Annotated in this window: 69 protein-coding genes, 1 pseudogene and 1 riboswitch (1 of these 71 cut by a window edge); of the genes and pseudogenes, 18 read left to right on the top strand and 52 right to left on the bottom strand. The window is 72.6% G+C overall.

Annotated elements, in window-relative coordinates; translation table 11 throughout:
- Together ACZ6WH_RS36200 and hutH are read right to left on the bottom strand one after the other, a co-directional pair.
- A partial coding sequence (locus ACZ6WH_RS36200; RefSeq protein ID WP_469734034.1) for a hypothetical protein occupies positions 1 to 149 on the bottom strand: 149 nt, incomplete at its 3' end.
- A gap of 45 nt (positions 150 to 194) precedes the next feature.
- On the bottom strand, positions 195 to 1736 hold the full coding sequence (gene hutH, locus ACZ6WH_RS36195) for a histidine ammonia-lyase (protein WP_469734016.1): 1542 nt from the start codon (positions 1734 to 1736) through the stop codon (positions 195 to 197).
- A gap of 209 nt (positions 1737 to 1945) precedes the next feature.
- Between hutH and ACZ6WH_RS36190 the strand changes: the two genes are divergently transcribed.
- Positions 1946 to 2716 carry an IclR family transcriptional regulator gene (locus ACZ6WH_RS36190; RefSeq protein WP_469734014.1) on the top strand — a complete coding sequence of 257 codons (771 nt, stop codon included), beginning with the start codon at positions 1946 to 1948 and terminating at the stop codon, positions 2714 to 2716.
- 34 nt (positions 2717 to 2750) lie between these two features.
- Here ACZ6WH_RS36190 and ACZ6WH_RS36185 read toward each other — a convergent pair whose 3' ends face one another.
- Entirely contained in the window at positions 2751 to 3221 is a 471-nt protein-coding gene (locus tag ACZ6WH_RS36185) for a DUF2000 family protein (protein ID WP_469734012.1), read from the bottom strand.
- 50 nt (positions 3222 to 3271) lie between these two features.
- Between ACZ6WH_RS36185 and ACZ6WH_RS36180 the strand changes: the two genes are divergently transcribed.
- Positions 3272 to 4126, top strand: coding sequence for an AraC family transcriptional regulator (locus ACZ6WH_RS36180; protein WP_432859516.1), 855 nt, complete (start codon positions 3272 to 3274; stop codon positions 4124 to 4126).
- On the opposite strand, the gene ACZ6WH_RS36175 is transcribed toward ACZ6WH_RS36180, so the two are convergent.
- The 12 genes and pseudogenes from ACZ6WH_RS36175 to ACZ6WH_RS36120 form a co-directional block, all read right to left on the bottom strand.
- Complete coding sequence (locus ACZ6WH_RS36175) at positions 4089 to 4838, bottom strand: DUF4232 domain-containing protein (protein ID WP_469734008.1); 750 nt, start codon at positions 4836 to 4838, stop codon at positions 4089 to 4091. The two genes, ACZ6WH_RS36180 and ACZ6WH_RS36175, sit on opposite strands and share 38 nt — an antisense overlap.
- Before the next feature lie 91 nt (positions 4839 to 4929).
- Entirely contained in the window at positions 4930 to 5112 is a 183-nt protein-coding gene (locus tag ACZ6WH_RS36170) for a DUF397 domain-containing protein (RefSeq protein ID WP_469734005.1), read from the bottom strand.
- Positions 5109 to 5971, bottom strand: a pseudogene (locus tag ACZ6WH_RS36165) (helix-turn-helix domain-containing protein). The gene ACZ6WH_RS36170 and the pseudogene ACZ6WH_RS36165 overlap by 4 nt, the downstream one beginning before the upstream one ends.
- A 115-nt stretch (positions 5972 to 6086) precedes the next feature.
- Positions 6087 to 6230 (bottom strand): hypothetical protein, encoded by a 144-nt coding sequence (locus ACZ6WH_RS36160; RefSeq protein ID WP_469734002.1) that lies wholly within the window; start codon positions 6228 to 6230, stop codon positions 6087 to 6089.
- Positions 6230 to 6619 (bottom strand): NAD(P)H-dependent oxidoreductase, encoded by a 390-nt coding sequence (locus ACZ6WH_RS36155; RefSeq protein ID WP_469733999.1) that lies wholly within the window; start codon positions 6617 to 6619, stop codon positions 6230 to 6232. The genes ACZ6WH_RS36160 and ACZ6WH_RS36155 overlap by 1 nt, the downstream gene beginning before the upstream one ends.
- A 108-nt stretch (positions 6620 to 6727) precedes the next feature.
- Positions 6728 to 8053: an amino acid permease gene (locus tag ACZ6WH_RS36150; protein WP_469734032.1), complete on the bottom strand. Its 1326-nt coding sequence runs from the start codon at positions 8051 to 8053 to the stop codon at positions 6728 to 6730.
- 363 nt (positions 8054 to 8416) lie between these two features.
- Complete coding sequence (locus ACZ6WH_RS36145; RefSeq protein WP_469733997.1) at positions 8417 to 9769, bottom strand: type III PLP-dependent enzyme domain-containing protein; 1353 nt, start codon at positions 9767 to 9769, stop codon at positions 8417 to 8419.
- A gap of 350 nt (positions 9770 to 10119) precedes the next feature.
- A complete protein-coding gene (locus ACZ6WH_RS36140) occupies positions 10120 to 11718 on the bottom strand; it encodes a helix-turn-helix domain-containing protein (RefSeq protein WP_469733995.1) in 1599 nt (532 codons plus the stop codon).
- Between the two features lie 118 nt (positions 11719 to 11836).
- A complete protein-coding gene (locus ACZ6WH_RS36135; RefSeq protein ID WP_469733993.1) occupies positions 11837 to 13165 on the bottom strand; it encodes a class I SAM-dependent RNA methyltransferase in 1329 nt (442 codons plus the stop codon).
- A gap of 100 nt (positions 13166 to 13265) precedes the next feature.
- The gene (locus tag ACZ6WH_RS36130; protein ID WP_469733991.1) at positions 13266 to 15317 is read right to left on the bottom strand and encodes an APC family permease; all 2052 of its coding nucleotides are present in this window, start codon (positions 15315 to 15317) and stop codon (positions 13266 to 13268) included.
- 461 nt (positions 15318 to 15778) lie between these two features.
- Entirely contained in the window at positions 15779 to 16885 is a 1107-nt protein-coding gene (locus ACZ6WH_RS36125) for a PucR family transcriptional regulator (protein ID WP_469733989.1), read from the bottom strand.
- 87 nt (positions 16886 to 16972) lie between these two features.
- A complete protein-coding gene (locus tag ACZ6WH_RS36120; protein WP_469734030.1) occupies positions 16973 to 19000 on the bottom strand; it encodes an NAD-binding protein in 2028 nt (675 codons plus the stop codon).
- A 178-nt stretch (positions 19001 to 19178) separates the two neighbouring features.
- On the opposite strand from ACZ6WH_RS36120, the gene ACZ6WH_RS36115 reads away from it, so the two are divergent.
- The 3 genes from ACZ6WH_RS36115 to ACZ6WH_RS36105 all read left to right on the top strand — a co-directional run bounded on the left by ACZ6WH_RS36115 (position 19179) and on the right by ACZ6WH_RS36105 (position 21442).
- The gene (locus tag ACZ6WH_RS36115; RefSeq protein ID WP_469733987.1) at positions 19179 to 19832 is read left to right on the top strand and encodes an acetoacetate decarboxylase family protein; all 654 of its coding nucleotides are present in this window, start codon (positions 19179 to 19181) and stop codon (positions 19830 to 19832) included.
- A 273-nt stretch (positions 19833 to 20105) separates the two neighbouring features.
- Entirely contained in the window at positions 20106 to 20774 is a 669-nt protein-coding gene (locus ACZ6WH_RS36110) for a potassium channel family protein (RefSeq protein WP_432859498.1), read from the top strand.
- The gene (locus ACZ6WH_RS36105) at positions 20771 to 21442 is read left to right on the top strand and encodes a potassium channel family protein (RefSeq protein ID WP_361562922.1); all 672 of its coding nucleotides are present in this window, start codon (positions 20771 to 20773) and stop codon (positions 21440 to 21442) included. The genes ACZ6WH_RS36110 and ACZ6WH_RS36105 overlap by 4 nt, the downstream gene beginning before the upstream one ends.
- A gap of 70 nt (positions 21443 to 21512) precedes the next feature.
- Here the strand turns inward: ACZ6WH_RS36105 and ACZ6WH_RS36100 are convergent, their stop codons facing one another.
- From ACZ6WH_RS36100 to ACZ6WH_RS36070, 7 genes are all read right to left on the bottom strand, one after another.
- A complete protein-coding gene (locus ACZ6WH_RS36100; RefSeq protein WP_469733983.1) occupies positions 21513 to 22280 on the bottom strand; it encodes a DUF3159 domain-containing protein in 768 nt (255 codons plus the stop codon).
- Between the two features lie 3 nt (positions 22281 to 22283).
- A complete protein-coding gene (locus ACZ6WH_RS36095; protein WP_110944724.1) occupies positions 22284 to 22682 on the bottom strand; it encodes an OB-fold nucleic acid binding domain-containing protein in 399 nt (132 codons plus the stop codon).
- Between the two features lie 79 nt (positions 22683 to 22761).
- Complete coding sequence (locus ACZ6WH_RS36090; RefSeq protein WP_361562925.1) at positions 22762 to 23445, bottom strand: response regulator; 684 nt, start codon at positions 23443 to 23445, stop codon at positions 22762 to 22764.
- Between the two features lie 65 nt (positions 23446 to 23510).
- Positions 23511 to 26057, bottom strand: coding sequence for an ATP-binding protein (locus ACZ6WH_RS36085; protein ID WP_469733979.1), 2547 nt, complete (start codon positions 26055 to 26057; stop codon positions 23511 to 23513).
- 489 nt (positions 26058 to 26546) lie between these two features.
- Complete coding sequence (locus ACZ6WH_RS36080; RefSeq protein WP_399715433.1) at positions 26547 to 27311, bottom strand: DUF3710 domain-containing protein; 765 nt, start codon at positions 27309 to 27311, stop codon at positions 26547 to 26549.
- Position 27312: 1 nt separating this feature from the next.
- Complete coding sequence (gene dut, locus ACZ6WH_RS36075; RefSeq protein ID WP_469733976.1) at positions 27313 to 27852, bottom strand: dUTP diphosphatase; 540 nt, start codon at positions 27850 to 27852, stop codon at positions 27313 to 27315.
- Positions 27849 to 28433 carry a PaaI family thioesterase gene (locus ACZ6WH_RS36070; RefSeq protein ID WP_469733973.1) on the bottom strand — a complete coding sequence of 195 codons (585 nt, stop codon included), beginning with the start codon at positions 28431 to 28433 and terminating at the stop codon, positions 27849 to 27851. Before ACZ6WH_RS36070 ends, dut begins: the two co-directional genes overlap by 4 nt.
- Before the next feature lie 58 nt (positions 28434 to 28491).
- Between ACZ6WH_RS36070 and ACZ6WH_RS36065 the strand changes: the two genes are divergently transcribed.
- On the top strand, positions 28492 to 28935 hold the full coding sequence (locus ACZ6WH_RS36065) for a DUF3093 domain-containing protein (protein ID WP_432859490.1): 444 nt from the start codon (positions 28492 to 28494) through the stop codon (positions 28933 to 28935).
- Positions 28936 to 29004: 69 nt separating this feature from the next.
- Here ACZ6WH_RS36065 and ACZ6WH_RS36060 read toward each other — a convergent pair whose 3' ends face one another.
- From ACZ6WH_RS36060 to ACZ6WH_RS36045, 4 genes are all read right to left on the bottom strand, one after another.
- On the bottom strand, positions 29005 to 29802 hold the full coding sequence (locus tag ACZ6WH_RS36060) for a hypothetical protein (protein WP_469733969.1): 798 nt from the start codon (positions 29800 to 29802) through the stop codon (positions 29005 to 29007).
- Positions 29803 to 29991: 189 nt separating this feature from the next.
- Positions 29992 to 30294 carry a DUF4193 domain-containing protein gene (locus ACZ6WH_RS36055; RefSeq protein ID WP_003982531.1) on the bottom strand — a complete coding sequence of 101 codons (303 nt, stop codon included), beginning with the start codon at positions 30292 to 30294 and terminating at the stop codon, positions 29992 to 29994.
- A 439-nt stretch (positions 30295 to 30733) separates the two neighbouring features.
- Entirely contained in the window at positions 30734 to 31978 is a 1245-nt protein-coding gene (locus tag ACZ6WH_RS36050) for a sensor histidine kinase (protein ID WP_432859486.1), read from the bottom strand.
- 5 nt (positions 31979 to 31983) lie between these two features.
- Positions 31984 to 32637 (bottom strand): response regulator transcription factor, encoded by a 654-nt coding sequence (locus tag ACZ6WH_RS36045; protein ID WP_030062975.1) that lies wholly within the window; start codon positions 32635 to 32637, stop codon positions 31984 to 31986.
- A 352-nt stretch (positions 32638 to 32989) separates the two neighbouring features.
- On the opposite strand from ACZ6WH_RS36045, the gene ACZ6WH_RS36040 reads away from it, so the two are divergent.
- Entirely contained in the window at positions 32990 to 33163 is a 174-nt protein-coding gene (locus tag ACZ6WH_RS36040) for a hypothetical protein (RefSeq protein WP_361562937.1), read from the top strand.
- 214 nt (positions 33164 to 33377) lie between these two features.
- Here the strand turns inward: ACZ6WH_RS36040 and ACZ6WH_RS36035 are convergent, their stop codons facing one another.
- The gene (locus tag ACZ6WH_RS36035) at positions 33378 to 34208 is read right to left on the bottom strand and encodes an inositol monophosphatase family protein (RefSeq protein ID WP_432859484.1); all 831 of its coding nucleotides are present in this window, start codon (positions 34206 to 34208) and stop codon (positions 33378 to 33380) included.
- A gap of 129 nt (positions 34209 to 34337) precedes the next feature.
- Entirely contained in the window at positions 34338 to 35486 is a 1149-nt protein-coding gene (locus ACZ6WH_RS36030) for a ferrochelatase (protein WP_469733963.1), read from the bottom strand.
- 153 nt (positions 35487 to 35639) lie between these two features.
- Between ACZ6WH_RS36030 and ACZ6WH_RS36025 the strand changes: the two genes are divergently transcribed.
- Together ACZ6WH_RS36025 and ACZ6WH_RS36020 are read left to right on the top strand one after the other, a co-directional pair.
- On the top strand, positions 35640 to 36911 hold the full coding sequence (locus ACZ6WH_RS36025; protein WP_469733961.1) for an MFS transporter: 1272 nt from the start codon (positions 35640 to 35642) through the stop codon (positions 36909 to 36911).
- Positions 36871 to 38190, top strand: coding sequence for a D-arabinono-1,4-lactone oxidase (locus tag ACZ6WH_RS36020; protein WP_469733959.1), 1320 nt, complete (start codon positions 36871 to 36873; stop codon positions 38188 to 38190). The genes ACZ6WH_RS36025 and ACZ6WH_RS36020 overlap by 41 nt, the downstream gene beginning before the upstream one ends.
- Positions 38191 to 38237: 47 nt before the next feature.
- Here the strand turns inward: ACZ6WH_RS36020 and ACZ6WH_RS36015 are convergent, their stop codons facing one another.
- Entirely contained in the window at positions 38238 to 39479 is a 1242-nt protein-coding gene (locus ACZ6WH_RS36015; RefSeq protein WP_469733955.1) for a hypothetical protein, read from the bottom strand.
- Positions 39480 to 39964: 485 nt separating this feature from the next.
- Between ACZ6WH_RS36015 and sepH the strand changes: the two genes are divergently transcribed.
- Positions 39965 to 41071, top strand: a complete 1107-nt coding sequence (gene sepH, locus ACZ6WH_RS36010) for a septation protein SepH (protein WP_469733953.1) — start codon at positions 39965 to 39967, stop codon at positions 41069 to 41071.
- A gap of 315 nt (positions 41072 to 41386) precedes the next feature.
- Here sepH and ACZ6WH_RS36005 read toward each other — a convergent pair whose 3' ends face one another.
- Positions 41387 to 42223, bottom strand: a complete 837-nt coding sequence (locus tag ACZ6WH_RS36005) for a sulfurtransferase (protein WP_469733951.1) — start codon at positions 42221 to 42223, stop codon at positions 41387 to 41389.
- A gap of 428 nt (positions 42224 to 42651) precedes the next feature.
- On the opposite strand from ACZ6WH_RS36005, the gene ACZ6WH_RS36000 reads away from it, so the two are divergent.
- The gene (locus ACZ6WH_RS36000; RefSeq protein ID WP_469733948.1) at positions 42652 to 43416 is read left to right on the top strand and encodes a VOC family protein; all 765 of its coding nucleotides are present in this window, start codon (positions 42652 to 42654) and stop codon (positions 43414 to 43416) included.
- A gap of 101 nt (positions 43417 to 43517) precedes the next feature.
- Here the strand turns inward: ACZ6WH_RS36000 and ACZ6WH_RS35995 are convergent, their stop codons facing one another.
- From ACZ6WH_RS35995 to ACZ6WH_RS35980, 4 genes are all read right to left on the bottom strand, one after another.
- Complete coding sequence (locus tag ACZ6WH_RS35995; RefSeq protein WP_469733945.1) at positions 43518 to 44183, bottom strand: thymidine kinase; 666 nt, start codon at positions 44181 to 44183, stop codon at positions 43518 to 43520.
- Between the two features lie 245 nt (positions 44184 to 44428).
- Positions 44429 to 45628 (bottom strand): alkaline phosphatase family protein, encoded by a 1200-nt coding sequence (locus ACZ6WH_RS35990; protein WP_469733942.1) that lies wholly within the window; start codon positions 45626 to 45628, stop codon positions 44429 to 44431.
- Positions 45628 to 46218 carry a DUF5998 family protein gene (locus ACZ6WH_RS35985; protein WP_361562956.1) on the bottom strand — a complete coding sequence of 197 codons (591 nt, stop codon included), beginning with the start codon at positions 46216 to 46218 and terminating at the stop codon, positions 45628 to 45630. The genes ACZ6WH_RS35990 and ACZ6WH_RS35985 overlap by 1 nt, the downstream gene beginning before the upstream one ends.
- 59 nt (positions 46219 to 46277) lie before the next feature.
- Positions 46278 to 49295, bottom strand: coding sequence for a bifunctional acetate--CoA ligase family protein/GNAT family N-acetyltransferase (locus ACZ6WH_RS35980; protein ID WP_469733940.1), 3018 nt, complete (start codon positions 49293 to 49295; stop codon positions 46278 to 46280).
- 248 nt (positions 49296 to 49543) lie between these two features.
- Between ACZ6WH_RS35980 and ACZ6WH_RS35975 the strand changes: the two genes are divergently transcribed.
- The gene (locus ACZ6WH_RS35975) at positions 49544 to 49825 is read left to right on the top strand and encodes an HPr family phosphocarrier protein (protein ID WP_030260828.1); all 282 of its coding nucleotides are present in this window, start codon (positions 49544 to 49546) and stop codon (positions 49823 to 49825) included.
- Positions 49826 to 50234: 409 nt separating this feature from the next.
- On the opposite strand, the gene ACZ6WH_RS35970 is transcribed toward ACZ6WH_RS35975, so the two are convergent.
- The 4 genes from ACZ6WH_RS35970 to ACZ6WH_RS35955 all read right to left on the bottom strand — a co-directional run bounded on the left by ACZ6WH_RS35970 (position 50235) and on the right by ACZ6WH_RS35955 (position 55286).
- Positions 50235 to 50933 carry a GntR family transcriptional regulator gene (locus tag ACZ6WH_RS35970; RefSeq protein WP_469733937.1) on the bottom strand — a complete coding sequence of 233 codons (699 nt, stop codon included), beginning with the start codon at positions 50931 to 50933 and terminating at the stop codon, positions 50235 to 50237.
- A 235-nt stretch (positions 50934 to 51168) separates the two neighbouring features.
- A complete protein-coding gene (locus tag ACZ6WH_RS35965) occupies positions 51169 to 52002 on the bottom strand; it encodes a M23 family metallopeptidase (RefSeq protein ID WP_432859463.1) in 834 nt (277 codons plus the stop codon).
- A gap of 13 nt (positions 52003 to 52015) precedes the next feature.
- A riboswitch (cyclic di-AMP (ydaO/yuaA leader) is annotated at positions 52016 to 52173 on the bottom strand.
- Between the two features lie 342 nt (positions 52174 to 52515).
- Positions 52516 to 53883 carry a M16 family metallopeptidase gene (locus ACZ6WH_RS35960; RefSeq protein ID WP_469734027.1) on the bottom strand — a complete coding sequence of 456 codons (1368 nt, stop codon included), beginning with the start codon at positions 53881 to 53883 and terminating at the stop codon, positions 52516 to 52518.
- 20 nt (positions 53884 to 53903) lie between these two features.
- The gene (locus ACZ6WH_RS35955) at positions 53904 to 55286 is read right to left on the bottom strand and encodes a M16 family metallopeptidase (RefSeq protein WP_469734025.1); all 1383 of its coding nucleotides are present in this window, start codon (positions 55284 to 55286) and stop codon (positions 53904 to 53906) included.
- Between the two features lie 341 nt (positions 55287 to 55627).
- Between ACZ6WH_RS35955 and ACZ6WH_RS35950 the strand changes: the two genes are divergently transcribed.
- Positions 55628 to 58093, top strand: coding sequence for a DNA gyrase/topoisomerase IV subunit A (locus ACZ6WH_RS35950; RefSeq protein WP_469733934.1), 2466 nt, complete (start codon positions 55628 to 55630; stop codon positions 58091 to 58093).
- 205 nt (positions 58094 to 58298) lie between these two features.
- Here the strand turns inward: ACZ6WH_RS35950 and ACZ6WH_RS35945 are convergent, their stop codons facing one another.
- Positions 58299 to 59417 (bottom strand): CobW family GTP-binding protein, encoded by a 1119-nt coding sequence (locus ACZ6WH_RS35945; RefSeq protein ID WP_469733932.1) that lies wholly within the window; start codon positions 59415 to 59417, stop codon positions 58299 to 58301.
- Between the two features lie 1023 nt (positions 59418 to 60440).
- On the opposite strand from ACZ6WH_RS35945, the gene ACZ6WH_RS35940 reads away from it, so the two are divergent.
- From ACZ6WH_RS35940 to ACZ6WH_RS35930, 3 genes are all read left to right on the top strand, one after another.
- Complete coding sequence (locus ACZ6WH_RS35940; protein WP_469733930.1) at positions 60441 to 61544, top strand: sucrase ferredoxin; 1104 nt, start codon at positions 60441 to 60443, stop codon at positions 61542 to 61544.
- Positions 61545 to 61850: 306 nt separating this feature from the next.
- Positions 61851 to 63578: an ATP-binding protein gene (locus tag ACZ6WH_RS35935; RefSeq protein WP_469733928.1), complete on the top strand. Its 1728-nt coding sequence runs from the start codon at positions 61851 to 61853 to the stop codon at positions 63576 to 63578.
- Positions 63575 to 64249, top strand: a complete 675-nt coding sequence (locus ACZ6WH_RS35930; protein ID WP_432859455.1) for a DUF7342 family protein — start codon at positions 63575 to 63577, stop codon at positions 64247 to 64249. Before ACZ6WH_RS35935 ends, ACZ6WH_RS35930 begins: the two co-directional genes overlap by 4 nt.
- A 68-nt stretch (positions 64250 to 64317) precedes the next feature.
- On the opposite strand, the gene ACZ6WH_RS35925 is transcribed toward ACZ6WH_RS35930, so the two are convergent.
- From ACZ6WH_RS35925 to ACZ6WH_RS35900, 6 genes are all read right to left on the bottom strand, one after another.
- Complete coding sequence (locus ACZ6WH_RS35925; RefSeq protein WP_469733926.1) at positions 64318 to 66003, bottom strand: solute symporter family protein; 1686 nt, start codon at positions 66001 to 66003, stop codon at positions 64318 to 64320.
- Positions 66000 to 66506, bottom strand: coding sequence for a DUF485 domain-containing protein (locus ACZ6WH_RS35920; protein ID WP_469734023.1), 507 nt, complete (start codon positions 66504 to 66506; stop codon positions 66000 to 66002). Before ACZ6WH_RS35920 ends, ACZ6WH_RS35925 begins: the two co-directional genes overlap by 4 nt.
- A 329-nt stretch (positions 66507 to 66835) precedes the next feature.
- Positions 66836 to 67528 (bottom strand): response regulator transcription factor, encoded by a 693-nt coding sequence (locus ACZ6WH_RS35915; protein ID WP_469733924.1) that lies wholly within the window; start codon positions 67526 to 67528, stop codon positions 66836 to 66838.
- Positions 67507 to 68694: a sensor histidine kinase gene (locus ACZ6WH_RS35910; protein ID WP_469734022.1), complete on the bottom strand. Its 1188-nt coding sequence runs from the start codon at positions 68692 to 68694 to the stop codon at positions 67507 to 67509. Before ACZ6WH_RS35910 ends, ACZ6WH_RS35915 begins: the two co-directional genes overlap by 22 nt.
- A 38-nt stretch (positions 68695 to 68732) precedes the next feature.
- Positions 68733 to 69227: a DUF1453 domain-containing protein gene (locus ACZ6WH_RS35905; RefSeq protein WP_469733922.1), complete on the bottom strand. Its 495-nt coding sequence runs from the start codon at positions 69225 to 69227 to the stop codon at positions 68733 to 68735.
- A 150-nt stretch (positions 69228 to 69377) separates the two neighbouring features.
- Positions 69378 to 71498: a DNA gyrase/topoisomerase IV subunit B gene (locus tag ACZ6WH_RS35900; protein ID WP_432859447.1), complete on the bottom strand. Its 2121-nt coding sequence runs from the start codon at positions 71496 to 71498 to the stop codon at positions 69378 to 69380.
- Between the two features lie 435 nt (positions 71499 to 71933).
- On the opposite strand from ACZ6WH_RS35900, the gene ACZ6WH_RS35895 reads away from it, so the two are divergent.
- Positions 71934 to 72164, top strand: a complete 231-nt coding sequence (locus tag ACZ6WH_RS35895; protein WP_361562978.1) for a DUF7455 domain-containing protein — start codon at positions 71934 to 71936, stop codon at positions 72162 to 72164.
- 259 nt (positions 72165 to 72423) lie between these two features.
- On the opposite strand, the gene ACZ6WH_RS35890 is transcribed toward ACZ6WH_RS35895, so the two are convergent.
- The 7 genes from ACZ6WH_RS35890 to ACZ6WH_RS35860 all read right to left on the bottom strand — a co-directional run bounded on the left by ACZ6WH_RS35890 (position 72424) and on the right by ACZ6WH_RS35860 (position 84844).
- A complete protein-coding gene (locus tag ACZ6WH_RS35890; protein WP_432859445.1) occupies positions 72424 to 73248 on the bottom strand; it encodes a S1 family peptidase in 825 nt (274 codons plus the stop codon).
- Between the two features lie 137 nt (positions 73249 to 73385).
- Positions 73386 to 74957, bottom strand: a complete 1572-nt coding sequence (locus ACZ6WH_RS35885) for an RNA polymerase sigma factor (RefSeq protein WP_469733919.1) — start codon at positions 74955 to 74957, stop codon at positions 73386 to 73388.
- A gap of 930 nt (positions 74958 to 75887) precedes the next feature.
- Positions 75888 to 76859: a FadR/GntR family transcriptional regulator gene (locus ACZ6WH_RS35880; RefSeq protein ID WP_432859441.1), complete on the bottom strand. Its 972-nt coding sequence runs from the start codon at positions 76857 to 76859 to the stop codon at positions 75888 to 75890.
- A gap of 293 nt (positions 76860 to 77152) precedes the next feature.
- Positions 77153 to 79624 carry an ATP-binding cassette domain-containing protein gene (locus tag ACZ6WH_RS35875; protein ID WP_469733917.1) on the bottom strand — a complete coding sequence of 824 codons (2472 nt, stop codon included), beginning with the start codon at positions 79622 to 79624 and terminating at the stop codon, positions 77153 to 77155.
- 460 nt (positions 79625 to 80084) lie between these two features.
- Complete coding sequence (locus ACZ6WH_RS35870; protein ID WP_361562986.1) at positions 80085 to 80849, bottom strand: NUDIX hydrolase; 765 nt, start codon at positions 80847 to 80849, stop codon at positions 80085 to 80087.
- 48 nt (positions 80850 to 80897) lie between these two features.
- Positions 80898 to 82985: a glycogen debranching N-terminal domain-containing protein gene (locus ACZ6WH_RS35865; RefSeq protein WP_469733916.1), complete on the bottom strand. Its 2088-nt coding sequence runs from the start codon at positions 82983 to 82985 to the stop codon at positions 80898 to 80900.
- Between the two features lie 104 nt (positions 82986 to 83089).
- Complete coding sequence (locus ACZ6WH_RS35860; protein ID WP_469733914.1) at positions 83090 to 84844, bottom strand: DUF4192 domain-containing protein; 1755 nt, start codon at positions 84842 to 84844, stop codon at positions 83090 to 83092.
- Positions 84845 to 85147: 303 nt separating this feature from the next.
- Here ACZ6WH_RS35860 and ACZ6WH_RS35855 point away from each other — a divergent pair, with 303 nt between their 5' ends.
- Positions 85148 to 85599: the 5' end (the start) of a DMT family transporter gene (locus ACZ6WH_RS35855; protein WP_432859429.1), read on the top strand. The gene runs 511 nt beyond the window's last position; the window shows 452 of its 963 coding nt (coding positions 1–452); its start codon is at positions 85148 to 85150; the stop codon falls past the right edge of the window.

The raw sequence follows: 85599 nt of genomic DNA, 5'->3' as shown, positions 1-85599 counted from the left end.
GTCCCCCCGTAGACGACGAGCTTGTCCGGATGCTCGGCCACCTCCGGATCCAGGTTGTTCTGCAGCATCCGCAGGGCGGCCTCCTGCTGCCACCCGAGAGCCGAGAGGTCGGTGCCGCGGGCCGCGCGGACGGGGCGTGCGCCTGTCATGTGAGTGCCTTTCATCGAATTCTCGAAATCGTCGTGAGGGGGCGGTCAGCGGAGCGGACCGGTGACGGACTCCGCGGCGCCGAGCGCCCGGCCGGAGGCCACGTACTGGACGGCCGCCTCGATCTCGGGGGCGAGGTAGCGGTCGGTGCCCGGACCCGGTACCTCGGTACGCAGTTCGGCGACGACCGCGGCGGAGGCCGGGGCCGGCGTCAGCGGCGCGCGCAGGTCGAGGGCGCGGGCCGCGGTGAGCAGTTCGATCGCGAGCACGCGGGTGAGGCCGTCGACCGCCTTGCGCAGCTTGCGGGCCGCGGCCCAGCCCATGGAGACATGGTCCTCCTGCATGGCGCTGGAGGGAATGGAGTCCACCGACGCGGGCGCGGCGAGCCGCTTGAGCTCGGACACGATCGCGGCCTGGGTGTACTGCGCGATCATGTGGCCGGAGTCGACGCCGGGGTCGTCGGCGAGGAACGCGTTGAGGCCGTGGTTGCGCGCCACGTCCAGGAAGCGGTCGGTACGGCGCTCGGCGATCGAGGCGACGTCGGCGACGGAGATCGCGAGGAAGTCCAGCACGGCGGCGACGGGGGCGCCGTGGAAGTTGCCGTTGGACTCCACCCGGCCGTCGAGGGTGACGACGGGGTTGTCGACCGCGGCCGCCAGTTCGCGGGAGGCCACCAGCTCGGCGTGGCCGAGGGTGTCCCGCGCGGTGCCGTGCACCTGGGGCGAGCAGCGCAGCGAGTACGCGTCCTGGACGCGGGTGCACTCCGGGCCGCGGTGGCTGGCGACGATCGCCGAGTCGGCGAGCACGGCGCGCAGGTTCGCGGCGCTGTCGGCCTGGCCGGGGTGCGGGCGCAGGGCCTGGAGGTCGGCGGCGAAGACGGCGTCCGTGCCGAGCTGGCCCTCGACGCTCATGGCGGCGCTGATGTCCGCGGTGGCGAGCAGCCGGCGCAGGTCGTGGGCGGCGAGGACGAGGGTGCCGAGCATGCCGTCCGTGCCGTTGATGAGGGCCAGGCCCTCCTTCTCGTGCAGCGTGACCGGCTCGATGCCGGCGGCGGCGAGCGCCTCGGCGGCCGGGCGCAGCTCGCCGTCGGCGTCGCGGACCTCTCCCTCGCCCATGACGGCGAGCGCGCAGTGGGCCAGCGGCGCGAGGTCGCCGGAGCAGCCGAGGGAGCCGTACTCGCGGACGACCGGGGTGATGCCCGCGTTGAGCAGCGCGGCGTACGCCTCGGCGGTCTCCAGGCGGACGCCGGTACGGCCGGTGGCGAGGGTGGAGAGGCGCAGCAGCATGAGCGCGCGGATCACCTCGCGCTCGACCTCGGGGCCGGAGCCCGCGGCGTGCGAGCGGACCAGGCTGCGCTGGAGCTGAGCGCGGAGCTCGGTGGGGATGTGCCGGGTGGCGAGGGCACCGAAGCCGGTGGAAACGCCGTAGTGCGGGGTGACGTCGTCGGCCAGGGCCTCGATGACCTTGCGGCTGCGAGTGACCTCCTCGCGGGCGGCGAGGGAGAGCTCGACGGGAGCGCCGTGGCGGGCGACGGCCACGACATCGTCGGCGGAAAGCGCGCCGACATCGATAACAACAACAGGTGACATGCCTCAATGAAGCACCAGGTCAGGCCGTCTGTTCCATAAGCCGCAGGGGCTTTCTGTCTGGTATCCCAGACACCACGAAGCGGAAGCGCCGCCGGAGAGATGGTCCGCAACAGGCGCCCCGCCAGGGGCGCGGGGAACTGCGCGGGCAGCCACAACGGCGCGGCACCGGGCCGCCGGGCCGCACTCCGAAGGCGGTTAATCTCAGCCGCATGGCAATCGTCCCCGCAGCCGCCCAGGTCCTGGCGATCCTCCGGTACCTCGCCGGCCAGCTCGGCCCCGCTTCCGCGGCCGCGATCAGCCGGGACGTGGGACTGCCCCGCTCGACGACCTACCACCTGCTCGACACGCTCGCGCGGGACGGTTTCGTGGTGCACCTGGCGGACGAACGGCGGTACGGCCTCGGCGTCAGCGCCTTCGAGCTGGCTTCCGGGTACAGCCGGCAGGCCCCCTTCCAACGGCTGGCCCGCGCCCCGCTCACCGCCCTGGTCGACCGCACGGGCCACAGCGCGCACCTCGCGGTGCTGCACGGGCGCGAGGTCATCTACGTCATCGAGGAGCGGGCGCCGGGCCGGGCGCCGCTGGTCACCGAGGTCGGCGTACGGCTGCCCGCGCACCTGACGGCCAGCGGCCGGGCCATGCTCGCGCGGCTGCCGCACGCCCAGGTGCGCGCGCTCTTCCCCGACGCGTCCGCCTTCGTCGTCCGCCACGGGCACGGGCCCGGCTCCCTCTCGGCCCTGCGCCATCTGCTGGTGGAGGTGCGGCGGCGCGGCTTCGCCACGGAGGAGGGCGAGGTCACGCCGGGGTTCTCCTCGGTCGCCGCGCCGGTGCTCGATCACAGCGCCCACCCGGTCGCGGGGGTCGCCGTGACCTACCCGGCCGTGGAGGTCACGGCGGAACAGCAGACGGCCATCGCCGAGCAGGTCCTCCGTACCGCCCGCGAGCTGACCCTGCGCATCGGCGGCACGCTGCCGGCGCCGTAGCGGCGGTGGGCCCGCTCGGGCCTGCGGGGCCTGCTCACGGGTGCATGCGCGCGCCCTTGACGATCTTGTCGACGGCGTTCTTCGGGCCGTACACGGCCAGCCCCACCAGATCCAGCTGGTCCCGGCCGACGGCCCGGACCGCGGCGCGGTTGGCCCCGTCGTGACCGGTCGCGAAGAGGTCGGAGGTGAAGACCGACAGGGCGACGCCCCGGCTGAGCGCGCGGCCGTGCGCGCTGGTCAGCGTTTCCTTGGTCCCCTCGAAGACCAGCACGGGCTGGCGGAACATCCGCAGGTAGTCGTTGCCGTCGGCGTCCGCGTACGGCTCGCCGATCACGTCGGGCACCTCGGTACCGATGCCGCTGACCAGGAAGGCGGTGACGTTCAGCCGCTGCCAGGTCTCCAGGTCCGCGCGGAGCAGGACGGCGATCTTGGTGTCGAAGCGGACGGGTGCGGACGCGGGCGCGTCCGGGACGGCGGGGTGTTCAGCGGTGTTCGGGGTTTCCATATCGTGGATTCTTCCGAGCCGCCCCCGGCCCCGTCTTGTACGTTTTTTGCATGGTCAGTCGTCCTCGCCCTCAGGTCAGGGCCTGGCGCCCGGCGGTGACCGGGATCGCCGAGGTCTACCACGCACACCTGACCGGCCATGCGTATCCGCTGCACACGCACGGCGCGTGGACGCTGCTCCTGGTGGACGACGGCATGGTCCGCTACGACCTGGACCGGCACGAGCACGGTGCCCTGCGGAGCGGGGTCACGCTGCTGCCCCCGCACGTGCCGCACAACGGCTCGCCCGCCACACCGGACGGCTTCCGGAAGCGGGTGCTCTACCTCGAACCGGAGGCGGCGGGCCTGGGCGAGGAATTCATCGGGCTCGCGGTCGACACGCCCGTGCTGGAGGACGGCGCGCTGCGCGACCGGATCCACCGGCTGCACGACAGCCTCGTCCTGCCCGGCGAGGAGCTGGAGGCGGAGAGCCGGCTCGCGTTCATCACCGAGCGGCTGCGGGGGCACCTGGAACGGCGCGCCGGACAGGCCGCCGCGCCGGCCGACGCGCCGGATCTCGCGCGGCAGCTGCGCGACCTGCTCGACGCGCGCACCGCTGAGGGGCTGACCCTCGACGAGGCGGCGGGTCTGCTGCACGCCCATCCGGCGCATCTCGTACGGGCGTTCAGCCGCGCGTTCGCGATCAGCCCGCACCGGTACCTCACCGCGCGCCGCGTCGACCTCGCCCGGCGGCTGCTGCTGGACGGGATGGCGCCGCGGGACGCCGCTGCCGCCGCCGGGTTCCACGACCAGCCGCATCTGACCCGGCACTTCACACGCATCCTCGGCGTTCCGCCGGGACGCTTCACGGGCCGCTGCGCGGCGCCCGTCACAGGCCGGTGCCCGGCTCCAGCGCCGTCACGGTGAACTCGCCGCCGCATACCCGCAGTTCGTCGGTGCGGAGGGTCATCGCCTCCTTGGAGCCGGGCGGGTAGGTCTGGAGGAGGTACGGGCTCTTCCAGCACGGCTCGTCCTTCAGCCCGTCCTGGATGGTGTGCAGCACGGCGTACGCGCTGGCGCCCGGCTTCAGGGTGACGGCCTTGCCCTTGGCGCCCTCTCGGGTGGCGGGCTTGCCGATCATCTGCCCGTCACGCTGGATGAGCGAGACGCCGGGGAAGCCGTTGAGCGTGCAGGAGCTCTTGCCGTTGTTGGTGAACACCAGCGGGGTGTGGATGTTGCCCGCGCCCACGTCGGCGCGGCCCAGGCGCAGGCCCAGCTCGTCGGCGGTGCAGCGGTCGGAGGCGCTGTCGGCGGACGCGGACGCCGCGGTACGCGCGGAGGCGGTACGGGCGACGGTCGCGTGCGCGTTGCCGGACGGGGGCTGCGTGGCCTCCTGCGTACCGCCGCTCTGCTTGCCTCCGTCGCCGGTGTCGGCGCTGCTGCCGCTGTCCGCGCCGCTGCCGCCGCCCGTGGCGGGGGCCGAGGACGCCGGGGCCGCGTCGGACGACGACGCCCCGGCGGCACCGGAGTCGCCGGACCCGGCACCCTGACAGGCGGTGAGCGCGACGGCCGCGGCAGCGGCGATCAGCGTGGCGGTGGCGGCCTTGCGGCCACGGCGGAGAGCGGCGTGGTGCGACATGGGAATCCCCTCATCGAGTCGGCGCGCACGAGACTCTCGTCCCGCACCGTTTCACCATGCCGGGTCCCACTGTCGCACCACTAACAAGCCACTAACGCGCCACGAACCGCACGAACTCGGCCCAGCGGGCCGGCTCGACGGCGAGGCCGGGCCGGGCGGCTTCCTTGGAGTCGCGAACGTGGACGACCCCCGGGGCAAGGGCCACCTCGATGCAGTTGTCGCCCTGGGCGCTGCTGTGGCTGGACTTGAACCATGCGAGTTCGGTCGTACTCATAGCGCTCCTCGTATCCGCTCCAGCAGTCCCGCGGAGTCCTTCGGGGGCAGAGCCTGCGAGCGCAGTCCTGCATAGCGCATCTCGATCCGGCTGACCTCCTTCGAGACAGCGATCAAGCGACCGTTCTCCTGGCCCTCGGAGTACGCGCGCCAGCGTCCGTCCAATGTCTGCAGCAGGCATACCGGCCCGGCCAGGCAGGCGTGGTGCTCGCTGTCCGCAGGCATGACCTGCACCGTGACGTTCCGCAGCGCCCCCAGCTCAAGGATGCGGTCGAGCTGGTCGCGGGTGACCTCGACGCCGCCCAAGCGGCGCATCAGTACCGCCTCCTCGATGACGAAGTCGAACGTGGCATGGGGCCTCTCGACGAGGATCCGCTGCCGCTCCAACCGCGCGGCAACCGTCGCCTCCAGCTCAGTGTCGGCCAGAGGCGGCACGTCGTTGTCGCACAACGCCCGCACGTACCCCTCCGACTGCAACAGCCCCGGCACCAGCCGGCATTCGTACGTGCACAGGCTCACCGCCACGCGTTCCAGGCGGGCCCAGCGGCGGAACCAGGCCGCGAGGCCGGGCTCGCCGCGGGACAGGAAGCGGGCGGCCCGGCGCAGCGCGCCGTGTTGCCGAGTGCCTCCTCCGCCCGTTCGACGAACGACTCGTCCGGCATCCGGCGGCCGAGCTCCACCGACTCCACGGTGTGCCGGGAGAACCGGACGCGGACGCCGAACTCGGCCCGGGTCAGCCCTGCGTGCTCACGCAGGGCCTGGACGACGGCCCCGAAGGTCCGCAGGCTGTCCGACGAATCGGGTTCCCGCTCCTCCCGCTCCCCGTCGCACGTGGTCACGTCGACATCGCCGGTCGTCATGGACGACCACCTCCAGGTGCATGCGCGATCTCCCCGAGCTCAACTCACCCAGGGTGACGGAAGCGCTCACCCAGCGTCCACATCACGCCCCGTACGCGGACGGAGCGTACGGAGGTCACATCTTCTGCGCCGCGCCGAGCAGTTGCTCCACCAGTGCGTCCAGTTCCTTCACCGTCGGCCCGTCCACCAGCCGGCCGTCGGCGATCTTGGCGGTGGCCTGCGGGATCGGCAGGCCGTCGGGGAGGACGTCGGCACCCATCATCGTGAGGGTCTCGCGGAGCCAGGCCTGGGCGCGGTCGCCGCCGAGGGCGGAGGGGACGCGCTCACCAGCGCGACCGGCTTGGCGTACAGCTGACCGCCGCCGACCAGCCACTCCAGGGCGTTCTTGAGGACGCCGGAGGTGCCGCGCGCGTACTCCGGCGTCGCGATCAGCACACCGTGCGCGGCCCCGGCGCGCCCCCGCAGCGCCGCGACGGCCGGCGGCAGTACGCCCGTCTCCTCGACGTCCTGCTCGAAGAAGGGCAGCCGGCCGAGGCTCGGCGCGATCCGGATCTCGTGCGGCGGGGGACACAGCTCCGCCGCCGTCCGCAGCACCGCGGCGTTCAGCGACTGCTTCCGCAGACTGCCGCACAGGGCAAGGATGTTCATCGGGTCAAGTTATCCGACCGGCTGTCCGAGCGGGCCGGTCCGGCCCGGCGGGGCAGCGACGGCCCGCGCGGCGCACGACCGGTCACCGCACGCCGCACGGGCCCACCGTCAGCGCCCGCCGCTCGCGACCTTGCCGCGTACCAGGAACCAGCCGCCGACCAGGGCGGCGACGATGAGCGGCACGCAGGCCACCGACCACGCGGCGTCCCCGCCGTCCACGCACATCAGGACCACGACGCCGGCCAGGAAGGCGAGGGTGAGCCAGGAGGTGAAGGGGGCGCCGGGGAGCCGGAAGGCGGGGCGTTCGACCTCGCCGCGGGCGGACCGGCGGCGCAGCACCATCTGGCAGATCATGATCATCACCCAGGTGCCGATCATCGTGATCGCCGAGAAGTTCAGCACGATGGAGAACGCCCGCTCCGGCACGACGTAGTTGAGGACGATGCCGAGGATGTAGCAGGACGCGGTGAGCAGGATGCCGCCGTAGGGCACGCCGCGCTTGTTCATCAGCGTGGTGAACTTCGGCGCCGAACCGGCGAGCCCCATCGACCGCAGCACGCGGCCCGTCGAGTACAGCCCCGAATTGCAGCTGGAGAGGGCCGCCGTGAGGATCACGAAGTTCATCACCCCGCTGACGCCGGGCACCCCCAGCTTGCCGAGCAGCGTGACGAACGGCGACTCGCCCGCCTTGTACGCGCTCCAGGGCAGCAGCAGTACCAGGAGCAGCACGGTGCCGACGTAGAAGACGACGATGCGCCAGGAGACGGAGTTGATGGCGCGCGGGATGACCTTGCGGGGGTTCTCCGTCTCGCCGGCCGCGATGCCGACCATCTCGATCGCCGCGTACGCGAAGACCACGCCCTGGATGAGCACGACGGAGGCGAGCAGCCCGTTGGGCATCATGCCGCCGTGGTCGGCGATCAGCTGCGGCCCCGTGCTGTGGCCGTCCACGGGGTGCCGGCTGGCCAGCAGCCAGCAGCCGATGGCGAGGAACGCGATGATCGCGGCGACCTTGATGATCGCGAACCAGAACTCGAACTCGCCGAACCAGCGCACCGAGATGAGGTTGGCGGTGAGCACCACGAGCAGCGCGAAGAGCGCGAGCGTCCACTGCGGGATGTCGCGGAACGCCCCCCAGTAGTGCAGGTACATGGCGACCGCGGTGATCTCCGCGATGCCGCTGCACACCCAGTGCAGGAAGTAGACCCAGCCCGCGGTGTACGCCGCCTTCTCGCCGAGGAACTCCCGGGAGTACGAGACGAACGAGCCCGAGGTCGGGCGGTGCATGACCAGCTCGCCCATGGCGCGGGCGATGAAGAAGGCGAACAGGCCCGTGACGGCGAAGACCACGACCAGGATCGGGCCCGCCGCGTGCAGCCGCTCGCCGGCGCCGAGGAAGAGGCCGGTGCCGATGGCGCCGCCGACCGCGATCATCTGGACCTGGCGGTTGCGCAGGCCCGCGGCGTAACCGCCCTCGCGGACCGGGGCGGCGGAGGCCGCGGGGGCAGTGCCGGGGGCCGCGGGAGTACCGGGAGCCGCGGGGGCTCCGGTGGCCGGCGTGGGCGGTGCCGCCTGCTCGGCTTCTGCTGTGTGCTCCATGGTTCTCCGTGCATAGCGGTACGCCGCGCACCGCCCGTTTCCGGGCGTGCGCGGGTCGCGCGCATACAGCGCGGCGTACCTGTTGAAGTGGGCCGGCGCCGAGAGGCATGGCCGGTATGTCCATAGGGTGACCGGGCCACCCTAAACCGTTTGCTCAGGCAACTATGAACTGGTGGGTAGCCGAGCTGACGGCCATGGTCACGGCCGGGGTCCCGACCGCAGCCCGGTGAGCGCGGCCGCCTGCCCCGCGCCGCTCTCCGCCAGCACCTCCGCGACCGTCTGCGCCGCCCTGACCTGCGCGAACGTCACCGCGCCCGCGTCGTCGACCACATAGCCGACCACGGCAGGGCGCGGCAGGCTGTTGTAGTGGAAATGGGTCGAGAAGTAGTACGCGCCCGTGTCGTACAGCGCGACCAGGTCGCCCGGAGCCAGCTCGGGCAGCTCGCGCCCGCGGGCCACCAGGTCCCCGGCGAAGCAGCACGGCCCCGCCACGTCCTGCACCAGCCCGGGTGCCGTCTTGGCCCGGCCCCGCGCATCGAAGGCGCCGACCCGCAGCGGCCAGGAGTCGGGCACGAAGACGGTACGGGTCGCCACCTGCGCACCGGCGTGCGTGACGGCGATGCGCCGGCCGCCGGAGGTCTTGGTGTACTCCACGTGCGCGGCGATCAGCCCCTGCTTGGCCAGCAGCGAGCGGCCGAACTCCGTCACCAGCGCGTACCGCCCGTCGAACAGCCCCGGCACGGTGGCGCGCAGCAGCTCCGCGTACTCGGCGAAGGACGGCGTGACCTCCTCCGACGCGAAGTTCACCGGCAGGCCGCCGCCGATGTCGAGGGTGTCGATCTGCTGCCGCCCCGCCTGCGCGTTGATCTTCTCGGCCAGCTCGTACACGACCCGTACGCCCTCGGCCATCAGCTCCAGGGGGACGCCCTGCGAGCCGGTGTGGGTGTGCAGCCGGGTCAGCCAGGGACGGTCGCGGAAGGCGTCGAGGATCCACTGCTCGGCGCCCTCGTCCCGCAGCGCCACGCCGAACTTCGACGTGGCCGTCGCCGTGCTCATGGCCCCGATGGAACCGGTCCCGACCTGCGGGTTCACCCGTATCCCGACCGGCGAGACCACCGGCCCGGCCGCCTCCGCCACCAGCGCGTCGATACGGGCCAGCTCCTGCGCGTTGTCGGCGTTCACCGCGATGCCGTGCGCGAGGGCGTCACGCAGCTCGCCGACCGTCTTGGCCGGCGAGTCGAAGACGATGCGCCCGGCGGGCACGCCGGCGGCGCGCGCCAGCTCCAGCTCACCGGGGCTCGCCACCTCGGCGCCCACGCCCTCCTCGTTCAGCAGCGCGAGAACGGGCACGAGCGAGGCCGCCTTCACGGCGAAGGTGTGCAGCACTTCCCCACCGCCCTCGACGGCGAACGCCTCCCGCAGCTCCCGCACCGTGGCCCGGACACCGTCCACGTCGAGCAGCCCGAGCACGGGCGCTTCCGGGCCGACCAGCCCCTGCTCGACGGCGGCGCGCACGGCCGCTTCCCTGCGGGCGACGGAATCGAGAGCCATGGGGCATGACCTGCCTTCTGTACGGGGGCGGTGGGGTCCTGTACGGATGTCCCCTGCGAGCGGTCGGAAACCGACCCCCGTCACTGTGCGGGTCGGCGCGGGGCGGTGTCTGCGTGCCGGACGACGAAGTCCTGGCGTCGGCCACTGTCGACGTGCACAAACCCCGAGCCGCGGCCCCGCCGTCGTGGTGCGACAGCACAACCGACGGTCCGCGCACATGGTGGGCCCGCACCAACGCCCCGCGGCCGCCTCACTGCGCCGCCCGGCCTCACTGCGGCACCCCGCCGCGTTGCGGCTCCCGGCCTCGCTGCGGCTCCCCGCCTCACCCCGGCGGGATCAGGGCGGCGGGATCAGAGCGGCGGGATCAGCCCGGCCCGGCGCAGTCCCAGCTCGGTCAGCAGCCGTACGTCCGCGTCCTCCAGGTCCAGCCCGAACAGCTCCCGCACCCGCCGCAGCCGATAGCGCAGCGTATTGGGGTGGATCCCGAGCCGGCGCGCGGTCGCCGCGGCGTCCCCGAAGAAGGCCAGATGCACGGCGACGGTGCGCGGCAGATCCGTACCGTGCTCCGCCTCGTACGCGAGCAGCTCCCGTACCGCGTCCGTCGCCGACGGGCTCAGCTCCGACACCGCGTCCACCACCCGCATGGCGTCCAGCGCGTGCCGCACATCATCGGTCGAGGCGACCTCGGGCGTACCGCGCTCCCGCAGGACCCGAAGGACCAGCTCCGCCCCGGCCCGCGAGGCGGCGGCCTCGCCCAGCCCGGCCCCGACGGGCCCGATGGCGACCAGCGGCCGTACGCCGCTGCCGCGCAGCACCGTGGCCAGCTCGCCACCGAAACGGTGTGCCGCACCCGTTGCCGGGTCGGTGAGGAGTACGTCCAGCCGGTCACCGTCGCGGTACGCTAAGGCCGGGCTGTGGTGCGCTGCGGCACGCAGCGACGCGAGGTGCAGGGCACGGTCGAGCACGTCCGGCAGGGGCGCGGGCGGCGCCGCCGCGACGGTCAGTACCGCGCAGGGGACCTGCGGGTCGACCTCCAGGGCCGCGGCCGAGTCCGGCACGTCCGGCTGCCGCCCTTCGAGGAGGGCCCGCACCGCCTGCTTGCGGCGGGACGCCGCGGACCGGGACCGCAGGCGGTGGTGCAGCAGATGCGGCACGGCGGTCTCCGCCGCGGCACGCAGCGCGTCGCGTGCGCCGTCGGGCAGCGGCTCCCCATCGGCGGCGGCCCACAACGACCCCAAAATCTCGTCCCCGGCCCGCACGGCGATGGCGAGCCGCTCCGGGAACCGCCCGTCGGCGGGCCGGTGCACCGCATCCGGCGTCGCCCACAAGGTCTGCAAGAACCCGCTCTCGGCCAGCTCGGCCACCCGCCACTGCGGCACCCGCCGCCCCAGGATCGTCAGCCGCCGCAAGGGGTCCGCGGTGTCCGCGGTGGGCGAGTACGCCAGAACATTCGAGTCCGGGTCCTCGATCGTGATCGCGCCCCCGACCAGCGCCGCGAGCGCGACGGCGAGCCCCGGCAGATCCCCGAGCGCCACGTCGACAGCCGCCTCCTGCCGCGCCCCGCCCCGGCTGAGCGCCCCCCGCAGCAGCCCTATGAACTCCCCCCACTCGATCCACGACGCCCGCTCGAGCAACGCGGTCCCGCCCTCGTCGGCCTCCGCGACCAGCCGCTCCGACACGCCTTCCGCGCCCCGCCGCATCACCAGCGCGACAGCCCCCGCCCGCGCGGCGTCCCGCAACACCCGCGGAGCGTCCGCGGACGAGGTGTCCACCCCCACCGCGACAAGCACCTGCCCCGCGGCCTCCAAGGTCTCCCCCGCGTCGAACACCCCGACCCCGCGCACGGCCACATCCAGCCCCCGAGGCGCCCGCACGACCTCGACCAGCTCCATCCCCCCGGCTCGGAGCACCTCCCCGAGGGACGGCGCACCCCCACGCGAACCGGTCACGAACGGATCATCAACACTCGGCCGGGGTTCCATGGAGCCAGTGTCCCCGATACCGGGGACGAGGACCCTGCCGGTCACTCGGCGGACACGGGCCGCGTGACCGAAGGCGCCCGTGCCGTCAGCCCTGCTTCCCCTCCGGCACCAGAATCGCCACGCACTCCACGTGATGCGTCATCGGGAACAGGTCGAAGGCCTGGAGGCGCTTCGGGGCGTAGCCGGCCGCGGCGAAGTAGGAGAGGTCGCGGGCGAGGGCGGCCGGGTCGCAGGCCACGTAGGCGATGCGGCGGGGGGTGAGGGAGGCGAGGTGTTCGACGGTCTTCTTGCCGGCGCCGGCGCGGGGCGGGTCGAGGACGACGAGGTCGACGTCGTCGATGCCGGTGCGGGGGAGGATCTGGTCGACCTTGCCGTGTTCGATGCGGACGCGGTCGTCGTCGGCGAGGTTGTGGCGGGCGTCCTCCACCGCGCGCTTGCCCGACTCGATGCCGAGGACGGCGCCCTTGTCGCCGACGCGGTCGGCGAGGGCACCGGCGAAGAGGCCGACGCCGCAGTAGAGGTCCAGGGCCATGTCGCCCTTCTTGGGCATCAGGCCGCGCATGACCGCTTCGACGAGGAGGTCGGCGGCCTGCGGGTGGACCTGCCAGAAGCCGCCGTTGCCGACGCGCCAGGTGCGCTCGGCGGCGCGTTCGCGGACGAAGGGGCGGCCGTGGACGCGGTGGACGGCCTTGTCCTTCTCGCCGATGCGGAGGACGGAGACCGGCTTGTCCAGTTCGACGATGGGGAGGCGGCCACCGGGCTTCGGGGTGAGGATGACCTGGCGGTCGTGCGAGCCGGAGGCGGCGATGGCCTCGACGGTGGCGATCGCCGGCCAGTCACGCTTTTCGATGCCCAGCTCGGAGATGCCGGGGGCGGCGATCAGGCAGCGGTCGATCGGCTGGACGTCGTGCGAGCGGTGCTTGCGCAGGCCCGCGCGGCCGTCGGCGTCGATGGCGTACTGGACGCGGGTGCGCCAGGCGGGGACCTCGCCGGCGGGGAGCTTGTCGCCGGGGGCCGGTACAACCGTGCCGTCCCAGCCCGCGTCCTCGGGGGTCAGGCCCGCGAGACGCATCAGCTGCTCGGCGATGACCTCGCCCTTGAGGCGGCGCTGGGCGCCCGGCTTGGCGTGCTGCCAGTCGCAGCCGCCGCAGCGGCCGGGGCCGGAGAACGGGCAGGGGGCCTCGACCCGGTCCTTCGAGGGGGTGAGGACCTGCACCGCGTCGGCGCGGAGGAAGCGGGCGCCCTCCTCGCCGTCGGTGACCTTGGCGATCACGCGCTCGCCGGGCAGGGCGTGGCGTACGAAGAGGACCTGGCCCTCCTGCGTACGGGCGATGCAGTGGCCGCCGTGCGCGACGGGGCCGACCTCGACCTCATACTCCTCGCCGACCAGGGACTTCTTCGGTTCTTCCGGCATGGCGAGTGAGCTCCAAAAACGTGGGGTGGTACCGCGGGACAACAGCCTTCTAGTCTACGTCCCGCCGTACCACCCCCATGACCACCGGGGCGCGCGCTCCCTACTTCTTCGTGGCCGCCTTCTCCTTCTTCGGCTGGGTGACCGGGCCGCGGCGGACCGAGCCGGGCGCGTTCCACTCGGCGCGCTTGCGGGCGCGGACCTTGGCGGCCTCGGAGGAGTCCAGCTGCCAGGGGACGGAGGTGACCATCACGCCCGGGGTGAAGAGGAGCCGGCCCTTCAGGCGCAGCGCGGACTGGTTGTGCAGCAGGTGCTCGTACCAGTGGCCGACGACGTACTCCGGGATGAAGACGGAGACCGCGTCGCGCGGGCTCTCCTTGCGCAGCGACTTCACGTACTCGATGAAGGGCCGGGTGATCTCCCGGTACGGGGAGGCCAGGACCTTCAGCGGGACCTCGATGCCGCGGCGCTCCCACTCCTCGCGCAGCGCCTTGGTCTCGGCCTGGTCGACGTCCACGCTGACCGCTTCGAGGGAGTCGGAGCGCATCAGCTTGGCGTAGTTCAGGGCCCGCAGGGTCGGCTTGTGGACCTTGGAGACCAGGACGATGGAGTGCACCCGCGACGGGCGGGCGACCTCGTCGTCGGGCGAGTCCGCCGCGGCGATCTCCTCGGCGACCCGGTCGTAGTGCTTACGGATCGCGGTCATCGTGACGTAGAAGATGACCATGCCGAGCAGGGCGACCCAGGCGCCGTGGCTGAACTTCGTCACCAGCACGACGACCAGGACGAGGCCGGTGAGGGTGGCGCCGAAGGTGTTGATCGCCCGGGAGCGGTGCATCCGGCGCCGCTTGGCCTGGTCCTTCTCGGTGGCCAGGTGGCGGTTCCAGTGCCGGACCATGCCGATCTGGCTGAGCGTGAAGGAGACGAAGACGCCGACGATGTACAGCTGGATCAGCCGGGTGGAGTCGGCGCCGTAGATGTAGACGAGTATCACCGCGGCGCCGGCGAGCAGCACGATGCCGTTGGAGAACGCGAGCCGGTCGCCGCGGGTGTGCAGCTGGCGCGGCAGGTAGCGGTCCTGCGCGAGGATCGAGCCGAGCAGCGGGAAGCCGTTGTAGGCGGTGTTCGCGGCGAGGAAGAGGACCAGCGCGGTGGCGGCGGCCAGGATGATGAAGGGCAGCGTCCCGTCGCCGAAGACGGCGGCCGCTACCTGCGAGATCACCGGGTTCTGGGTGTAGCCGGAGCCGACCGGGGTGCCGTTGTGCAGCAGGTCGGTGGCGGGCTTCTCGGCCATCTTCACGCCGGTGACCATGGCCAGCACGATGATGCCGCAGAACATGGTGACGGCCAGGCCGCCCATCAGCGCCAGCGTCGTGGCGGCGTTCCGCGACTTCGGCTTGCGGAAGGCGGGTACGCCGTTGGAGATCGCCTCGACGCCGGTGAGCGCCGCACAGCCGGAGGAGAAGGCGCGCAGCAGGAGGAAGACCAGCGCGAAGCCCGCGAGGCCGCCCTGCTCCGCGTGGATGGTGTAGTCGGCGGTGGGTGCCTTCATGGAGTCGCCGAGGACCATGCCGCGGAAGGCGCCCCAGAGGATCATGACGAAGACGCCGGCGACGAAGATGTACGTCGGGATGGCGAAGAGCTTCCCGGACTCCTTCACGCCGCGCAGGTTCATCACGGTGAGCAGGAGGATCATCGCGATGGCGCAGAACGTCTTGTGCTCGACCACGAAGGGGATCGCCGAGCCCAGGTTCTCCACTCCGGAGGAGATGGAGACGGCGACGGTGAGGACGTAGTCGACCAACAGCGCACTGGCCACGGTGAGGCCCGCCTTGGGGCCGAGGTTGGTGTTGGCCACCTCGTAGTCGCCGCCGCCGCTCGGGTACGCGTGCACGTTCTGCCGGTACGACGCCACCACCGTGAACATCAGCACCACGACGGCGAGCGCGATCCACGGGCTGAAGTGGTACGCGGACACGCCGGCCACGGACAGGACGAGCAGCACCTCCCCCGGCGCGTACGCCACGGAGGAGAGCGGGTCGGAGGCGAAGACGGGGAGTGCGATGCGCTTGGGGAGAAGGGTCTCTCCCAGCTTGTCGCTGCGCAGTGCGCGCCCGATCAAGATGCGTTTGGGCACGTCGGTCAGTTTGGACACGCAGAGGATGCTAAGCCTTCGTCAAGGGCCCCGCCCACCCGCCACCCGAGGGGGCGCGGCGACTCTCGGAACACGCCGTCCGACTGGTCCGCGCCCCCCTCGGACGGGTCCGCCAGGGCTACGGAATCCGTTGCTCCGCTGATCCGTACGGGCCGCGTACGCCCCCCTTCCGGGTCCCCCGAAAGGCGGAACTGCCTGCCCCGGGCGGGGTGTCCACACCCTCACCCCCGTGGAGGGTGGAGACATCCGATCCGCTGCCGGCGGCCCGGCGGGCGCGCAGACCCCTGATGCTGCGCCGCCCGCCGTGCACCCGCCGGTGCGACCCGATGGTGGCATTCGCCACGGCCTCGGCACATTGCCGGTTCCCGGCAATCTTTACGCGATTTTGATGGCTCACCGACCCCCGCTTGCCCCACCGTCCGGCGCGTGCGGAGCCGGTGCGGAGCGGACGTCCGGAGGAGCTACAGCGGCCGGTCCGGCCAGCCCAGCACGCGCGCCCCCATCGCCGCCGTCTCCAGCGTGTAGCGCTGCAGCCCGTCGGCCGGGTCGTAGCCGGTCAGTTCCTTGATGCGGGCCAGCCGGTAGGAGAGGGTGCGCACGCTGACCTGGAGCCTGCGGGCCGCTTCGGCGTTGACGTACGCCGTCGCCGCGCAGGCCCAGATGGTCTCCAGCAGCGGCCGCGCGCCGCCGCGCCCCTCGGTCAGCGGCCCCAGCACGCTGCGCACGAGGTCGGCCATGGCGGCCCGGTCCCGCAGCAAAACGGGGAAGACCAGCAGGTCGGCCGCGTACAGCACCGGGTCGGCCAGCTCCAGCTGGGTCGCGAGCTCCAGCGCGCCGAGTGCTTCCTCGTACGAGGTGACCACGCCGCCGGCGCCGGAGTGCGGGCGGCCGACCGCGACCCGGTGCGCACCGCGTGCGCCGGGGGCGGCGGTACGCGCGTGCTGCGCGAAGAGGTCCAGGGCGCCGTCCCGGCCGCCCGGCGCCACACACACCAGCCGCCCGCCCTTGGTGGCGATCAGCACGTCCCGGTCGCCGAAGCGGGTCAGCAGCTCGCGCTCCACGCGCCGGGCCACCGGATGCAGGTCGTCGAAGCGCTCCGGGCCCTCCGCCACGGCCACCGCGTGCTCCCCGGCCAGCCGCAGTCCGAAACGCTCGGCCCGTTCGGCGAGCCGGCCCAGGTCGCTGCGCCCGTAGAGCAGGTCGTCGACGAATTCACGGCGGGCCGCCTCCTCCTGCCGGACCGCGAGCCGCTGCGCCCGCTCATGGCCCTCGCCGAGCGCCGACACGGCCGCCTCGACGGCCGCGAGCAGCGCGTCACCGGTACGGGCCCGCTCGCCGGCCCCCGCGGCCCGCGCCACCCCGGGCAGCGAGCCCCACAGCCGACGGGTCTCCCCCAGGTAGCGGCCGATCAGCTCGCGCAGGCCCTGGCCCTCCTCGGCGGCCCGTTCGCCCAGCTCGCGCAGGGCGTCCAGCTCGTCGCGGCGGGGCAGCCGCCCGGTCCGCGAGATCTCGCCGAGGAGGTCGGCGTATCCGCCGAGGTCCTGCGATTCCGCTGCGCCGCGCTCCACTCGTCGTGCTCCCTGCCACCGCTCCGCCCGGCTCCCGCGGGCCGGTTCCGGGGCCTTGATTGCCGACTCCCGGACATCGGGACGCTATCAATCCTGCCGGATCCCGGCAGGTCCGCTCCGGCGGGACCCGGCGGGGTGCGGCCGACGGCCCAGCAGCTCCCCCAGCCCCTCGCGGGTGGCGGCGATGACCACGCGGTCCTGGGGCCGCAGGACGTAGTCGGGCGGCAGGTCGCGGACCAGCCGGGCGGGCTCCCAGCCCTGCCCGTTCGCCGCCATGTTCTCGGGGTCCTCGGCCGGGTCGGCGGACGCGCCGATGTTCACGGCCACCACCCGCAGCCGCCCGGCCCGGAACACGTCCTCCGGCCTGCGCCCCACCAGTTCCGGCTGGCCGCGTACGTCCACATGGGCGACGAGCAGCAGCCGGCGCTCCACGGGGATGGCACCCAGGATCTGGCGGCCCATCATGGCGCCGGCGAAGGCGGGCGCCGCCAGGAAGGAGACGCTGCGGCTGCGGGTGACGGCGGTGGGATGGGCGGCGCGCAGGGTGCGGTAGACGGCGGTGGCGAACCGGTCGTCGAAGAGCCGCAGCGTCACACGGAGCTGCGGCTTGACCGACCTGGCGTACAGCGACGCCTCCAGGTTGGTGCTGTCCTCGCTGGTCAGGGCGAGGAGCGTACGGGCGCGGGCGACCCCGGCCGCCTCCAGCACGCCGTCCTCGGTGGCGTCGCCGAGCACGGTCGGCACCCGCAGCCGGCGGGCCAGCGGAATGCCGCGCGCTTCGGGGTCCTCCTCGACGCAGACCACCGGTACGCCCAGCTCGCGCAGCCGGGCCAGGACGCGGGTGCCGACCTTGCCGAGGCCGAGCAGGACGACGTGCCCGGAGAGGCCGCGCGGCGGGCGGCGCAGCTGGGCGGCGTTGCGGAAGGTGCCGAGCGCTTCGAGGGCCGCGGCCACCAGGACCGGCAGCAGGAGCAGGCCGGTGAGCCCGGACAGCAGTTGCAGCACTTTGCGGACCATGTCCTCCTCGACCGCCGGCTCGTTGATCGCGAGGAGGTCCAGCAGGGAGAGGTAGACCGCGTGCATCGGCCGCTCGCCGGTGAACAGGGTGGAGACGACGGCGAGTATCAGGACGGTGGCGACGACGCCCACGACGGCCCAGCGCAGCCGCCGGGAGAAGAGCGAGCCGAGGGGCGCGCCGCGGCCGGTGAGGCGGCGGGCCGGCGACCGGCCCCCGCGGTAGGCGACGGTCTCCAGCGCCACGGTGGCGCGGCCGGCCGCCGCCGCGGCCTCGGCGTCGTCGGGCAGCAGCGTCGGCCCGTCGTCGTCCGCCGCCGTGTGCCGGTGGCCGCCGCGGTGCCGGTGGCGGCCCGGCGGGGGCGGCTCCGGTGCCGGGTCGCCCTCGTGGGCGGTCTCGTCCGAGGCGGCGGGGGAGAGGAGGGCCAGGGTGGCCAGGCCGCGGTGGGCGCGCGGCGGGGCCGGCGCGCCCGGGGTGTGCTCCACGGCCCGCAGCAGCAGCCCGTCGACCTCGATGACCTTGCTGGTGCCGGCCACGGCGGTGGCGGTGAGCGCGGGCGCGACCGTGTCCGCGTCGGACAGGACGGTGGTGGAGGCGTCGATGTCGGAGGTGTCGGACCAGACCACGGCGGCCGCCTGGTCCAGCAGCTCCTCCAGGTGCTGTCCGAGGCGGCGGTTGTAGAGGCGGATGACCAGCCGGAGCCGGGGGTTCATACGGCGGGCGCGCAGCGCGGCGTGGATGTTGGTCTCGTCGTCGTCATAGACGAGGGCCAGCGCGCCGGCCTCCTCCACGCCCGCCTCGGTGAGCGTCTCGTCGTCGGGCTCCGGCGCCTGGAGGACGCGTACGTCGTCCTCCGCCGCTTCCGGCGGGCCCGCGCCGTCGGAGGCGCGCCCGCCGTCCGCGGTGGCCGTACGGCCGACCGCCGCGGTCACCCGCCCGAAGAGGGCGCTCGCCCGGCCGAGGCCGCGGGCGGGCTCGGGAACGCGGGGGCCGCGCGGATCGCGTACGGAGGGGACCACGAGGGTGACCCGCTCGCGGTAGACCTCGCGCAGCTCCACGGCGAGCCGATGGGCCAGTGAGTCGTCGCCGCACACCACCATGTGCGGGGTGGGCGGGGCCGGTGGGGACTGCTGTGGCACAGGAGACAGTGAGGACACGTCGCACAGCATGCCTGTTCGAAGATCACCGAGTCAGCCCGTTCCGGCCCTTAGGAGCGTTCGAGCCCCAGGAGCGTTCTAGCCCCGGGAGCCTTCGGGCCCTGACGAGAGGAGACCCTCAGTGACCGACCGGACCGGACCGTCGGCGGGCCCCGACTTCCCCGCCCCTCCCTGGCGGGCCCGCGGCACCCTGTGGCTGTCGCTCTTCGCCACCCGCGAGGCGCTGCCGCTCCCCGCCGACCTCAGGCCGCTCGGCGGCCCGCACGTACTCGCCGTCATGCTCGTGCGCTACGCGGAGGGGACCCTCCGGTACGACGAGTTCGCGGTTGCCTCCCCGGTCCGCCGCGGCCGCCGCGTGGGGCTGCACTGCCACGCCATCCGGGTGGACTCCGCGGCCTCGCTGCACGGCGGCCGCGGCCTGTGGGGCATCCCGAAGGAGATGGCCCGCTTCGCCTGGAGCGGCGACTCCGTACGCGTGTCCGACGACACCGGGACGCTCGCGGCCCTCCGCGTGGGACCGCACGGCAGGTGGCGCGTGCCCGTGCCGTACGCCCCCGGCCATGCCTTCGGGCAGATCGGCGCGGACCGGATCCACCTCGCCGGGCGGCTCTCCGGACGGCTCGGGACCGGCCCGCTCGGCGTCCTGGAGTGGAGCGGGCGACTGCCGGAGCTGCGGCGCGCGGACCCCCTGTGCGCGCTCGCCCTCTCCCCCGCGCGCTTCTTCTTCCCGGCGGGGACCCGCCAGGGCCCGGCCGGCCCCGCCCCGCGCCCCTGAACAGCGAGGGGAACGTCCGGTGAACCACGACCGGCACATCCGGTGAACGGGGGCCGGCACGTCCGGTGAAGGGCAGAAGTCCCGTCGTCCGGCCTGCCGGTTACGGTGGTGTCGCACATCAGCGGGGGCAACTCCCCCGTTGCCGCATAAGCTCGTGACCGGGCGTTGCCGGGGCCGGGAGCCCCGGGCGGACCGGTACGCCGGAAAGAAAGTTGTGAGCAGGGTGTTGAGGCAGGCCAGCGGGCCTACGAGGAGTGCGGGGTAAGCGGGACGATGCACATCGTCATCATGGGCTGCGGGCGGGTCGGATCCGCGCTCGCACAGACCCTGGAGAACCAGGGCCACACGATCGCCGTGGTCGACCAGGACCCGACCGCCTTCCGGCGGCTGGGCTCCGGTTTCGGGGGCCGCCGGGTGACCGGCGTCGGCTTCGACCAGGACACCCTCCGCGAGGCGGGCATCGAGGAGGCCGGGGCGTTCGCCGCGGTCAGCAGCGGCGACAACTCCAACATCATCGCCGCCCGGGTGGCCCGCGAGATGTTCGGCGTGGAGAACGTCGCGGCCCGCATCTACGACCCGCGCCGCGCCGAGGTCTACCAGCGCCTGGGCATCCCGACCGTCGCGACCGTCCGCTGGACCGCGGACCAGATGCTGCGCCGGCTGCTCCCCTCGGGCGCCGAGCCGCTGTGGCGGGACCCCAGCGGCGGCGTGCAGCTCGCCGAGGTGCACACCGACGCGTCCTGGGTCGGCCACAAGGTCAGCCGCCTCCAGGAGGAGACCGGGGTACGGGTGGCGTTCCTCACCCGGCTGGGCGAGGCGATCCTGCCGACCTCGCAGACCGTCCTGCAGGAAGGCGACCTGGTGCACGTGATGATGCGCACCGACGAGGTGGAGAAGGTCGAGGCGGCATTCGCCGAGGGGCCCGAGGAGGCAGGCGCATGAGGGTCGCGATCGCTGGTGCGGGAGCGGTGGGACGCTCCATCGCGGGTGAGCTGCTCGAAAACGGTCACGAGATCCTGCTGATCGACAAGGCGCCCACCGCCATCTCGGTGGAGCGGGTGCCGCAGGCGGAGTGGCTGCTGGCCGATGCCTGCGAGATCACCTCGCTGGACGAGGCGGCGCTGCAGCGGTGCAACGTCGTCATCGCGGCGACCGGTGACGACAAGGTCAACCTCGTCGTCTCGCTGCTGGCCAAGACCGAGTACGGCGTGCCGCGGGTGGTCGCCCGCGTCAACAACCCGAAGAACGAGTGGCTCTTCAACGAGTCCTGGGGCGTCGACGTGGCGGTCTCCACGCCGCGCCTGATGTCCGCGCTGGTCGAGGAGGCGGTGAGCGTCGGCGACCTGGTACGGCTGCTGCGCTTCAGCCACGGCGACGCGAACCTCGTCGAGCTGACGCTGCCGCCGGAGGCCGCGCTGGCGGGCACCCAGGTGGGTGACGTGGAGTGGCCCGAGGACACCTCGCTGGTGACGATCATCCGCGGGACCCGGGTGCTCACGCCCAACAAGGAGGACGCGCTGGAGGCCGGTGACGAGCTGCTGTTCGTCGCGGCGCAGGCGCGGGAGGAGCAGCTGGAGGACCTGCTGTCGATGCGGAAGCCCACGGAGTAGGCGGTAGGCCGACCGACGGCTGAGGGCCCGGAACCGTTCGGTTCCGGGCCCTCGGCCGTACGCGGAGCGGTCACATGCCGGGCGCGTCCGCCTTGGCCTCCTCGGCCTTCTCCTTCGCCTCCATCTCCGCGATCACGTCGATCGGGGCCGGGGCCTTCGCGAGGAAGATCCAGGTGAGGTAGACGCAGAGCAGGAACGGGGGGATGCCGAGCGCGACCTTGACCCAGCCGAGCTGCGTCGCGTCGCCCCACCAGTACAGCGGGAAGAGGATCGCCGACTTGGCGAGCAGGATGATGCCCCAGGCCCAGGTGGACTTGGTGTACGCCTTGAGACGGCCGGGGTTGCGGGTGCGCCAGGACAGGTTCTCGCGCAGGATCGGGCCGAGCAGGACGCCGATGAGCGGGAACCGGAAGACCGCCGAGAGGATGTACACGACCGCGAGGCCCAGCGTGTACAGCATGCCGGGCAGGTAGAAGTTCTTGGCGTCGCCGGACATCATCGCGAAGACCGCGCCGAAGGCCACGCCGAAGACGCCGCTGAAGGCGTGCTTGAGGGTTTCCTTGCGGGCGAGCCGGGCCAGCGCCAGCACGACCGTCAGGCCCAGCGCGACGATCGCCGCGAGATGGATGTCCCGCTTGATCGTGTAGATCAGTACGAAGACCAGCCCGGGGACCGTCGTGTCGACCATGCCCCAGAAGCCGCCGAACGCCTCCAGGATGGCCTTCTCGGCGGCCGCCTTGTCGGGGGCGTTCGCCGCCCCGCGTGGGTCGGACGGCGCTGTCGCACCGTCCGCCGACTGGTCCTCGTTGCTCGTGGTCGTCTTCTCGAACGACGTCACCGGCTACTCCTGTCCGAGCGGTCGGAGTTCGTACTTCGGATTGAACAGCACCCGGCGCCCGTGGCTCATGGAGATCCGGCCGGAGGCGATGAGCTTACGGCCCGGTTCTATGCCGGTGATGGCGCGGCGGCCCAGCCAGACCACGTCCAGCGCCGCCGAGCCGTCGAACAGCTCGGCCTCCAGCGCCGGCACCCCGGCCCGAGGGCGCAGCGTGACGTGCCGCAGCGTGCCCGTGACCTTCACGATCTGGCGGTCGTCGCAGTCGCAGATCCGCGTACAGCCCGCGTTCTGCGCGTCCTGCTGCAGCTCGGCGGACTGCAGCTCCTCCTCGGAGGAGGACAGCCTGTCGAGCATCCGGCGGAAGCGTCCGGCCGGCTTCTCGGAACGGGTCCCAGCACTCATACAGCCAGCGTACCGGCCGACTCCCGGCCGGATCACGGCGTGCGCCCGGGAAGCGGGGCCACCGACGCCTGGATACGTATCACTGTTCGAAGCGGTAGCCCATGCCCGGCTCGGTGACGAAGTGCCGCGGATGCGACGGATCCGCCTCCAGCTTGCGCCGCAGCTGGGCCATGTAGACCCGCAGGTAGTTGGACTCGGTGCCGTACGAGGGGCCCCAGACCTCCTGGAGCAGCTGTTTCTGGCTGACCAGGCGGCCGGTGTTGCGGACCAACACCTCCAGCAGATGCCACTCGGTGGGAGTGAGCCGGACGTCGCGGCCCGCACGGTTGACCTTCTTCGCCGCCAGGTCGACGGTGAAGCCCTCGGTCTCGACCAGGACGGCGGCGTCGGCGGGCCCGGTGGGCTCCGCGCGGCGCACGGCGGCGCGCAGCCGGGCCAGCAGCTCGTCCATGCCGAACGGCTTCGTGACGTAGTCGTCGGCGCCCGCGTCCAGGGCCTCGACCTTCTCGTCGGAGGTCTGCCGGGCGGAGAGCACCAGGATCGGTACGCGGGTCCAGCCGCGCAGCCCCCTGATCACGTCCACGCCGTCCATGTCGGGCAGGCCGAGGTCGAGGACGACCACGTCGGGGTGGCGGGCGGCGGCGAGCCGGAGCGCGGTGGCGCCGTCGGGCGCGGCGTCCACCTCGTACTTGCGCGCCTTGAGGTTGATCACGAGGGCGCGGACGATCTGCGGTTCGTCGTCGACCACGAGCACCCGGGTCATCGGGCCTGCCTTTCCCGCGGACGGACCGGGGGCCGCCGCAGTCGGTGTACGGGGAGCGGGCGCGGTCATGTCGTCGCCCGGGCGGGGAGGCCGGGGGTGGCCGGCGGGTGGCCGGGCGCCGCGCGCAGGGTGAGGACCATGGTCAGACCGCCTCCTGGGGTGTCCTCGGCGGCGAGCGTGCCGCCCATGGATTCGGCGAAGCCGCGGGAGACGGCGAGGCCGAGGCCGACGCCGGCACCGCGCGGAGCGTCGCCGTAGCGCTGGAACGGCTCGAAGATGCGGTCCTTGGCGGAGTCGGGGACGCCGGGCCCGCGGTCCACGATGCGTACCTCCACGCGCTCGCCGAGCGCGCTGGCGGCGACCGTGACGGGCGCACCGTCCGGGCTGTACTTCACGGCGTTCTCCACGAGGTTCGCGACGCACCGCTCCAGCAGGCCGGGGTCGACGGCCACGATCGGCAGCTCTTCGGGGATGTCCAGGCAGACGCTGCCCTCGGGGACGCCGCCGAGCGCCATCGGGACGACCTCGTCCAGGTCGGTGTCGCGGATCAGCGGGGTGACCGTGCCGGTCTGCAGCCGGGACATGTCGAGCAGATTGCCGACCAGGTGGTCCAGCCGGTCGGCGCCGTTCTCGATGCCCGCCAGCAGCTCGGCCTCGTCCTCCTCGGACCAGGCCACGTCGTCGGAGCGGAGCGAGGTGACGGCGGCCTTGATGCCCGCCAGGGGCGTACGGAGGTCGTGGCTGACGGCGGCCAGCAGGGCGGTGCGGATGCGGTTGCCCTCGGCCAGCTCACGGGCCCGCTCCGCCTCGCCGACCAGCCGCTGGCGGTCCAGGACGACGGCGGCCTGGGCGGCGAAGGCGCCGAGCACCCGGCGGTCCTCAGCGGGCAGCTTGCGGCCGGTGAGCGCGAGGGCCATGTACTCGCTGACCGGCATGTCCACGTCCGCGTCCTCGGGGCGGCGGGGCGCCCTGCCCTCGCCGACGCTGCCCGCGCAGGTCCAGGGCTCGACGTCGCTCTCGCGTTCGAGTAGGGCGACGGCGTCCATGGCGAAGGTCTCGCGCACCCGTTCCAGCAGGGCGTCCAGCGTGGTCTCGCCGCGCAGCACGCTGCCGGCCAGGAACGACAGGATCTCCGCCTCGGCCCGCAGCCGGGCCGCCTGATGCGTACGGCGGGCCGCCAGGTCCACCACCGAGGCGACGGCCACCCCGACCGCGAAGAAGATCACGATGGCGACGATGTTCTCGGGATCCGCGATGGTGACGCTGTGCGTGGGCGGCGTGAAGTAGAAGTTCAGCAGCACCGAGCCGACGGCGGCGGAGGCGAGCGCCGCCAGCAGCCCGCCGAGCAGCGCCGCCGCCACGGTCAGGAAGAGGAACAGCAGCACGTCGTTGGCGAGGCCCGGACCGCTGTCGATGTTGTACAGCAGCAGCGTGAGCAGGACCGGGCCGAGCACGCCGGTGAGCCAGCCGGCCAGTACGCGGGAGCCGCTGAGCCGGGCGCCGCGGGCCACCGGCAGGCCGCGGCCCTTGGCGACCTCGTCGTGCGTGACGATGTGGACGTCCAGGTCGGGGCCGGAGTCGCGGGCGACGGTGGCGCCGACGCCGGGCCCGAAGACGTACTGCCAGGCCTTGCGGCGGCTGGAGCCCAGCACGATCTGGGTGGCGTTCACCCCGCGCGCGAACTCCAGCAGGGCGCTCGGCACGTCGTCGCCGATGACGTGGTGGAAGCTGCCGCCGAGGTCCTCGACCAGGGTGCGCTGGACGGCCAGCTCCTTGGGAGAAGCGCCGGTGAGCCCGTCGCTGCGCGCGATGTAGACCGCCATGACCTCGCTGCCGGATCCCTTGGCGGCCATCCGCGCCGCACGGCGCAGCAGGGTCTTGCCCTCGGGGCCGCCGGTGAGGCCGACGACGATGCGCTCGCGGGCCTGCCAGGTGGAACGGATGGAGTGCTCCGCGCGGTACTGCTGGAGATACTCGTCGACCCGGTCGGCCACCCACAGCAGCGCCAGCTCGCGCAGGGCGGTGAGGTTGCCGGGCCGGAAGTAGTTCGACAGCGCGGCGTCGACCTTGTCGGAGGCGTAGACGTTGCCGTGCGCCATGCGGCGGCGCAGCGCCTGGGGCGACATGTCGACCAGCTCTATCTGGTCGGCGCGGCGGACCACCTCGTCGGGGACGGTCTCGCGCTGCCGAACGCCCGTTATGGACTCCACCACGTCACCGAGTGACTCCAGGTGCTGGATGTTGACGGTGGAGACGACGTCGATGCCGGCTTCGAGCAGTTCCTCGACGTCCTGCCAGCGCTTGGCGTTGCGGGAGCCGGGCACGTTGGTGTGGGCCAGCTCGTCGACCAGCGCGACGGCGGGCCTGCGGGCCAGCGCCGCGTCCACGTCCATTTCGGTGAACGTGGTGCCCCGGTGGCTCAGCTCCCGGCGCTCCAGCTCCTCCAGGCCGTGCAGGAGCACCTCCGTACGCGGCCTGTCGTGATGCTCCACGAAGGCGACGACGACGTCCGTACCGCGCTCCAGGCGCCGGTGCGCCTCGGAGAGCATGGAGTACGTCTTGCCGACGCCCGGTGCCGCGCCGAGGTAGATGCGAAGCTTGCCGCGTCCCATGGCCCCATTGTCCAACTTGTGAGCTGCCCACAACCGGGCCGTTGTCGCTGCCGACCCTACCGACCAGGAACGGCAGGAAAACCGCATACGGGGAGCCGGGCCGGCGGTTTTGACGGGACCCTGACGGAGCAGTCGGGGGAGTGCTGGTGGCGTGCTGTCGGTGGTGCGCGCTGTTGCCGGTGCGCGGTGCCGTCGGTGCCGGCCGCTGGTGTCAGTGCCGCCCTCTACTGTGTTGAGAAGGGGACCTCAATAGCACCCCTATGGGGGAGATGAGGGGCGAAACGGTACGGCACAGTACGGCGGGCGTTACGCGTCCGCGCCCCGCGCCCGCAGCCACGTCCCCCGCGCCCACGGCCCACACCCCCGTGCCCCCGCCCCGGCCCGCACTCCCCCGACCCACGCCCACGCCCCCAGGCAGGCCGACGGGCCGCACCCTCCGGGGAGGGACGCGGCCCGTTCGCACGCCGCCACGAAGGGCGGCGGACCGGCTCAGCGGATCTCGGTGATCTCCGGACCGCGCTCCAGACGCTCCACGCCGCCGCCGAAGCGGGACTGCGAGGCGTCGTCCTGCTGGACGCCCTCGGGCACCATCTGCGCGTCGTCGGGGAGCTTGAGGACGATCGGGTCGCGGGGCGCCATCGGGCCCTCGCCGCGCACCACGACCGTGTCCCGGAAGATCTGCTCCAGCAGCCCGGCGGCCTGCGGCTGCACGGCGCCCTGGCCGGAGATCACGCCGCGCAGGAACCAGCGCGGGCCGTCCACGCCGACGAACCGCACGACCTGCACGCCGTTCGTCCCGTCCGGCAGCTGCACCGGCACCTGGGCCCGCAGCTCCCAGCCCAGCGGGCCGTCGACTGTGTCGATGACGCCGCCCTGCTGGGTGATGCCGGAGGCGATCTCCTCGCGGACCTCGCCCCAGATGCCCTCGTGCTTGGGCGCGGCGAAGGCCTGCAGTTGCACGGCGCTGTCCTGGAGCACGATGGTCGCGGCGACGATCGCGTCACCGGCGACCTCCACCCGCAGCTCCATGCCCTCCACGCCCGGTACGAAGAGGCCGCCCAGGTCCACCCGGCCCTCGCCCGGATTGCCGACCTCGGAGACGTCCCAGGGTCCGTCGGGGCGCGGGGCCGGCGGAAGGTTCACGCCGTAGCTCTCGTCGTCCGCGCCGGACTCGTCCGAGGTGGTCTCCTCGGCAGGATCGACCGCCTCGACCGCGTCGTCTGGAGCCTCGTTCTTCTTGCGACGTCCGAACACGTCACTGTCCTTCCCGGTCGGCACCGACCGATGCGTATCCATTCCCGCCCGTGGGGCCGCCCACCGCCGCATGGCCGCCGGTGGACCCGAATCCCCCCTCGGCCCGCGCCGAGCCGGGAAGCTCCGCCACCTCGTGGAAGCGCACCTTCTCGACCTGCTGGACGACCAGTTGGGCGATCCGGTCGAACCTCTCGAACCGCACACTCTCGCGCGGGTCCAGATTGACCACGATCACCTTGATCTCCCCACGGTACCCGGCATCCACCGTCCCCGGGGCATTCACGAGTGCCACACCGCAGCGTGCGGCCAGGCCCGACCTCGGGTGCACGAACGCGGCGTACCCCTCGGGCAGCGCGATGGCCACCCCCGTGGGCAGTACCGTGCGCTCCCCCGGGGCCAGTTCGGCCGCCTCCGTGGTGACGAGGTCGGCCCCCGCGTCGCCCGGGTGCCCGTATGCGGGCAGCGGAACCTCCGGATCGAGGCGCCGGATCCGTACGTCCACGGGGTGCCGCGTCTGCGGTGTCTGAAGGGGCTCGGTCACGGGTTCACCTCGAAGGCGCGGGCGCGGCGTACTTGGTCGGGGTCGGCCATCGCGGCCTCGATCTCCTCGGGCCGGCCGTTCTGGATGAAGTGCTCGACCTTCACCTCGATGAAGACCGCGTCGGCGCGGACCGCGACCGGGCCGTCCGGGCCGCCGATCCGGCCCTCGGCACGTGAGTAGATCTTCCGCCCGTGCACCGCGGTGACCTCGGCGTCCAGGTGCAGGACCGTGCCGACCGGCACCGGGCGCAGGAAGTCGGTCTCCAGGCGGCCGGTCACGGCGATGGCCTGGAGCAGCCAGTTGAGCGAGCCGAGCGTCTCGTCCAGGGCCGTGGCCAGTACGCCGCCGTGCGCGAGGCCCGGCGCGCCCTGGTGGGCCTCCTTGACGGTGAACTCGGCGCTGACGCGCACGCCCTCTCCGGCCCGCGCCTCCAGGTGCAGGCCGTGCGGCTGCCCCTCGCCGCACCCGAAGCAGCGGTCGTAGTGCGCGCCGAGCAGCTCGCCGGGTGCGGGCGCTTCGGGGTGCCGCACGGGCGCTGCGGCGTCCGGGGGCGGCGTCAGCGATGTCCTGTCTCCACTCACAGGTGGAGACCCTACCCGCGCGCGCGGAGCACGCGCGCGCACGTGCCAAGCTGGAGCCATGCAGTCGTACGAAGAACGCCTCACCGCACCCCGCTCCTGGTGGGTGATCGCCGCGGCCGTCGGCGTCGCCTGCGCCCTGATGCTGCTGCCGCTCGGGACGCTGCCGATGCTCGGCGGGCTGGTGGGTGGCGCCGCGCTGGCCGCCGTGCTGGTGAGCGCGTACGGCTCGGCCCGCATCCGGGTCGTCGGCGGCGCGCTGATCGCCGGGGACGCGAAGCTCCCCGCGGAGGCGCTGGGCGAGGCGCACGTGCTGGACGCCGAGGAGGCCCGGGCGTGGCGTACGTACAAGGCCGACACCCGTGCGTTCATGGTGATGCGGAGCTACATCCCGACGGCGGTGCGGGTCGAGGTGACCGATCCGGCGGACCCGACGCCGTACGTCTACCTGTCGACGCGGCACCCGGAGGAGTTGTCGGCGGCGCTGGCCGCGATCCGGGCCTGAGGGCGCCGTACGGGGGCGTTCTCGGGGCTTGCGGGGACGTTCTCGGGCTGGGTTCAGGGGGCTCTGGGCTCAGTCGTCCCGGCCGGGCTCCCGGCGGCCGGAACGGCCGGTTCTGGCGCGGCCGGTGAGTCCCTTGCGCGCGGGGGCCGGGGCAGGGTCCGGGAGCGCGTCCCAGGGCACCTGGCGGCGGCGCAGGTCCCGGCGGACCTTGTCGGCCAGTCTGGCGGTGTCCCGGCGGTTCATGAACGCGCCGACCGCGGCGCCCACCATGAACGGCGTCATGCTCGGCAGGTTCCGCATCATGCGCTTCATGATCTGCTGACGCAGCTCGCGCTTCATCTGTCCGCCGAGCGCGAGGTTCAGTGAGGCGGGCGCGGCGATGTCGACGCCGCGCTCCTCGGTCCAGGCCTGGACGTATGCCAGGCCGCGGGCCTTGAGGCCGCCCTGCGGACGCAGTCCGTACACCTCGTGCAGCTCGGCGAGGAGCTTGATCTCGACCGTGGCGACGCCGACGACCTCGGCGGCCAGCTCGGCCGGCATGGCGGGCGGCACCGGCATCATCGCCGCGGCGCCCACTCCGGCACCGACGGTGGCGGTGCCTCTCGTCGCCCCCGCGACGAGTTTGTCGGCCAGTTCCTCGGGGGTCAGGCCGGGGAACTGGCGGCGCAGCGTGGCCAGGTCGCGGACCGGGATCCGCGGGGCGGTCTCGATGATCCGGTCGGCGGTCCAGGCGAGTCCCGACCGCACCGTGACGCCGCGCTTGCGGGCGCCGTCGACCGTTCTGGCCGCGAGCGTGGCCGCGCGGCCACGCTCTCTCAGCGCTTCGGTGCCCCGCTCCGCGGGGAGGGCGGTCCGGTCGGTGGGCACGGACGCGGTCTCCCCGCGTGGGTGTGCCCCGGCCGCCGGACCGGTCTCGCCCTGATTGCCTCTACGGAACGGTTTCACTGAGCTTCACCTCACGCTGTCGTCCCGGTGACCGCGGCTCGGTGCGGCGCCTGTCCGGGAGACCGCCGGTCCCCCTCGCGGGCGCGTACGGGCCACGACCTCGGCCCGCCGTCAGGCCGCGCAGTCGCGGCAGATCGGCTGGCCGTTCTTGTCCTCCGCGGCCAGCTGGCTGCGGTGGTGGACCAGGAAGCAGCTCATGCAGGTGAACTCGTCCTGCTGCTTGGGCAGGACCCGCACGGCGAGCTCTTCGTTGGAGAGGTCGGCGCCGGGCAGCTCCAGGCCTTCGGCCTGCTCGAACTCGTCGACGTCGACGGCCGAGGCGGACTTGTCGTTCCGCCGCGACTTCAGCTCTTCGATGCTGTCCTCGTTGAGGTCGTCATCGGTCTTGCGTGGTGTGTCGTAATCCGTAGCCATGGTCGCTCTCCCCCTCTGGGTGTCTGCGGTGTCTCAGCGCTCGTAACGCGTGAGAGGCCGGACTTGTGCCCGACCTGAGGCGGAGATTTTGCCTCACATCAAGGTCTGTTACTCAATCGACACCCAACCGCACCCCTGAAGAGGTGATCGGATTGGATGGCGATAGGACCGTACACGGTCCTAAAGTCGCACCTCGCGCTTGCCATCACGTGTACTTCCCGTGATCAGCCCCCCGGGAAACCCGGAGTTTCCCGGCCTTCCGCGGGCCAAAGCGATCACGGAGAGTAGACGGCCCGGAATTCGCGTCTGTGATCGATCACACACGTCCGGGCCGATGAACGGACCGGTCGAATTCCGCGCAAAGCGAACTCGGGGCGAAGGATGACCGGACACCCCCGGCCGCGTCAAGCCGGACCCGCGGGGGCGGTGGCCGGAACTCCTACACCGGGAGCACCACGCGCATGTCCATGCCTCCGCCCTCACGCGGCACGGCCGTGATCGTGCCGTCGTGCGCCCGGACCACGGACCGCACGATGGACAGGCCGAGGCCCACGCCCTTGTCGCTGCCCGTGCGCTCCGTACGCAGCCGCCGGAACGGCTCGAACAGGTTCTCCACCTCATAGGCGGGGACCACCGGGCCCGTATTGGAGACCACCAGCACCGCCCAGCCGGGCTGCGCTTCGGTGGTCACCTCCACGAAGCCCTCTGGCACGTTGTACCGCACGGCGTTCTGTACGAGGTTCAGCGCGATGCGCTCCAGGAGGACGCCGTTGCCCTGCACGAAGACCTGCTTGCGTACGCCGCGCAGCTCCACGCCCTTGGCCTGCGCCTCGCTCCGGGACTGCTCGATGGCCTGCGAGGCCACCTCGGCGAGATCGACCGGTTTCCGGTCCACGATCTTGTTCTCGCTGCGCGCGAGCAGCAGCAGGCCCTCGACGAGCTGTTCGCTGCGCTCATTGGTGGCCAGCAGGGTCTTGCCCAGCTGGGCCAGCTCGGGCGAGGCGTCCGGGTCGGCGAGCTGCACTTCGAGGAGCGTGCGGTTGATCGCCAGCGGCGTGCGCAGCTCGTGCGAGGCGTTCGCCACGAAGCGCTGCTGCGACTCGAACGCGCGGTCCAGCCGGTCCAGCATCTCGTCGAACGTGTCGGCGAGCTCCTTCAGCTCGTCGTCCGGGCCGCCCAGCTCGATCCGGCGGTGCAGGTCGGAGCCGGCCACCCGCTGCGCGGTCCGCGTGATGCGGCCCAGCGGGGACAGGACTCGGCCCGCCATCGCGTACCCGAAGGCGAACGCGACGATGGTCAGGCCGACCAGCGCCATCAGGGAGCGGTTCAGCAGGTTGTTCAGGGCCACCGCGCGCTGCTGCGAGATGCAGGTGTTGATGGCCGAGTTCAGCTGGTCGACGTTGTTGGTGGCAGCGCCGGGGCAGCGGTCGGTGACGATCCGGAAGTCCGAACCGATGATCTTGAACGGCAGCTGGTTGCCGTCCTGGAGGGCGTTGGCGGCCAGCATGTAGATGATGGCCAGCAGCACGATGCCCGCCATCAGGAACATGCCGCCGTACAGCAGCGTGAGCCGTATCCGGATGGTCGGGCGCAGCCACGGGAAGGGGCGGACCGGCGGCTTCGGGTCCCAGGTGGGCTTGGGCGGTGCGGGCGGCGACTGGGGCGCCGCGGGTGTCGTGGCCATGCTGCTCAGATCCGGTAGCCGGAGCCCGGTACGGTCACGATCACTGCGGGCTCGCCGAGCTTGCGGCGCAGCGTCATGACGGTCACCCGGACCACGTTCGTGAACGGGTCGGTGTTCTCGTCCCAGGCCTTCTCCAGGAGCTGCTCGGCCGAGACGACGGTGCCCTCGCTGCGCATCAGGACCTCCAGCACCGCGAACTCCTTGGGCGCGAGCTGGACCTCCTTGCCGTCGCGGAAGACCTCGCGGCGGTTCGGGTCGAGCTTGATGCCGGCCCGCTCCAGGACCGGCGGCAGCGCCACGGTGGTACGGCGCCCCAGGGCCCGTACACGGGCGGTCAGCTCGGTGAAGGCGAACGGCTTGGGGAGGTAGTCGTCGGCGCCGATCTCCAGGCCCTCCACGCGGTCGCTCACGTCGCCGGAGGCGGTCAGCATCAGGACGCGGGTGGGCATGCCCAGCTCGACGATCTTGCGGCAGACGTCGTCGCCGTGGACCAGCGGGAGGTCGCGGTCCAGCACGACGACGTCGTAGTCGTTGACCGCGATCCGCTCCAGCGCGGCCGCGCCGTCGTACACCACGTCGACCGCCATGGCCTCCCGGCGCAGTCCGGTGGCCACCGCATCGGCGAGCAGCTGCTCGTCCTCGACGACGAGTACACGCACGTCGCTAGTCCTTCCTCACGGCCCCGCCGAACAGGGCACACACAATTTTCGAGCACATCCATCCTGCCCCGAAGAGCCGTAAACCGGCTGTAAGAGGAGGTGCGGACGCTCGCCGCGGGACCGCGGCTACCCGATTGGCAGCGATTCACCGCCTTCTTGAGGTTTCCGTGAGGTTCGGCATGGGGAGGACGATTGCACACTCGCGATCACGCCTTGCATGACGCCGTACCGCGACCGGACGGCAGTCCGCGGGGACCACGCCGTGATCTCCCTCAGCCACACCCCCGTGGACGAGGGGCCCACACCCGTCGGCACACCCCCGTGCCACCGACCCACGACGAGGGGGCGCACCATGGACGCGTTCACCGCAGGCATTCTGCAGCGCATAAAGAGCACCGAAGCCGACCTGGACCGGGCCCGCGAAACCGGCGACGACTTCCTCGCCGACGTCGAGCAGGCCGAGCTGGAGGACCTGCAGCGGCTGGCCTCCGAGCACGGTGTGGAGGTCGGCGCGCCCAGCGTCTGATCCCCGCCCGCCCCGTACGAAGGGCGCCCCGGCACCGAGGGGACGGTGCCGGGGCGCTTCGTCGTGTCCGGGCGCGTATGCGTGTCGTACGGCGGCATGTGTCGTACGGCGGCACGGGCGGGCCGTACGAGACGTGGCCCGTCCGTTCCGGCGCGCGGCCGGGAGGCGGGCCGTACGGCGGCGTGCGCGGCCCGCACGGCCCGCGGGTCCCGGGTCAGTCGTGCCAGGCGCCCAGGTCCTCCAGCAGGGGCTGGAGCGCCTCGAAGACGGCCGGGGAGGCGGCGACGGTGAGGTCCGGGGAGACCGGGTCGCCGGCGCGGCCGCCGGTCAGCGCGCCGGCCTCGCGGGCGATCAGCTCGCCTGCCGCGTAGTCCCACGGGTTCAGACCGCGCTCGTAGTAGGCGTCCAGCCGGCCGCAGGCCACGTCGCAGAGGTCGATCGCGGCCGAGCCGCCGCGCCGGATGTCGCGCACCTGCGGGAGCAGGGAGCCCAGGACGGCGGCCTGCGCGGCGCGGCGCTCGGCCACGTACCCGAAGCCGGTGCCGACCAGCGCCTGGGAGAGCGGCGGGGCGGGCCGCACCCGGACCGGCGCGCCGTTCAGGAAGGCGCCGCCGCCGAGCACGGCGTGGCTGGTCTCGCCGCGCATCGGTGCCGCGACCACACCGACGAGCGTCTCGCCGTCCTTCTCGGCGGCGATGGACACCGCCCAAGAGGGCAGGCCGTAGAGGTAGTTGACGGTGCCGTCGACGGGGTCGATCACCCAGCGGATCCCGCTGGTCCCCTCGGAGCTGGCGCCCTCCTCCCCCAGGAAGCCGTCCTCGGGGCGGCGCTCGGAGAGGAAGCCGGTGATCAGCTTCTCGGAGGCGATGTCCATCTCGGTGACGACGTCGATGGGGCTGGTCTTCGTGGCGGCCACCCCGAGGTCGGCGGGGCGGCCGTCGCGCAGCAGCTCACCGGCCCGGCGGGCGGCCTCCAGGGCCAGCGCGAGGAGTTCTTCCTTCAGTTCACCGCTGTACGGCGAGGCGTCCTTCAGGGGATCGGACACGGTGCTCCTTGTTCGTACGGAAGGTCCCGCGGGCGGCGCTCACGGCCGGCCCGCGGGCCGCCGCGGCGCGTACGCCCGCGGGCCGGGCAGCCGGGCCGCACGCCGTCGGGCGGCCCGGGGGCTGGCTTCTCAGGCCCCCGCCGGCGCGCCGCTCCAGTCGGCGCCCGCGGCGGCGGGCCGGGGGCTGCGGGCCGGGCAGCAGCCGACCGGGCAGAGGTCGTGGCTCGGGGCGAGGGCGCCGAGCGCGCAGCGCTCCGGGGAGCGGCCGCGCTCCGCCGCAGCACGCTCCAGGAGCAGGTCGCGGACGGCCGCGGCGAACCGCGGGTCGGCGCCCACGGTGGCCGAGCGGGCGACCGGCAGGCCCAGCTCGGCGGCCTTGGCGGTGGCCTCCGTGTCGAGGTCGTACTTGACCTCCATGTGGTCCGAGACGAAGCCGATGGGGGCCATCACGACGGCCGGGACGCCCTGCGCGTGCAGCGTCTCCAGGTGGTCGCAGATGTCGGGCTCCAGCCAGGGGATGTGCGGGGCGCCGCTGCGCGACTGGTAGACGAGCTGCCAGGGGTGGGCGATGCCGGTCTCCTCACGCACCGCCTCGGCGATCACCTTTGCCACGTCCAGGTGCTGGGCGACGTACGCGCCGCCCTCGCCGCCCTCGGTGTGCTCCTCCGGCCGCCCCGAGGTGTCGGCGGCGGCGGTGGGGATGGAGTGCGTGGTGAACGCGAGGTGGGCGCCCGCGCGGACGTTCTCGGGCAGCTCGGCGAGGGAGGCGAGCACCCCGTCGACCATGGGGCGGACGAAGCCGGGGTGGTTGAAGTAGTGCCGCAGCTTGTCGACCCGCGGCACCTCAAGGCCCTCGGCCTCCAGGGCGGCGAGCGCGTCGGCCAGGTTCTCCCGGTACTGCCGGCAGCCGGAGTACGAGGCGTACGCGCTGGTCGCCAGCACGGCGATGCGGCGGCGGCCGTCGCGGACCATGTCGCGCAGGGTGTCGGTGAGGTACGGCGCCCAGTTGCGGTTGCCCCAGTAGACCGGCAGGTCCAGGCCGTGCTCGGCGAAGTCCTTGCGCAGGGCGTCCAGCAGGTCGCGGTTCTGCGCGTTGATCGGGCTCACACCGTCGAACAGGAAGTAGTGCTGCCCCACCTCCTTGAGCCGCTCACGGGGGATGCCGCGGCCGCGCGTCACGTTCTCCAGGAACGGGACCACGTCGTCGGGCCCTTCGGGGCCCCCGAAGGAGAGGAGGAGCAGGGCGTCATAGGGAGCAGGCACTGACTGTTCGGGCATGTTTCGATCCTCCCACCCGCCACTGACAGCCGGAAAACCGGAGGCACCTTCCGTGCGCCACCCGTAAGCTGTATGGCCGCAGTACGTTCCTTACTGCCACCCTGTACCGACCTCCCGCGGTCCCCGCGGATCCTCACCTGGCGGAGCGCCCCCTTGCCCAGTCCCTACCGCGCCCTGTTCGCCCGGCCCGGCACCAAGTCCTTCTCCGCCGCCGGGTTCCTGGGGCGCATGCCGCTCTCCATGACCGGCATCGGCATCGTCACCATGGTCTCCCAGCTCACGGACCGGTACGGACTGGCGGGCGCGCTCTCGGCGACGGTCGCCCTGGCGGCCGCGGTACTGGGCCCGCAGATCTCCCGCCTGGTGGACCGGCACGGCCAGCGCCGCGTCCTGCGCCCCGCGACGCTCGTCTCCCTGGCCGCGCTCGGCGCCCTGCTCGTGGCCGCCCGGCAGCGCTGGCCCGACTGGACGTTGTTCGTCTTCGCGGCCTGCGCGGGCTGCGTCCCGAGTGTCGGCGCGATGGTCCGCTCCCGATGGGCCGAGGTCCACCGCGCCTCCCCCGAGATGCTGCACACCGCGTACTCCTGGGAGTCGATCGTCGACGAGTTCTGCTTCATCGTCGGGCCGATCCTCGCCATCGGGCTGTCCACGTCGTGGTTCCCCGAAGCCGGGCCGCTGCTGGCCGGTGTCTTCCTGGCGGCGGGCGTGTTCTGGCTGACCGCGCAGCGCACCACCGAACCCGTACCGCACCCCCGCGCGCACCACACCAAGGGCTCCGCGCTGCGCTCCCGGGGCCTCCAGGTCCTCGTGGTCACCTTCGCCGCCACCGGCGCGATCTTCGGGGCGATCGACGTGGTGACGGTGGCCTTCGCGGAGGCCCAGGGCCACAAGGGCGCGGCCAGCCTCGTCCTCGCGATCTACGCGTTCGGCTCCTGCTCGGCAGGCGCGGTCTTCGGAATGCTGCGCCCGGCCGGCCCCGCAGCGCGCCGCTGGGTACTGGGCGTCCTCGCCATGGCCGTGAGTATGATCCCGCTCCAACTGGTCGGGAACCTGCCGTTCCTGGCCGTGGCGCTCTTCGTCGCGGGCCTGACCATCGCTCCCACGATGGTGACCACCATGGCCCTGGTCGAGCAGCACGTACCGCGCGCACAACTGACCGAGGGCATGACCTGGACGAGCACCGGGCTCGCGGTCGGGGTGGCGCTCGGCTCGTCGGCCGCCGGCTGGGTGGTGGACGCGGCCGGGGCCCGTGCGGGGTACGCCGTGCCGGCCGTGGCGGGAGCGCTCGCGGCCGCGGTCGCGTTCCTCGGATACCGCCGGCTGCGGCCGGCGCCTACGCGGGCGGGGGCACCCCTGCCCCCGGTGACGGGAGGGCTGGGCGCACATGACAGTGGTTCGAGCGACTCGGGAGAACGTGTGGCGTAACTGGGCGGGGAACGTCCAGTCCCACCCCGTACGGAGCGTGGCACCGGCCTCCACCGAGGAGCTGGCGGCGGCGGTACGGCAGGCGGCCGCCGACGGGCTCACCGTGAAGGCGGCCGGCACCGGCCACTCCTTCACGCCCACCGCGGTCACCGACGGCCTCCTCATACGCCCCGAGCGGCTGACCGGCATACGGAAGGTGGACCGCGCCGCCGGCACGGTCACCGTCGCCGCCGGCACCCCCCTGAAGGACCTCAACGCGGCGCTCTCCGGGCAGGGCCTGTCGCTGGCCAACATGGGCGACATCATGGAGCAGACGGTCTCCGGAGCCACCAGCACCGGCACCCACGGCACCGGCCGGGACTCCGCCTCCCTCTCCGCCCAGATCGTGGGCCTGGAGCTGGTCACCGCCGACGGCTCCGTACTCCGCTGCTCCGCGCAGGAGAACCCGGACGTCTTCGCGGCGGCCCGGCTCGGCCTGGGCGCGCTCGGCGTCCTCACGGAGCTGACCTTCGCCGTCGAACCGGAGTTCCTGCTCGCCGCCCGGGAAGAGCCGATGCCGTTCGACCGGGTGACCGAGGACTTCGACGCCCTCGTCACGGAGAACGAGCACTTCGAGTTCTACTGGTTCCCGCACACCGGGAACTGCAACACCAAGCGCAACAACCGCAGCCAGGGCCCAGCGGCACCGAACGGCACCGTCAGCGGCTGGGTCGACGACGAGCTGCTCTCCAACGGCGTCTTCCAGGTCGCATGCGCCGTCGGCAAGGCGCTGCCCGCCACCATCCCCGGCATCGCCAAGCTCTCCAGCCGCGCGCTCTCCGCCCGTACGTACACCGACATCCCGTACAAGGTGTTCACCAGCCCGCGCCGGGTGCGCTTCGTGGAGATGGAGTACGCCGTCCCCCGTGAGGCGGCGGTCGCCGCGCTACGGGAACTGCGCGCGCTGGTGGAGCGCTCCGGCTTCCGGATCAGCTTCCCCGTGGAGGTACGCACCGCGCCCGCCGACGACATCCCGCTGTCCACCGCCTCCGGGCGGGACACCGCCTACATCGCGATGCACATGTACCGGGGCACGCCGCACGAGGCCTACTTCACGGCCGCCGAGCGCATCATGACGGCGCACGGCGGCCGGCCGCACTGGGGAAAGCTGCACACCCGGGACGCGGCCTACCTGGCGGCGGCGTATCCGCGCTTCGGGGAGTTCACCGCGCTCCGGGACCGGCTGGACCCGGAGCGGGTGTTCGCCAACCCGTATCTGCGGCGGGTGCTCGGCGACTGAGGCGCGGCGCCGGCCCCGGGGCGGGCCCGCGGGGCCGGCGTCCGGCCTCAGGAGGAACCGGGGGCCGGAGTCCGGCCGGCGTCCTGGGTGCCGGCCGAGCCGTCCTCCGCGTCCTGATCGCCGGTCGCGCCGCCGTCGGCGCCGTCGGTCGGCGTCGGCGCCGGATCCGAGGAGGACTCGCCCCCATCGCTCGGCGACGGGCTGGGCGAGGTGGACGCGCCGTCCGATTCGTTCCCCGTCCCGCTGCCGTTGTCCGTGTCCGAACCCGAGGGGGACGGGGAGCCGCCGTCCGAGGTCTCCGGCTGCGGCGTCGGCGACTCGGTGGCGCCACCGCCCTTCTCCGTGTCCCCGGTCGACGTGCTCGGCGACGGCGTCGGCGTCGTCGGGGCGCTGCCGCCACCGCCGGACCGGAAGAGGTTGTAGACCGACGTGCCGCGGCCGCCCGACGCGTCGTGCCCGGTGGCCAGCTCGAAGGCGGTGACCCCGGCCATCGCCAGCAGGAAGACCGCCAGCCCGACGAGCCAGGTACGGCGCCGGCCCCGCCATCGGGTGCCGTACAGGGTCCGGCCTGCCTCCTCGTCGGAGGTCTCCGCCACGGAGGCACCGGCGGGCGGCGCCACGGAAGAGTCGCCGGGCGGCTCCGCCACCGTACGCAGCGCCATCGTGCGCACGTCGTGCCGCGGCACGGGGCGGGTCTCGTCCTCGTGCCGCGGGATGAGGCGGGTCTCGTCCTCCGCTCCTTCGGGTGCGGTGGGAGAGAGCGCACGGGTGGCCACCTCCGACAGCACGGGCAGCGCCCGTGTCGCGTCCGCCGCTCCCGTAGCGGCGGCGGTCCCCGTACCGGGCTCGCGCTCGGCGGCCCGGTCCATGGCCGCCGCGACAGAGGTCACCTCGTCCTCGGCGCCGTCGCGGCCGAACGTGGGCAGGACCATCGTCACGCCCGGACCGGGAGCCGACGCGGCTCCCGAGGCCTCGCGCGCGGGCGTACCGGGAGCGGCCGCCCGGCCACCGAGCTGCTGTCTGCGGCGCGGCTTGGGCCGCGTGCTGACCGTCGCCTCCTTGACCTGCTCGCCCGTGCGGCGGAAGAGGTGCTGGAAGATCGACCCGCCCGTGGTGGCGACCACGCTCACCACGCCCGCACCGATGACCGTTCCGTAGACGCCGAGCCGACCGGCAAGGTAGGCGGCGACCGCCGCGGCGAGCGCACCGCCCGCCACCTGGGGGATGCTCAGGTCGAGACGTTTCTCCTTCCCGGTCTTCTTTGTGTGGCTATCGGTTCTGTCGTCCATTCCACGCCCTTGATCGACGCTTCGATCGGTCTTGCACACAGAAGGGACATTTGGGCGAACTGGATAGTTCCGTTTCTGGCGATTCTGTGAAGCACGACACATTTTCGGCGTACGTCACCGCACGGCCCGGATGTAGAGAGGTCGACAAGGCGACCGGACTCCGCTGTCCAGCGAAAACTTGGCGGCGCGGCTACCCACCGCGGTGGTCCGAATGGAGTACTGTTGCGAATCCTGGCCCCGGTTTCCCGTCCGGCTGCCCGGACCCAGGGGAGGGGCCTCCAAGGCGGCACCCGCCCCGGGGCGCCGTCATTCGGCACGGGGGGCTGGTACACAGGGCAACCGGTACGGTCACCGGAGGTCGCAAACTGGTTACCGTGTCATAACGGCGTTTCAGGGCCACTGCCTGACGCGCCGGGCAACTCGGCAATGTTGTGGCAGGCTGCACCCGGGCAGGCCACACTCGACTAGCGGAAGCAGCGACGCACGTGACGTCGGCAGGCACCACCCGGGAGGTCCCCATGCCCGAACTGCGTGTCGTGGCCGTATCGAACGACGGCACACGGCTGGTGCTCAAGGCTGCGGACAGCACCGAGTACACGCTGCCGATCGACGAGCGGCTGCGTGCCGCGGTGCGCAACGACCGTGCACGCCTGGGCCAGATCGAGATCGAGGTGGAGAGCCACCTCCGGCCACGGGACATCCAGGCCCGCATACGGGCCGGTGCGTCCGCCGAGGAGGTCGCCCAGCTCGCCGGTATCCCCGTCGACCGGGTGCGGCGTTTCGAGGGCCCCGTACTGGCCGAGCGCGCGTTCATGGCCGAGCGCGCCCGGAAGACACCCGTGCGCCGCCCCGGCGAGAACACCGGTCCGCAGCTGGGCGAGGCGGTCGCCGAGCGGCTGCTGCTGCGCGGCGCCGACAAGGACAGCGTGCAGTGGGACTCCTGGCGCCGGGACGACGGCACCTGGGAGGTGCTGCTGGTCTACCGCGTCGCGACCGAGCCGCACTCCGCGAGCTGGACGTACGACCCGCCCCGGCGGCTCGTACAGGCCGTGGACGACGAGGCGCGGGCGCTGATCGGCGAGACCGACGACACCCCGGAGCCGAGCTTCCCGTTCGTCCCCCGGATCGCCCGGTTGCCCAGGGACCGGCCGCTGGACCGGTCACTGGACCACCAGCAGCCGGGCGAGCGGCCCGCGCCACAGGCCGCCGAGGACGAGGACGTGCTGCCCGCGGCCTCGGCCGAGGAGCTCGACGAGCGGGACCCGCGGGACTCGCTCACCAGCCTCCTGGAGGCGGTACCGAGCTTCCGCGGCGACCTGGTCGTCCCCGAGCCGAAGACGCCGCCGGACGACGAGCCGCAGACGGAGGCCGAGGTCGAGGAACCGCCGGCCCCCGCCGCGAGCGCGGGCGCGGGTTCCGCGTACGCGGACGTACTGATGCCCCGCTCGGTCGCGGGGCACCGGGACCGGCTGAAGGGCACCACCGACCGCCAGGCCGAAGCGGACGGCGTCCGCCCCGGCCGCCGCGCCGCCGTGCCCAGCTGGGACGAGATCGTCTTCGGCACGCGACGCGGCAAGAAGCCGGACGCCTGACCGCCCGGCGGTCAGGCGCGGACGGCCGCGCCCGGGTAACGGCCTCGCGGCTTCGGTCCCCCGATGCGGAGCAACTTCGGCCTCCAGGTGCGGAAACGGTCCTGCACGTGGTCCTGCATGGCGCCCCTGGGGTCATGCAGGTGGCCCTTCATCGCGCCCCTGGGGTCCTGCACGGGCGCCCGCGGCCTCCGGAGGCCCGGCACTCGGCCCGGGGGCGACAGTCCGCGGCCGGTCACGCGCTGCCGCCCCGGTACGCCCCGGTGGCGGCAGCGGTGAGGTGACGGTCGATCCGGTACGTCCGGCCGGTACGCCCGGTCAGCCCGCTTCGGCGCCCGTGGCCACCGGGCGGGACGGGTCGGACGACCACTCGCTCCAGGAACCGACGTACAGGGCCGCCGGTACGCCCGCCACGGCGAGCGCCAGGATCTCGTGGGCGGCGGAGACCCCAGAGCCGCAGTAGACACCGACCTCGGCGTCGGGGACGGCCCCGAGAGCGGCGAAACGCTCGGCCAGCTCGGCGGCCGGCCGGAGCGTCCCCTCGGCGGTGGCGTTCTCGTTCGTCGGCGCGGAGCGCGCCCCGGGGATGTGGCCGGCGACCGGGTCGATCGGCTCCACCTCGCCGCGGTAGCGCTCCCCCGCCCGCGCGTCCAGGAGCACCCCACGGCGGGCCAGAGCGGCCGCCTCGTCGGCGTTCAGCACCGGCAGGGCACCGGGGGCCACCGTGAAGTCGCCGGGCTCCACTGCGGGTTCCTCGGCGGTCAGCTCACCGCCCGCAGCGCGCCACGCCGCGAGGCCGCCGTCCAGGACGCGTACGGACTCGTGCCCCGCCCAGCGCAGCAGCCACCAGGCCCGGGCCGCCGCCCAGCCCTGGGCGCCGTCGTACACGACCACCTCGCTGTCCTTGGAGATCCCGGCCGCGCGCATGGCGGCGGTGAAGACCTCTGGGTCCGGGAGGGGGTGCCGGCCGGCGGCGCCTGCGGGGCCGGCCAGTTCGGTGTCCAGAGCGACGTAGACGGCACCGGGAATGTGTCCCGCCTCGTACTCGGGGCGCCCGGGCGGGCCGCCGAGCTGCCAGCGGACATCGAGGAGCACCGGAGGCGTACCGCCCGCAAGCTCGCTAGCCAGTTCGGAAGCGGAGATGATGGCATTCATGGCCCCATCCTCGCGCAGTCACGTGCGAGCCACGCCGATCATGGGCAAGTCCGTCCGGAAGCGCGGAGAACGGCCCATGAAGAGAACGGAAGCGCGGAGAGCGGCTCACGAAGAGGGCGGGGTGCGGCCGCACGAGGAGGCCCGTGAGAGGCCGCCAGGACCGTGGGGAGCCGGACAGATCCACATAGGGAGCCGACAGGTCCGTAGGAGGCCGGCAGGAGGGCCGTCACACCGGGCGGTGACATCGGCAGAAACGAACCTGCGTCATCACATCGAGCGCTCTCCGGCACAGCTGCGCACCCGGTTCTCACGATTCGGACGACGGGCGGCGCGGCCGACCCGCGCCACGTACCCGAGGGTGCGAGCATCTGCACGGCACAGCCCCCTGACCCGTACGGTCCCCCCGATGGCCCGAGGAGCGAGCGACGATGACGACCGAGGCAGCGAGTCCGCGGGTGCCCGGCACCCCGTGCTGGGTGAGTCTCATGGTGCACGGCATGTCCACGACGCAGGACTTCTACGGTGCGCTGTTCGGCTGGGAGTTCCGGCCCGGGCCGCAGCAACTCGGTCCCTACGTACGGGCGCTGCTCGCCGGCCGTGAGGTGGCGGGCATCGGCGTACTGCCACCGGAGCGGCGGCTGCCCATCGCCTGGACGCCCTATCTCGCGAGCGACGACGCGGACGCCGCCACGGAACGCATCCGCGCCTGCGGCGGCACGGTCGGGGTCGGGCCGCTGGACGCCGACCGAGCGGGGCGGATGGCGCTGGCCTCGGACCCGCAGGGCGCGGTCTTCGGGGTCTGGCAGGGGCACATGATGAAGGGCACGGCGGTGGTCGGCGAGCCCGGCACCCTGGTGTGGAACGAACTCGTGACCCGAGAGGCCGCCGAGGCAGGCACCTTCTACGAGCACGTCTTCGGCTTCGAGACGGAGGCGGGGCCCGGGCCCGACCGCCTCACGCTGTGCCTCAAGGGGCGCCCGGTGGCGAGCATCCGGGGCGTGGGCGACGCGCTCCCTCGTGAGCGGGGGCCGCACTGGACCACGTACTTCGCGGTCTCCGACACGGACGCGGCGGCCCGCCGCGTCGTGGAGCTGGGCGGGCGGGTGACCGACGAGTCACGGGACTCGGCGCACGGGCGGCTGGCGGTGGTCACCGACCCGGAGGGCGCGGAGTTCCGGGTGATTCAGCGGTGAGTTCCGGGCGGTCCGGCGCTGAGCGGAGCAGCCTCCGGACCTCGCCCGACCGCTGACTCCTCTCCCCTGACTCGCTCGCCCGGCTCGCCCTCCGCCGCGGCTCACGCCGCCGGCTCGCTCCCCGCGTCGACCGGAAGGACGTCCGGGGAGAGCGCGGCCGCGTGCGCGGAGGCGGCGGTCTGACGGCGCCTGTGGTGGCGCCGGCAGAGGACCTCGTAGCCGACCTCGGTCCCGGCCGCGTGCACGTCCCCCACGACCACCTGGTCGCCCTCGACGACCATCTGCCCGCCCACCGTACGGGCGTTGTGAGTCGCGCGGGCACCGCACCAGCACAGCGCCTCGACCTGGAGCACCTCTATGCGGTCGGCCAGTTCGACCAGCCGCTGGGAGCCGGGGAAGAGCTTGCTGCGGAAGTCGGTGGTGATCCCGAAGGCGAAGACGTCCAGCTCCAGGTCGTCCACCACGCGGGCCAGCTGTTCGATCTGGGCGGGGGTCAGGAACTGCGCCTCGTCGGCGATGACGTAGTCGACACGGGCCCCGGAGCTGATCCGGCCGACGACATAGGCGTAGAAATCCAGGTCGTCGGCGACCTCGACGGCGTCGACGGCGAGGCCCAGCCGGGAGGAGAGCCGGCCGGCACCCGCCCGGTCGTCACGGGTGCAGATCATGCCCTGCAGGCCGCGCGCTGAGCGGTTGTGCTCGATCTGCAGCGCGAGCGTCGACTTCCCGCAGTCCATCGTGCCGCTGAAGAACACCAGTTCAGCCATGGGGGATGTGGTCGCCTTTCGGGCGCGTCGGGCCGTACCGACGGCAATCGGGTCGTACGAAGAGGGGAGTTACGGGGGGCGTGTTGCGCGGTACCGAAGGACCGGCGTACCGATGCGCGCCGCCGTACCGGCCGTATCGATTCGCCCCCCACTTCCCCCATGGGGGAGCGGAGATCCCCTGCTCAACACAGTAACGGGTGCCACTGACAACGCCCCCGGCGCCGTTCAGGTGCGGGCTTCCAGGATCAGGTGCGGACTTCCAGGAGGGGGACGAGCTGTTCGACCGGGGTCATGGAGCCGTGCATGCCGACCATGGCTGATTCCCGCGGTTCGGTCTCGCTTGCGATGATCACCATGTCGGCGTGCGCGGCGGCCACCACATCACCGATTCTGCCCCGTACCCGGTCGTCGACGCGCGGTCCGAACCATCCGGCGGCGATCGCCTCCTCGCGTCCGGCCACCCACATCCGGTCGCCGACCACCTCGCGCCAGACGGCGAGCACGTCGTCGGCCGCGCCCGGATGCGCGTACAGGTGGCGGCAGCGGCCCTCGCCGCCCAGGAGGCGGACGCCCGCTTTCAGCTCCCAGTCCTCGTCGAAGTCGACACGGGACTCCGGGTCGAACGGGATGTCGATCATGCCGTGGTCGGCGGTGACGTACAGGGCCGAGCGCGGCGGCAGCTGTTCGGCGAGGCGCTCCGCCAGGCGGTCGACGTACATCAGCTGGCCGCGCCAGGCGTCGGAGTCGACGCCGTAGCGGTGCCCCTTGCCGTCGACCTCGGAGTAGTACGTGTAGACCAGCGACCGGTCGCCCGCGGCGAGCTGCTCGGCGGCCAGGTCCATCCGGTCCTCACCGGAGAGCCTGCCGTGGAACGTGCCGCCGCTGAGGGCGATCTGGGTGAGCGGCGTGCGCGCGAAGTCGGGCGCGGAGACCTGGCAGGTGTGGATGCCCGCGGCGTCCGCCTGCTGGAAGACCGTGGGGTACGGCTGCCAGGCGTGCGGGTCGGTCCACGGGTACCAGCGCAGCTGGTTCATCAGCGCGCCCGTGCCGGGGTCCTGCACGGTGTACCCGGCGAGGCCGTGCGCGCCCGGCGGCAGGCCCGTGCCGACCGAGGCGAGCGAGGTGGCCGTGGTGGACGGGAAACCGGCCGTCATGGGGCGCCCGGTGCCGTTCATGGACGTGCCGAGCAGCGAGGTGAGGAAGGGTGCCTCGTCCGGGTGGGCGCGCAGCACGTCCCAGCCCAGGCCGTCGATCAGGAAGACGCAGGCGCGGTCCGCGGGGGCCAGCTCCAGGCCCGTGGGCTGCGCGTGCGCCAGGCCCTGGCCGGCGGTGATGGCGGGCAGCAGGTCGGCGAGCGAGCCGGTGCCGTAGCGGGGTACCGGCGCGGTGTCGAGGTCGAGCGGTTCGGGCCAGGCGGACGCCGGGTCCACGGCGTAACCCGCCATCAGCGGGCGGCCGAGGCGGCGGTGGCTTCGGAGAGCGCCTGGGCGAAGGCGAGCGTCTGCCGGACGGTGTCCGGGCCGTCGCCGGCCTCGCTGACGCGCAGCGAGAGGTCGTCGGCCGTGGAGGAGCCGGTGTATCCGTGGTCGGCCTCGCAGTTCGGGTCGCCGCAGCTGGCGGGCTCCAGGTCGAGCCGGGAGACGGCGCCCCAGCCGATGGTCAGCACGACCTCGCGGGGCAGCTGGCCGGGGGTGTAGGCCTCGGGGTTGGCGACGACGCGGCTGAGCACGACGGACGAGATGCGGCCGAGCTTCACGGACTCCGTGGAGGTGGTGGCGTACGGGGTCGGCGACGTGGCGTCGGCGGCCTGCTCGTCGGTGTGGCTGACGATGAAGCGGGTGTCCGTGAGGACCAGGACGGTGACGTGGCGGCGGACCTCGTTGGCGTCGAAGGTCGTCTCCTGGTGGACCACGTACGACACCACGGGCTCGCCGCCGATCGCGGCCTGCACCGCCTCGGCCACGAGTGCCGGGTAATAGCCGCTGCGCTCGATCGCCGCGCGCAGCCCCTGGGTCGTCGTACCGGTCTTAGCCATGGGGTCCATCCTACGGGGCGCCGGGGGCAACGCGGCCCGCAGGCGACGGGGGCCGGGGGTCAGTACACGGGGAGGCGGCGGGGGCCGAGGTCGGTGGTGGCGGGTGGGCGGGCGAGGCGTACTGAGGCGCCGAGGACGGAGAGTCCGTGGGGGGCGACGACGACCGGTTCGAGGTCGATGCCGACGACCTCGGGGTGGTCGTCGACGAGGCGGGAGAGGCGCAGCAGCAGTTCTTCCAGGGCCGCGGTGTCGACGGGCTGGGAGCCGCGCCATCCGAAGAGCAGCGGCGCGCTCCTGATGGAGCGGATCTGTTCGGCGACGTCGCGGTCGGTGGCGGGGATGAGGCGGTGCGCGGTGTCGCCGAGGAGCTGGGAGGGGGCGCCGGCGAGCCCGAAGGAGAGGACGGCGCCGGCCGCGGGGTCGATGGAGGCGCGGATGAGGGTGTCCACGCCGCGCGGCACCATGGCCTGCACCACGGGGCGCAGCTCTTCGGGCTTCCCGAGGAAGTCGGTCAGCTCCTGGTAGGAGCGGCGGAGGGCGCGTTCTCCGGGGAGGTCGAGGCGGACGCCCCCGAGGTCGGCGCGGTGCCGCAGGTGCGGGGCCGTGGTCTTCAGGGCGACGGGGTAGCCCAGGGACTCGGCGGCGCGTACGGCGGCGTCCGCGTCGGGTGCGGGGAGCGCGGCGCGGACGCGGATGCCGTAGCGGCCCAGGAGGGCGGCGGCCTCGTCGGCGGGCAGCGCCACGGAGCGGTGCGGTTCGGCGTCGGTGGTGAGCTCGTCGAGCAGCCGCTCGATGTCGGCGCCGGCCGCGGCTTCCTGGATGTCGTCGTACTCGGGGACTCTGCCGGGTGCCGAGGACTCGCGGCGCCAGGCCGCGTACCGGACGGCCTCGGCGAGGGCGCGTACGGCGCGTTCGGCGGCGGGGTAGGCGGGGATGCGGGGCAGGCCGCCGGACGGGCCACCGGGGCGCTCCCGGGGCGCCTCGGGGACGTTCCCGGCGGCGCCCGGCGCGGCGGCCCGCCCGTCCGGTTCCGGGGCTTCGGGCGCGGCGGCCCGCCGGTCGGGGTCCCGGACCTCCGGCGCGGCGGCCCATCGGTCCGGCTCCGGGGCTTCCGGCCCGGCGGCCCGCCGATCCGATTCCCGTGCGGCGGTGTCGGGGGCGGCTTCCGGTCCGTCCGGGGCTCCCGGTTCGTCGGCCGTGCACGAGAGGGCGCCGGCGAGCTCCTCCATGGCGAGGTGGACGACGGTGACGGGCTTGGCGGGCCCTTCGGCCGCGGCCTCGCGCAGGGCGGTGGCGAGGGCCGCGATCTCCTCGGGGTCCGCGCTGCTGCCCTCGGCGACCCACGGGATCGCGGTGATCAGGACGGCGTCGATGCGGTCACCGGCGAGGGCGTCGGCCAGCGCGGCGCGGAACTGGGCGGTCGTGGCGGCGAAGGGCAGCACATGGGGGTGCTGCGGGCGCAGGCCCTCGGTGAGGCAGGCGTCGTACGCGAGGAGGGCGAGCGCTTCGGAGTTGCCGAGGATCGCGACACGGGGGCCGGCGGGCAGCGGCTGGGAGGCGAGCAGCAGGCCCGCGTCGATGAGTTCGGTGACGGTGCCGACGCGGATGACGCCTGCCTGGCGCATCAGGGCGGAGACGGTGGAGTCGGGGACGCGGGTGGCGGGGACGGTGTGGCCGAGGGGAACGGTGCCGCTGTGCCGGGCGCCCTTGACGACCACGACGGGCTTGGCGGCGGCGGTGCGGCGGGCGAGCCGGGTGAACTTGCGGGGGTTGCCGATCGACTCCAGGTAGAGCAGCGCGACGTCGGTGGCGGGATCCTCGTACCAGTACTGGAGGAGGTCGTTGCCGGAGACGTCGGCGCGGTTGCCGGCCGACACGAAGGTGGAGACCCCGGCGATGGCGCCGTCCCCGGAGCCGCGCTCCTGGAGGGCGCTGAGCAGTCCGATGCCGATCGCGCCGGACTGGGTGAAGAGGCCGACGCGGCCGGCGCCGGGCAGCCGGGGAGAGAGGGAGGCGTTGAGGCGGACGCCGGCCGCGGTGTTGATCAGGCCGAAGGCGTTCGGGCCGACCAGCCGCATCCCGTAGGAGCGGGCCTGGCGCAGCAGTGCGCGCTGCTTCTCGCGCCCTTCGGGGCCGGCCTCGGCGTATCCGGAGGTGAGGATGACGAGCCCCTGTACGCCGTGTTCGCCGCAGTCCTGTACGACGTCGGGGACGTGTGCGGCGGGTACGGCCACGACGGCGAGGTCGACGGGGCCGGGGATGTCGCGGAGCGAGCGGTAGGCCGGTACGCCCTCCGGGTCCAGCGTGCTGCCGCCTTCGGGGAAGGCGTGGTTGACGGCGTACGTGTGGCCGGTGAAGCCGGAGTCGAGGATGTTCCGGAGGGCGGAGCGGCCGACGCCTCCGGGGGCGCGGCCGGTGCCGATGACGGCGACGGATCCGGGGGCGAGCAGCCGCTGTACGGAGCGGGCCTCGGCGCGGTGCTCGCGGCCGCGCATGACGGCCACGGACTGCTCGGTGGGTTCGAGGTCGAATTCGAGGCGGACGACGCCGTCTTCGAAGGTGCGCTTCTGGGTGTACCCGGCGTCCGTGAACACCTTGATCATCTTGGTGTTGGCGGGCAGCACCTCGGCGGCGAAGCGCCGGATGCCGCGTTCGCGGGCGACCGCGGCGATGTGCTCCATGAGCGCGGAGGCCACGCCGCGGCCTTGGTGGGCGTCCTGGACTAGGAAGGCGACCTCGGCCTGGTCGGCGTCGGGGCCGGTGGCGGGGCGGCCGTCGGCGTTGATGCGGTCGTACCGGACCGTGGCGATCATTTCGCCGCCCACGAAGGCGGCGAGCCCGACCCGGTCCACGTAGTCGTGGTGGGTGAAGCGGTGCACGTCGCGGTCGGAGAGCCGGGGGTAGGGCGCGAAGAAGCGGTAGTACTTCGACTCGTCGGAGACCTGCTCGTAGAAGGAGGTCAGGTGTTCCGCGTCGTCCGGGGTGATGGGGCGGATCCGGGCGGTGCCGCCGTCACGCAGCACCACGTCGGCTTCCCAGTGGGCGGGGTAGGCGGCGGCATCCGACGGCGTCTCCATGCGGACAGCGTACGACCGGCTGCGTATCGGGGGCCGGTCGAAGTGCCCCGAAGGCCGCACGGACACGACCGTACGTGCCCGGTGGCGGGACGGTGCGTACGACCGGGTCTCAGCATGCGTACAGCCGGGGCGTGACGCAGGCTTGGACTTCTAGGATCCGAGCGCTCGCCCGGGCTGGGCACACCGGACCACCGGTGCCCGCGTGAGACACTGGTCTAGACAACTTCTCCGACCCGAAGGGCAACACAATGGCTGAGCGCCGCGTCAATGTCGGATGGGCCGAGGGTCTGCACGCCCGCCCCGCCTCGATCTTCGTCCGTGCGGCCACCGCTTCCGGCGTGCCGGTCACGATCGCCAAGGGTGACGGCAACCCCGTCAACGCCGCTTCCATGCTCGCGGTCCTGGGCCTGGGCGCCCAGGGCGGCGAGGAGATCGTGCTGGCTTCGGACGCCGACGGCGCCGACGCGGCGCTGGACCGCCTGGCGAAGCTCGTCTCCGAGGGCCTGGAGGAGCTCCCGGAGACGGTCTGACCCTTCGGGGAGACCCGGCGGGCCCCACGCCGCCGGAACGGCCTCTCACGGCCCCGCCACGGTGACCCGCCACGGGTCACGGGCGGGGCCGTTCTGCGTCCGGCGGGAGGCCGTTCCACGTCCGGCGGGAGGCCGTTCCACGTCCGGCGGGGGCCGTTCCGCGTCCGGCAGGCCGGAGCCCCCTTGCCGGCCTGCCGGCCTGTACGGAATTTCCGCGCGCCCTGCAAGCACAACCGCGTCGAAGACCTCCAGCGGGAAACGCCCCCACCGCAAGCAGAATGCGACGGCATCCACGCAATGCCGCACACGGAATTACCTCGCCGTGCGCGTACTCTCGAAATTCAGGCACGCCGATTGCAGCCGACCACAGGGGACGGAATTCCCCCATGAGTTGTATACGGCAGCGGTGTTAATCCTGAACGCGCGCCATGTTTACGGACCGTTTCGCTTCCCTCACCGCGGGTGCGGGACGGCGCAGCCGGTGGGCGGGCATCGTGCGCTCCACGTGGGCGGCGGTCAGCGCGCGGGCGCGTTCGGCGTCGCCGCGCGCCACCGCGTCCACGATCGCGCCGAGCTCCTGCCAGTAGCGGTCCACGTCCCCCGGCGAGACCCGGCCCAGGTCGACCGCGTACACCCAGTCGATCTTGCGGCGCACCTGAATGAGCAGCGCCGTCATACTGGCGCTGCCGCTCGCCTGTGCGAGCGTCCCGTAGAACCAGCCGTCCAGTTGCCGCAGGTCGTCGGGGTTGCCGTGGCGGGCTCTCGCGCGCCCGAGCCGGACCAGACCGCGCAGCACCTTCAGGTGCGCGGCGGAGCGACGGGCCGCTGCACGGGCGGCACCCAGGGGCTCCAGGAGGAGGCGGATGTCCAGGAGGTCGGCGGCCTCCTGCTCGGTCGGCTCGGCGACGCACGCGCCCGCGTGCCGGCGAGTGGTGACGAACCCCTCGGACTCCAGGGTGCGCAGCGCTTCACGTACGGGGACGCGGGAGACGCCGTACCGGGAGGCGAGCAGTTCCTCGATCAGCCGGGAACCGGGCGGGAACGCGCCCGAGACGATGTCGTCGCGAATCGCCGTGCAGACCGCATGCGCCGAAATATTTCCTCGCATCGTCCGTGCCTCCGCCGCAATCCTCCGGAAACGCCGCCGGGCGGCGCCTTTTCCGTGACTCTATGACACCGGGCCGCCATTTCCGATGGCCGTGACGAATTCCTGGATATTTTTTGGCCGAGGAAAGGGGTACGCGGGAGCGCGGGGGCGGAAGCGTGTCCGGGGACGCCGAAGCCCCGGCCGTCGGGCCGGGGCTTCGGGTGGTACGCGGAGCGCGCCGTAGGGTGCGCGGTCGTCAGACGTTGACGCCGTGCGAGCGCAGGTACGCGATCGGGTCGATGTCCGAGCCGTACTCCGGGCCGGTGCGCGCCTCGAAGTGCAGGTGCGGGCCGGTGGTGTTGCCGGTGTTGCCGGACAGCGCGATCTGCTGGTTCGCGGAGACCTTCTGGCCGACCGAGACGCCGATGGACGACAGGTGGCCGTACTGGGTGTACGTGCCGTCGTCCATCTTCAGGACGACGTTGTTGCCGTACGCGCCGCCCCAGCCGGCCTCGACGACGGTGCCGGCGCCGACGGCGTGGACGGCGGTGCCGGAGGCGGCGTGGAAGTCGATGCCGGTGTGGCTGCCGGAGGACCACAGGCCACTGGAGGCCTTGTACGGCGTGGAGACGTAGCTGCCGGAGATCGGCGCGACGAAGCCCGAGGCGCTGAGGGTGGTACGGGCCTCCGAGCGCGAGGCGCGTGCCTCGGTGGCCTTCTTCTTCTCGGCCTTCTCCTTGGCGGCCTCGGCGGCCTTGCGGCGCTCGTCCTGGGCCTTCTTCTTGGCGTCCTCGGCGCTCTTCACGGCCGCGTCCTCGACCTTGGCGCGGGCGGCGGCGACCTCGGCGGCCTCCTCCTGCGCGTCGGCCTGGGCAACGATGTTGTCGGCGACCCGGTCGCCGGTGTCGGCGATGGCGCGGGTGAGGCCGGTGTCGGCGGTGGTGGCGGCCGGGTCCTCGTTCGCGGCCAGCGCCGGGGAGGCGATGGAAACGGCGACGCCGGTCGCCGCGGCTATGCCGGCGATGTTGCGGGTGGTCCGGGCAGCACGGCCGGGGCGGCGGTGCTTGCCGGTGGCACGGGTGAACGCCATGACCGGCGCACTCCTTTCCTTCCTTCTCGCCTACCGGGTTAGCTGACGGGTTCGGAGCAGGAAGGTCTCCTACGAGCGGCTCCGGGGGGAGTCGCCCGATTCACCCCAAGGGACATGTGGGTCCCCGGCTCCCCTGGCTCGCGCCGTACGGGGACTCGGCGATGACTGCCCGGCGGCCGCGGGTGCGGCGCACTTCTGTCGAACAGCCGGACCGACGCTAAACGGGACATCTCGCGATCAGCAAACAGAAACAGGAGTTTGTGCCGGACGCCACACGGCACGCGAGCAACCACCTACTGCATTCCGGACAAAAGTAGAGATCCCGGGCCGCATTGGCGACCCGGGATCCACTATGTCCTGATATGTGAGCGGCGTTGACGACTTTCACGCCACCCCGTGACGACACCGGTACGAGCCGTTCCGGCCCGCCCTCCCGCCGTACGGCGCGAGCGAATTCACAGCCGTTATCGCGAGGCCCGGCGACGGTCCTCTCCGCCGCCGGCCCGCTCCGCATCAGCCCTTGACGACCGACACCTCGCCGATGCCCAGCTTCCGCACCGGCTCCGCGATCTCCGCGGCGTCGCCCACCAGAACCGTCACCAGCCGGTCCACCGGGAAGGCACTGACCGCGGCGGCGGTCGCCTCGACCGTGCCCGTCTCGGTCATCCGCTGGTACAGCTGCGCCTGGAAGTCGTCGGGAAGCTCCTGCTCGACCTGGTCGGCGAGCGTCCCCGCGACGGCCGCCGCCGTCTCGTACTTCAGCGGCGCCACCCCGACCAGGTTCTGCACCGCCACGTCCCGCTCGGCGTCGGTCAGCCCCTCGGCGGCCAGCGTCCGCAGCACCTTCCAGAGGTCCTCCAGCGCGGGCCCCGTGGAGGCGGTGTCCACCGAGCCACTGATGGCCAGCATCGCGGCACCCGTACCGTCGGCGGAGGACCGCAGCACCTGGCCGAACGACCGCACGCCGTACGTGTAGCCCTTCTCCTCGCGCAGCACACGGTCCAGCCGGGAGGTCAGCGTGCCGCCCAGGCAGTACGTGCCGAGCACCTGCGCCGGCCACACCCGGTCGTGCCGGTCGGCGCCGATCCGGCCGATCAGCAGCTGGGTCTGCACCGCACCGGGCCGGTCCACGATCACGACGCGGCCGGTGTCGTCGGCCACGATGGGCGAGGCCGCCACCGGCTCCGCGGTCGAGCCCGCCCACGCCCCGAGGGTCTCCTCCAGCGCAGCGTCCAGGTCCACCCCGGCGAAGTCACCGACGACCACGGCGGTGGCCGTCCCCGGACGCACGTGCGCCTCGTAGAAGGCACGCACCGCGGTGGCGTCGATACGCGCCACCGTCTCCTCCGTGCCCTGCCGCGGCCGGGACATCCGGGCCGTGGCCGGGAACAGCTGCTTGGACAGCGCCATCGCCGCCCTGCGCCCCGGATTCGCCAGCTCGTGCGGGATCTCGTCCAGACGGTTGCGCACCAGGCGCTCGATCTCGCCGTCGGGGAAGGCCGGGGCACGCAGCGCGTCGGCCAGCAGGCCCAGTGCCTTCGTGAGGCGCGAGGCCGGCACTTCGAGGGAGACCCGGACACCGGGGTGGTCGGCGTGCGCGTCCAGCGTGGCGCCGCAGCGCTCCAGCTCGGCCGCGAACTCCTCGGCGTCGTGCTTGTCGGTGCCCTCGGAGAGCGCGCGCGCCATGATGGTGGCGACACCGTCCAAGCCGGCGGGCTCGGCCTCCAGCGGCGCCACGAGGTTGATCTCGACCGCGACGACCTGCTGGCCCGGCCGGTCGGCACGCAGCACCGTCAGGCCGTTGCCGAGCCGGCCGCGCACCGGCGCCGGGAACGCCCACGGCCTCGGCTGCCCGGCCTGCGGCTGCGGGTGGAACGTCATGGTGGGGGTCACGGCTTCGGTCACTGCGCCGCCTCCTCGGTCTCGGTGTCGTGCTGGGCGGCGGTCGCGTCGGCCTCGGTGGCCTCCACCGCGGCGGCCTCGGCGGGCCCGGTCGGCTCGTAGACCAGCACCGCGCGGTTGTCCGGACGCAGCCGGGCCGCGGCGACCGCCTGCGCCTCCTCGGGAGTCACCTCCAGAACGCGCTGTACGGCGCTCAGCGCGAGCTGCGGGTCACCGAACAGCACCGCGTACCGGCACAGTTCGTCCGCGCGCCCGGCGACCGTCTCCAGGCGGTCCAGCCACTCGCGCTCCAACTGGGCCTGCGCCCGCTCCATCTCCTCGGCGGTCGGCCCCTCCTCGGCGAAGCGCTTCAGCTCCTCGTCGACGGCCCGCTCGATCGCCGGCACCTCCACACCCGCGGAGGTCTTCACGTCCAGCCAGCCCAGCGACGGCGCGCCCGCCAGACGCAGCAGCCCGAAGCCCGCCGCGACGGCACTGCGGTCGCGGCGCACGAGGCGGTTGTACAGCCGCGAGGACTCGCCGCCGCCCAGGATCGTCAACGCCACGTCCGCGGCATCAGCCTCACGGGTGCCGTCGTGCGGCAGCCGGTACGCCGCCATGAGAGCCCGCGAAGGCACCTCCTCGTGCACGACCTCCCGCAGCTCCCGGCCCATGGTCTCGGGCAGCGAACCGTCCCGCGGCGGCTGCTTGCCGTCGTGGCCCGGGATGGAGCCGAAGTACTTCTCCGCCCAGGCCAGCGTCTGCTCGGGGTCGATGTCGCCCACGATGGACAGCACGGCGTTGTTGGGCGCGTAGTACGTACGGAAGAAGGTCCGCGCGTCCTCCAGAGAGGCCGCGTCCAGATCGGCCATCGACCCGATGGGCGTGTGGTGGTACGGGTGACCCTCCGGGTAGGCCATCGCCGTCAGCTTCTCGAACGCCGTACCGTAAGGCACGTTGTCGTACCGCTGGCGGCGCTCGTTCTTCACCACGTCGCGCTGGTTCTCCAGCGACTCCTCGTCCAGCGCGGCCAGCAGCGAACCCATCCGGTCCGCCTCCAGCCACAGGGCGAGCTCCAGCTGATGGGCCGGCATGGTCTCGAAGTAGTTCGTCCGCTCGAAACTCGTGGTGCCGTTGAGCGAACCGCCGGCGCCCTGCACCAGCTCGAAGTGACCATTGCCCTTCACCTGCGCCGAGCCCTGGAACATCAGGTGCTCGAAGAGGTGCGCAAGGCCCGTGCGGCCCTTCACCTCGTGCCGGGAGCCGACGTCGTACCACAGGCAGACCGCCGCGACGGGGGTCAGGTGGTCCTCGGAGAGCACCACACGCAGGCCGTTGGCCAGCCGGTGCTCGGTCGCTGTCAGGCCGCCGGACCCGGCTTGTTCTGTGGCCGTGTGACCCATGGGCATGTACGTCCCTTCGATCCGCTTGCGAGGAAGTTCTGTCACTGTATGCAAGCGCGCCGACATCTGGCGAAGTTCCCGCCCGGCACCCCGCCGCAAGGAGATTCCCCGGAACGAGGCCCGCCGCACATTCGGCTCGGACGGGCGTACGGACGGGTCGCGGTCGGCGATGTCAGACCCGCGGGCCACAATGGTCCGCGACAGGCTCAGCCGTTGAGCACCCAGCACCGGCACCGAGCCTGCCGCCCGGCAGGACGGACACGCACTCGCGCCGCCCCGCCGGAACAGCAGACGCCCAGCCGTAAGCGAAGCCGAGTTCGAGCGAAGGAGCCGCAGCCGCGATGGCCCGCCGCAGCACGAAGACCCGACCCTCAGGGGGCACCCCCGAGCCCCAGGACTTCGAGGAGCGGATCCTCGACATCGACGTCGTCGATGAGATGCAGGGTTCCTTCCTGGAGTACGCGTATTCGGTCATCTACTCGCGCGCCCTGCCCGACGCACGCGACGGCCTCAAGCCCGTACACCGCCGCATCCTGTACCAAATGAACGAGATGGGCCTCCGCCCCGACCGCGGCTACGTCAAGTGCGCCCGCGTCGTCGGCGAGGTCATGGGTAAGCTCCACCCGCACGGCGACGCGTCCATCTACGACGCGCTGGTGCGCATGGCGCAGCCCTTCTCCATGCGGCTGCCGCTGGTCGACGGCCACGGCAACTTCGGCTCGCTCGGCAACGACGACCCGCCCGCCGCCATGCGGTACACCGAATGCCGCATGGACTCCGCCACCTCCCTGATGACGGAGTCCATCGAAGAGGACACCGTCGACTTCCAGCCCAACTACGACGGCCAGGAGCAGGAACCGGTCGCCCTCCCGGCGGCCTACCCGAACCTCCTCGTCAACGGCGCCTCCGGCATCGCCGTCGGCATGGCGACGAACATGCCGCCGCACAACCTCGGCGAGGTCATCGCCGCCGCCCGGCACCTCATCAAGCACCCCAACGCCGACCTCGAGACGCTCATGAAGTACGTCCCGGGGCCGGACCTGCCCACCGGCGGCCGCATCGTCGGCCTCTCCGGCGTCCGCGACGCGTACGAAAAGGGCCGCGGCTCCTTCAAGATGCGCGCCACCGCGACCGTCGAGAACGTCACCGCGCGCCGCAAGGGCCTGGTCGTCACCGAACTGCCCTTCACGGTCGGCCCCGAGAAGGTCATCTCCAAGATCAAGGACCTGGTCGGCGCCAAGAAGCTCCAGGGCATCGCCGACGTCAAGGACCTCACCGACCGCGAGCACGGCCTCCGCCTCGTCATCGAGATCAAGAACGGCTTCAACCCCGAAGCCGTCCTGGAGAGCCTCTACAAGCTCACGCCCATGGAGGAGTCCTTCGGCATCAACAACGTCGCGCTGGTCGACGGCCAGCCGCTGACGCTGGGCCTGAAGGAACTGCTCGAGGTCTACGTCGACCACCGCTTCACGGTGGTGCGTCGCCGCAGCGAGTTCCGCCGCACCAAGAAGCGCGACCGCCTCCACCTCGTCGAGGGCCTGCTCACCGCCCTCATCGACATCGACGAGGTCATCCGCCTCATCCGCTCCAGCGACAACACCGCCGAGGCCAAGCAGCGCCTCATCGAGCGCTTCGGGCTGAGCGAGATCCAGACGCAGTACATCCTCGACACGCCGCTGCGCCGCCTCACCAAGTTCGACCGCATCGAGCTGGAGTCCGAGCGCGACACCCTCCGCGCCGACATCGAGAAGCTGACCAAGATCCTCGACTCCGACGCCGAGCTGCGCAAGCTGGTCTCCAGCGAACTGGCCGCGGTCGCCAAGAAGTACGGCAGCGACCGCCGAACCGTCCTGCTGGAGTCCTCCGGCGCCACCGCCGCCGCGGTGCCGCTGGAGGTCGCCGACGACCCCTGCCGCGTCCTGCTGTCCTCCACGGGCCTGCTGGCGCGCACGTCGGGCGGCGAGGGCTCCTTCGACATCGACGCCAAGCGCGCCAAGCACGACGTCATCGTCTCCGCCGTACCCGCCACCGCCCGCGCCGAGGTCGGCGCGGTCACCTCCACGGGACGGCTGCTGCGCCTGTCGGTCATCGACCTGCCCCAGCTCCCGGAGACGGCCGCCGCGCCCAGCCTGTCCGGCGGCGCGAAGATCTCCGAATTCCTCACCCTGGAGGACGGCGAGGAGCTGATCTGCCTCACCACTCTCGACGAATCCTCACCGGGCCTGGCCCTGGGCACGGAACACGGCGTGGTGAAGAGAGTCGTACCGGACTATCCGGCCCACAAGGAGGAGTTGGAGGTCATCTCCCTCAAGGACGGTGACCGCGTGGTCGGCGCCGTCGAACTGCGCACCGGCGAGGAGGACCTCGTCTTCATCACCGACGAGGCCCAGCTGCTCCGCTACCCCGCCGCGCAGGTACGCCCGCAGGGCCGCGCCGCCGGCGGCATGGCAGGCATCAAGGTCGGCCCCGAAGCGAAGGTCATCTCCTTCACCGCCGTCGACCCGGCCGTCGACGCGGTCGTCTTCACCGTCTCCGGCTCGCACGGCACCCTGGACGACGGCGTCAGCACCGCCAAGCTCACCCCGTTCGACCAGTACCCGCGCAAGGGCCGCGCGACCGGCGGCGTCCGCTGCCAGCGCTTCCTGAAGGGCGAGGACCACCTCATCCTGGCCTGGGCCGGCGCCGCCCCGGCCCGCGCCGCGGACACCAAGGGCAGCCCGGTCCCCCTCCCCGAACCCGACCCGCGCCGCGACGGCTCGGGCCTGCCGCTCACCAAGTCGGTGGGGGCGCTGGCCGGGCCGGTGTAGGACGGGTGCAGGACAGCGGTAGGACAGGTGTAGGGAAGGTGTAGGGCAGACGTGGAGCTGTCCGGTTGAAGCCCGGTTGAAGCCCGGTGTGGTGCGGCCTTGGGGGCGTACGGCACCGGGCTTCGGCGGTGGGTGGGGGGGTGTGGAGGGGTCTGAGTGTTGGAGAGTGGAGGGTGGCGGCCGTCTCCGCGGGGCAGCCCCCGGTTTACTCGCCCTCTTCCGTCTCCTCCGGCTCCTCCGGCTCTTCGTCGGACGCGGTGGAGGGTACGTACCGCAGTACGCCCCACATCGCGTGCGGGTCGGTCTCCTCGGGGACGATGTCACGGCAGGCGTCCAGCTGCTTGCGCAGGTCCGGGGCGTCGATGCCGGACCCGATGAGCACCAGCTGCGTCAGCCGCTCCTCCTCCACGTCCCACTCCCCGGGGTAGAACCGCAGGAAGCCGCCGACCGCGTGCACGGTGAATTTCTGCCCGCTCCCTTCCACCCCGAAGTGCACGAACCCCTTGATGCGGTACAGCCCGGCTGGCCGCGCGTCCAGGAACTCCATCAACCGACGCGGATGCATCGGCTCGGCCGACGTGAACTCGACAGTCTCGTAGGCCGAGTGCAGATGCCGCCCGTGACCATGACCGTGCCCGTGCCCGTCACAGCGCTCGTGTTCGCCACCGGCGCCGACGTCGGCTTCCTCGTGCTCGACTTCCTCCCGGAGCAGGTCCTCGAAGGACAGCTGCCCCTCGGACACGCCCTCCCGAGGCCGCCGCTCGAAGAGCAGCTCCGGGTCGACACGCCCGTACGCGGCAGGCACCACCGGCGTACCGGGTGCCAGCTGCCCGAGGGTGCCCAGCAACTCCGTACGCCGACCGTCACCGACCCGATCGGCCTTGTTGAGGACCACGAGGTCCGCGATACCCAGGTGCCGGTCCAGCTCCGGGTGGCGAGCGCGGGTGTTCTCGAACTCCGCAGCGTCGACCACCTCGACCAGCCCGCCGTACACAATCCGGTCGCTGTCGCTGGCCAGGATCATCCGGATCAGCTCCTGCGGCTCGGCCAGGCCGCTGGCTTCGATGACGATGACGTCGATGTGGGAGGACGGCCGCGCCAGGCGCTCCAGGTAGGTGTCCAGCTCGCTGGTGTCGACCGCGCAGCACAGGCACCCGTTCCCCAGCGACACCATGGAGTCGACCTGGCCCGCGACCAGCATCGCGTCGATCTCGATCGCCCCGAAGTCGTTGACGACCGCCCCGATCCGGGTGCCGCCGCTCCGGCTCAGCAGATGGTTGAGCAGGGTCGTCTTGCCGGATCCCAGGAACCCGGCAAGCACCACAACCGGAATCTGCGGCGCCACAGGCCCCTCGGCGACCGGCACCGGACTCTGCCCGGAAGCCGGGTCACCACCTGGACCCGAGGCCGGGACGGCCCCCGCATCGTCCTCTGAAGCCGACTCCGACGTCGCCGCCGCGTCTCGGGCGGTCCCGTGCCCCTCGGCATCCGGCGTCGAGACACCCGGGTACTGCGTGCTGCTGGTCAAGGGGGCGCCTCCAGTGCGTCCGGTCGGTACTGAGTACGGCAGTCGAGCGCGACGGACACGGCCCGGCCGGGAGACAGTCACCCCGGAAACCACTACCGCGTACTGCCTACCGTCGTACGCCCCTGATGACCCGAACGATCACCAGCCCGCCGGCCCCTCCAGGATATTGGCGCCACCGCCACACCTCGCTGCTCCCCCGAAGCTGAGGGCTGCGTTCTACGCCGCGTCCTGACCCGGCGCTGCGCCTCACCGCTTTGCCTGGGGGCCTCTCACCTCTCTGCCTCGCCGCCCCTCGCCCCTCTGCCTCGGGGCCCCTCCCCCCCCCGCCCCCACCCCACCCCTCTCCACCGAGCCACCACCACCCACCTCAGCCCACCCCGACCCGCCCCACTCCCCTTCACGACGCCACTCCGCTCAAGCCCTGTTCCACCCCCTCCCCGTTCCCCCTCCCCACGCAGCCCGTTTCCGCTCCTCCCACCTCACCCACGCAGCCAGCCAACGCCTCGCCGGCACTCGCACCGGCCGCCACGACCCCCGCCACCGCTCAGCGCGGCCCGGCTCCCGGCTCCCGGCTCCCGGCTCCCGGCTCCCGGCTCCCGGCTCCCGGCTCCCGAAGGCAGAACGTCACACAGCAGCTAAAGCCCCGGAGACCACCTCACCTCCACCCCAACCCCACCCCTTCACCCGAACGGCGGAAAGCCGTCATTTCGTGTCGCCGACGCGGGCTCAGGACCTGGCGCGGGGAAACGCAGCGGCGGGCTCCGGCCATTGCGCCGCGGTGTCCATCGGGGACGCGGTACTCAGGTTAGGGTCACCTATGTGAGTACCTGCGCAACCGCCTCCCGTATGGCGGCCGAACCTCTGGCCGGTACGGCGGCCACCGCCCGTACCTGGCTCCTCATCGAGCAGAGCGGACCCTGGGGCGCCCAGGCACTCACCGACAGCCATCTCGATCCGGCCGTCGGCCGCGCCCTGGAAGCCTCCACTGCGGACACCGACGTACGCGTCGCCCTCATCCGCCGTCCCGGCCGCCACGCCGACCGCCGGGCCGGGGCACTGCGCCGGGTTTTCCTCGCCCACACCTCACCCGGTCGGTGCTGGATCCGCTCGACGCGCATCGCGGATCCTGCCTCGCTCCGCGATCTGGACTTCGCCGCGCTGAGTGCCGGCGAGCACGGCGGAATCTGGGAGGCGTACGAGGGTGAGCCGCCGGTGCTCGTGTGCACCAACGGCAAGCGTGACCGTTGCTGCGCCGTGCTCGGCCGGCCGCTCGCCGCTGAACTGGCGGCGGACGGCATGGAGGCGTGGGAGGTCACGCACATCGGTGGCCACCGCTTCTCCCCCACACTCTTCGTGCTGCCGTACGGATACGCGTACGGCCGGGCCGAGGCTCCACTGGTGAAGGACGCCGTCGTAGCGGCGCGCGACGGGCGCGTCGTCATCGACCACTGCCGGGGCCGCTCCACCTGGGACCGGCCGGCACAGGCGGCGGATCTCGCGGTCCGCGAGGCGATCGGCGAGGAGCGTGCCGCTGTCCTCGATGTCACCGGCACCGAGGTCCGGCCGTCCGCGGGAGGCGATTCTCCTTCCTGGGTCGTCACGCTCGCGCATGCCGACGGCCGCTCCTGGCAGGTTCTCGTCGAGCAGCGGACCGGTGACACTGCCGCTCCGGCCAGCTGTGGAGCCGCCATCGCTCCGCCGACGTACATGTTCGTTTCCGGCATCACTGCCCACTCCCCCGTTGCCGATCCCGTTGTCGATCCCGTTGCCGATCCTGATGGCGGCCCCGTTGCCAGTGCCGATGCTTCCCACGCGGAACCGCTGACCGGCTCCGCGAGCGAACCCGTCACCGGGCCCGTGGTCGGCGCCGTCACCGGGTCGGCCATCGGGTCCGTCGCCGGATCCGTCATGCGTACGACGTGACACGTATTGTGGTCTTGTGATTGCCGTGATGGCGGTGATCGCCGCGATTACCGATCGAGGCAATCGATGCGATCGTCGCGCTCACCACGCTTGCCACGCTCGATCGATTACTCTCCGTGAACACGTCTGAAGGTTAGGCGATTTTGGCCGGGGCGCGGGCGGCCTGTGGATAACTTTCGACGGTGGGGTGTCACCGGTTTTTCCACCGCCGGCCATTGCCGGCCACCGCTCCCCGCCGTCACCCGGTGGTTCGTCCCGGGCCCCGCGATTACCCCACCTCCGCGAGCCCGCTTACTGTTCGTTCCTATGGGCGACAGAGCCGAGGAGAGAGCGGGCGGGCCCGGGGCGGCCGGTGAGCCGCGGAGCGGCGGCCGGGCGTGGCTGCGGCTGCGCTGGCCACGCCGTGTGTTCGCGCAGGTCCTGCTGGTGCAGCTGGCCATCGCCGCCGGGGTGACCGCGCTGGCGACCGGCCTCTTCCTCGCGCCGCTCAGTGCGCAGCTGGACGATCAGGCCATGCGCCGTGCTCTGGCCATCGCCCAGACGACCGCTGCTCAGCCGCGTCTGGACGAGGCGCTGGCGGCTTCCCGGCCCTCTCGCGGCGGCCCGGTCCAGGCGGCCGCGGAGCGGATTCGCCGGTCCACGGGCGCCGAGTACGTCGTGATCATGGATGAGCACGGTGTGCGCTGGTCGCACACCGATCCGAAGGAGATCGGGCGGCACGTCTCCACGGACCCGAGCGCCGCCCTCTCCGGGCGGGACGTCATGCAGATCGACGAGGGCACCCTCGGGCGCTCGGCGCGCGGCAAGGTGCCGTTGCGGGACGAGGGCGGCCGCATCGTCGGTGCCGTGTCCGTGGGCATCGCGTACGAGAGCGTGCAGCAGCGGCTGCTGTCGACGGTGCCGGATCTGCTGGCGTACGCGGGCGGGGCGCTGGCGGTGGGTGCTCTCGCGGCTTACCTCGTTGCCCGCAGGCTTCAGCGTCGCACCCATGACCTGGCCTTCTCCGACATCTCGGCGCTGCTCGCCGAGCGGGAGGCGATGCTGCACGGCATCCGCGAGGGGTTCGTCGCGCTGGACGGGCAGGGGCGCATCCGGCTGATGAACGACGAGGCGCAGCGGCTGCTGGATCTCCGGGCCGAGGACACCGGGCGTTCCTTGGAGTCGGTGCTGCCACCGGGGCGTACGACGGATGTGCTGGCCGGGCGTGCTTCGGGGGCCGATCTGCTCACCGTCAGTGGGCAGCGTGTCCTGGTGGCGAACCGGATGCCGACCGATGACGGCGGTGCCGTGGTCACGCTGCGGGACCGTACGGAGCTGGAGCGGCTGGGCCGGGAGCTGGACGGTACGCGAGGGCTGATCGACGCGTTGCGGGCGCAGGACCACGAGCACGCGAACCGGTTGCACACGCTCCTCGGGCTGCTCGAACTGGGCCTGTACGAGGAGGCGGTGGAGTTCGTGACGCATGCGGTCGGGGTGCATCGGGCCACGGCCGAGCAGGTCACCGAGCGGGTGCACGATCCGTTGCTGGCGGCGCTGCTGGTGGGCAAGGCGACGGTCGCGGCCGAGCGCGGCGTCTCGTTGAGCATCGCGACGTCGACGCGGTTGCCGGACCGGGTGGTGGATCCGCACGGCCTGGTGACGGTCGTCGGCAATCTGGTCGACAACGCGCTGGACGCGGCGGCGGGTGAGCGGGACGGCCAGGTCGAGGTCGAGGTGCGTACCGAGGGCCGTACGGCGATCGTGCGGGTCAGTGACAACGGTCCGGGGGTGCCGCGGGAGCGGCGTCAGGAGATCTTCACGGAGGGGTGGACCACGAAGGAGCCGCCGGCGCACGGGAAGCGCGGGATCGGGCTGGTCCTCGTGCGGCGGCTGGCCGAGCGCTACGGGGGCGGCGCCGAGGTGGACGAGCGTCCGGGTGGCGGCGCGCGGTTCACGGTGACGCTCCCCGATGCGCTCGCGGACGCCCTGTCCGAGACGCACGGTTCGGTGGTGGACGGGGAATCGTTGGCGGGTCCCACGGGAGGCGCACGGTGATCGACGTACTCGTCGTCGACGACGATGTCCGGGTGGCGGGGATCAACGCAGCGTACGTGGCGAAGATCGCCGGTTTCCGGGTCGTGGCGCAGGCGCACACGGCCGCTGAGGCGCTGGCCGTCCTGGAGAGCACACCGGTCGATCTCGTGCTGCTGGACCACTACCTCCCGGACGAGACGGGGTTGCAGCTGGTGGCCCGGTTGCGGCAGCACGGCCTGCACACGGACGTGATCATGGTGACGGCGGCGCGTGACGTCGCCACCGTGCGGGCCGCCATGCGGCACGGCGCGCTTCAGTACCTCGTCAAGCCGTTCACCTTCGCCGGGCTGCGGTCGAAGCTGGAGGGGTATGCCGCGCTGCGGCGGACCTTCGAGGACGGCGGGCAGGCGGAGCAGTCCGAGGTGGACCGGATCTTCGGGGCGCTGGGTGCCGCCAACGCGGGCTCCGCCGAGCTGCCGAAAGGGCATTCCACGGCCACGGCCGACCGGGTGCGGTCCGTTTTGCGCTCCGCCGACGGCGCGCTCTCGGCACAGGAGGTGGCGCGGCAGGCGGGGCTGAGCCGGCAGACCGCCCAGCGCTACCTGAAGCTGCTGGAGCGCGCCGGGCGGGTCAGGCTGACGCTCCGGTACGGCGAGACGGGCCGGCCGGAGCACCGGTACGACTGGGTCTGAGCGAGCTCACGAGACTCCTCGGGGCGGTTCTGCGGGCTCACGAGACTCCTCGGGCGGTTGGTGCGGGCTTACGCGGCTCCCGCGCCGGTCAGTGCCCGTACTTCCGTCTCGGCGTGGCGGGCGGCGGCGTCGGGGGCCGCGGACGAGGTGACCGTGCCGAGCCAGCCGAAGAGGAAGCCGAGCGGGATGGAGACGAGGCCGGGGTTCTCCAGGGGGAAGAGCTGGAAGTCCAGGCCGGGGAAGATTGCCGCGGGGCTTCCGGAGACGACCGGGGAGAGCACTACGAGGGTGAGCGCGGGGAGCAGCCCTCCGTAGACGGACCAGACGGCGCCCCTGGTGGTGAAGCGGCGCCAGAAGAGGGCGTAGAGCAGTACGGGGAGGTTCGCGGAGGCGGCGACCGCGAAGGCGAGGCCCACGAGGAAGGCGACGTTCAGGTTCTGGGCCAGGAGGGCGAGGGCGATGGCCACCGCGCCGACGAGGGCCGCGGCGATCCGGGCGACGGCGACCTCGCGGAAGCCCGTGGCCGGCTCGCTGGGTGCCGTGTCCGGCGGCGGGGAGGCCGGGCGTCGTCCGGTGCGGCCGCGGCGCCGCAGAGCGCCGTACAGGTCGTGTGCGACGGAGGCCGAGGAGGCCAGGGTGATGCCGGCGACGACGGCGAGGATCGTGGCGAAGGCGACGGCCGCGACCACGGCGAAGAGGATCGTTCCGCCGGTGGAATCCGGTCCGCCGCCGAGGTCGAGGGCGAGGAGCGGTACGGCGGTGTTGCCGGCCGGGTTGGCGGCCCGTACGGCGTCGGTCCCGAGGACGGCGGCGGCGCCGAAGCCGAGCGCGATCGTCATCAGGTAGAAGCTGCCGATCAGGGCGATCGACCAGACCACGGAGCGGCGGGCGGCGCGGGCGGTGGGCACCGTGTAGAAGCGGGACAGGATGTGCGGCAGGCCGGCGGTCCCGAGGACGAGCGCGAGCCCGAGGCTCAGGAAGTCCAGCCGGGCTGTCCAGGTGCCGCCGTACTTGAGTCCGGGTGCGAGGAAGTCCGCGCCGTGGCCGCTGCGTTGTGCCGCTGTCGTGAGCAGCGTGCCGAGGTCCCCGTGGAAGCGCAGCAGCACGAGGAGGGTCAGGGTGATGGCGCCGCCCATGAGGAGCACGGCCTTGATGATCTGGATCCAGGTGGTGGCCCGCATGCCGCCGCAGATCACGTAGAAGACCATGAGGGCGCCGACGCCGATGACCGTCCATGTGCGTGCGGTGTGGCCCGTGCCGCCGAGCAGGAGGGCGACCAGGCTGCCGGCGCCGACCATCTGGGCGACGAGGTAGAGCACGGAGACGGTGATGGAGGAGGCGCCCGCGGCGATCCGGACGGGGCGGCGGCGCATACGGGAGGCGACGACGTCGGCGAGGGTGTAGCGGCCGCAGTTGCGGACCAGTTCGGCGACCAGGAAGAGGACCAGGAGCCAGGCGACGAGGAAGCCGACGGAGTAGAGCAGGCCGTCGTACCCGAAGAGGGCGATGAGGCCGGAGATGCCGAGGAACGAGGCGGCCGACATGTAGTCACCGGCGATGGCGAAACCGTTCTCCATGGGTGAGAAGAGTCTGCCGCCGGCGTAGAACTCCTCTGCGGAACCGTGCCTGCGGCGCCCTGCCCAGGCGGTGACCGCGAGGGTCACGGCGATGAAGGCGCTGAAGAGGACCAGGGCCAGGATCTGGTGGTCGTCGGTCGCCGCGGTGGCGGCGAGGGCGGGTGGACGGCTGGTCACCGGACGTTGCCTCCTGTCATCTCCTGGGTCTCCCAGCGCAGGTCGAGCGCGGCACGGTCCCGGCGCAGCCGGGCGTGCCGGGCGTACGCCCAGGTGAGCAGGAAGGTGGTGACGAACTGTCCGAGTCCGGCGAGCATGGCGACGTTGAGCGGGCCGAGCACCTGGCGGGCCATCACGCCGGGGACGGTGACGGCGGCGATGACGTACGCGAGGTACCAGGTGAGGAAGAGGGCGGTGGCGGGCACGACGAAGCTGCGGTAGCGGCGGCGCACCTCCTGGAAGGCGGCGCTGCGCTGCACGGTGAGGTAGACGTCGGCGTGGGTGGGGTCGCCGGGCCTCTCGGGGGCGCCCGCACGCTGTGCCGGAAGGCCGGGCCAGGCGGGGGCGGAGGGCGTCGTCCCGGTCGGGGCGTCGTCGGCGGCTACGGCGTCGCCCCGTGCTTCGCCGCCCGGCTCCGTGCCGTCCGTGTACGTGCGCGCGTCGCCGTCCGTGTGCGTGAGCACGTCGCCGTCCGTGTACGTGCGCCCGTCCGGCTGCTGTGCCGGCTCCTCCCCCGCGTCCTCCCGTTCGGCCGCCCCCTGTCCCGCCTGTCCCCGGGCGAGGGTGTCGTACCAGGGGTCGTCGAGCCGGACGGCTCCGGCCGGGCGGCCGTCGTGCTTCTCCACCGGGCATCTCCTTGATCCGCGGCCTGTCTGGCCGTGCGCCCAAGGATGGACAGATTCGGTGGTCCCCGGACATCCATCGCGAATCCTTCACCCCATCAGGTGACGGACCAACTGGGATGTTTTACAGCCGTGTTGAGCGCCAACAGGGACGGCGGCACGCTTGCGGGTCACCCCGGGGGCCGCGCGATGCCGTGCCGGTAGGCGTAGTGGATCGCCTGCGCCCGGTCCCGCAGGCCGGCCTTGGCGAAGAGGTTGTTGATGTGGGTCTTCACCGTGGCGGTGGAGACGTGCAGCCGGCGGGAGATCTCGGGGTTGGAGAGCCCCTCGGCGACCAGCGCGAGCACTTCGGTCTCGCGGGCGGTGAGGCCGTCGGGCGGCTCCGTGGCGGCCGTCGGCGCGTGGGCCCCCGGTACGGGCGGCGCCTCGGCGAACCGTTCCAGCAGCCGACGCTGGATCTGCGGGGAGAGCCCGGCCTGCCCCGACATCACGTCCTCGACGGCCCGTACGATCTCGTCGCCGTCGGCGTCCTTCGTGAGATAACCGCGCGCGCCTGCCCGGAGAGCCGGGAAGAGGGACTCGTCGTCGGCGTACGTCGTCAGGACGACGACCTGAGTGGCGGGGTGCCGCTCCCTGATGCGACGCGTCGCCTCGACACCGTCGCAGCGCGGCATCCGGAGGTCCATCAGCACGACGTCCGGGGAGAGTTCGGCGGTCAGGCGGACCGCTTCGTCCCCGTCGGAGGCCGAGCCGACGACCTCGATGCCGGGCAGCAGCCCCAGCAGCATCACGATGCCCTCGCGCACCACGGTCTGGTCGTCGGCGACCACCACGCGCGCGCTCACGCCGGCACTCGCAGCCACACCACGAAACCCTCCTCCTCGGGGCCCGACTCCAGCGTCCCGCCGAGCAGTTCGGCGCGCTCCCGCATCCCCCGCAGACCGTATCCGGAGCCGCTGTCCGCGAGCTCGCCCGGAGCGCCTCCGCCCCCGGAGTCGCGCACGCGCAGCCCCACCTCGTCCGCCGCGTACTCCAGGCGCAGCTCCACGCGCGCTCCGGGGGCGTGCTTGCGGACGTTGGTGAGCGCTTCCTGCGCGACTCTGCGGACCGCGAGGCCGGCCTCCGGGGGCAGCGTGCGGCTCTCCCCCACGATGTCCAGCCGGGCGCCCTCGGAGGCGGCCAGCTCGCCCAGGAAGGTCTCGACGTGCGCCATGTCGCCCCGCAGTGCGGACAGCGCCTGGCGGGTGCCGTCCAGGCCCTCGCGGGCCATCCTGCGGGCCATCGTCACCCGTTCGAGTACCTCGGTGCGGGAACCCTCCAGGTCAGGGCTGCGTTGGATGAGCAGACGGGCGGCTTCCAGGTGCACGAGCTGTGCGCTGAGGCTGTGGGCGAGCACGTCGTGGATCTCGCGGGCGATCCGGCCGCGTTCACCCAGCGCCGCCGATTCGGCCTCGGCGGCCCGTGCCTCGGCCTCGGCCGCGCGGGCGGCGCGCTCCTGGGCCAGGAGGCGGTGGGCATTGCCGCGCGCCTCGGCGTCCAGCCGCAGGGTGTAGCCGACGAGTGCCAGCCCGGCGGTGGTGAGCGCCGTGCCCCAGAGGCCGTCGTCGGTGAGCAGGGCGTACCCGCCGAGCGCCGCGGCAGTGCAGGGGATCGCTGCGGCCAGCGGCAGGCGTTCGAGCGCGGTGACGGCGCAGGCGCACCACAGCACGACGGAGGGCACCGTCAGCCCCGCCTCGTGGAAGCCGAAGGCGCCGGCCTCCAGGAGGAGCAGCAGGGCCACGGAGGGCCACAGCAGGTGGCGTAGGGAGGTCCGGAAGAGGGCCCAGAAGGCGACGCCGGCGGCGAGGACACCGGCCGCGCCGACGGGTACGACCCAGCCGCGTACGTCCGGGTCGGCCGCCGTGGTCCACAGCAGCGCGCCCAGCACGATGCCGCGGACGAGCCGGGCGAGGCGCCTGCGCATGACGCCGATGCCCTCGTGGGAGAGCGCTTCGCGCAGCGGCCAGCGCGTCCAGGAGCGCAGCGGCACGGACAGCGGCACGGACGCACGCTCCTGTTCTTCGTGGCTCACCTGGGGGCAGCAACACCGTACGACGGGGCGAGCGACCCGGCCCGCCAGGCCAGGGCGCCCGACTGGGCGAGCAGCAGTGCGGCGACGGTGAGAAGGGTGGCCCGGCCGTTCAGGTGGACGCCGAGGAGCGCGCCGAGGCCGGTGAGGCCGAGGCGTACGGCGACGCCCGCGCCCCAGACCGCGGCCGTCACGCCGCGCCCCTTGGACCACACGACGCCGTCCCGGTCGGTCCACACGCGCGTGGTCCAGGCGATCCCGGCGCCCGTGGCGAGCCCGGCGGCGATGCCGGCGCCGAGGAGCAGCCCGGAGCCGACGGGGTGGGTGGGGTCCAGCAGGGCGCCGCCGGAGCGGCTGATCGCGACGTAGCCCAGGACGGCGGGCAGCACCCACCAGCTCCTGCGGTCGGCGGCGACCTTCCGGGCGCTGAACTGCCGGACGATGACGAGGGCGGCGACCGCCGCGATGACGAGGATGGTGGGCACGCCGCCCATGTTTCGAGCCTCCGGGTGCGGGACGATGTCGGCGCTTTCCACGCTAGGAACGCGCGACGGCGTGCGGATCGGCCCGCGGGTGGGACCCGGGTGGAGATGCGCGGAGGGCCGTCCACCCGTGGGTGGACGGCCCTTCCGGCGCGGTGGTGCTCAGGTGTCGATGCGCGAGAGGTCCAGGGACGCGGCGGAGTTGGTGATGAACTCCTTGCGCGGCGCAACCTCGTTGCCCATGAGCAGGTCGAAGGCCTTCTCGGCGGACTCCAGGTCGCTGATGTTGATCCGGCGCAGGGTGCGGTGGCGGGGGTCCATCGTGGTCTCGGCGAGCTGGTCGGCGTCCATCTCACCCAGACCCTTGTAGCGCTGGATGCTGTCCTTGAAACGGACGTTCTTGCGCTGGAGTTCCAGGAGCGTCTGCCGCAGTTCGTTGTCCGAGTACGTGTAGATGTACTTGTCCTGGCCCTTCTTCGGGTTGATCAGCTCCACGCGGTGCAGCGGCGGCACGGCGGAGAAGACCCTGCCCTGCTCGATCATCGGGCGCATGTAGCGCTGGAAGAGCGTGAGCAGCAGCGTACGGATGTGCGCGCCGTCGACATCGGCGTCGGCGAGGAAGATGACCTTGCCGTAGCGGGCCGCGTCGATGTCGAAGGTGCGGCCCGAGCCGGCTCCTATCACCTGGATGATCGCGCCGCATTCGGCGTTCTTCAGCATGTCCGAGACCGAGGACTTCTGGACGTTCAGGATCTTGCCGCGGATCGGCAGCAGCGCCTGGAATTCGGAGTTGCGGGCGAGCTTGGCCGTACCGAGCGCCGAGTCGCCCTCCACGATGAACAGCTCGCTGCGGTCCACGTCGTCGCTGCGGCAGTCGGCCAGCTTGGCGGGCAGCGAGGAGGACTCCAGCGCGGTCTTCCTGCGCTGCGCCTCCTTGTGCTGCCGGGCCGCGATCCGGGTGCGGGCGGCCGCGACGGCCTTCTCCAGGACCGCGCGGGCCTGGGCCTTCGCGTCGCGCTTGGTGGAGGTCAGGAACGCCTTCAGCTCCTTGGCCACCACGTTGGCGACGATGCGGTTGGCCGCCGACGTACCGAGGACCTCCTTGGTCTGGCCTTCGAACTGCGGCTCGGCCAGCCGTACGGTGACGACGGCCGTGAGCCCTTCGAGGGCGTCGTCCTTGACGACGTCGTCCTCGGCGACGCGCAGCAGCTTGGCCGAGCGCAGCACTTCATTGACCGTCTTGGTCACGGAGCGTTCGAAGCCGGTGACGTGGGTGCCGCCCTTGGGGGTGGCGATGATGTTCACGAACGACTTGACGGTCGTGTCGTACCCGGTGCCCCAGCGCAGCGCGATGTCCACGCCGAGCTCGCGCGTCACCTCGGTGGGCGTCATGTGCCCGCGGTCGTCCAGGACCGGCACCGTCTCCTTGAAGGTGCCCTGCCCCGAGAGGCGCAGCACGTCGCAGACGGCCTTGTCCTGGGCGAGGTACTCGCAGAATTCGCTGATGCCGCCGTCGTAGTGGAAGGTCTCCTCGCTCGTCCCCTCGCCCTCGATGCCGCGCTCGTCCCGTACGACGAGGGTGAGGCCGGGCACGAGGAACGCGGTCTGGCGGGCGCGGGCGTGCAGCGTCTCCAGGGAGAGCTTGGCGTCCTTGAGGAAGATCTGGCGGTCGGCCCAGTAGCGCACCCGGGTGCCGGTACGGGTCTTCGGGATGCGCTTGCCCTTGACGAGCCCACCGGTGGGGTCGAAGGGGGCCTCGGGGCCCGACTCGGTGAAGATGCCGGGAACGCCGCGGCGGAAGCTGATGGAGTGCGTCTTGGAACTGCGGTCGACCTCGACGTCCAGGCGGGCTGAGAGAGCGTTGACCACGGAGGCGCCGACGCCGTGCAGGCCGCCGGAGGCCGCGTACGAGCCACCGCCGAACTTGCCGCCGGCGTGCAGCTTGGTCATGACGACCTCGACGCCGCTGAGGCCGGTTTTGGGCTCGACATCGACGGGGATGCCACGGCCGTTGTCCTTCACCTCCACGGAGCCGTCGTCGTGCAGGATCACCTCGATGCGGTCGCAGTAGCCGCCCAGCGCCTCATCGACGGAGTTGTCGATGATTTCCCACAGGCAGTGCATCAGACCACGGCTGTCGGTGGATCCGATGTACATGCCGGGGCGCTTGCGGACGGCCTCCAGGCCCTCCAGGACGAGCAGATGCCGCGCGGTGTAGTTGGATCCGTCCCGGTCTGCCCCGGTCAGCACGGCGGTGGACGGCACGGACATCTCGGCGGTCACGCGGTTCGCTCCTCGCTGAATTTCTGGTGGTCCGCATTCCGCGGACCCTGGTGTGGCGGTGTCGCCGGTCAGAGGGTACCGAGGCCTTGGTAGAGCCGTTGTGACGCCACCCGTAAGCGGGCCCATGCTAGTAGATTTTCGCTCGTACGTTCTATTCCACGTGTGGGTGACGTGAACATCACGTTCCCTTCGAGGCATGAACCATTTAGGCTCCGGGCACGTCCTCATCAACGACCGGCAACCCAGCCGGTGAGGACAAGGCCCGACCCGACACCTCGAATCAGACCACCGCAATACGGCTCATTCGCCGCCACCCGGCAGCACCCGGCCGCCTCGGAAAAAAACTTTCGAGGAAAAGCCACGAGCGGGAACGTTTTCGGCCTGGTTGGATGTTGACCCTGGTACGACAGCTCGTCGAGCTAGAGAAGAGGCGACGTGACTACTGTTCTGACCCCCGCGAGCCCGCTGACGGCCGCTGACCGCTGCGACCGCTGCGGCGCACAGGCTTACCTGCGCGTCGTCCTGATGTCCGGCGGCGAACTGCTCTTCTGCGCCCACCACGGTCGCAAGTTCGAGCCGGAACTCAAGAAGATCGCCGCGGAGATACAGGACGAGACGGAGCGGCTGACCGCCACTTCGGCGTCCGCGTCCGAAGAGGAACGCTGACACATCGCACCGACGACGAGCGAGTAGCGGCCAAGAGCCGTGCGCGGGCGGTTCCCCCGGATCACCGGGGAGACCGCCCGCTCTCGTACTCGCCCGTCCGACTCCCGGCCTGCGGCGTTCACGACTCCTTCAGGGAGCGCGCACCGCACGGCCCGGGGCTCTCCCCCGTCGAGGGGCGCCCCGGGCCCTCACGCGGCTCTCCAGCCGCCCTTTCACCCCCACCTCCACCGGCGGCCCACGAAGCCGCCCTCAGCACCCCTCAGGCGCCCTGGCCCAGCACCGCCTGCCTGGCCGCGGAAACCCGCGTGTAGACACCGGGCTTGCCCGCCTCACCACAGCCGGTCCCCCAGGACACCAGCCCCACCAGCCGCCCGTTCGCCACGAGCGGACCACCGCTGTCCCCCTGGCACGCGTCGTGCCCGCCCTGCTGCGTGCCCGCGCACAGCATCGAGGCCGGGTCGTAGGTACCGTCCACACTCTTCGGGTACGCCCGGCGACAGGACGCATCCTGCATGACCTGCACCCGCGCCGCGCGCAGCACCGAGGAATACGTACCGTTGCCGGTCGTGTCACCCCAGCCGTAGACCGCCGCCGGCGTCCCCGGCCGGTACGCGCGGTCGTACGCGCCCGCCATCGGCAGCGCGCGCCCCGGAGCGGTCCCGCGCAGCCTCACCACGGCGAAGTCCCCGGCGTTCGTCGTCGCGTCGTACGAAGGATTGATCCAGACGCTGCGGGTCGCCATCTCCCTGCCCGCCCGGCCCCGCAGGTCAGTACGTCCGACGATCACTCGCAGGTCCGGCACGGCGTCCGGCGACGCACCCAGCACGTCCTTGCCCATGCAGTGCGCCGCGGTGAGCACCGTCGAGGGGCCCACGAGCACACCGCCACAGAACTGCCCGGAACGCTCGTCCCCGAAGCGCTCACGGCTCGCCAGCGCCACGACCCACGGGCTCGACGAAGCCTGCACCTGCCGTCCGCCCACGATGACACTGTCCGCGGCAGCTGGTCCCGGAACTCCGAGTACGGCGACGGCCGGCGCGATGGCGGCGAGGACCGTGGTGACAGCGCGGATGCGGATGCCCATACCGACTCCTGACTCTGGGGGAGCTTTCGTACACCCAGAGTGAGTCAGCGTGTCGCGCGCCGCACCCCGGACACGCCGAGGGCCCGGCCACCCCCCATCGGGAGCGGCCGGGCCCCTATGCCCTGTGACCTGCGACGTCAGTCGAGGTAGTCGCGGAGCACCTGCGAACGCGAGGGGTGCCGCAGCTTGGACATCGTCTTGGATTCGATCTGACGGATACGCTCACGCGTGACGCCGTAGACCTTGCCGATCTCGTCCAGCGTCTTGGGCTGGCCGTCGGTGAGGCCGAAGCGCATCGAAACGACGCCCGCCTCACGCTCCGAGAGCGTGTCAAGGACCGAGTGGAGCTGTTCCTGCAGAAGAGTGAAGCTGACCGCGTCGGCCGGCACCACGGCCTCGGAGTCCTCGATGAGGTCACCGAACTCGCTGTCGCCGTCCTCGCCCAGCGGCGTGTGCAGCGAAATGGGCTCGCGGCCGTACTTCTGGACCTCGATGACCTTCTCGGGGGTCATGTCGAGTTCCTTGGCCAGCTCCTCCGGGGTGGGCTCGCGGCCCAGGTCCTGGAGCATCTGGCGCTGCACACGGGCGAGCTTGTTGATGACCTCGACCATGTGGACAGGGATACGGATCGTACGCGCCTGGTCGGCCATGGCGCGGGTGATCGCCTGGCGGATCCACCACGTCGCGTACGTGGAGAACTTGTAACCCTTGGTGTAGTCGAACTTCTCGACCGCACGGATCAGACCGAGGTTGCCCTCCTGGATCAGGTCCAGGAACAGCATGCCGCGGCCGGTGTAGCGCTTGGCCAGCGAGACCACGAGGCGGAGGTTGGCCTCCAGCAGGTGGTTCTTGGCGCGGCGGCCGTCCTCGGCGATGATCTCCAGCTCGCGCTTCAGCTTCGGCGCCAGCTTGTCGGAGTTCGCCAGCTTGTCCTCGGCGAACAGACCGGCCTCGATGCGCTTGGCGAGCTCCACCTCCTGCTCGGCGTTGAGCAGCGGGACCTTACCGATCTGCTTGAGGTAGTCCTTGACCGGGTCGGCGGTGGCGCCGGCGGCGGCGACCTGCTGCGCGGGGGCGTCGTCCTCGTCGTCGTCCGACAGCACGAAGCCCGCGGCCTCGGCGCCCTCGGGGGTCTCGGGCGCGTCGCCCTTGCCCGGTGCCGCCGGGGTCTCCTCGACGCCGTCCTCTTCGAGGATCTCGTCGACCGCGTCCTTCTTGGCGGCCTTCTTCGCCGTCGTCTTCTTCGCGGCCGTCTTCTTGGCCGTGGCCTTCTTCGCGGTGACCTTCTTGGCCGCCGCCTTCTTCGCCGGGGCGGGGTCCGCCTCGGCGCCGGGGCCGTCCGCCGCCGCGGCCGAAGCCAGCGGCATGGCCGGCGCGGCCGCGCTGGTCTTCTTCACCGCGGCCGTCTTGGCCGCGACGGTCTTGGTGGCGGTGCGCTTTGCCGGACTCTTCGCTGCGACGCTCTTGCGGGTGCGCTTGGGCGCCTCTGCGGCACTGACCATCAGCGTCACACCCTCCTCGTCGAGGATCTGGTTGAGGCTGCGCAGAACGTTCTTCCACTGGGTTGGCGGAATCTGGTCAGCCTCGAAGGCCCGACGCACGTCATCGCCGGCGATCTGCCCATCAGCCTTTCCCCGCTCGATGAGCGCCATCACAGACTCGGACTCGGCGATCTCCGGCGGGAGCGTACGGGATGTGCTGGCCGACACGAACAACCTCTCGGAACGATGGAAACGGCTTCCGACCCCGTCCACTGTGGATCGGAGCCGACGACCGTCGGCGGGGGTGGGCCGACGGCGCAAGGGCAACCAGGGAGTTGAACAGCGCCGCGAACGGTCGCCGTATTCCCTCCTCGGCTATCACCTCTTAAGTCATCGCGCTCTCCCGCAGAGCGTTACGCCCAATCCGCGTGGCCCGAGTCACACCCCATAACGTCACATTTTTATCGATGTGTGGGCGTACTGGAGGGATGAGGGCGAGAGGCGGCGCTTCGGCGGACCCCCGGGCCCCGGGAGGAGCGAGAGGAACGCCGCGCGTGCGGCCGGCGCCGGCACGTTTCGCCGCGCCGCCGTCCGCGCGTGCGGCACGGCCGGGCAGGCGGCCGTGCCGCACGGAGACGTACGGCTCGGCGACCGGCCCCACGGGCTCGTACGGGCAGCTGACTCGTACGGGCGGCACAGCAAGCACAGCCTGGTTGCGGTGCTCGCCTGCGCGCTCGTGCTGCATTGCGGTGTACGTGGTCACTCACGGCACTTCGGCGTGGCGGCGGCGCTGCGGCGCTGCCCGGTCACTGCGGCACTGCCCGGTCGCTGCGGCGTCGCGCCGGCTCCATGCGCCTCGCGGCCCTCGCCGCGGGAGCGGGGCTCGGCGGGGCGCCTCGGCCGAGGGCGAACGGCCGGCGTGACCGGTCGAGACGTACGGCCGGCGTGCCCCGTCGGGGCGACCGGCCGGAGCGACCGGGCGAGGGCGGCGCGGCGTACGGTTTCTGCTGGGCAGGGACCCCGGGTCGCCGGTCGGCCGCGCGCCCGTGGGGGCAGCACCGCCGTTCGGTACGGCCGGGCGCGGACACCGCTCAGAGCCGACCGGGGCCGACCGAGTGCGGCCGGGTCCGATCAGGTGCGACCGGGTCAGGGCGCCGTTCAGTGCTCGCGAGGGGCGGGAACCACGTGGTCCACCGCACCCGCTCCGGGCACCCCGGTCTCGCCGTCGGTCGCGAGCAGCTGACGCATCGCAACCTCCGCACCGGCCGCGTCGCCCGCGCCGATCGCGTCGACGATCTTCATGTGCTGGCCGACGGAGGTCTCGACGGGGTGCTCGCAGCCGAGGGCCGAGCCGCCGGAGACCTGGAGGGCGGCGGAGACGATGCCGGAGAGGTGCTCCAGCATGCGGTTGCCGGTGAGCTGGAGGAGCAGCGAGTGGAACTCCGCGTCCGCACGGGCGAACGTCAGGGAGTCGCCCTGGGCGGCGGAGTGGCCCATGATCTCGACCATGTCGGCGAGGCGCTGCTGCACGTCCTCACGGCCGTGGCCCGCGGCGAGGCGGGCGGCGAGCGGCTCGATGGTCCAGCGCAGCTCGCACAGCTCCCGGCGCTGGTCGTCGCGCTGCGGTCCGTACGCCCGCCACTCGATGATGTCGGGGTCGAGGAGGTTCCAGTCGCTGACCGGACGGACTCGGGTGCCGACGTTCGGGCGCGCGCTGACCAGGCCCTTGGCCTCCAGGACACGCAGTGATTCACGGACGACGGTCCGGGAGACCTCGAAGCGCTGGCCGATCTCTTCCGGGACGAGCGGACGGTCGGCGCCGAGATCGCCGGAGACGATCATCTGGCCGAGCTGCTGGACCAGTTGGCCGTGCAGGCCACGGCCGCGGCTGCCGGCGGTGCGGCGGCCGACCCGGGCCATCTCGCTTTCTTGGCCGTCCCATACGGGAGCCACGCGGTCGGTGCGCTCGCCACCGACGGCGTCGGCGTAGGGGTAGCGGTCGAGCTCGCCCGGGCCGGTGAGGCCGGAGTCGGCGGGGCGAGTCGCGGTCATCATGGTGTGCGCAAGGGTACTCACGCATCCTTTGTCGGCGACGTGCCGGACCGCCTTGAGGGCTTTGGTGAAAAGCACACGAAAGGGTGATCGCTCATCACCCTACAATTGACGCTTTATCGGAAGGAACCAGACGCAATAGGCGGAGCTGAGGACAGTTCACGCGATGCGCTCAACCCGCCGCTCACCTCGCCTTTCACGTCATCCACACCCTTGCCCCCGGCCTCCTCGGCCACCTTCCCGCTTCCCCTGATCCCTTCCCCGGCCCTCCGCATCTCACGTTCTTCTGTCATTTTCACCCGTCAGATTCACTCGACGGGTTCGTCCGTCACTTCTCCGCCCCTTACCGCGGTTCCGCGTCCCGCGCATCCTCAGCGTGCCCTCCGGCGCAAGGCCGTGACGGCATATGCGCACAGCAGGACGGCGAGCGACAGCCCCATCGCGCCGACCACCGGCTGCGCCGCCAGCCGCCAGGCGGCATCGGTCAGGTCACCGACCCGGGACGGCCACCGGACCGCCGCCGTGGCCTGCACCCGCGCCGGGAAACCGATCGCCGAGCGCGCCGTCGCATCGCTCAGCAGCCCCTGCACGAGCGGGACCACGGCGACGGGCACCGCCAGGACCGCCGCCAGCCCCATGGCGGTCGACCGGAAGATCCCCGCCGCGAGAAGACCGGCCCACGCGGACCCCACCAGCAGCGAGGCCCAACCGAGCGACAGCAGCGGCCAGTCGGCAACCGTCGGCAACGCCTGCACACCGAAGACATAGCCCACGGTCACGCTGCTGAGGAAGGCCGAGGCGACCGCCAGTACGAGCGCGCTCGCCGCACTGATCAGCAGCTTGGCGCCCAGCAGCCGCAACTTTCGGGGTACCGAACCCTGTTCGGGAGCGAGCGCCGGGTACCGGAACTCCTGACCGAAGGCGAGCGCGCCGATCAGACCGGCCCCCACCGCGGCGGGCGGGAACGGCAACCGGTCCGGCCACCCCGCCAGCGCGCGTGCCGCCGACACGTCACCGCCGCGCGCCAGCACCCATGCCAGGACGAGCGACACGATCAGTACGAGCAGCCCGACGCCCATCGCCGTACGGTCACTGACCGCCCGCCGGATCTCGTACCGGACCGGCCACGCGGGCCCCGGAGCGGGCAGCCGCGGCAGCACCAGCCGCGAGGGCTGAACCCTGCCGCGCGGGGTGGAGGCCTGGCGCGGCGCACGGGGAGCGGCGATGCCGGGGGCGGAGCCGGGACCGGGGCTGTGGCCGTGGCTGTGGCTGTGGCCGTGGCCGTGGGACGGGGCGTTGGGGGTGTCCGTTGATTCTTCGGGCCGAGGGGATTGTTCGCCGTCGGCGGGGATGACGGGGAGTTCGAGGGTCGTGGTGAGTTCGCTGCCGTTGGCGCCGTTGTTGGCGTTGGTACTGCCGTTGGCGTTGGCGTTGGCGTTGGCGTTGCCGTCGCGGTTGGCAATGCCGTTGGCGTCGGCGCGGTCCGCCACCGAGAGGGCGCGGCCGGAAGTGGTCACACGCCTCCCGGCCCCCTGCAGGCCTCCGGTCCGCTCCGCTTTTCCCGTACCGCCGGGTCCCGAGACAGCGGGCCCTGAGATGAGGGCGCAGTGGCCTCCCGCGTCCTTCCGCACCGGCTCACCGGGGCTCACGTTCACCTCGGCGGCTTCGTCAGGTGCGGCCGGGGTGGCGTGCGTTTCCGCGTACGTCTCTGCGGGCGCTTCTGCGTACGGCTCTGCGCTCTCGGCACCGTCGGGGCATCGCCCGTTCTCGTACGCATCCGCGTACGGCTCGTCCGCCGACCTCTCGTGCGGTGCCCCGGCGTACCTCGCGTCGCTCTTCTCGTACTCCGCCTCGTCCTTGGCGGCCTCCGCGGCCACCATCGCGCCGTGGCCGGTCGCCGGCCTGGCCGCCAGCCGGCCATCGGCCCGGTTCAGCGGGATGATCGGCCTGGCGTCGCCGATCTCGTCCGCGAGCTGGTGTACGAGAATGCCGTGCCGGTACGCCGTGTCCCCCACCAGCGCACAGTTGCTCCCGTAGACAGCGATGCGGTTGCCGCTCTCGCGTACGACCTCCAGCGCCTGCTCGGCGCGCGGGTCCACGGCCGGGTCGGCACGCTGCCACTCGTCGACCAGGATCGCCGCCAGCCGGTCCGCGTGCGGGGACCGGACGCTGACGCGCGGCCGCAACCGGGTGTGCGTGAAGTCGGCGGCCTCCTGGTCGGCGAGCAGCCGGCCGTCCTCGACCGTGACGATCCGGTCGCCCAGCCGGGCGGCGGCCTTGGCGTCCGAAGCCGTGACGAGCACGCTGCCGCCCTGCGCGGCGAACCCTCGCAGCAGCCCGTACAGCCACGCCGCCTCGCGGGGCGACACCCCTTCGTCGGGTTCGTCGAGGAGCAGCGTGTGCGGGTCGCCGAGCAGGGCGGCCGCCATGCCGAGGCGGCGGTCCATGCCGCGCGAGAACTCGCCCAGCCGCTCCTCCGCCAGGCCGCTGAGACCGACGACCTCCAGGACGTCCTCGGCACGGTCCGCCGGGACGCCGGCCGCCGCGGTGAGCATCCGCAGGTGCGACCGGGCGGTGCGGGCGGGATGGCCGGGTACGTCGCCGAGCAGCACGCCCAGTTCCCGCGCCGGGTTCGGCAGGCGGTGCAGGGGGCGGCCGCGGAAGAGCGTGATGCCCCGTCCGCGCTCCATCCGCAGCATCAGGCGCAGAGCCGTCGTCTTGCCCGCGCCCCTGGCCCCGAGGAGGACCGTGACCTGTCCGGCCGGCGCCTCGAAGGTCAGGTCGTCCACGGCGGGCGGCAGGCCGCGACGGGCCTCGCTGGTCAGTCCAACGGCCTGGATCATCGCGCGCCTCGCCCGGTACGCGGCTTCCCCGTACGCGGCCGCCCGGTGCCGGGGGCGCGCTCTGCGGTCGCCGTCATCGCCGACATCGTCGTGACCGCCGACATTGCCGTGACCGCTGTCATTGCCGTACTCGCCGACAGCGCCGTCATCGCGGCGGGGGCCGCGGGGCGGGCGGCGGGAGGGCCGAGGGGGCGGCTGGAGGGGCGGGCGGGGGAAGCGGGGGCGGACGTTGCGAGCGCTGCGGGGACTGAAGGACTCACCCCGCCACGGTAACCCTTAATGTCCAATTTGCCCGCAATGTCAGGCGCATTGCCGCGCTCGTGTCCCGCTGGCCTTCGGGGGGCCTCCCCCCCCCCCCGCCCCTCCCCCACCACCCCCTCGCCCATGAACAGCAGATACAGCAAACACAGCAGGTACAACACGCCCACGACCAGCAGGCATCAAGTACCGGACCCCGGTCTCACACCTCCGGTCGGAGCATCGGGGGGTTCAGCAAGGTGGCGCCGCCTGCGCTGAAGAGCTGGGCCGGGCGGCCGCCCTGACGGGTCGTCGTCCCCCCGGTCGGGACGAGGAAGCCCGGCGTGCCGGTCACCTTGCGGTGGAAGTTGCGGGGGTCCAGGGCCACGCCCCAGACCGCCTCGTACACCCTGCGCAGCTCTCCGACCGTGAACTCCTGCGGGCAGAACGCGGTGGCGAGCGAGGAGTACTCGATCTTGGAGCGGGCCCGTTCGACGCCGTCCCCGAGGATGCGCGCGTGGTCGAAGGCCAGCGGCGCGGCCTGGTCGCCGTCCCGGACGAGGCCGTTCTCCTGCTCCAGGAGCGTCTCGACGGGTGCCCAGCGGGCGCCGTGCGCGTCGCCGCCGGCGCGCGGTGCCGGCAGATCGGGGGCGAGCACCAGGTGGGCGACGCTGACGACGCGCATCCGCGGATCGCGCTTGGGGTCCCCGTACGTGGCGAGCTGTTCGAGATGCGCGCCGGGGGCCAGCTGGGGGCCTGCCGGGCCGTGTGCCTGCAGGCCGGTCTCCTCGGCGAGTTCCCTGGTCGCCGCCGTCTCCAGGTCTTCGTCGGCCCGTACGAATCCTCCGGGCAGGGCCCACCGTCCCTGGAAGGGTGGCTCACCGCGGCGGACGGCCAACGCGCACAACGCGTGTTTGCGCACGGTGAGCACGACCAGGTCGACGGTGACGGCGAACGGGGGGAAGGCCGACGGGTCGTAGGGAGGCATGTCGCGATCATAGTCGTCCGCCTGACGATAAACAGGCGGTCCGCTTCTTCACGCCCCCAGTTGCAGGCCATCTGCCGCCTCCTCCACCATTCCCAGGCCACGGCCGCTGACACGGACGGAGAACGGCTGCTCCGCGACCGTCAGACCGGTGACGTGCAGGGCGCCCAGCGGCGTCCCGGAGAGCGGCCGTACGGAGAGCGTGCCGCCCGGGACGTCCGGACGGATGCCCACCAGGGCGAGCAGCGCGTGCACCGCGCCGGCCGCGGCCACCGCGGCGGGCCGGCAGGCCGTGGGGTGCGGTACGGGGGCGCCGTCGCCGGTGCGCTGGTGTCCCGCGTACATCTCCGGGAGGCGGTACGCGAAGCTCTCCGAGGCGTCCAGCAGCCCTCTGATCAACGACGTCGCCTCCGTCTCCCGGCCCGCGGCGGCCAGCGCGGATGCGGCGACGGCGGTCTCGTGGACGCGGACTGCTCCGCCGCGGTGCCCGAAGGGGTTGTAGCCGTCCTCCTTGCTGCCGAGGCCGCGCAGGCCCCAGCCGGTGTCGAGGACAGGGCTGTTCAGCAGTTTCGCGACCTGTTCCGCGCGGACGCCGTCGAGCAGTCCGGGGGCGTACGTCCCGCTGCCGAGCAGGCCGGTGTCCAGGAGGTGGGCGGCACCGGAGACGAGGCGCGTGAGCGGGCGGCCGTCGGGGGCGCACAGGGCCGCGGGGCGGCCGCCGCCGGGGTCGTCGATCCAGAAGTGGTCGCGGAAGCGGCGGCGCAGTTCGGCGGCCCATTCGCGCAGCTCGTCGGCGCCGGGGCGGTCGCACGCGTCGAGGAGGTCGGCGCCGAGCAGCGCCGCGCGGTGGGCGTGCGCCTGGGTCTCGCAGCGGTAGGGGCCGGCGGGGGCCGGGTCGGGTACGCAGCCGGCGCCCGCCGAGGCGCCGACGGCGCCGGCCGACGTGGTGCGCAGCCAGGTGAGGCAGCGTTCGGCGGCGGGCAGCAGGCGTTCGACGTCGGGCGTGGGCAGGCCCCATCGCCGGGCTTCGGCGAGGACCGCGGGGAACAGCAGCGTTGCCTCGATGCCGGTGCAGCTCGGTGGCGAGTGGGGGCCGGCGTCCCGCAGGGGGCCGGGAATTCGGCCGAAATCCGGCCCTGGGGCCGCGTGTTGGCTGCGGGCGAGGGTGCGGAGGGTGCCGGCGGCGAGCCGGGTGCCGAGCGGGAGGAGCATGCGGGCCGCGGCCAGCGCCTCGGCCGGGGCCGGGGTGCACCGCCAGGGGATGCCGGCCGCGAGTCCGGTGTCGGCCGGTACGGCGGGGTCCCGGGTCAGGAGGCCGTTGAGGTCGTCGAGTGCGGTGGTGAGCAGGGCGCTCGCGCGCGGGTCGTCGCACTGGAGGCGCGCTGCGGACCAGGGGCGGGGCGGTCGGGTGGCGTGCGTTCCGGCGGCGGTGGGGAGAGCGGCTCCTCCGGTGGGTGCGTGCGTCGGCCCGGTGGTGCCGCTGCGGACGGTGAGTTCGATGGTGCGTGGGGCGCCGGGCGGCAGGTCCAGGTTCCAGCGGAGCAGTCCGGCGGCGGCGAGCGCGTCGTCCGGTGGCGGGGTGGCCGTGACGGTGGCGTGGACCGTGTCGGTGGTCCAGCGGAGTCCGGCGGCGTGGACGGAGGCGGGCAGGTCGGGTCCGGGGAGCCCGAGAGCGACGGCGCTCAGTTCGGCGAGGTCGGTGGAGAAGGTGATCTCCACGGGGAGGCGCAGGGCCCGGGGGGTGTTGTTGTGCAGGGTGATGCGTTCGGTGCCGTCGGCGTTCCGCAGGCGTTCGACGAGGAGACCGGGGTCGGGGCCGGGGTCGTGGGGCGTACGGAGGGTGCCCGTGAAGCGGGCACGGTCGGCGCCGAGCGTCCTGGCCTGCACGGTGAGCGGCTGGGCTCCGGCGACGCGGAGGACGCAGCGGGCGAGGACCCGCCTGCCGGAGCGGTAGAACCCTTCCATGCCGTTGCCGGTGAGCTGGCCGTGGGCGCCGGAGGAGATGGCGAGCGCGGGCAGGGCCACGCAGATCAGGGCGGTGTGGACGGGTTGCGGCTCGGGTGGGCGGGGCGGCGGCGCGGCGCGTTGCCGTGCGGGGGCCGGGTGGGTCTGCGGCGGGGTGGGGAACATGCCTGCCATGGGGGGTGCTCCCTGTTGTGGTGGGGATTCCGTACGGGTCGCGCCACATAGGGGAACGCCGCGGCCGATGCGCAGGTCACGCCGGAACGTCAGGTCGGGTGTGTTCATCGCGGGCTCCGGCCGTCGGTCCGGTCGTCGGTCCGGTCGTCCCGGCGGCCTCCCGCGGGGCCGGTGCGCGGGCGGGGGCGTCCCGCGCGGGGACGTGCCGCGGGACGGGTGCGGATGCGGTGTCCTGCGCGGCGATCGGCACGCGAGCGGCGGGTCGGCGCGCGTCCCGTCCGGGGGCCGGTCGCGTCGGCATCGGTGTCCGTGTGGGTCTCCATGGCGGTAGCGGCATTGGTCTCGGTGGCGGTGCCGATGGGGGCGCCGAGGGGGGTATCGGTGTTGGTCTCAATGGCGGTGTCGCTGTCGGTGCCGGTGTCGGAGTCGGAGTCGGTGTCGGTGTCGGTCGGGTTGTCGATGGCCGACGTGGGCGAAGCAGCCGCGTGAGGCATGGCCCCGTCCCCAACCGGCATGGAGCCCGAGGCGCGCGCCATGGCTCCGTCCCGATCCCGCACGGAGCCCAAGGCGTGCGGCGCGCCCCGCTCCTGGTCCGGCGCAGCGCCGGGCGCAACGCCGAGCGCAGGGGCGGATGCGGCGGCAGGCGCATGCTCCGGCGTGCCGTCCGGCGCACGGCCGACGGCGGGTCCCGTGCCCGGCGGAGCCGTGGAGTGGGGCGCGGTGCGTAGGCAGTGGCGGAGTTTGTCGGGGTCGAGGCCCTCGTTGAGGCCGCGGTGGAGGAGTTGGGCGAGGAGGTAGTCGGGGTCGAGGGTGAGGGCGCGGCAGAGGGCGACGCGGGCGGAGACGGTGTCGCCGGTCGCCCAGGAGACCCAGCCGGCCAGGGTGAGCGGGGGTACCGCGTGGGTTTCGTAGGCGTCGGGGCAGCGGCGGGCCAGTGCGCGCCAGAGGCGCAGGGCGGGTGCGGCGTCGGGGCCTTCCGTCCAGGCGGCGACCTGGTCGCGGGTGAGGCGGTCCTGGAGGCCGAGGAGCATTTCGGCGGCTTCGCCGTTGGTGAGGAGGGCGTCGTCGCAGGCGTCCTTGGCGCGGTGGCTGCCGGTGGGCGGGTCGCCGCGGAAGGTGTGGAGGGCGCGGGTGAGGAGGGCGAGGGTCTCGTCGCGTACGGCCTTGGGGTCCTGGCCGGAGAGCATGCGCGGGATGAGCGCTGCGGCCGCGGCGTCCAGGGCTTTGACCTGGTCGTCCGCGCGGGCGCCGGTGTGCGGGGCGAGGCGGGCCTCCATGTCTTTGAGCGAGCCGCGGACCTGGACGCCGGAGTAGGCGGCGGCCGCTGCCATGGCGGAGGTGCCCGGCAGGACGAGCGGGGTGCCTGCGGCGGGGCAGCAGCGTTCGTCGGGGCAGACGTAGGACCAGAAGTGGCCGTGGGAGAGGCAGAGGGCTTCGAGGACGGGGACGTCGCGGCTGCCGCAGGCGGTGCGCAGTCGCTGGGCGAGGGGGTGGAGGCGGTCGCGTACGTCGCGGCCGGTCTCGGTGGCGGTCGGGTCCTGGCAGAGGAAGGCGATGATGCCGCCGGGCGGGGTGCCGCGCTCGCGAGCGGAGGTGATCAGGCTGTCGGCGAGCTGGTCGGCGACGTAGGGCCATTGGGTGGTGTCGGCGGGGATGCCCAGCCGGACGCGGCCGCCGAAGCGTCCGCGTGCGCCGTGCAGCGCGACGAGGACGATGCTGTCGTCGGGGTAGAAACCGAGCAAGTACGGGAGTGCGTCGGCGAGTTCGGCCGGGCCGCGCAGTGTGACCTGGGCTTCCGGGCCGGCCGGGGTGGTGGGGCGGGGGTCTGCCGGGTCGGCCGGCTCGATGTGCGGGTTCATGAGCCGAAGATCCCGCGGTTCGCCGCGCCGCGGCGACCCCTGTGGATAACGCCCGGGTGATTAAAGTTTTCCACAAACCATCACGGGTGCACGGATGCCGGACAACTGCCGCGCGTGTTCAGTGGACATACGTCCGACCGTGCAGGTCGCAGCGGTTTCCGTTGCCGATGACGGTCTCGAACGCGCCGGGGCGCGGCGTCGGCGGACCTCCTCAATTGGCGTCGATCCAGCGGGTATTGGAGGGGTCCCGGAGTTCGGTGCGATCTGTTCATGCTGTTTACAAGTGATTAGATTGTGCGCGTGATGCGATCCACAAACGTTTCCGGAACCGATCGTCGTGCGCTGATCGCGGCTTCGGTCACCGTTGTTCTTTGGGCTTCGGCGTTCGTCTCCATTCGCGCCTCGGCCGACCACTTCAGTCCTGGAGCACTGGCACTGGGCAGACTCGTGACCGGTTCCGTCGCATTGGTGTGCGTATTGCTGGTCAAACGGGGCGGTTTACCGCCTCGTAAGGCATGGCCGGGCATTGTGGGATCTGGAGTCCTCTGGTTCGGCGTCTACATGGTGGTCCTGAACTGGGGCGAACAGAAAGTCGACGCCGGCACGGCTTCCATGGTGGTCAATGTCGGACCGATGGTGATCGCCCTCCTGGGCGGCTGGCTGCTCAAGGAGGGGTTCCCGCCGCTCCTGCTGCTCGGCATGGGCGTGTCGTTCGTGGGCGCGGTCGTGGTCGGCTTCTCCACGTCCGGCGAGGG

It is taken from the genome of Streptomyces sp. NPDC050806 (assembly GCF_055586425.1).
Note: the sequence above shows the minus strand (reverse complement) of the source record. Positions and strands in the feature narration are given on the sequence as shown.

Coding starts and splice junctions, on each gene's coding strand:
- ACZ6WH_RS35995 (WP_469733945.1), bottom strand. CDS start 44,183: ATGGCTGAACTGGTGTTCTTCAGCGGCACGATGGACTGCGGGAAGTCG.
- ACZ6WH_RS36135 (WP_469733993.1), bottom strand. CDS start 13,165: ATGCCGGAAGAACCGAAGAAGTCCCTGGTCGGCGAGGAGTATGAGGTC.
- ACZ6WH_RS35975 (WP_030260828.1), top strand. CDS start 49,544: ATGGCTGAGCGCCGCGTCAATGTCGGATGGGCCGAGGGTCTGCACGCC.
- ACZ6WH_RS36150 (WP_469734032.1), bottom strand. CDS start 8,053: ATGATCGCGGTCGGCGGCGCCATCGGCACCGGCCTCTTCCTCGGCGCC.
- ACZ6WH_RS36110 (WP_432859498.1), top strand. CDS start 20,106: ATGCACATCGTCATCATGGGCTGCGGGCGGGTCGGATCCGCGCTCGCA.
- ACZ6WH_RS36020 (WP_469733959.1), top strand. CDS start 36,871: ATGACAGTGGTTCGAGCGACTCGGGAGAACGTGTGGCGTAACTGGGCG.
- ACZ6WH_RS36160 (WP_469734002.1), bottom strand. CDS start 6,230: ATGGGTGCCGACGTCCTCCCCGACGGCCTGCCGATCCCGCAGGCCACC.
- ACZ6WH_RS36005 (WP_469733951.1), bottom strand. CDS start 42,223: ATGAATGCCATCATCTCCGCTTCCGAACTGGCTAGCGAGCTTGCGGGC.
- ACZ6WH_RS36085 (WP_469733979.1), bottom strand. CDS start 26,057: ATGGGACGCGGCAAGCTTCGCATCTACCTCGGCGCGGCACCGGGCGTC.
- ACZ6WH_RS36030 (WP_469733963.1), bottom strand. CDS start 35,486: ATGCCCGAACAGTCAGTGCCTGCTCCCTATGACGCCCTGCTCCTCCTC.
- ACZ6WH_RS35905 (WP_469733922.1), bottom strand. CDS start 69,227: ATGGGCGGCGTGCCCACCATCCTCGTCATCGCGGCGGTCGCCGCCCTC.
- ACZ6WH_RS36095 (WP_110944724.1), bottom strand. CDS start 22,682: ATGAGTGCTGGGACCCGTTCCGAGAAGCCGGCCGGACGCTTCCGCCGG.
- ACZ6WH_RS36090 (WP_361562925.1), bottom strand. CDS start 23,445: ATGACCCGGGTGCTCGTGGTCGACGACGAACCGCAGATCGTCCGCGCC.
- hutH (WP_469734016.1), bottom strand. CDS start 1,736: ATGTCACCTGTTGTTGTTATCGATGTCGGCGCGCTTTCCGCCGACGAT.
- ACZ6WH_RS35980 (WP_469733940.1), bottom strand. CDS start 49,295: ATGGAGACGCCGTCGGATGCCGCCGCCTACCCCGCCCACTGGGAAGCC.
- ACZ6WH_RS36040 (WP_361562937.1), top strand. CDS start 32,990: ATGGACGCGTTCACCGCAGGCATTCTGCAGCGCATAAAGAGCACCGAA.
- ACZ6WH_RS36120 (WP_469734030.1), bottom strand. CDS start 19,000: ATGGTGGTGTGCGGCGACGACTCACTGGCCCATCGGCTCGCCGTGGAG.
- ACZ6WH_RS36015 (WP_469733955.1), bottom strand. CDS start 39,479: ATGGACGACAGAACCGATAGCCACACAAAGAAGACCGGGAAGGAGAAA.
- ACZ6WH_RS36145 (WP_469733997.1), bottom strand. CDS start 9,769: ATGGCTCTCGATTCCGTCGCCCGCAGGGAAGCGGCCGTGCGCGCCGCC.
- ACZ6WH_RS36170 (WP_469734005.1), bottom strand. CDS start 5,112: ATGAGTACGACCGAACTCGCATGGTTCAAGTCCAGCCACAGCAGCGCC.
- ACZ6WH_RS36185 (WP_469734012.1), bottom strand. CDS start 3,221: ATGGAAACCCCGAACACCGCTGAACACCCCGCCGTCCCGGACGCGCCC.
- ACZ6WH_RS35875 (WP_469733917.1), bottom strand. CDS start 79,624: ATGATCCAGGCCGTTGGACTGACCAGCGAGGCCCGTCGCGGCCTGCCG.
- ACZ6WH_RS35865 (WP_469733916.1), bottom strand. CDS start 82,985: ATGGCAGGCATGTTCCCCACCCCGCCGCAGACCCACCCGGCCCCCGCA.
- ACZ6WH_RS35985 (WP_361562956.1), bottom strand. CDS start 46,218: ATGGCTAAGACCGGTACGACGACCCAGGGGCTGCGCGCGGCGATCGAG.
- ACZ6WH_RS36175 (WP_469734008.1), bottom strand. CDS start 4,838: ATGTCGCACCACGCCGCTCTCCGCCGTGGCCGCAAGGCCGCCACCGCC.
- ACZ6WH_RS36105 (WP_361562922.1), top strand. CDS start 20,771: ATGAGGGTCGCGATCGCTGGTGCGGGAGCGGTGGGACGCTCCATCGCG.
- ACZ6WH_RS36065 (WP_432859490.1), top strand. CDS start 28,492: ATGCAGTCGTACGAAGAACGCCTCACCGCACCCCGCTCCTGGTGGGTG.
- ACZ6WH_RS35890 (WP_432859445.1), bottom strand. CDS start 73,248: ATGGGCATCCGCATCCGCGCTGTCACCACGGTCCTCGCCGCCATCGCG.
- ACZ6WH_RS35950 (WP_469733934.1), top strand. CDS start 55,628: ATGGCCCGCCGCAGCACGAAGACCCGACCCTCAGGGGGCACCCCCGAG.
- ACZ6WH_RS35990 (WP_469733942.1), bottom strand. CDS start 45,628: ATGGCGGGTTACGCCGTGGACCCGGCGTCCGCCTGGCCCGAACCGCTC.
- ACZ6WH_RS35970 (WP_469733937.1), bottom strand. CDS start 50,933: ATGCGAGGAAATATTTCGGCGCATGCGGTCTGCACGGCGATTCGCGAC.
- ACZ6WH_RS36000 (WP_469733948.1), top strand. CDS start 42,652: ATGACGACCGAGGCAGCGAGTCCGCGGGTGCCCGGCACCCCGTGCTGG.
- ACZ6WH_RS36180 (WP_432859516.1), top strand. CDS start 3,272: ATGGTCAGTCGTCCTCGCCCTCAGGTCAGGGCCTGGCGCCCGGCGGTG.
- ACZ6WH_RS35965 (WP_432859463.1), bottom strand. CDS start 52,002: ATGGCGTTCACCCGTGCCACCGGCAAGCACCGCCGCCCCGGCCGTGCT.
- ACZ6WH_RS36055 (WP_003982531.1), bottom strand. CDS start 30,294: ATGGCTACGGATTACGACACACCACGCAAGACCGATGACGACCTCAAC.
- ACZ6WH_RS36190 (WP_469734014.1), top strand. CDS start 1,946: ATGGCAATCGTCCCCGCAGCCGCCCAGGTCCTGGCGATCCTCCGGTAC.
- ACZ6WH_RS35960 (WP_469734027.1), bottom strand. CDS start 53,883: ATGACGTTCCACCCGCAGCCGCAGGCCGGGCAGCCGAGGCCGTGGGCG.
- ACZ6WH_RS35870 (WP_361562986.1), bottom strand. CDS start 80,849: ATGCCTCCCTACGACCCGTCGGCCTTCCCCCCGTTCGCCGTCACCGTC.
- ACZ6WH_RS36155 (WP_469733999.1), bottom strand. CDS start 6,619: ATGAACATCCTTGCCCTGTGCGGCAGTCTGCGGAAGCAGTCGCTGAAC.
- ACZ6WH_RS35860 (WP_469733914.1), bottom strand. CDS start 84,844: ATGAACCCGCACATCGAGCCGGCCGACCCGGCAGACCCCCGCCCCACC.
- ACZ6WH_RS35955 (WP_469734025.1), bottom strand. CDS start 55,286: ATGGGTCACACGGCCACAGAACAAGCCGGGTCCGGCGGCCTGACAGCG.
- ACZ6WH_RS36050 (WP_432859486.1), bottom strand. CDS start 31,978: ATGGCCACGACACCCGCGGCGCCCCAGTCGCCGCCCGCACCGCCCAAG.
- ACZ6WH_RS35935 (WP_469733928.1), top strand. CDS start 61,851: ATGGGCGACAGAGCCGAGGAGAGAGCGGGCGGGCCCGGGGCGGCCGGT.